We start from the raw sequence: 113,343 nt of genomic DNA, 5'->3' as shown, positions 1-113,343 counted from the left end.
CGCAGCGAGAGAACGAAGTCTGCACCGCCTCTGCGGTAATTCAGCAGCACTGTCGTTGTGAATAGCGAAACCTCCTGTACCGCACAGCGTTTGCTGAAATTCTCGAAGGCCTGCTGGAACGAATAGCCCCCTTCCCATTCTGTAGTCATAATAAATAATTCTTTATAAAGCGGATGACTGTAGTCGCCCTTGCGGCTCTCAACACAGCGGATAATCGCCCGCTGCACAGTCTCTCCGGCGCCAACCAGCAGTACAATGCTGTTCAGCAGCTCAGGCAGCTCCAGCATAATATTCTGTTCACGCAGCCGTACTTTCTTATGCAGATCACTAACCAGGGCAACCGGTAATATCAGCGCCAGTACCGCGCCGATTATGATTCCGGCTTGTTCACCGCTGAAGGCGGTCAGCAGGCTGCCCCCAAGCATAAACAGCCAGCTGTAGCTGAACATTTCAGCCAAAAAGAGCAGTGTACGCTCCGCGCTGTAGCGCATGCCATAGCTCTGCTGCAGCGAGCGCTGGATTCTGAACGTGACCGAAGGCAGATGACTGCCGATTCGCCATCTCTCGATTAGCAGCAGAAAAGGTTCTCCGACTCCACGCAGCCGCAGTCCGTCCATCGGCAGGCTGCTCAGCACGGCATACCGGCGGCCGCATTTCAGCCGCAGAAGCATCCAGCACAGCCCCAAGGCTATCGCGGCCCCGCCGCATATCCACCGCATTACCTCGCCCCCTTACAGCGGAATATTCATGATCTTGGAAGTCCAGAGATAACAGAGAAATAAACCGGCCAGCGCCAACGTAGAAATAGCCATTCCTGCACCGGTATACATCGGCTCCATATAGTCTCCTGCGGTCAGGCTCATAAATAAAACAATCATTAACGGAGCGGCCAGCAGCGCTTTGGCCTCGAATTTCTTCTGGGCAATACTGACGGCAATATCCTGCTGGATATCAAGCTTCTCTCCAATAATCGTGGACGTGCGGCGTACTACTTCGACCAGATCCCCGCCAGTGCGCTTACAGACGGAGAACACATCGGCAAACCGCTCAACATCCTCCATCCCGGCCCGCAGGCTAAAGTCATGCAGCGCCTCCTCCACCGGCTGGTTATATTCCATCCGGGCGCAGATAATTGTCAGCTCTGAGAGCATATCGCTGCTTCCCTCTGGGTCGAGCATTTGCAGATCCGCAACTGCTTCACGAAAAGCATTCTCTACCGAACGTCCTGCGGATAGCGAAGAAGAGAGTGAAAACAAGGTCTGCTTAAACTGCAGATTGAGCGCCGAGCGCCGCCGGTTTCTGAGATAATCACGCAGGATCCGCGGCGCATAGGCTCCTCCCGGAACCAGCAGCAAGGAGAGCAGCACCTGGTGATAGAACAGATAGCCGAGGCCAAAAAGCAGCAGCCCGCCTGCCAGCACCGCCAGCATTTTTATACCGGGGGACAATATGTACACCCTATAGTCAGGCAGTTGAGGCCTCCTTCGCATTTCCTTTTCATTCACTCCTTTCTCGCCTACACCCCCAAATCTTCCTCGTTGCACCGGTACGCGGACTGGCATCCTGTTCGATTGCTTCATTTCAGCACCCCCTTCGAAATCCCAGTCTCAAATTGCGCCAGAGGATAGTTACTCACTCCGGCCATCCTCAGCTTGCCCGTATGCTGCAAAGGATTCCCGCAGGCAACAATAGCGCCGTCTACCCTTCCGTCACATTCCCCGGTCTCCCGGAACTCATACAAGGGGTTCAGCACCACCTCCCCATCCTGAATACCAATGACCTCGCTAATTTCCAGCACTCTTCGTGAACGGTCCCGCAGCCGGGAGAGATGCACGAAGATGTCAATCGCCGAGCCGATCTGCTGCCGGACTACGGCTACCGGAAGATCGGCTGCGCTGAGCACCATCGTCTCCAGGCGGCTGACCATATCCCGCGCACTGTTCGAGTGCCCGGTCGAAAGTGAACCTGCATGGCCCGTGTTCATCGCCTGCAGCATATCCAGGCATTCGGCTCCCCGGACCTCGCCGACCACGATACGGTTCGGCCGCATCCGCAGTGATGAGCGGATCAGGTCACGGATGGTGATCTCCCCGCGCCCCTCTGTGTTGGCATTTCGTGTCTCCAGGGAGACGAGGTTAGGTACGGTGACAATTTGCAGCTCGGCTGAGTCCTCAATCGTAATCACCCGTTCCTGCGACGGAATGAACTGGGACAAGGCATTTAAGAATGTAGTCTTGCCGGAGCCGGTGCCGCCGCTGATAAAAATGTTGTATCCGGCAGCAACCAGAATTTGCAGAAACTCCGCTGCCTCTCCGCTTAGTGCACCGCGCCGCACCAGTTCGCCCATTGTCATCGGCGATTCGGGAAATTTGCGTATGGTCATGGCCGGCCCCTTCAGCGCTACCGGCGGCAGCACAACATTGACGCGTGAGCCATCCCGCAGCCGTGCATCCACAATCGGCGAGGAATCATTGACTACCCGGTTCACTCCGGATACCACCGACTGGATAATATCCTCCAGTCTGCTTCTAGACTCGAAGGCTAGCGACAGACGCCGGATCTGACCCTCCTCCTCCACAAAAATCTCATCATGGCTGTTGATCATAATCTCAGTGATCGACGGATTATCAACCAGCGGTTGCAGCACATCGAGCCCCCGGAAGGAATCGAACAGCTTCTTCACCAGCTCATGCTTCTCCTGGGCGGTTAAATACCGTAGGCTCTGCATTTCCAGAATGGTTCGTTCTATATAAGCGCTGAGCTCATGGTTCCCTACAGCCGATGTAACATCGAGCCCTGCGCGGATGTCACGCCTCAGCTTCCTGAACAGCTCTTCATTCATGCAGATTACCTGTAAACACGAGAGGTAATGCCGGCTCTATGATTCCTTCGCAGAGCTGCTGAACGCCAGCCATAAACTGCGGAGAACTGAGGCAGAGCTCAACATGATGCCGTAAGGCCCAGGACGGGATATAAGGAAGCAGACCATCCAGCTTAATGCCTTCAGGAACCGATGTGCCCTCCATTGAATCCGCCGCAAAGTTTAGTACAAACCGGCTCTTCTCCTGAATATCCGGCGGCCAGCCGGAATGCGAATGGCTGCCATGCTCCAGCCACCTTAGGGTTTTGTACATGCTTGCCTCATCGTTTCTGAGCATCCATAGCAGGATCCCGCACCGCTGTAATACAGCCAGAGTCCGTTCCTCTTCAATACTGCCGGCATCAATGATCACGAGGTCATAGCTTCCGGCTGCAGCCAACAGGTCCAATAAATCCAGCGTATCCTGCCGGGTCATCTGGAGCATCTCTTTGAAGTTCTCAACGGGTCTGAATGCATCACAGCGCAGGCGGTCATACCTGGCTACATATCTTCCCAGCTCAATGCTCCCTGCATTGTTCTTGCCCCCTTCCCCCCGGCATGCCTTGAGGTCATAAAGCAACCGTTCCAGTCCTGGTGTGTTCCCGGCCGGCACCGGCACAAATAATCCGCTGCTATCCACACTTTCAAGATTTAAATAAAATACAGATAGCCCTAGATCCGTAAGCTGTTTGGACATATTGAGCGCAAGCGTTGTTTTGCCGCTGCTGCCCGTCGCCGAGACCACTCCGAGTATGAAAGTCTGTTCTCTACCCGCGGACGATGACCTGGATCGCACCACATCACACAGCTGTAGTATGGATTCGAGAAGTGCGGGAAGCGACTGGTATTTCGCTATGACCATGCCGCCAGCCAGATTAGCACTCTTGCCTAATGTTCGGCCATCCTCACTAAGGACCGCCCACGGAACCGTATTCTTCCCTTCCACCAGCCAGGCTTCAATGAAGAAGGGATCTCCGACGACCGCATCTACCGTCTCTTCGCTTTTCATAAATTCCATAAAGGTTTCCGGCCTGCTGAACGCTGATACCCGCAACAGCTCACCATACTCACTGTGATGGATATAATGCAGCAACGGTTCAATGTATTGACTCTCGCGCACGGCCAGTACAATTCTCGCCGCCATGAAGCCACTCTCCTTTCTGTAATTGAGACAACAAAAAAAGCACCGCCAATAACCGTGAGATACGGTCATTGAACGGTGCTTCCGCTGTTAATCCTTTAATTTACAGCTATAGTAGCATATATGCAGTAGAGCAGCAATAATTTTTTTATCGTATGGCGGCTAGCTCCTGATTTTCTGGCAGGGCATATCCAAAATGGGATATATACCCAAGAGGTATTTCTCGGTTATAATATCAGATGGCAGACATTATCTAACCAAAACTATTATTAAAAAAGGAGATTTCCCGCAAATGAAAATACTACCCGGATTTATTGCTGTACTCACCTTATCCAGCGCTATCAGCTTGTCCGCATCCGCAGCAGAAAAACCCATCTCAGTCCAAATTGACCAGCAAAAGCTTAACTTGACGACAACCAATGCTCCCCTGAATGACGGGCACTCCATCCTCGTTCCCATGCGGCCAATTTTCGAGAAGCTGGGCTTGAAACTGGTATTTGACGCCAAGACAAGCACGATAACCGCCACCAAGGAAGGCCTGACCATCAAGCTGCAGATCGGCAGCAAAAATGCGAGCATTAACGGAATCATCAAACCGCTGCAAACCGCTCCCAAGATGGTTAATAACGTCACTTATGTACCGGTCCGGTTTGTAAGTGAAGCCACCGGCAACAACGTGGTCTGGAATGCTACTACCAGAACCGTTGAGATCACCAGCCTCCAGAGCTCTGTGGACACGGCAGAGATTGCTGATTTCTTCAAAAAGTATGTATCCTATTCTAATGAAGAGAACTATGACGGATTCATGAGCCTCATTGATTCCAAATCCCCTCTGGCTCAGATTGGCCCGCAGCTCAAGGAACAATACGCTACCTACGATCTCAAAAATACGGTAGATCAGATGAACATTATCGATGTAAAAACAAATGAAGTGACCGTACATACCATTGAGTCCTCCGAAAAGGTCAGCGGTCCGTTCATGCCGAACAGTCAGTCGGAGAATGTCTATTCCCTAACCCGCAGTTCCAAGGATTCCGGCTGGAAAATCAGCAATGTGCAGGTTCAAGCTATTAAATATAGCCTTCCGGGAGAGGTTCTGAATGCAGCCGTTACTGTGCCGCAGGCAGATGAGGCAGCGATCAAAGCTGTATTTGCCGCAAATATTGACTTCACCAACAAAGAGGATCTCGAAGGCGTGCAGTCTACCATTGACGAGTCCTCCCCCGGCTACGAGCAGAACAAAGTGATGGCAGGCCAAGTTTTTCAGGCTTACGATCTTCAAACCGTAATTGAATCCTCGAAGATTATCGCCTATACAGGTAACGAAGCCGCCATATATTCAGTGCAGACGACCAAGAAGCTTAAGGGACCACAATTCCAGGATAACCGCACCACCATGGTTACTACACTGAAAAAGTCGGCGGACGGAAAATGGAAGCTTGTTCAAAGCTACCCGCTATCGGCAGAAGCAATCACCAAATAAATTATCTGAACCAGCACAAAGAAGCAGCGGGAGAACTCCCCTGCTTCTTTCTATTTAACATTCAAAGAAATCTCTTCCGGATATCCGGCGTAGGAAGCAGGCATTGCTCATCACGCCCGAACCAGCGGTAACGGTTCCTTGCTACAAACCGATATACGGCGTTGCGCAGCGGAAGAGGCATAAGAATGAAAATATAGGCGGCTGGCCACGGAAAACGCAGCCTGCGGGCGATGCGCAGCACAGCAGATGATTCTGTATAAAACCTGCCATTCTCAAGCAGCACAACTGTGTTTAGCCGGTCTGTCTCAAGGCCTGCAGTACTCAGCAGTTCACGCCCAGCTTCGCTCTGCAGAGCTGCAAACTTAAGTATGCCCCCGGGATCCCGCGGAATAATGAAGCGGACCAGCCCCTGGCAAAGATGGCATACACCGTCGATCAGTACAACCGCTTGCCCTTCTCCTCCTCCATGCCTTTGCTCCATATTCCACACTCCCTTGTTTGCTCAGCATATCCTAATGGACCTAACCTAATTCAAGGAAAACAAAAACGCGGGATAGCTCCCGCGCTCTCATTCGTCCGTCCGTTTAATTATTCGGCAATCGCCTTGTCGATCCATTCGTCCCCGATCATTTGTCCTTCAAAATCAGCTGTGAATGCTTCCATGCATTTGCAGATGAAATCTTTACGGCAAACCGGGCATGGGGTTTTAAGCAGGCGGCTGATGTTCGTCATTTTCCATTCCGGAAACCGACTGTAGAACGCGCGGCACTGTGTTCCGTCAGCAGTCTTAATAATAAATTCGTACAAGCCTTCTTTATCATTGCTGCTGGCTTTGGTCACATTCGTAATTTTCGGTCTGTAAGACATCTTCATCACCCATTATTTAAATTTTTGGTATTTAGTAGCGCACGCAACTTTAACAGATACTTAGACATATTAAAGAATTTTGGGGGTGATGTCAACCAAAGTACGCGCTGCCGCCCGCTATTTATTACTCATATCTGCTATCCGTCTCTATTTAGCCATTATTCCCAGGAATATGAGTTTATACCGCTCTTAGATTACATTTAATTCAACTTCAATATTCCCGCGGGTCGCTTTGGAGTATGGACAGAATTCATGTGCTTTTGCCGCAAGCTCCTCCGCCTTCGCACGTTCAATGCCCGGCAGGCTGATATCCAGCTTCACCGCCAGCTTGAACCCTCCATCGCTTTCGTCCTTGCCGATCAGCACGTTGGAAGTAACCACCACATCCTGAAGCTTCACGCCCTCTTTACGGGCAATATTGGCAAGTGCACTCTCATAACAGGCTCCATACCCTGCCGCAAACAGCTGCTCCGGATTGGTGCCATTGCCTCCAGGTCCGCCTAGCTCCTTGGGCATTTTCAAGTCATGCTTCAAAGCACCGTCCGACGATTCCACAGAACCTTCACGTCCGCCGCGGACTGTAGCTGTAGCTGTGTACAAAGCCTTCATTTTCAATGTTGTCATTGTTGATCTTCTCCTTTTGAACCTATTTTTTATTCGCGCATACTTAAACCTTAAACAATGGTCATTATTTGAAACGAAAATACAATGTTGTCACACCTCAGCGGCTTGCATCCTGTGATAAATGGTGTAAAATTAAATTGTGATAAATTTATATTCGGGAGGCCAGATTCATGAGCATTTATGATTTTGAAGCCAACACCTTGCGCGGACAAGAAGAATCGCTGTCGAAGTACAAAGGTAAAGTGCTGCTCGTCGTGAACACAGCCAGTAAATGCGGATTCACCCCACAGTACAAAGGGCTTCAAGAGGTATACGATAAATTCAAGGACCGCGGTTTTGAAGTGCTCGGCTTTCCAAGCAATCAATTTGCCGGACAGGAGCCGGGGGAAAGCGAGGAGATCGCTGAATTCTGCGAAATGAATTACGGAGTAACCTTCCCGATGTATGAAAAGGTTGATGTAAAGGGCGACGACGCGCATCCGCTTTTCAAATACCTGTCCAAAGAAGCTCCGGGCTTGCTTGGCTCAAAGAGTGTCAAATGGAACTTCACCAAATTCCTGGTCGACCAGGAGGGCCGTGTACTGAAGCGGTTTTCGCCGCAGACCACACCGGATCAGATTGAGGCTGATATTGCTAAACTGCTGGACTAGATACATTTTATTATCCTTACCCAAAAGGGACGCTTCACATACGGCATTTGCCATGTGCGAAGCGTCTCTCTTTTATCTAATAAAACACATTGCATGAGCACAATAAGGATAGCGACCAGGGCCGGGAAAGCTTGGATGCAGAGTAACGAAAAAAACCTGAAATCCCTTAGCAATCAAGGAATTTCAGGTTTCATCATAGTATGCGGTAGAGAGGACTCGAACCTCCACGGGTATACACCCACTACCCCCTCAAGATAGCGTGTCTGCCATTCCACCACTACCGCGCGGTGTGTACAATGTTAAAGCTTTGTCGGAGGCCAACATTCAATATTATAAAACGGATTTCACAAAATGTAAAGATACCCTTCAGGAATTTCCGTCGGCCTGCTTCTGCCTGCGGTACCGGGTAAATTCAATATATTCCTTGATGAACTCCTGCTCGTTGGGCAGCAGCTCTTCAGTTTGGCAACTGTGTTGCCGCATTTGGGCAGACGAATACTCCCCGCCGCCTTCGCGCACCGTTTCAGCTGTAGTTTTGCCCAGAATCAGCCAATCCAGACTCACATGAAAAAAAGCGCCGATCTCGATCAGCTTATGGGTTCCCGGCGTGGACTTCCCCCTTTTCCAATCTCCCATATTGCCTGTGCTAATATTCAATTGCTCACAGAAGGACTTCTTCGTAAGCCCCTTTTGCTTAATTAGGAATTCTATCCGCTCGTATATAGATGACATCGGCCAACCGCCTTCCACTACATCATATTCACGTAATAACGTAATTTATATTGTAAAATGACGTAAAAAAGTATATAATTAGTTAATATTATTGTACGCTATTATACCATAGTGCTAGATGGTCGATAAGAGGTGAAGCCTGTTGAACAGCAAACGTCCCGTGACCCCCTATGGCTGGGCTATTAAACAGCGTCTGACAGAAATGCAGCTGGACCAGAAGAAATTCTGTGAATTATACGGAATTCCGCCTTATCGCTTGTCCAATCTAATCCATGGCACACGGAAGGCTGAGCGCTACCGCCGTCAGATTTCGCAGCTTCTGGGCCTGCCTCCATCTTAACTTCCCATCCTGCAAGAATTCAAGGAGCGATAACCTTGCCATTGAGCTTATCTTCTTCCCTTACCTCTTTACTTAACACTCTCCCACATAACCTCCTTGCTATCGACAGCTATGGATTCATCATATTTATCAGTGATCGCTGGAAGGAATTCCGCCATTCCTATGGATTCTCTCCAGCAAATGAACGGATTGGAGCTCATTACCTGGAGCTTTTTGAAGAGTGGATCGCGATCCCTGTCCAGCTCACAGCTCTGAACGAGTCCATACAGCATATCCTTCAGGGCGGGCGCCTGGTCACAAGCTCAGAATTCATCCTCCTCACCCCTGATAAGGCGGGCAGAGTATTCCGCCTGGACGCCTTTCCGCTTCTGACCGGGCAGTCTGCCGGGTTGCAGACACTCGCACTTTCCATACATGACAGCGGCCCTGGCGAGATCCGCCCGGCTGATCCTGTCCGCGTCTGCCATCCCTTGCGTCCCCGGCATCTCTCCAGCAGCCTTGTTCCGATCTGTGCCTCCTGCAAATCCGTCCGGAATAGCAAAGAGGAATGGGTATCGGTCGAACGTTATCTTCAGTTCCAGCTATCCCTGCAATTCACCCATGACATCTGCCCGGATTGTATCCGTCAGCTGTATCCCAAATACGCCGGAGCCCTAAAAAGGTAAAAAGAAAAAAGGAACGAAAATCCTTGAAATCAAGGTTTCCGTTCCTTTTATGTATGCGGTAGAGAGGACTCGAACCTCCACGGGTATACACCCACTACCCCCTCAAGATAGCGTGTCTGCCATTCCACCACTACCGCATATGGTGACTCGTATGGGATTCGAACCCATGTTACCTCCGTGAAAGGGAGGTGTCTTAACCCCTTGACCAACGAGCCATGCTTAGCAAGTTATGTTATTACCACAACAAAAATGAGTATATCAAACCCCGGGCAATTTGACAAGCTTTTTTTGAATAAAAAATTTACGGGAAGTAACGGCCCGATCAGACACCGCTCTCCCCGCTCAACATGCTACCTGACTATTAAAGAATACTGACTTTTTCTGTCTGCTATACGCCATACACAGCCAGAGATGCCACACCGTCTACTGCCTCATATCCAAGGCTTTGTGCAACCGCTGCATTCGTCACATGTCCGGCGACAACGTTAAGCCCGCGGGCAAGCGCCGGATTCTCCAGCACTGCTCTATGGATACCCGAATTAGCAATTTGCAGTGCATAAGGTATCGTCACATTGGTGAGTGCAAGCGTGGAGGTGCGGGCAACCGCTCCCGGCATATTAGCCACAGCATAATGTACCACCCCATGCTTCACATAGGTAGGATTCTCATGGGTGGTAATCCGGTCGATAGTCTCAATGGACCCGCCCTGGTCAATCGCTACATCCACAATAACCGAGCCTTCTCCCATCTGCTGCACCATATACTCTTTTACTAGCTTCGGTGCACGGGCACCGGGGATAAGGACGGCCCCAATCAGCAGATCTGCCTTACGTACCGCCTGTTCAAGATGATAGGAATCCGACATGATCGTAACCAGACGCCCGCCAAAAGTATCATCCAGATAACGGAGCCTGCCGGCATTCGAATCAAGCACAGTCACCCGCGCACCCAGCCCCAGCGCCATTTTCGCCGCATTCGTGCCTACGATGCCCCCGCCTACGATCACCACTTCGCCCGGCTGCACTCCTGGAACACCGCCCAGCAGAACTCCCTTGCCGCCATGCGGCTTCTCCAGCAGCTGAGCTCCAATCTGTACCGCCATCCGTCCGGCCACCTCGCTCATTGGAATCAGCAGAGGCAAGGAGCCGTCTTCCAGTTGAATGGTTTCGTAGCCTACTGCCGTCACCCCGCTATCAACCAGCGCCTGCGTTAGACCCGCTTCGGGAGCTAAATGCAAGTATGTGAACAAAATAAGCTCCTTGCGAAAATAGCTGTACTCTTCAGGCAATGGCTCCTTCACCTTAATGACCATGTCTGCCTGATTCCACACTTCTGCCGCTGAGGATTGAATACGTGCACCCTTATCCAGATACTCCTTATCAGTGAAGCCACTGCCAATACCGGCCGATTGCTCGACCAGCACCTCATGACCTGCTTTGCGGAGGGCTTCCACTCCCGCCGGGGTGATCGCTACACGGTTCTCGTTATTTTTGATCTCTTTGGGTACACCGATAATCATGCCTGTTCCTCCTCATAGTTTGATGGAGATGTACTTCATGTTCATCGAAAAAAAGGCTCACCACTGAGCCTTTCTCTTCACAGCCAAGGTGATTCAGGGAGCACTAGGCTCCCCACTTCTCACCTAAATTAATTGTAGTCCTTAATGTTCATTCCCCATATCCTATGCGGAAGAATCGCTTATGGATTAACTTTTGCTTCAAAAGTTTGTACGCCGTTGACGAATTTCAGCACGACCGCAGCTTTAACCGGGTCATGGGTTTCATTCAATGTGATTTTACCAGTAGCCAATTGCAGATCCTTCGTTGCAGCCAGAGCCTCTTTGATCTTGGCAGGGTCAGCTTCTCCCGCACGGGTGATCGCGTCAGCAACCAATTTAAGTGCATCGTATCCAAGAGCAGCCATACCATCCGGTACCGCGCCGCCATTCGCAGCTTTGTAAGCTTCGACGAACGAGGTTACTTCAGTAGCAGTATCTTCCGGCGAATAGTGATTGGACATATAAGTGTTCTCTAGCGCTGCTGCACCTGCGATTTCCGCCAATTGAGGGGAATCCCAGCCGTCGCCGCCAAGGAAAGGTACCGTAATCCCCATTTCACGGGCCTGCTTCACGATTTTACCTACCTCTTCATAATAGCCCGGCAGATAGATTACATCCGGATTAGCTTCTTTAATACGTGTCAGCACAGCTTTGAAGTCAGAGTCTTTTTGCTGGTAGGATTCCTGGCTCAGTACTTCCCCGCCATTCGCTTTGAATGTTTCTTCAAAGAATTTCTGCAGACCCTTCGAATAGTCACTTGATGTGTCTGTGTAGATTACAGCAGTTTTGGCGCTCAGGTTGTTGGTCGCAAAGTTAGCCATAACCTGGCCTTGGAAAGGGTCGATGAATGCTGCGCGGAATACCCATTCATTCACATCGCCGCTCCGTTCATCAACGGTTACTTTAGGGTTGGTGGCTCCAACAGCTACGAGAGGAATTTTTTTCTCAGTGGCTACGGGAACGATACCCAGTGTGTTGGTCGAGGTGGAAGCACCGATAATCGTAACTACTTTATCGTTGGTAATCAGCTTTTGTGCAGCCTGCGTAGCTTCCTCAGATTTCGAGGCATTGTCGGCTACGACCAATTCCAGCTGCTTGCCCAGAATACCGCCGGCTTCGTTAATCTGCTGTACAGCCAGCTTAGCCCCTTTAGATGCGGAGTCGCCGAAAGAAGCCTGGCCGCCTGTGAGTTCAAGGTCAGCACCGATTTTGATTGTGCCTCCGGCAGCATTTCCGCCGTTTGCAGAGTTACTGCTGTTCTCTGTGTTGTTGTTGCCGCAGCCTGATGCTAACACCGCAGTCAGTACGGTCGACAAAATAATGGCCCCAATTTTCTTCATAGTTTCTCCCAGCCTCCTGATAATATAATTTTTTTATATGTTGGATCTTTGATGCCGTATGAGGTAAGTCTGCCTAGTGGCCAAGATAAGCCATTTTGATTTCTTCTGAATCCGCCAGTTCCTTGGCGTCTCCCTCCAGAACCACTCTTCCGGTTTCCAGCACATAGGCGCGGTGGGCAATTTTGAGCGCTTGGTGTGCGTTCTGCTCAACCAGCAGCACAGTCGTTCCAGCCGCATTGACTTCCTGAATGATTTTGAAAATATCCTGAACCAGCAGCGGAGCAAGGCCCATAGAAGGTTCATCCAGCAAAAGAAGCTTAGGATGTCCCATGATGGCGCGGCCCATGGCCAGCATCTGCTGCTCCCCTCCGGACAAGGTTCCGGCTTGCTGTTTCTTGCGTTCGCGGAGTCTCGGAAACGTGTTATACACTCTCTCGAAATCGGCGGCAAGCGTTTTTCCATCCTGCAAATAAGCGCCAAGTTCAAGGTTCTCCTCAACGGACATATTGGCGAACACACGCCGGCCTTCAGGACAATGAATCAGCCCCTGCTTCACAATCGCCTGCACACTCTGGTTCGCAATCGATTTATCGAGGAATTCAATGCTCCCGCTCTTCGGCTTAAGCAGCCCGGAAAGTGTCTTAAGGAGTGTCGACTTACCAGCCCCGTTAGCGCCGATCAGTGTCACTATCTCCCCCTGGTTTACCTTGATACTGAGATCCTTCAGTGCGTGAATGGCTCCATAGTAAACATTGATTCCCTGTACTGTAAGCATCGCCTTTACGCCTCCTGTCCCAAATACGCTTCAATAACCTTCGGATTATTCCGGATCTCTACCGGAGTTCCGTCGGCAATAAGTATTCCGCGGTCCAAGACATAGATCCGGTTGCAGACACCCATTACAAGCGACATATCATGTTCAATCAGGAGAATGGTCAGATCGAATTCTTCGCGGATCCAGGCAATCAGATTCATCAGATCCCGCGTCTCATTCGGATTCATACCAGCCGCCGGCTCATCGAGCAGCAGCAGCTTAGGACCGGCTGCTAGCGCACGGGCAATTTCAAGGCGCCGCTGATTCCCGTAGCTAAGATTTCCGGCTGTTTCTTCACTTTGATCCGCGAGATTGAATATCTTCAGAATATCCATCGCTTTTCGGGTGATCTCCTGTTCTCCCTTGAAATGCTTCGGCAACCGGAGCATGGAGCTGAACAATGAATGTCTGGCATGCTGATGAAAAGCAATCTTTACATTTTCCAGCACCGTCATCGCCGTAAACAACCGGATGTTCTGGAAGGTACGCGCTGCTCCTTTATGATTGATCTTAAAGGGCTTCATTCCGCCAACCGACTCATTATTAAGCATGATCTTACCGGTCGAGGGCGGATACACCCCGGTTAACAGATTGAATAAGGTTGTCTTCCCGGCACCGTTCGGTCCGATCAGACCGATCAACTCCCCTTTGTTAATATGAAGGGAAACTTCGCTAAGCGCCTTGAGGCCTCCAAAGGAACGGCTGGCCCCCTGAACATCAAGGAGTACTGCTGTCGCTGATGCTGCCATTTGGCTTTGCCTCCTTTTTACCAAGCTTGCCGAAATTGATTTTGGTTTTGCCGAGCAGGCCGCTCGGACGGAAAATCATCATCATAATCAGAACGATCGAATAAATGATCATCCGCCATTCCGGGAATTCACGGAGATAGGTGTATAACAGGGTAACGAAGACTGCACCAACGATTGAGCCCGCCGTACTGCCTAGCCCACCCAGAACGACCATTACCAGAATTTCGAATGATTTCAGGAAGTTAAAGCTGCCCGGAGTGATGACATAGAAGGTATGAGCAGACAGGCCGCCAGCCATACCGGCAAACAACGCGCCGATGGTAAAGGCAATAACCTTATACATTGTCGTATTGATCCCCATTGCCTCTGCGGCAATTTCATTCTCACGGATAGCCAGACAAGCCCGGCCATGTGTAGAACGGATAAAGTTATTAATTAGAATGATAGTGAATAGAGCAAAGAAGAAAATAATGGTCCATGTCGACTTGGCCGGAATTCCGCTGAGCCCCGAAGCTCCGCCGACATATTCCGTATTTAACAGGATAATCCGGATAATCTCGCCGAATCCCAGCGTTGCAATAGCCAGATAGTCACCGTTCAGCCGAAGGGTCGGCATCCCGATCAGCACGCCGCATAGTGCAGCTACAACTCCGCCCGCCACAATGGCCAGAATGAACGGCACGTCATAGTCAAGCGTCAGAATAGCCGAGGTATAGGCACCTACAGACATAAACCCGGCGTGCCCAATGGAGAACTGTCCCGTAATCCCGTTAATCAGGTTGAGCGAGACGGCCAGCATCACATTGACACCGATCAGGAGCAACATAGATCTGGTTACATCATTAAAAATTCCCGTTGTTAGAAGAACTTGAACGATTCCATAGAACGCTAAGGCAAGAATAATGCCCATCCAGAATTTTGTATTCATTTTTTTCATGCTGTTCTCCACCTACACTTTCTCCCGGACATTCTTGCCAAACAGCCCGGATGGTTTAAAGATCAGGATCAGAATCAGCACGGCAAAAGCCACACCATCACGCCAGGAGGAATAACCCAGCGATGAAATTTCAGTCTCAACCGTTCCCAGCAGCAGTCCGCCTACAAGAGCCCCCGGAATGCTACCGATCCCTCCAAGCACTGCGGCCACGAAGGCTTTGAGTCCCGGCATAACACCCATGAGCGGATCCACGGAGTTGTAAGTCATACCGAAGATTACGCCGGCAGCTGCAGCGAGTGCCGAACCGATCGCGAAGGTTGCCGATATTGTGCGGTCTACGTTAATCCCCATCAATCGCGCCGCCTCCATATCGAACGAAACCGCCCGCATAGCTTTGCCGGTCTTAGTATAACGTACGATATATTGCAGAATAAGCATTAAGACGATCGTTGTAATCAGAATCATGACCTGATTCGAATCAACCTGGATCGAACTTCCGAATAACTCATATTGTTTCTTAACCATGATATCTGGAAAACCCTGTGCCTGCGGTCCAAGAATAAGGACTCCGACATATTCCAGTAAGAATGATACGCCAATTGCAGTAATCAGCGCCGCGATCCTCGTAGATTTACGAATCGGCTTATAGGCCAGACGTTCAATCGTAATCCCCAGCAGAGCACTCATGGTCATCGAGATAATCAGCGATAAGAGCAGCACTACTACCGGAGGAAAACCGGCATTCGCCAGATATTTGGCGCTGTATAGCCCGATAAATGATCCGACCATAAATACATCGCCGTGTGCAAAATTGATCAGCTTGATAATCCCGTAAACCATTGTGTAGCCAAGGGCGATCAGAGCATAAATGCTGCCCACGGAAATCCCGTTAATGAGTTGCTGAATGAAGTACTCCATCGCCATCCCCTTTTCTCATAATAGTTAAAATTCCCCTTTCTCTGCCTTACATTCTGTTTTTCCCTCTAAGATGTTATTTATATTAACACAGGGTTATTTGCCCGTCACTAAAAAAGTGTGTTTTTAATATAAAATTCGAAAATTGGTGTAAGATAATATAACAATGATTGTAAAATATAAGTGAGGTGTTTTAATAAAATCACAAAATAAGGAGGAATACGGAGTAAACCAGAGGATTTCGGAGATCATTCTTTTTGAGATTTCTTTCCTTTTCTAATACAATACTTTATTTTTGCGCAAATAATATAACATTTGTCTCTTTACAGCTTCAATCCTTCAATTTATTAAAGGGTCACCGAGATGCATTGGTAGAATAAAATAGTATCCTGTAGTATACTATAGTTTTTGCGTTAGAGTAGCTGACAAAAGACTTATACCCCCAACAAAAAAATCTCCCTGAGGGGGAGATTTAGAAATTACATAGGTAGATAATAAAAAAAAGCTCCCGCGATCAGGAGCTCTTCATACAGTAAGTAAATTTCGAACGGAGAGAGAGGGATTCGAACCCTCGCACCGCTTACGCAGTCTAACCCCTTAGCAGAGGGTCCCCTTATAGCCACTTGGGTATCTCTCCAAGTAAATGGCTCCCCGAACAGGACTCGAACCTGTGACAACTCGATTAACAGTCGAGTGCTCTACCAACTGAGCTATCAGGGAACATTAACATGAACAAGAAATAATTTATCATGATTTTGTGGTCCCGTCAAGCGGATGGGTGGATTTTTAGAAACGGTTACATCTGGAAGCGAATCCTCCGGCTGTTCTCCATACTTCTACTACTATATATGAAGCTATACTGTCAATAATTCAACCCATTCTCCGTCCTGCGGAAGAGCTACGCGCTCCAGCAAATTCTCTTGCTCCAGACAGGCTTTGAGCATTTCACGGGTAACCATGCAGTGGTTGATTGCATCCATATGCACGGCGATCACGGATACGGCTGGTGCATAGCGGCATACATTCACTACATCCTGATCATCCATCGTGATATGACCGCCTGTTACAAACCGCGCGCCGCCGGCGTTTACGATAATTATGTCAGGACTATGCCCGTCCAGTGCCTCCTTGACCTCCTCACACCAGATCGTGTCTCCGGCCAAATACAGCACAGGTTCGCCTTCAGCCCGGAAAATAAAGCCGGACACCTTGCCCATCAGCTCTCCGATGGATCCGGTGCCATGCTGTCCGCCAATACGTGTTAAGGTTACCCCTTGAAAGGTAAGCGGCTGCTGATCAGGCACTACTGTGATATTGATAAATCCTTGTTCAGCAATCTGTTCCTGATTCCCCTCCTGGCAGAGTAAAGGCAGATCATGCGGTAAAAGCGAAACTGCTGCCGCATCCCAGTGATCCTGGTGCAGGTGGGTCACGAGCAGGGCATCCGGAGCCAGCCATTGCTGTACCGGACCAGGCAGGGGCACCAGCGGATTTCTGCGGTCATTCTCTGTATTTACGATCGGCGGATTAACCCCCTTTTCACTGAGCATCGGATCGATCAGAAACGTAATTCCGCCGTATTCGAGCCATAGGGCCGCATTGCGGATTAGTTGAATTTTCATCATAAGCACCTCTTCCTTCAGGCTGTCTTCTGCTACAATTCATTATAGAATGTCTAACCTGCATTATAAATTGCGGTGCGAAAGAGATCGGCCTCTTCTACTTTCATCCGGAAAGGATTAATGACAATGACTTCCTACCTGATCGACGATACGGATTACTGTATTCTGCAATATCTTATTGAAGACTCGACGCTCAGCCATAAGGAAATTGGCAAAAAGGTACATATGACCGGGCAGGCTGTAGGCGCACGAATCCGCAGAATGCGCGAGCTGGAGATCATCGAAGGCTACACCGTCCGCTGGAATCCAAGCAAAATCGGACAGAGCCTACTTGCCTTTATCACGGTTTTTTTAAGCTCGAATGCCGCCCATCCCCCTTTCCAGCAGTTTGCGAAGAACCATGACAGTGTGGCTGAGCTGCACCGGGTCAGCGGGGAAGGTTGCTACTGGATGCGCGTCCGCCTTACGGATCAGGTGGCGCTGAATGCTTTTTTGGATGAGCTGCTGGAGTTTGGAAATTACCGGGTTAATCTGGGGATGGGGCAGCTAAAGTAAGGTTGAAGGGACAAGTGTAGCATTTGTTTGCAACCAGAGAAGAGTTTACTGCATAATAATTACCAGACAAAGGTAATCTTCATTAATAAAAGTTCGTTACCTACAATTGGAGGTTCATATGAAGGACAAAATCGATCTTCCCAAAATCTCTGACCCCGCTCTTTTGCCGCTGCAGCAGATAGATCTGCTAGAGACCAAAGAGGAATACAGCAATTGCCTCATCAGCGATGTACAGCTCGAATATCAGGAAGCGGACAAGGTCTCCTTCGATAAAGTATTCTTCAAAAATGTAATCATCAGCGACTCCTCACTCCGCGGTATCGAGCTGACGGATGTGATCTTTGAGAACTGCGACCTCTCGAACGTAAATTTCAGCGAAGCCTTCGTCCACCGGACAGAATTCAGACAATGCAAAATGATCGGAACAGACTTTACCAGGGCACGGTTCCAGAACGTCCGGGTGACCGGGTCGATCTGCGATTTTGCCAGCTTCCGGTTCGGGAATCTGAAGCTGATCTCCTTCGAGCAAAGTTCACTGGTTAGCAGCGATTACTATCAGAGCATCTTCCAAAAGGTATCGTTCGAGGAATGCAAGATTGATCAGGCTGTCATGGCCGGCGTCAGGCTGAAGGATACGGACCTAAGCAGCTGTGAATTCACCGGACTGCTGGTGGACATAGAGGATCTGCCGGGCTGCATCATTTCGGCGGATCAGGCGGCTTCCTTCGCCGGACTGCTCGGTCTCGTGATCAAGTAACCGGACCTTTGCCTTCTTCCAGGGCGACCAGCTTCAGCTTGCCTGCACAGTTACCGCAGCGGTAACGTTTCGGATCAGCCCGGCGCTTGCGCGGATATTCGGTAGAACAGGCGGTGCATACCAGCTTATAGCGGTAAGGCTGGGGCTTACGCGCCTTGGCTCCGGGCAGACTCTGGCAATAGCGGCTTCCGCCGACCTGGGCCAGCAGGCTTTTGAAATCGGCATCCCGGTGCATGTATCCCCGCTTCGCCAGATGCAGATGATAGTGACAGAGTTCATGCTTAATTATCTTCTCTGTCTCTTCATGTCCATACATGGCAAGCTGCTGCGGATTAATCTCTATATTATGGCTTTTGGTAAAGTACCGTCCGCCCGTCGTCGTAAGTCTGCTGTTAAAGCTGGCCTTGTGCCGGAACGGCACGCCAAAGCTGCTGAGCGATACCCGTTCAATCCACTGCTGCAGCTCTTCATTGCTCATGCTCATACTGGTCATAGCGTTCTCCCACAAGTCCTCTCCTACTTAAAATAACATCTCTACTTGAATTGTAACTTGCCCATAGGCTAAACTGTCAAGAAGGAAGACAAGTACGGAGGGAGACTGAGTTATGCCGAAAATGCGGTATGTAATTTTGCAGCAGCACCAGGAACTGCAGTTTGTTGAAATGCCTGAGGAATATGCTTACCAATTGAGCGCGCTTAATCTTCGCCTCAATAAAGAGATCGACAAGCTGACCGCGGAGAATGTGCCGGACCTGCCGTTGGCGGTTGCCGAATGCGATTCCCTGGAGCTTCTGCGTGAAGGGTACAGGCTGGAATCAGGACTGGAATATATTAACCGGCTGGAGAGCGCCTTTGCCTCCATTCAAGAGAATAATTATCCGCTTATCTCGCTGCTGACGGAGATCCGCGCGCTGCAGGCGCAGCTGGAGCAGTGGTACGAAGAGGAAGAAGAAGGCGTGCATTAAGCCTTTTTTACAGCAGAATCTGCCGGTTCGCTAACCTCCGCCGCACCTTTGGGCACCTTTCCCCATATGCTATCTGTACATAGGAAGCATGCTTAGAGGAGGGGTACACTTGCCGCAGTGGCTCTGCCATCAGCTCATGAAGGCTTATTTCAAAAAAGACCGGCGCCAGATCAAAATGCTGAACGAATGCTGGTTCTTTTACCGCAATTCCGGTGAATCCCGTGACTACGTTCACAGGGAAGTATAAGAATCCGACGGCTAAGAATGTAAAGCAAAAGCCGCGTCTACCGCAGAGATAGGCGCGGCTTTTTGATTGGCCGGAGAGTCATCCGGCAATTAGAACATCGGGAAGACGTATCTCACAAGGAAGAACAGAATTCCGAAAATGATAATAATATACGCGGCGTATTTGATAAAGGTGGATGCGACAACGCTGGAATCCGAGTGCTTGCTTACCTCCGTGCGTTCCACTTCAACACTTCTGTCCTTGTAATTCGGTTCCATCATCAATCTCTCCCTTCAAATTCAAGCTGTTATAGCATCCATTAACCCCGGATTTTTCTGCTTGAAACAAATAGCCGCACCTCTGCTGCCCGGATTGATCCAGGCAGTAAAAGATGCGGCATGATGTGCAGCAGTGGTTATTTAGCTAAAGCTGCGGTGCGAAGGCCAGGAGCCTTGCAGCTTACGGACCAGCACAATCTGTCCGGTATGGTAGCAATCATGCAGGATCAGGCTCATCACTTCTTCTCCTGGAGCATGCCCTGAACCGCCCCAGTCATAAGCGCCTTCTTCCAGCGCCTCAATAATCTCCCGCAAGGAGGCGTGGACGGATTTCAGCTTGGCAACCGCCTGTCCCCATGCCTCTTCCCCGCTTTCGGTCACCGTAAACGTAGCATCATTACTCTCTAAATCCGGAAGCTTCGGCAGCCCTTTAAGCTTGATCAGCAGCCGTTCCTTGTAGTAGGTCAGATGCTTGACAGTCTCCCAGATCGAGTTGCCTGCTTCGCCCGGCTTCCAGCTGGCCTGTTCCGCATTCACACCCTCCAGCGCAGCGCTCAGCGGCGGTGCCCAATCCTCGATATCCATGGCATAATCCCAGTTCTGCAGCAAAACATCACTGATCTTATTCTGCATGTCGTACCTCCTGCAAGTTTTTTGTAACCACTTAAATACGGTCATAATCGTTACATTAGAAATGTAGCATATATCTGCTGAGGATTCAAGTAACTAGTAAAGATAGGTTTTAGCTGTTACAATCAGGGGAAAGAATGAGTACGAAAGGAGGAGTGTACCGTGCTGTGGGAGGATTATATTAACAGCTACTGGCGGGATTGGCGGACAGGCGACCGGAGCCATGACAAGGACCGGCTTGAGGATCAGCAGTGGCTGGCAGAGTGGCTGGCGCAGCATGATTTGCCGGCGGCAGCGCCACCTGTGGCAGTCGAACTGCAAAAGCTCAAGGAACTGCGCAGCTTGCTGTGGGCGGAAGTCCAAAAGCTGGTGCAGGGTGCTCAGCCAGATCAGACGCTGCTGGACCAGCTGAACAGATATATGGCTGAAGGCCCGTCCATCCGGCAAATCGTGCAGAAGCCTGACAAGCCGCCGGAGCTCTCTCTCCTGCCGCAGCGTAGCGATTGGGGCCAGATCATGGCCGAGATCGCAGCTTCTTTTGCCGGAGTATTGCTGGAGAAAGAGACTTCCCGTATCCGCATATGCGATAATCCCGACTGTCTCTGGGTGTACTATGACGATACCCGCAACCGCTCAAAGCGCTATTGCGATGATAAGCTCTGCGGGAATCTGATGAAAGTACGGCGGTTCCGGGCGCGGAAAAAGGCGGTGGATGACGTAACGGAGTGAAGTAAAGCTGCTTATTTAGGGTCGAACCTAAACAAACCCCTGAATTTTCATTCAAGGGTGTTTAAATCTTATTATTATCAGGGCCGTTATTCCCATGCTCTGACCACACTCAACAGCCGCTTACCCTCAAACTCCGCCTTATAAATATCCGGCATAGAGGTAGACTTCCAAAAATCGTAATTAAACTGCTGGGGATCAAAATGGTTCAGCATCAGCGTCATGATATCGCCGTGGGTTCCGAGCGCCAGGGTCATGCCTCCATACTCCTCCAACAGCCGTTCCAGCGCCTGCACCCCTCTGGTCTGAGCCGCAGCGCTGGATTCGCCATCCGCATACGCCAGGTGGAAGTCCTGATACACCCTTTGCTTAGCCGCCGGAAAGCTCAGTCCGCCGATATCCCCGATTGTTCTTTCCCTCAGGTCTTCTACAATAATAATATCCTTGCGCATAGCATCCGCCAGCGGCTTAATCGTCTGCACCGCCCGCTCATAGGGACTGGAGACAAACCCATTAACCGATTCATTTTGCAAAATGGTCTGGACCCGGAGTGCATCACCCATTCCTCGTTCAGATAACCCTCTTGACCGCTCCTGCCCTTCAGCATAAAGCGATTCCGCGTGGCGGATAAAATATATAATCGTGCGCACTCTGCTGCCTCCGTCCCCGTGTGCAACCGTTTCAAATAAACTGGCCGTATTTCTGCACCTTTCTTGTCTTACTCCTTCTATTTCTCCATCGCCATCCCCTGCTCCAGCTCCGCTTCAATCTCCTCATTGCTCACCGCAGACTCGACGGTGTCCGTTATACCCAGCTTCTGCTTGATCTGCTGCAGATCATTCTGAACATCCCGGATTCTGGAGTGGATACTGAATAGGAAACCAAAACCTACAGCGAGCAGCGTCAGCAGCCCGTAAGGGCCGATAAACGCGGACAAAATAACAGCGGTTACAATTGAAATGAGCGTTCCCCAGATGACCATTTACAAAACTCCTTATCATCAAATAATGTAGTCTATTCAGTCATCACATTGTTTATTTACTGGATAATAAACATTTAGAACTTATTGTAACCACACTAATCTCATCCCGCCGGAGAAATCTGTCCTTCACCCGGACAGAGGCGCGCCGGAAGTACTCTTTTTAAGGAATATCATGGTGGAGATAGATTTCTCGGATAACCCCCTCTTTCATTTCATAACGGGCGTAGTCATAGGTTTCCTGTGATCCAATCTCATACGTGCTATTTTCCGGATCAGCATCATTACCGTTGTTAGCCTGGATATCCGGATATACAGTCTTCAAGTCCTTAAGCCGCATCCCGACACGCAATCCCTTGGAAGTAACATAGGCGGGGTCTGTAATCCGCATATTCATGATCCAAAAGGACTTGCCATCCTGCTTCGGTGAGAAGAGCTGCACTTCCAGTCCCGGAAACGTTACCTCCTGCAAAAATGAACCCGTTAGTGTATCAGCATTCTGTAGCGTATATGTCTTTTTGGTCAGAGGGGTGCCCAGGAGGGCTGGCAAATCCACCTCGTCATGGCTGTCATGCAGAGACAGCAGGGTACCCTTTAGCGAGATCGCATAATCAGACTTCGGATCCGGCTGGGTGGCCGGAGCTGGTTCTGTTGCTTCAGCGGGGGTGGTTTCCGGATAAGGAACCGTCTCCGGCAATTGTTCGGTCAGATTCTCCTGTTGTGTTGCAGTGCAGCCGGATAGTATTGCAAAACTTAAAGACAGATTGAAAGCCAGCGTAAGCAGTCGCCGCAAAGACAACGCCTCCTATTCTGTTAGCGGATTTTCACGTAGACAGGCGGGGGTAAGGGGTGGCTGTGCTGCCACATTTCAACTTTACCATCGCCCTATTCACTATTCTATCTGGGGGAGGCTAACCCTGCAGCGCCTTCCGCACACTCAGGATGTACTTCGCCTGATCGAGCGGGTTCACCCCCCGGCGGGTGCGCTCGGCATGGACATCCGGCGGGCATGGCTCATAGGCGGCAAAAGCGGAAGTGAAGGTGCTCCGCCCCTTCGTATAGGAGCTGAGCTTCACCGGATAATCCAGTGACGTCGCCAGCGGCAGCCGGCCCTCAATGATCATCCGTTCCCCCTGCAGAACGGGTGGCTCAAAGCTGCCGCGCATCTGCACGAGGTCGTTCATCACGCGGCCGGCGTTCTCCTCCGGCACAACGATGCGTACGGCAAGGATGGGCTCCAGCAGCCGGGTGCCGATCCGGTTCAGCCCGTCCATGATGCCCATCGGCGTGGCTACGGCAAAATCCAGCGGGTGAGTATGCCACACATGGTGGTTCCCCTCCACCAGGGTCACCTTCAGGTCGGTGACTTCCCAGCCGTAGAGCCCCTGCTGCAGCGCTTCCGGTACGCGGCGTGCGGTCTCGTTCTGGTACTGCGGCAGCAGGTCGGAGCTGCGCACAACCGATTCATATACCAGTCCGCTACCCGGCGGACCCGGCTCAATATGGAAGCGCAGAATTGCCCAGCACGGCTTCGGCATCAGGTAGGCGATGTACCCTTCGCCGGTGCCGTTTGGCGTTTCTTTATAGATCACTGACGGCGGGCCGAAGGTAACCTTCAGGCCATAACGGCTCTCCAGCACACTGTCCAGCACCTCCAGCTGGATCGGCCCCATCACCTTGATATGCAGCTCGCGTTCCTCTGGCAGCCACTCTGCACCCAGCTGAGGATCTTCATCCGCCAGCTCCTGCAGCGCACCGATCACCTTGTGGTCGTCGGTGCCCGCTTCCCAGAATACACGCACGGTCAGCAGCGGCACAGCCAGCTTCGCCTCCTGCGGAATAGCATCCGGGCTGCCCAGCACGTCACCGATCCGCACGCCGGACAGGCCGTAGACCACCGCAATGTCGCCAGCTGTAAGTGCCCCGATATCCTCCGTGCGGCCGCCCTCCACTTTGCGGATCTGCGTGACTTTGGCCTGAACCTCCTGGGAGTAGTTCGTTACCGTATCACGGTTGCGGATCGTGCCTTGGTAGAGGCGGACGAAGGCCATACGGCCCATGCTTTTGTCCCGCTGAATATTGTATACGAGGCCGGACAACGGCTGTGAAGCATCGCCGCCTGCCCGGGGGAAGTAGTCGATCATGGCGTTCAGCAGCTCCGTTATACCCAGACCTTTGGCGGCCACACCGTACACGAGCGGGAACAAGCGCCCTGCGGCGGAAGCTGCTTGCATCTCTCTTTTCCAATTAGACAGATCCGGCTCCCCGCCTGCCATGTAGAGTTCCAGCAGCGCCTCATCCCGTTCCGCCAGCGCCTCCAGCAGTTCAGTCTGTGCAGCGGTGTCCGCATGTGCGTTCCATAGATCCGCCGCACCTGAGTATTCCTGCTCCTTCCCGAGCGGCTGCTGCACCGGAATAATGTCCCCGGACAGATAGGTGCGCGCCTGTGCCAGCACAGCCTCCGGATCAGCGCCGGTCCGGTCCATTTTATTCACAAAAATCAGCGTAGGAATCCCAAGCTTGCGCAGCGCATTCCAGATCATCTCGCTCTGCGCCTGCACCCCTTCAACCGCCGACAGAATCAGGACCGCGCAGTCCATTACCCGCAGACTCCGCTCCACCTCAGACAAAAAATCGACATGCCCCGGCGTATCCACCAGGTTCACCTCCACTCCTTGCCAGGTAAAGGAGGCCAGTGCCGCCCGCACCGAGATTCCCCGCTGCCGCTCCACCTCCATCGAATCCGTCACCGCTGTTCCGCTATCCACACTGCCCAAGGCGCGGATGCGTCCGCTTTCATATAAAATATGCTCCGTCGTAGTCGTTTTCCCGGCATCGACATGGGCAAAAATCCCGATATTCATCCGTTCTGTCCGTTGCTGCTGATTCATCTATGTTCTCCTGTCATGAGCTTTAATAAGTATATAATAGCGCTGCCATTTTCTAAGTGTACTGCGAAACCCCGCTTTTGTTCAATGAATGGACAGGTTCCGAAATTGGCGATAATACGCACAGGAGCGAAGAACTGGAGGATGTGCGCGGCTGACCGTTAAAATTTACAATTAATTTATACCGGCCTGCAACCTTTTGCGGCTTTGGACCATCTATGAGAATAAGAGGTGAGGCACAATGAAGAAATTATCCTTCCAGACGAACGCTAAAAAACTAACGATAGCGTGCGGGATCCTGGCAGCAAGTGTATCTTTGGGAACATCGGCTTTTGCCTTTTCCGATATGAAGGGCAATGCCGCCGAAGCAAAAATCAATGCATTGCACAGTGAAGGGATTGTTAACGGGGTGACAAGTGATATGTTTGCACCGAAGGCAAAAGTAACTTTCGCCCAAGGTATCCAGTTTATCGTCAGCGGCCTGAAGCTGACCCCGACTAGCGGCTCGGCCAAAGCAAGCGACTACTTCGACAAAGTGAAGGATAAGTCCTGGTATGCAGCCGCCTTCATAACGGCCAAGCAGAACGGCTTATCCCTGGACCGTACGGTTGACCCTAACAGCACAATTACCCGTGCCCAGTTCGCACACCTGCTGACCCAGGCGCTTCAGAGCAAAGGCAATTTCCCGGTAACGATGATGTATGCCAACATTTCGGATGGCGACAAGCTGACTACAGAGCAGATGAGCAGCCTGCAGATTCTGGTCAACACGCATATTGTCACTTTAGGCAAAGGCAATACCTTCCGTCCGACCGATCCGGTCACCCGCAGTGAAGCGGCGGTATGGATTTATGATGCAGCGAAATTCGCCAAAGAAGTAATTACTCCGGATGACAGCACACCCGCTCCGGCCTATGAATACGAAGCAGATGTGAAGCTTGAAAAAGCTGGCGAAGGCGTTAATAAAGCTACCGTAACTGTCAGCAATCTGCCGAATCCGGGCTACGGCCTGTCCATCGAGCGGATCGAGTTCGGCAAAAATAAGACAGCTGTGATCTACTTCAAAGTTACTAAGCCTGAACCTGGCAAAATGTATCCGCAGGTGATCTCCAGCGCATCGGCTTTAGCCTACCTGCCGGAAGGATACACTGCAGTTGCTAAATCGTTGACCGAAGCCACCCGTTCGTCGACGTCCAACAGCTCGAAATAAAGCTGGAATATATACAGGCCGCATCTGACTCAATAAGGGCAGATGCGGCCTGTTTTGTGTGGCGTTATTGTATGGTGAACAAGATATGGTCAGGCGGCATCCGGTCTATTTTGGTCATCTTGTCACCATGATTACGCCGGTAACAATGAGCTTTAACTTCATCGTCCAGCCTCCCTCCCGTTCCCGTATAACTCTATTCTACAATGATCCATCTTAGAAAAATCAATTAAAGACAAACTCATCACATAGCTGCACATATACAGCAAAAAGCGGCTGCCCGCCCTATCCAAAGGGTGGTGCAGCCGCTTATTGTTGATCCATTCTTAGGGTGTCCATTGATCGTGTATAATGCCCACAAGTGCATGATCTTGCCCGATCTTCTCAAAGACCAGCCGCAGGCTGCGCCAGTCCATTCCCTCATATTTCGGATCCAGGCCGCTGATATGGTATTCAACAAAATCATAGCGGTCAGCAGGGTATACCTCATTAAGGTTGTTTATCGTTGTCCCCTGGCCCAGACCTTTATTCAAGGCAATCTCCGCCTTATTCATAAAGTCTGCATCATACACAAATTTCTTGTAATACTCCGCAAAGGTCAACTCAATGAGGTCGCCGGATCCTGCAAATTCTCTCCATACCCGCTTGGTCGGGTCCTTCATCAAGTCCTTTATTTCCTCCTGGTTAAATACCAGATCCTTTGTAGTATCTACATAAGCATACGGTGAAAACCGTACGCCTTTATCGCGGGACACCCAGTCGGACAAAGTGTCCATGTTGCCGTTTTTCAGTGCTCTCATTACCGTCTTCGCCGATTCCAGCGCCGTTGGAGGCATTCCCTCTTCAGGTTCTACAGGTTCTACAGGTTCCGCCGGTGCTATGGATGCCGTAGCTGATGGTGCCGAAGAAGCCGGGGGCTGACTCTCCGGCGGGGTACTTTCTGAAGGGCTGGAAGTCGGTTCAATCTGAGTCTGTGCGGTCTGTGCAGGGGTAGCCGTAGTGTCCGGTTCTGCTGCAGGAGTATTGCTGCAGGCGGCAAGGACCAGCATCGCTGCTGTCAGCGCCACTCTGCCTAATGTTCTTGCAGTGTGCATGAAATCCCTCCTTATCGTTATGGCTATAATCAATAGACGGTTAAATCTGGATAAGGTTGCTAAAAATGTACAACAAAAATCGGAGGTCATTTATAATTTTGTTCAGATGAGGGTCTTTACCTGATGCCCGTGCCCGTTACGGTGCTTCTTCGCTTAGCCTCAGCACTCTGGCGATATTCTCACAGGTCCGTTCGACATTGGCCGGACCGTCCTTCAGCAGCTGTTCCAGATCGCCCGCGCCGGGAACGATGCCGAAGATCGCATCGATGCCTTCAGCATACAGCGTATCAATGCCTTCGCCGATGTAGCCGGCCAGCGAAATGACCCTTTTGCCGCTGGCTTTGGCGGTGGAGGCAACGCCGTAAGGTGTTTTGCCGAACTTGGTCTGGAAGTCCATACCGCCTTCACCGGTGAATACCAGATCGGCAGCAGCCAGCTTTTGCTTAAGTCCGGTATACTCGATCACAATCTCGATCCCCCGCTGCAGAACCGCCTGTGTAAAGATCATAAGTCCCGCACCAAGTCCTCCGGCAGCCCCTGCTCCCGGCAGGTCGCGGACGTCCTTGCCCAGCTGCTCTTTTACAACGTCCGCATAGTGTGCCAGGTTGGCATCAAGCTGCCGGACCCGCTCAGGCGTAGCGCCTTTTTGCGGCCCGAATACAACAGATGCGCCCCGCTGCCCGCACAGCGGATTCGTCACATCACAGGCCACCATCAGCTGAACCTGCTGCAGCCGCTCATCAAGCGCCGAGATATCAATGCTGGCCAGCCGGCCCAGACTGCCGCCTCCGCGCGGAAGCTCGTTTCCTTCGGCATCAAGGAATTTTGCCCCGAGCGCCTCAGCCATCCCTGTGCCTCCGTCATTCGTCGCACTGCCGCCTATGCCGATAATGATGCTGCGGATCCCCCGGTCGAGACATTCCTTGATTAGTTCGCCGGTGCCATAGGTGGTGGTGATCAGCGGATTGCGGTCCGCCTTGTCTACGAGCTGGATTCCGCTGGCCGATGCCATCTCAATGGCTGCTGTCAGGCCGTCGCCCATAATACCATACTGTGCAGTAACCGGTTGTCCCAGCGGTCCCGTCACTTCCTTCGAATACATCTGCCCGCCGGAAGCATCCACAAGTGACTGCACCGTCCCTTCCCCGCCATCCGCCATCGGAACATGAATATATTCAGCTTCGGGATAAACCTTCCGCAGCCCTTTTTCCATTGCAACGCAGACTTCCTTGGCGCTCATGCTCTCTTTGAAGGAGTCCGGTGCCAGTACAAAGGTCTTCTCTCTCATTTCCTCACCCCATGGTTGATTTTATTAAATACTACAATAAGTAAATGATATTGTACTTTCTAATGTAAAAAAAGAACTGCAGCCTCTAGTTTGCAAGAGACCGTAGTTCTTAACGGGTTAAGCCCGCTGTAACTTATAATCTGAAGGGTATCTGCTAATTCCGGGAACGGCCCCGGAACAGGTTGACCACAAACAGCACCAGCGCGACAATGAGCAGAATATGAATAAGACCGCCCATCACATTAAAGATAAAGCCTAACAGCCATGCTACAATAACTAGTCCGATTAATCCCCATAGCATAAGAATTACTTCCTTTCTCCTTAGGGTTGTTTGTCTAATCTTACCCGTCTCTAAGGAGAATCAAACGTCCAAGACATAAGCCGCCGTGATCACCGGTGAATAAGCTCCACTCTGGCACGGGTTCTCCGGTAACAGTGTGATAGGCCGGAACAACAAAAGGATGTCCCTAACCGCCAATGTCATTAAGTTAAAGCATAGAGCCAAAAATTATGAAAAAGAGCAGGTTATCGAAAAGATAGCCCGCTCTTTTTTTGCACAAAAAGAAGAATAAGACTTGACAAAAAAATAAAAATGTGTGGCGAAGCCCCTTGAAACAACAAGGAGGTTACGCCAATGAATGAGTACGCAAATGCGCTAAAAGAAACGCTGACATCCCTCATCCGAGAAATGTCAGCCGAACCCGCACCTTTTGTCAAAAACCCAGAAAAAGATTTTACCCGAAAGAAAAAGCTGCCCTTTGAAACGGTTATGCACCTCCTGATTTCTATGGGAGGAAACAGCCTATATAAGGAACTCTTGGAATCGCAGGGCTACGACGTATCCACCGCAACCACTTCTGCTTTTGTCCAGCAGAGGAATAAAATCCTGCCCTCTGCTGTAGAATTCTTGTTTCACAAATTTACAGAGTCCTATACGGATATCAAGCGCTACCGAGGGTATCAATTACTGGCCATTGACGGTTCGGATTTGCATATCGCAACGGACCGGTCGGATACGGACACCTATTTCCAAAGTCAACCGAATATGAAAGGCTACAACCTTCTGCATTTGAACGCAGCCTATGACTTATGCAACAGACTTTACGTAGATGCCATCGTTCAGCCACGAAGATTGTGTAACGAGGGAAAGGCGCTGGCTGCTATGGTTGACCGTTCCCCGATTCAAGGAAAAACGATTGTTATCGCCGATCGAGGGTATGAAAGTTACAACAATTTTGCGCATATGGAACGCAAAGGGTGGAACTATGTTGTCCGGGTTAAGGATTTGAGTTCGAATGGTATTCTATCCGGATTGTGCCTGCCCTCTGGTGGAGCGTTTGATATTGACATTCATCTGACACTTACCAAAAAACAAACCAAAGAAGTCAAGGCTCTTCCCGAAATATACAAGTTCGTCCCTTCCACATCTACCTTTGATTTTTTGGATTTGCGGGAGAACTTGTTTTACCCGATTTCCTTTCGGGTAGTTCGTTTCATCCTGCCGAGCGGCGTTTATGAAACGGTCATTACGAATCTTTCTGCCGCTGATTTTCCACCCGGTGAGATCAAATCGATTTATAACATGCGATGGGGTATTGAAACCTCTTTTAGGGCCTTAAAATATACCGTCGGACTGACGAGTTTTCACGCAAAGAAACAAGAGTCCATCGCCCAAGAGATATTCGCAAGAATGATCCTGTACAATTTCGTTGAAATGACTACCTCGCACGTAGTCATTTCCCAAACGGATAAACGCCACCCTTACCAAGTCAACTTCACGGTTGCCGTTCATGTTTGTAGACATTTCTTGCGCTCACGGGACGATGAACCCCCGCCCGATGTCGAAGCACTGATTCGAAAAAACATTTTGCCGATTCGATCCCTTCGCCCAGGACAGCAGAATACGCGCAAAATCCGCTGGAAATCAGTCGTTAGCTTCGTCTACAGAGTAGCATAATTCATTTCATATGAACATTTTTTAAGCGGATATTTTATGCGCTTTGTTTGTTGTACGCTTTTTTCCTTGTTTGCACAAAAAACAAACGACACAGGGCTTTTCCCCATGCCGTTTTGGATTCCATTTTATTGCGAGTCTTATCTTTGAGCTTATCTTAATGACATTGCCCTAACCGCCCTTACCCGGTCAATGGAACATCCTCTGTTTCAGCCTATTTCTGGCTGTTCAATCTTCTTCACACATAAACATTTGGCCAAGCGCAGTTCTATCTATTTCACGCTTCCGGCAACCTCACGCGGCTGGCGCATGGTCAGGCTGACCCGGCCTTTCTTGAGGTCCACGCCAAGCACCCAGACGGTAACGTTGTCTCCAACAGAGACAACGTCCATCGGATGCTTGACGAAGCTGCCGCTAAGCTGGGAAATATGCACCAGCCCGTCGTTCTTGATGCCGATGTCGACGAAGGCGCCGAAATCGATGACGTTGCGGACGGTTCCCTGCATCTCCATCCCGGGAACGAGGTCCTCGATCTTCAGCACATCGGTGCGGAAGATCGGCAGCGGCAGCTCCTCGCGCGGATCGCGGCCCGGGCGCTGCAGGCTCTCCAGGATGTCGCGCAGCGTAGGCACGCCGACATCCAGCTTCACGGCGAGCTCAGCCGCATCCTGCGCTTCGAGCTCAGCCGCGACCTCGCGGCTGCCTAGCTTCGCTACGTCCAGCCCGAGCTCCCGGAACAGCCGGTCGACCACCGGATACGATTCCGGGTGGATCGGCGTACGGTCCAGCGTATTCTCCCCTTCAGGAATACGCAGGAACCCGATGCACTGCTCATAGGACTTCGCGCCGAGGCGCGGCACCTTTTGCAGTGCCTTGCGCGTGGTGAACTTGCCGTTCTCCTCGCGGAACTTCACGATATTCTTGGCGATCGTCGAGTTAACTCCCGCCACATACGAGAGCAGCGACGGCGAAGCTGTATTCACGTCGACGCCGACATGGTTAACGGCCGATTCCACGACGGCCTTGAGGCTTTCTTCCAGATGCTTCTGGGAGACGTCATGCTGGTATTGCCCGACTCCGATCGCCTTCGGGTCGATCTTCACCAGCTCCGCCAGCGGATCCTGCACGCGGCGGGCAATCGATGCGGCGCTGCGCTCAGCCACATCCAGATCCGGGAACTCCTCCTGCGCGAGCTTGGAGGCGGAATAGACGCTGGCGCCCGCTTCGTTAACGATCAGGTACGCCAGTTCCGGATCACCGATCTCGGCGATGACCTCCGCGGTGAACTGCTCCGTCTCCCGCGAGCCGGTACCGTTGCCGATGACGATCAGCTGGATGCCGTATTTGGCAATCAGCTCCTTGAACTTGGCCGCCGCCTCCTTCTTCTTGTTGTTCGGCGGCGTCGGATACGTGACCGCCACCTCCAGCAGCTTGCCGGTGTCGTCCACCACAGCGAGTTTGCAGCCGGTGCGGTAAGCCGGGTCCACGCCAAGCACGCTCAGGCCTCTGACCGGCGGCTGCAGCAGCAGACTGCGCAGGTTGCCCGAGAAGATCGAGATCGCCTGCGTCTCGCCCTTCTCGGTCATTTCCCCGCGCACCTCACGCTCTACCGACGGGGCAATCAACCGTTTATAGGAATCCTCCGTTACGGCTTCCAGCAGCTCCTTGACCGGGGATGGCCCTTTGATCAGCTTGCGCGTGATGAAGGCATGAATCTTGTCCGGGACTACCTCAATGCCGACCTTCAGCACACCCTCCCGTTCTCCGCGGTTAATCGCGAGAATACGGTGCGGCGGCATTTTATGTACCGGTTCACGGTAACTATAGTAGTTCTCATATACACTCTCCTGCGCGGCATCCTTGGCCTCCGAGACCAGAATCCCTTGGCTGGCCGTATACTGGCGGACCCACGCACGGATCTCCGGATCATCGGCAATGTTCTCGGCGATAATATCCATCGCACCCTGCAGCGCCAACTCGGCACTCTCCACACCTTTATCTGCATCTATATATTTAGCGGCCTCTTCGAGCGGAGAACCCTGCCGGCGCTGTTCCATTACCCAATCCGCCAGCGGCTCCAGCCCTTTCTCCTTAGCCACACTCGCTCTTGTCTTACGCTTTTGCTTGAACGGACGATACAGATCCTCTACTTCCTGTAGCTTGACCGCCTTCATAATCTGCTGATGCAGCTCCGGTGTCAGCTTGCCCTGCTCCTCAATGCTGCGGATAACATCCTTCTTGCGGTCTCCCAGATTGCGCAGGTAACCGAGCCGTTCCTCAATATCGCGAAGCGCGTTTTCATCCAGCTCACCGGTCATTTCTTTGCGGTACCGCGCAATAAACGGAATCGTGTTCCCTTCATCCAAAAGCCCTACCGTCGTCCGCACCTGCTTCAGGCTGATCCCCAGCTCCTTGGCAATTGCCGCGAGGATCAGTTCCTGTTCCTGCCGGATTGCCGCATCCTCCTGCTGATTACCGGCATTCGTATTCTCTGCTGCCAATAGTATCCCTCTTTCCGTAAACGTGCTAATATCATAACTTTTCTATATAAAATAGTATCACAGATTGCCGCTGTACCAAAGTAAGCCGGATACTGCATCACCACACCACCCGGCCATATGTTTATTTCGCCTGCAGACTGCGCCGGGCCATCCGCTTACCGGTGCCAAGCGACATCAGGAAGCACAGAACCAGTACAAGCGCAGCTGCACCGTACGGAAAATTAATGTCCAGATCAAACAAAATTCCAGCCACAATCGGACCGGCAATGTTGCCGAGACTCGTGTAGGCAGAGTTCATGCCCATCACAAAGCCCTGCTGAGACTCACCAGCCATTTTGGACAGCTGTGTGCCGACAGCCGGGCGCAGGATATCCATGGCCAGGAACACGATGAACGTCACGGTCATGATGGCAAAATACCCATGGACAAACAGGGTCAGCAGAATGAACACACCCGAAGCCAGCAGGCACACGGAGATCACCCGGTTTTCACCAAAACGGTTCAGAATCCAGCTAAAGACAGTCAGCTGAACTACAGCACCGGCAATCGAGCCAAAGGTCAGTACAAACGCGATATCCTTAGGGGTAAAGCCGAATTTATGATCAACGAACAGTCCAAACACTGTTTCATAATTCGCAAGGCCGAAGGACATGACGAATACAATAATCAGTCCGATAAAATACGGTTCACGATTAGAACGCAGCAATTGGGCTACAAGACTCTCACTCTTCTGCTGTGCAGAAGCAGGGTCATTAACCGCAGCAGCACGTGACTCCGGCAGTAAAATAAACGTTAAAACAGCTACAAAAGCCGCCGCCACAGCAGCCGCGTAGAACGGTACCCGGATGCCAAACTCGGCCAGATAGCCGCCGATTCCCGGTCCGATAATAAACCCGGTAGTTATGGCCGCGTTGATCAGTCCCATACCTCTGGCCCGTTCATCCATGGAAGTGGTATCCGCCACATAAGCCATAACTGCCGGCATAATCATTGCCGCTCCGATGCCGCCGAGCATCCGGGCCGCGAACAGCATCCACGGCTGATGGGCTACCCCAAAGGCCAGCTCGGAGAACGCAAAAACTATCAGTCCCAGAACAATAATTCTTTTGCGGCCCGTCCGGTCAGACAGCCTGCCGGCTAGAGGCGACACGATCAGCTGGGTCAGCGAAAATGCAGCCACCAGCATTCCTACGACACTGCCACCGATATGCAGCTCGTTCATGTAAGTCGGCAGAATCGGAACAACCAGGCCAATCCCGGTAAAGGTCAAAAATATACTAATCATCAGCATCAGCATCGCGCCGCGGTTTCTTAACAATAGTGACATTGTATTCCCTCCGTAATAACACATTCAGTTATGCAAAAAAAATTTCCCATGTTCAATATCCGCTTATCCGCCAGATGCCATTCCTATAGCTTCAAAAAAATCTCACCCGCAATATAAGACCGACCATCCGGTCTAATTAAGGACATGAGAAGCTCCTTTGCAAATGGCCTTTATTCCGGTCCTTTACTGTAAGCTTCTTAATAGCTATCTGGCACGCATTCCCTGCAGCAGCAGGCTGATAGCATCCCGGTAAACCTTCTTAATCTCTGCCGGTCCCTCCGACGGTGCTGTAATTTCGCTGACTCTGCCGATCCCTTCCAGCATGCCGCTGACAATCACAACATAATGATCCAGATCCTTCTGAATCAGGTAGCCTGAGTCCATACCTTCCTTGAGCAGATTACGGCAGGCCGATGCCCCGGATTCATACAGCTGTGAGAGCCGCTCATAAATCTCATCCGAGTGGGTACGGGACCTTGCATATTCCTCAAGTCCGCGGATTAGCGGATTCTGAAAATCATTCGCGTAATGCTCACCCAGCGCATAAAGGCGTTCTTCGACCCCGCTGAGTCTGCTTTTTATCTCTTCCCACTCCGAGAGCCACTGCTCCGTATCATCTTCGACCACATATAGAAACAGCTCATCCTTGCTGGGAAAATGGTGGTACAGGCTTCCTTTGCTTACTTTAGCCGCAGTGCAGACCTCATTCATGGTTACAGCGGCATACCCCTTCTGGACAAACAGCTGCGCTGCCTGCTGCACAATCCGCTTCTTCGTTTCTTCTCCATCCGAACGTCCTTTTATGCTGACAACCCCCTTCTAAACCGACCATCCGGTCTAATTGTAGCATGAAGCTGGTGTGTATATCAAATAGTGTTGATCCTGTCTGTTAACTGCTACGAACCGTATATCTTAAAAAGACGCACTGCCTAAGCAGTGCGTCTTCCCCATAACCCGGTTATTGGTTCCTGCCCCAATCTAGAAATCGATCAGGCCCAGGCTGATTTGCAGCGAATCATCCACCTTTTTCATTGTTTCATCATCAAGATGGGTGATCTTATCGGTTAAGCGTTGTTTGTCAATCGTCCGGACCTGCTCCAGCAAAATGACGGAATCCCGGTCAAAGCCATGAGCAGCCGCATCAATTTCCACATGCGTCGGCAGTTTGGCCTTCTGGATCTGGGCGGTAATCGCCGCCACAATGACCGTCGGGCTGAATCGGTTGCCAATATCGTTCTGTATGACCAGTACCGGCCTTACTCCGCCTTGTTCAGAACCTACTACCGGCGAAAGGTCGGCAAAAAAAACGTCGCCGCGTTTAACGATCAATATCTACACCCCGCTTACTAAGCGGCCAAGAGTACTGTCTGCATCTTCCTCTGCGAGAAACGCCTCGCTTGCCATTGTCAAATTGATCTTAGCCATCTCCATGTATCCCCGCTGCATTGACTCCCGGATCGTACGTTTCTTCCGTTCCGTTAAATACAGCTTCATAGCCTGCCTGATCAATTCACTCCGGTTAGAGTTCTCCAATTGAGCGATACCATCCACTTCCTGCAAGAGATGATCGGGCAAACTGATCATAATTCTTTTGGTGTTCTGCAAATTGGCCAACTTCTCTTCCACCCCCACAAACCTTCTGCCCTTGTGTTCCAGTGTTACAATATACAAGGAATTTTATACAAGGAATATATGCCGCCAGTATATCAAGTATGCTGCATCCCATTATAAACTAGAAATGGCGGTTCGTATAGACCATAAGTCACACTCGCCTACACGTTTAATCCTTGGATTACGTTCCTGTACAAGGCACTTGGTCACACATTTAAGGCTTCAGCAAGGGGTTCACCAGGTTAGGAGCAGCACCTTCGCGTACATACACGCGGGGCACCCGGTGGGCCAGCATACAGATTACCTCGTAGTGAATTGTCCCTAAATGGAGCGCCAGTTCATCCGCTGTAATCAGCGCATCGCCCTGGCGGCCGATGAGTACAACCTCTTCGCCAGCTTTGATTTGTTCCGCTTCTTCAGCGAAAGATTTGAGCGTTACCATACACTGGTCCATGCAGATTGTTCCGACGACAGGAACGCGACGTCCACGTATTAGCACCTCCGCTTTGCCTGTCAGCATGCGGGAATATCCGTCTGCGTACCCCACAGGCAGCGTCGCAATGATCTCTTCGCTGTCCGTGAAGTACCGGGTGCCGTAGCTGATGCCCCAATCGGGCGGCAGGGTTTTGATATATACCGCCTGCGTCTTCAGCGTCATTACCGGGTGTAAAGCAACGAGCCTGTGGTTTACCTCTGCTGAGGGATAAAATCCGTACAAGCTTATGCCTACACGCACCATGTTAATGGATAGGAGAGGTGTATCAATGGCCGTAGCGCTATTGCCCGTATGTATGATCGGGATATGAATGTCGTTGTCCCGAAGCGTTTCCGCCACGCTCATGAATCGCCGGTACTGCAACAGTGTATAGCTTTTGTCTTCTTCGTCTGCCTTGGCAAAATGGGTAAACATTCCCTCCAGCTCCGCCTGCGCTACAGAATGCACTTCAGCAATGAAACCGGGCGCGTCAGCCGGCAAAAGACCCAGCCTTCCCATCCCGCTGTCAATCTTGATGTGCACCTTCAGCCGGTGCTCCGGATCTATTGGAAGCTGTCTTACCGCCTCCAGCACCTCCGGTGTGAATAGTGTCACGGTTACATTGTTCTTCCAGGCAGCGGCTATCCCTTCCGGAGAGGTGTAGCCCAGCACCAGAATAGGAAGTAGTATTCCCGCCTGACGCAGCTCCAATGCCTCATCCAAAAAAGCTACACTTACATAATCCGCTCCCAGCCGTTCAAGCTCCCGGGTCACTTCCACTGCTCCATGGCCATACGCATTTCCTTTGACGCATCCCATGAATTTGGTCTCCGCCGGCAGCGCCGCACGGAAAGCCTCATAATTGGCACGCAGATCATCCAGATTTATCTCGGCAACTGTAGGTCGATAGCTTGCTTGCACTTCAGGGTCACCTTCTTACATTGTAGTAAAACGTCATTGCAGATAGCAGCAATGAACTTGGTCTTACTGCCAATGGTAATGCTAATCGAAGGCGGCTGTCAATGTAAGCAGCATTATCTTCTTGCAGATTCCGCAGCGGGCCTGAGTTCGCCAAATAAAGGAAAAAGCGGATACGGCTTGTAGAGGAAAGACTCCCACAATACGCAGTATCCGCCTACTGATTATTACTTACCCGTTTGTGCCTCCATAGAAGCGGCAATTTGCATCATTTCGTCAACCGGAAGATTTGCGCTTGTAATCCGGAATTCCACACCGTCGTTCATCCAGGTCAGGGTCTGCTGTTCATCACCAGTCAATACTCCTGCGGTGAATCCGAGATCGATCAGAGTTCCCGGAGCCAGCGATACGGCACGGTCCAGCGGACGGGCTTCCATAATAGTATATTGATAATCCCCGTCATAACGGATGAGCACCGCATGATCATTGCTGCCTTCGATTTTATGATAATCCTTGTACTTAACGCCGGCCGGTATGTAATCCGGCTCAATCACTCCGAAATCGCCAAGCTCCGCGGTAACCTGGCTAGCCTCTTCCCCGTCAGCCTGCGAGCTTACCGGATTGCCGTTGTCGTCAACCTCGGCTACCGTGCTTTCGGAAGGCGTTCCGGTTGCCATATTCTTTTGCATATCAAAGGAATCCTTGGTGAACTCCGGATCGAACTTGAAGCTGTCAAACTTCACGTCCACCACAACCTTGGCTTCGGAATCGGAGACCTGCACCTGCTTAGGCTCATAAGTCTTTTTGGCCAGCCAGATCTTCTGGCGCACCAGTGCACTGCTCTGATAATTCGCCGCTACTTCGAACACATAATTGTCTCCATCCTCGGTCAGCTGGCGGTTGTTATCGGCGGTAATGCCGTGGAGCAGCGTCTGGTAGAGATAGACTTGGCCTTGACTGTCCGGCCAGTCGCTCTGGAAGCGGAAGCTTTTGCCGAGGCTTGGCGTGAGCACGAACACCCCTTCATCATTACGAAGGACAATCTGTGTTACGTTCTTCTGCACATTCGAGAGGCTGATCCGGTAATACGAAGGATTCTTGTACCACACTTCCACCTTATACTCCTGCGGCTGTTCACCGGTATACAGGGTCATCGTGCCCGAACCTTGATAGGCACCCTGCTTGCTCTCCAGCTTGTCAGACACATCGTTTAAATCCTTGACCACAGACGCGGCATCCTTCTTCCCGCATCCTGCGAGCACCAGGGCCACGCTCATAATGATCGCGAGTACCCATGTTATCCGGCGCATGACATCATCCCCTTAACCTGTTTTGAAAAGCATTGATTAGTACATGTCTATGAGGGACTTGCCTGCATTATGCAGACGGGCATGACAAGCCGGAAGGATAATCACGGGCGGCCTTCCGGCCGCGCCAAAAAGCCCGCGATGGGCGCGGGCCTTAAGTTTCAGTTACGTCTTTCCTTAGATCAGCCGGGCAATCTTTTCAATCTCTGCAGCGGAGGCAGCCAGCTGCTGCATCGAGGCCGTAATTTCCTCTGTTGCCGCAGCCTGACGCTCACTTTGTGCCAGACACTCCAGCAATGTTGCATCCATCTGATGGATATTCTTCTTGATTCTATCCAGGATACCGGTGATCTCTTTGGCGGATGAGGCACTGGAAACGGACATTTTCCGGATCTCCTGCGCCACTATGCCAAACCCCCGGCCGTGCTCGGCGGCATGCGCCGCTTCAATGGCCGCGTTAAGACCAAGCAGGTTAGAGTTGTCGGCCACTTTTTTGATGAAATCCAGAATCTCGTCGGTCTTGTGCAGCTCTTCAACCACAGTCTGGCCGAGCCCCTTCAGATCACTTACAATGTTCGCCAGGTCAGAAGCCGTGCCCGCAATTTCTTCCGAGGTCGAGCTGATCTCTTCGGAAGTGACAGACAGTAAGTTGGCAGCATCGCTTAAGGTTTCCTGATTGCTGAGGCTGATGCCAATGGTAAACACACCGCTAATCGCCCCTTCCCCGTTCCGGATCGGCATGGAGGTTGACTTAAAGGGCCAGCCGTAAATTTCTTTGGGAATATCGGCACTAACCGTGTCACCGGTCTCCAGCGCTGCCCGGATTCCTCCGCTTGGCGGGATGGGCATCCCCTCCTGTATGCGGACATCCAGCTCTGCTCCCGGAAGATAGTAAATAAACTTCTCTACATCCGCCAGGGCGAACATCACATCAATAGGAAATAAGCGCTGTACTAGCGGCAGTGATATTTTTAAAGATTCCAGCAACTGATCAAGACCTGTTTCATTTTGGTTGTTCAAAGCTTTTCAGCCCCCGCAGCATTATTTTTGCTCATTATAGCATAGGAAAAATTATCTCTATATTACATATAACATAGTGTTCAAAGACTTCAGATTTATTTATTTTTATATCATATTGCTTACACAAATACTTGTTATAACTAGATTGCTAGCACACACAGCCTCTTAACTTAGAACCGGAAGGTTACATTGGAAAGATTTCTCATTAAAATTTTATCTATTCATAGCCGATAATGTAGCGTGCCTGTCTGCAGGGACTTAAAAAGCTAAAGGGGAATGAACACTATGGGGAAAATAAAAAAAATATCTAATAAAATACGCAATATCTCGCTGAGGGTTAAGCTTCCAATTTTATTAAGCCTGCTAGTTGCTGTAGTGCTCTTGGCGACATCGGTAACCGTATATTTTGTCTCCTCGGATCTGTTGCTGCGAAAGAGCAAAGATGAAATAAACGCAAACGGGGACCGTATAGGTGAAGGGCTGTGGACTTCAATGCAGCTGCAGGAGCAGACCTCATATGTAATTTCAGTGCACAATACCTTCAAACAACTGTTGAATCTTAGGGCACAAGGAACGCTGTCCGAGCAAGAGTTTTTTTCTTCAGAAAATCCCTACTATGAAAAAGCCAATGGGATTCTTCAGGAAAGCATGAACGGCAGAAGCAGCATTAGCTTTTTACTTGTTCTGGATTCTAAAGGAACTATTCTTGCAGGAACAAACACAGACAACATAGGTCAGTCCCGCGCAGACCGTGAATATTTCACAGAAGCGTTCAAGGGCCAATCCTTTATCAGCGATGCCATCCAGTCCAAAAGCAGCGATAAATTATTAATTGCATTCTCCCAGCCAATTAAAGATTTGGATGACAAGGTAATTGGGGTCTTCGCCATGACCGTGGACAGCAGCTTCTTCCTGGATAAACTGGGCAACATTAAAATTAATGGGCAAGGTAAAATAGAGATTTTGAGCCGGAGCGGAATTATCCTGTATAACTCCACCGACCCTACCCGGATCGGACAAAGTCTTGCTGGCACTCAGGGGATGAATGATTTTCTGGCGATCAGGGCAACGGATGAGCTGGTTACGCAGTCCATCGAATTGGCGAACGAATATCTGAGAATTAACAAAATTCCAAAGGCCGATCTTACCATTTCCGTTATCGATTCCTACGCTGACATTAAACGTCCTATTCAGGATATGCTGATGAAAATCTTCATTGTAACGGTCGCCGCCCTGCTTGTCGCCATTGCTTTTGGTATGCTGTTGTCCCGCTCTATTACCAAACCTGTTATCAAGCTGACCTCGCTGTTCAAAACACTGGCAACCGGAGATTTGACCATAGGTGCCGATGGCCGCTATAAAAGCGAATTCAAGGATTTGGCTGACAGCTTTAATATCATGGTCCGGCAAAATAAAGAGCTTATCACCCATATGAATAATTCTATCTCCGTGCTAAACACAAGCACCAATGAACTGGAGAAAACTTCTAAACAGACAGCCCGCTCCATTAATGAAACTTCGGTAACCTCCACAGGTATTGCCCAGGCAATGGAACTGCAGTCCAAGGATACTGAGCATATCGTCGATAAGTTCTATGGATTCAGTGAGAAGTTTGCTGCGATCAACGATAATGCGCAATCCGTCAGACAAAGAGCTGAAGAAATCATCGAGGTCTTCCATACAAGCAATCAGGTTGTTGATGGTTTAATTCAGATCAGTGACAAGAATGAACAAGAGGTCCAGAAAATCTCGGCGATCACAGTGAAACTTCAGGAAAGCTCCAACAGCATCAGCAATATTACAGGAGCGATCAATCAAATCGCTGCTCAAACGAATCTGCTTGCGCTGAATGCATCGATCGAAGCCGCAAGAGCCGGGGAACACGGGAGAGGTTTTGCTGTAGTGGCCTCCGAGATCCGGAAGCTCGCTGAGCAGAGCTCGAAGCAATCCAATGAAATCTATGACATCATTCAACAAAATCTTAATTTTGTCGCAGAAAATAATGATAGCGTAATTGTGATTAATAACATCTCCGCCCGGCAGGATGAGCTGGTTGGACAAACCCAGGGGGCATTCCAAACCATTCTGGACAAAATCACGGACATCACGGATCAAATTAAATCGATGGCCGACGAAATTGCTCATCTGCAAAGAGACAAGGACGACGTTCTCGATTCGGCTCAAAGCCTCTCGGCTACCGGTGAAGAAGTTTCTGCCTCGGTGGAAGAAGTCACCGCCACCATGGTGGAACAATCCTCTACCATTGAACAGCTGGCTGAGATGGTAGAAACCATTGACCAGCTCACTAAAAATCTGGCCGAATCCGCCTCTAAATTCCGCGTCGAGTAAGTAAAAGAAAGAAATCCAAGTCAGTAGACTTTGGGTTTCTTTCTTTATTTTATCCGACGGCATTAACACCTAAAAACGTCCCCCTAGTATCGTGGATTATTTCACTGCTGTATGCGGATTATGTTGCACAGGGCGGAAGGGCTTGGCTATCTTACATGCGGGTACTTTCAATAAAAAAAGACTGCTCTCCAGACTGAAATTCAGCCCGGAGAACAGTTCCTTGAATAGCGCATACTTTACACTGTCGGTTTACGCTTGTTTTGTCTCAGTCAAGTAGTACAGGAAGGCCAGGACCGGCACTGCCAGCCCGATCAAAGTCGTCATTCCCCAGCCGCCGTAGGCATACGACCAGCCCCCCAGTGAAGAGCCAATAGCTCCGCCCACGAAGAAAATCGCCATGAACAATCCGTTTAAGCGTCCTCTTGCTTCATTGCCCAGGGAATAAATTGCCCGCTGGCCCAGCACCAGATTCCCGGACACGCCCATGTCCAGCAAAATTGCCGCCAGAGTGAGCAGCCCCAGGGTAACCCTGGAATCATTTTGAAACAAATAAGCGATTAGAAAGGCGACGGCTGCCAGCATAAAGGCCAGACCGGTAAGCGGACGGGTCCAGCCCCGGTCAGCCCATCTCCCGGCAACCGGAGAGGCGATGGCACCAGCGACACCAGCCAGTGCAAACAGTGCAATCCCCTGCTGGCTCAAGTGATACGTATCTGCCAGCCGCAGTGAAACGGTCGTCCAGAACAGGCTGAAGGTTCCAAAGAGACTGGCTTGATAAATCGCCCGGCGGCGCAGCACCGGTGTATTCTTCAGCAGGGTTCCGAGGGAGCGGATCAGTCCGCCGTAGTTCATTGCAGGAACGGGCTGGCGCTGCGGCAGAACACGGGATAACAGAATGGTCAGCAGGGCGATTACTACCGCTGAAATAGCATAGATCGCATGCCACCCCCAGAGTCCCGAGACAAAGCTGGCCAAGGGCCGGGCGAACATGATACCAAGCAGCAGCCCGCTCATCACATTGCCTACCACCCGGCCGCGATGCTCTTCCGCAGCTAAGAAGGAGGCGTACGGCACCAGAACCTGGGCGGCTACCGAACCGAGCCCGATAAAGAGCGACGCTCCTAGAAACAGGGCTGCATTCGAGGCCAGTGTGGCTGCGACCAGCGCAACCACTACGACAGATAGAGAGATTACCGTAAGACGGCGGTTCTCAATGATGTCACTGAGCGGAACTACGAATATGAGGCCGAGCACATAACCGATTTGAGTCAGAGTCACGATCAGACCTGCTGCGCCGGAAGATAGATGCGTAGCCGCCGCGATCGGCCCGATCAGCGTTTGGGCATAATAGAGGTTGGCAACGATAAGTCCGCACGAGGCTGCCAGCAGAAATGTAATCCAGGCAGGGATTGTTTTGCTCTCCGAACTGTTCTTTGCCTGATGTATCCGGTCCATTCGACTTACCTGATTCATTTGAATTCCACCTTTCATTTTTAAATACTGTACGTATAGTTTAATAATTATGTTCTTATAATATACTGTACGTTCAGTTTTGTAAATAGGTACACCTAAATAAATATTTGAGCATGCTTATTTGGACGCTTCCTGCTGCAGACTGGCTATTATCATGATTAATTTTGTATAATGTACGTATAGTTTTGTTTAGTAACGGATTCGGAGTGAACCTTTCACCAGGAGGAATAGGAATGGATAAAAAAAGAGGACGGCCACGTAATAACGAAGCGGAGGCTTCCATTCTGGCGGCATCGTACGAGCTGCTGCTGGAGACCGGATTTGGTGCGGTAACTGTAGAAAAAATCGCTGAGCGGGCCAAAGTGAGCAAAGCCACCATTTATAAATGGTGGCCTAATAAGGCAGCCGTAGTTATGGACGGCTATCTCTCCGCGGCTTCAGCAAGACTGCCAGTACCCGATACGGGTTCGGTTCAGGAGGATATTGTGATTCATGCGACGAATCTGGCGGTGTTTCTCCGCAGCCGCGAGGGCAAGGTGATTACGGAGCTGATCGGTGAGGGACAATTCGATGCCGGTCTGGCTGAAGCCTACCGGACAAGATTCTTTGCCCCCCGCCGTCAGGAGGCACGCCAGTTATTGGAGCGGGGCGTTATGCGGGGCGAATTACAAGCGGACCTGGATATTGGAAGCTGCATTGATCTGCTCTACGGCCCTATCTTCTACAGGCTTTTAATTACAGGGGATACCCTCGATGAAGCTTTTATCAAATATTTGACGACCGCCGCTTTCGAGGGCATAAAACGATAGTTGAAGCAGCGGCAGTGCCGGATATGCCAGATCCTACTTTTCACTGCATTCCAGTCTTGTATATGTATTTATTAATTCATCCAATTTCATGGATTGGCTGATCACACTCGGGTGAAGCAAGCCATATGTTTGTTCCATTTGATTTAATCTGGCCCGTTCCGCTTCAATCTGCTTGCGGAGGAACTCAACATTATCCATCTTCATTACCTCCCGTACATATTTTAGAGGTATATGTCAAAATATAGGACATTAGACTCAGTGCATCAATGAATAAAAATCCGCTTGTATGCATACTTTACTGAGAACTAGGAACATTTACAATACTGAATGTAAAAAAAGGGCCGCCGGCAAAAGCCAGCAGCCCTTTACTGCGAGTTATGAGACTGGTTTGATCATTATACCAAGCTGCTTCAAATAAGGAGTGAGTTCTTCATACAGCTGCTTAAGCCGCGCTGACTCTTCTTCCGTTAACCGCTCCGGATGTGTGCTGCCGTCCTGACCGGTTATTTGATTATTGAAGGCTTTAAGTTCGCTTATCAGCTGCTTGAAGCTGGCCAGCTCTTCACCGCTGAAGATTTGTTCTCCTTTGATCAGCTGCTGATCCCAAAATGTGCTGCTGTCCACCGTATTTACTGGATCCCTTTTTGTGGATGATTCTGTCTGTTCTAATTTCTGAAAATAAGGCTCAAGCTTTAGAGTCAGCTCCTTATAGCTCTCCTGATCTGTACTGCTTAGCTTCTCCGGATGAAGCACCCCTTCCGCATCGGCCATCTTCAGGTTATAGGCGCCAAGTTGATGCAGCAATGCAGTTAGTGCGGCATAATCTTCTTCACTCAAACTGTTTTTTGCCTGCTGCAGCTTGGCCTCAAGATGATCATACCCTTCCCGGGTTCCTCCCATTTGCACCAAATGCTCCTGAGAGCCATAGACGGAATCGGCCAAATAAGTATATCCGGCATAAGCTCCTGTCGGAATTAATAATGCAGCAGCTACAATGGTGGCCACAAGCCATCTCTTCATGCGTCTTCCCCCTTGACTTGGAGTAATCCCGCTAAGGATTCTGCCCTTCAGTTCAGGTGGAGCACTCCAGCCTTCGGCTTGCTCCCGAAGCGCCTGCCGCAGCTTATGCTCAAGACTCATGGATATCCTCCACCTTTCTGATTCGGATGGTGTCAGCCTGGCGCTTCTGGCGCAGCTTCTGCAGCGCAGCATGGATCCGGGATTTGACGGTTCCCAGCGGAATCTCCAAGATGGCAGCTACCTCCTCCTGGGAATACTCCTGCAGATAATGCAGAATAATGACCTGCTTCAGCTTGAAAGGCAGCCGGTTTACGGTCTCCAGAAGTTCACGGCTATATAACCGGTCTACTACTTCACCCGCAAAATCATACTCCACACTCTCTCGGGTATGCTCCGCTTTCTTGATCACCCGTAGATGCTTCCAGCCCTTGCGGCGGTAAGCACGGATCTGCCTCATCACCAGCCCCATCAGCCAGGGTCTGAAATCACGGGACCGATCATACTGACCTAGTGAGCGGTGCAGCTCGATATAGATATCCTGCACCACATCCTCTGCATTCAGCGGCTCAGAAACAAGGAAACGCACGGTCCTGTAGACATCGCGAATGGTCGCCTCGTATAACTCACCATAAGCTTCACCGCTGCCGGCTAGCGAGAGCTCAATGAGCTGCGAATATTCATCTCTATGCTTCATCCGCCATTCCCCCTTCAGGCTTACACTATATATTGGCGGGCTGTGCAAATTTCGTTCGGTTTATTTTTCAGCCGCTCTGCGGGAGATTAGGAGGGTCATCAGAACAATCATTCCAGCCCCTATGGCCTGGACCGCATTGAAGGGTACGGACAGCCAGAGAACGGAGAACACAATGGCCGAAACCGGCTCGGTGCAGGAGAGCAGACTGGCTTCGTGGGGAGCGATATAGCGAAGGCTGGCTATGTACAGATAGAACGGAACAAGCGTCCCGAGCACAATCACAAACAGAATAGCTCCAATAATGGATGGTGACCATTCTAACGGCGGCGCCGACCAGAACGGATGAATCAGGTTCATCCCGGTACCACCGGCAAGCATTCCCCAGCCCATAAGCAGAGGGGTGCTGTACTTCTTCAACAGCGGAGCAGAATATAAAGTGTAGAAAGCCAGGGATACACCGGATAAAAGCCCCCACAATAAGCCTTTTAGCGGCACAGTGAGCTGTGCGGTATTCCCGCCGGTAAGCAGCAGATAAGTGCCAGCAAGCGCGAGGGTTGCACCGATGAGATCCAGCGGTGTGAGCCTTGTTCTTTTCCAGACCATCGTGTACAGGAGAATAAATAGCGGCGCCAGGTACTGAAGCAGCGTTGCGATCGCGGCATTTCCGCTTTCAATAGAAGCAAAATAAGTGAACTGGACGCCAAGCATGCCGAGCAGTCCGAACAGCAGTATTTGTAAAGTGAATCTGCGCTCCAGCCACACCCGCCAGACGAACGAACCTTCTTGGCGCAGGCAGAACAGCAGGAACAGTCCGCCTGAAATTAACAGTCTTACCGTCACCAGCCAAGCTGCCGGAAGCATCGCCTGCTGGAACAGCTGCTGTGCTACAGTCCCGGAGACTCCCCATAACAAAGCTCCCCCGGAGGCCATGACAATCCCTTTGGAACGCTGCACATTCATTCACTCTCCTTCGCTGAATCATTCCCGTTCAATAGACGAAAATACCGTAAAGCCTCCCGCATGGACATCGCGCAAACCTCCTAATCTACTGGTACAACCTCCCACGGTATTACAATCAAGTTATTCTACTAGCTTCCCAATAATTTGTTCTTTACTATCTTGTCTTTCATTACTTTGATTTCTTCATTTGGCAATCCTATGATTCTTTTAACATACGCCATTCCTGAACCGTAACAAGCTTGTCTCCTCTTTGTTAACGGAAAGTGACCTGGGAGTGGACGATTTACTCTATAATAAAAGAAACTGGATTGCTTATGTATTGGAGGAACTTTTATGAAACGATGGATCGCTGCCTCTGCTGCTGCAATCATTCTTGCCGCTTGCACTGCAGTAACTGCTATAGATAAGACTTTTGCTGCCACACCGCTTAAGTTGACTGTCGATGGCGAAGCCGCCCTTTCCCCTCTTCATCCGTTCCAAGAACACGGCCTTGTTTATGTGCCTGTCAGAGTACTAACTGAATTCTACCCTGCCATACTACAGTGGGATAATAAGCTGAAGCTGTTAACTATAACGGATGACAGCAGCAGTACAATAATCAAACCCGGGAGCGAGCTGATCCTTTATTATGGCAACACATCCGCACTGGAAGGCAAAGCTATTCTGCGAAAAGGGCGTATGTATATCCCAGCGTCCGCACTTAATCTGCTATCCGGCGCAGACTTCCGGCTGGATCAGGAAAAAAATACAGTATCTATCATTTCGGGCAGTGTGAGCACAACCGTGCGTACTCCCACAAAAGCTCTTGCTACAGCGAAGGATCATCCAAAGGTCAAAATCTACGCTGCACTCAAAGACCAGACCACGTATAAAGGTTATATTCTGGAAGTGAACGGCAAAAAACACAAGTTTAGCTGGGAGACGCCAAGGGATTTAAGCCACCCTCCGGAGCTCTATTATGCGGATGTGAACAAGGATGGACAGCCTGAGGCTGTTGTGATCCTGACGCTTGGCACCGGTACAGGCATAGTCGAGCAGGAAATTCACATCGTCAAGCCGGAAACGTGGAAGGAGCTCACCGTTCCCGAGGCCTGGAAAGCGGCTAGCCAGCTAGTGTCCTCCAGTATCACTCCAGATCATAACGATATGATAATCTCACTGAAACTTAAAGGGACTTCCCCTGCGGAGGTTACTCTGCGGCTTCCGGACCGGGCCGAAGATGGAAATATCAGCGACACGGCAGGCATCGGCACGGTGACTTACTATAGTGTAGAGTCAGGCCGGCTGATAGCCGAGTTAAATGTGACTACCGGATTTCTGGAAAGTATCGGGAGCCTGAAACTGGTCTACAAACCGGCCGGTTCAGGAATGGCCATGGTGCCCGAATCGGTAACCTTCATTCCATTCAAAGAATATCCTGCAACCGTTAAGGAGTCTGGCGCCAATGATTGATGCCCATATTCATCTGGAACAATATGATCCGTTACTGCTGGAGAACATGTTGCCGGGGCTTCCGGTGCAGGGCGTGGAGTCTGTGATCGCCGTCTCGATGAACCTGGATTCCTGCATTCGCACTCAGAAGCTTGCCCGGCAGTATCCCAGGCTTGTGAAGCCGGCCTATGGCTTCCATCCCGAACAGCCGCTGCCAACAGCGTCCGGGCTGGCGGCGCTGTTGGACTTCATCGAACGCCATGCCGGAGATATGGCCGCTGTAGGCGAAATCGGCCTGCCGTATTACTCGCGGGCGGAAGCGCTGGAGCGCGGCGAGGCTTTTGAGCTGGAGCCTTATATCCGGCTGCTCGATACCCTACTTGGCCTAGCGGCCCGCCTCAGCAAGCCGGTTGTGCTGCATGCTGTCTATGAAGATGCGCTGACTGCCTGCGATCTGCTGGACAAGCATGGGATTAAGGAGGCTCATTTCCATTGGTTCAAGGGGCCGGAAGCAGCCGTCAGCCGAATGATTGAGCGCGGCTATCATATCTCCTTCACCCCGGATATCGTTTATGAGCCGGAAATCCAGACCCTGGCCCGGCGTTATCCCCCGAAGCTGGTTATGGCGGAAACCGACGGCCCCTGGCCGTTCGAGGGTCCCTTTGCCGGACGGCCTACGCATCCGGCCATGATCCGTGAGGTTGCTGCAGCCTGGGGATCGCTGCACGGTTACTCCGCCGCCCAGGCGGAAGCGATGCTGACCGCGAATACGGCGCGGTTTTATCGGTTTTAGGTATATCTCCTTCTAGCGTTCTGCAATAACACATCTCGCTTCTACACATTCGTGAATCCGGGCGTATCTCCTTCATAAAAAGCAAACAAACCCTTGGCAATTTTGCAGCAAGTGTACTTCGTGCAATTAAACCAGCTTTTTTGGCTGGTATTAGGCGTTTAGGTGTATTCTGTACAATTAAAAAATGTACAGAGTGCAACTAGAGTAGTTAACGGTGGTTCGGCCTTGCCGAAACAGCACTTACCGCATCAGACAATCTGGCTGGCCTGCTCTACCGTATTTACGTCAACCTGTTTGGTTTCCCGCCAGAGCACACGGCCGAAGATCAGGCCGATCAGCCCCAAAATGGCCTGAAGGAGGCCGAAAATCAGGAAAATACGTGCAGGTCCGGCGAACTCCACCAGCAGACCGCCCAATAGCGGCGCGATAACCAGCACGGCGCTGAGCACGGTATTCTGGATACCGAAGATGCGGCCGGTCATGTGCGGCGGGGTTTCTTTTTGCAGCATATAATTGAAGGCAACAGCAAAGATCCCATTCCCCATCCCCAGTACGAACCCTAGCACAAGCACCCAGACCACCGAGGCGCCCGGCGGCAGTAAACCCAGACCCGCAACAGGTACTCCGATCAGAACATACCCCATACCCAGCCTCCAAGTATAGCTTACGGCCTGACTCAGCTTGTTCAAAACAACGATGATCAGCACGGCGCCTACGCCGGATGCGGCAACCATCCAGCCCAGCACCGATTCCCCTGTCGGAGAGAAAACGCGGAACAGGCTGGTGAACTGGTAATCAATCACCTGGATAACAAGCGCTCCAGACAGTCCAAACAGCATCATATTCAGCAGGATACGGCTGCCCAGCATAAATCTCCAGCCTTCTTTCCACATTGTGCGGAGCGGAACACGCTCTTCTGAAGCATCAGCCACATCCCCCTCTTCCGTATGGATGTTGCGCACGGAAAGCAGCAGCAGGTAAGAGCCGCCCCGCATGATCGCATTCAGCAAAATACACCACTGCGGTGTAAGCAGCGTGAGCGCCAATCCGCCCAGCAGCGGGCCGGCGATTTTGGAGCCTTGATTCACGAGCCCGTTAAGCGAGGAGGCCTGAAGCAGCTGATCCTCCCTGACAATACTCCGGGTCAAGGACTGCTGGGCAGGGACATTGAGCGTGGAAATGGCTGAACGCAGCGCCAGCATCGGCAGCAGCCACAGCATATTCGGAGCAAATAACAGCAGCACCGTCAGGAACGCGGTAAGCAGATCACATACTCGCATCAGCTTCAGCTTGTTCAAGCGGTCGGCGGCTACACCGGCAACAGAACCGAGAAGAATTGTCGGGAGTGCCATCGCTACAGGAATCAGAGCCAGCATCAGCGGACTGGCCTGCCAGCGGTAGCCGACGAGCACTTGAATGGCCAGTGAATCGAACCAGTCGCCAAAGCTCGCTGTGGCATAAGCGCTGTATACGCGCATGTATACTTTGTTGTGCAGCAGGCTATTCCCCTGCTTTGTTGAAGCTTCCATCTGACATTCCTCCAGGTTACCTATAGACTCTACGAATCAAATCATTTCGTAACCCTAATGTAGATGAGATTTGTCAGAGCAATATCAGAGGGAATTCAGCATGCTCAGCATCCGTTTTTCCAAAGGCTGTTCAAACTGGTTCAGCCCGCAATCTTCAACTGCCGCTCTAAACCTGCCTTCGTATCTAGGATACAGAACGTTATCTGGCAAAAATACACGGCAAAAGTGATGAATCCGGTACAAGCCGTATAAACGCAAAGGAACAAATCCGGACATTTCCAGCACCTGCAGCCCTTCATCCAGCAGCTGTTCCGCTTCACGCCACTGTTTGCTCCGCATCAGCCAGAGTCCCTTTACGATTTTATAGCTGCCGGTTTCCCGTAAAAAAGGCTTATCCCGCAATTCCTGCCTGATGGCTTCATCCAGCCGGTCCAGCTCCTCATCTCCTGCCCCCGCAGCCAGATGCGCAAGCAGCTCGGTAATCATCGTTGCCGGAACGAAGTTTTCATACCCGAGTTCTGCAATGACCTCATAAGATTGTGTCAGCTGCTCCAGCGCCCGCTCCGGTTCACCAGCCAGGATAAACAAATCGAGAATTGTAAGAATCTCCAGTTCCAGATGATCCGCCGGACGCAGCAGCTTCTTTTCAATCACCTGTTCGCAAAAAGCCAGCTTTACCTTGGGATCACCGGAGAACATGTAGAATAGGATCAAAGAAAACAGGCGGTCTTCGAGCGGCACTTCTACCGTATCCAGCAGCCACTCCAAATCTCCCTGCATAAAATGAATCACCATTCTGTAATGTTGATCCAGCTCGAAACCGAGCGTATCCTTCTGGGCCGCAAGGGTCAGGATCGATTTACCTTGGCCATAGACATGAAACTTGTTGAATACATCCCGCATCGTATCACGCAGTTCGGGGTCAAACAAGGTAGGATATGCGGCTGCAGCAGACGGCAGGATCAGACTGTAGCCGAAGCCGCGGACAGTTCTGATTTCCACACCGCTAAGCTTGCGGAGCTTTTTGCGCAGCCGGTAAATATGATCATCCACTGTCCGTTCCACCGGATACTCCAGCGGCCATACCTTGTCCAGCAGCTGTTCACGGCTGAAGGTAAGCCCCTTATTCCGGTACATAAACTCCAGGAGAGCAAATTCTTTGGGCAACAGCTGAATGGTCATATCACCGGCTGACACTGTAAATTCGCTTTCATCAAACTTCAATTGCATAGCTGATCCTCATTTCTACAGATGAATCCATGGTTGTATTATATCAGCCGGACTTCAGCCCGCTCCAGTACATATGAAAAAAGAGCAAATCCGCAACTAAAGCTGCAGATCTGCTCTCCTTTCAGCGCTGGCTTTAGCCAGCCATATTATTAATAGAATCCTGCTCGCAGAATACGGAAATATGATCCACGGTCCCCGATGAATCCGGGATGATGAATTTGAGCTGGTACTGCTTCCCTGCCTGGTAAATGTAGATCTTGTCGCTGCCGTTTACTGTCGTGTTGTCCGGCTTGCCGAGTGTCTGCTCGATCTCCTTCAGTGTCAGCTGCTGTAAATCTGCGGCACTTGATCGGACATCAAAAATCTGGCTGCCTTTATTAGACCCAAATACGACATGCTTATCATTATACGTGGAGTAGATCCCTTTGCCTGCGAATTCCTTCGTGTCCGGTTCACCCCATGCCGCCTCCACCTCGTCGATCATCCCGCTCTGCGCGGCATATTCTACGCCCGGAACTTTGCCCTGCTTAGCCAGCTGCAGTAGCTCTTTCAGCTGCTTGGCACTGTCTTTCACTGCTTCAGTGGGGCTGCCGCCACCTGTGCTTGGTGAAGCTTGAGCGGGTGAAGCAGTTGCAGTTGCTTCTGGCTGTAAGGTTGCCGGTGCCGTCGCAGCCGGCGCAGGCGAAGCCGTTCCGCCCACAGGTGCGGATGCTGCAGTGTCCGCCTTGCCGGAGGAATCACAGGCCGTAAGTCCGATAACACCTGCTAATATAACGATTCCAGCTATAGTTTTAAATGTAGTTGTCATGTTGTCATCTCCCCGATTATTGGAACTATTCTTTAGTAACAGCTACTGGATCTGACGTGCGGGAGACAATAAAGGTTGCAAGAAACGGGCAGCTGCCAAATCTCAGCAAAAAAAAGCCCCTAGACTGCAATAGCCAGCAAGGGGCGCGCGGCAGGCCCAGCCAACACAACAAAGGGACAGTCAACATAGCAGCAGTGCTGCCTATTGTCCATCCCTTTTCTTTGTTCAACTTGGTTACTTCAGCTCATCCAGCGCTGCCTTCTTCACCACATAGGTGTCAGCCATCACATCATGGAACGCCCGGTTGCGCCTGGAAAATACAATAATCAGACAATCAACGAGGATAACGAAGCTGACAATCTGAACAAGCGCAGTGCAGAGCGGCACCCAATTGGAATAATAATTGTCGGCCGCAGTCACCGAACCATTCCCGGCAGTAACAATGACTCCCAGCAGCGAGTTAATCAGATAAAAACTGTAACGGATGAACGCCTGCTTCACAGTAGGATAATCTCCCCGCTCATTCACAATCCTCGCGCGCAAGAGCAGTCTTCCCGGAGTTCCGCCATACCTGACAACCATAAAAATATTAAACAGCGTCAGCAGTACCCATTGAATCCATAACGGAATCCCCGAATGGTACTGTTCGGCTGCTGAAACAGCCCATCTGTTCAAAAAATAAGCGGGAATCGCCAGAATCAGAAAATCCAGCAGGCTGATCAGCACTCTTTGCCAAAATCCTACGTAATCATACTCTGCCAGGCGTTCTGTTATATCTTGATCCATTTTGTCCTCCAAATCGGCTTTGTTGCTGCTAGTTTATTTATCCTTGCTTTGTAATGCTGTTCTTCTGTTATGGAGAGCCCATAATCTCTCTCGCTACCTGCTGTCCCTCTTCTAACGTACTCGCCGGACCGGCAATATATCCTTCTCCATTCTCAAAACCATACCGTTCGTTGATATCAGTCAGCATAACCCACAGCTTATTGAGCTTAATCGAAGCGTTGACGATCCCTATCGTATGGATTCTGCGGTCCTCACCAAAGAAAGTCATAATACCAAGATAATAGCCGCCGCTCTCTTTGAGCTTAATTTCGTATTGCAAATCACCATCCGCGGTAAGTTTACCTACAAACTCACTTTTGCCCGGGAAACCTCTGTAGGTATCCCCTTTTAGTCCCATTACAGTGTTCTTTACCATTCCAGTGTCATTCGAATAAATAACGCTGCTGTATTCCTGTTCACAAGGCTGCGGGCGCAGCCACAGATATCCCAGTAATACTACCGCCAGTATCACTAATCCAGCTACGCCTATTTTTGCATGCTGCTTCTTCATTTCCCCTCCTGCTGCCCACTGCTTCTCTGCTTTAAATAAGCTTTCCTTTATTCTATTAAATTCTCCATATTTTTCAATTCCCCTCCATGCATTCGCCAATCTTCTGCCGCAGGCTTAAAATCTCCCGCATCAGCTCCCGGTTCTCATGCTCCGTCTCTGCAGGTTCACTCTGCATCAGCCCGGCCAGCCGCATTTCCAGTAGCCGGAGCTCTCCTTCACGGGATTGTTCCTCAGGGGTAAGCGTCCGGCTGCGTTCTTTGGCAGTATATTCGGCAAAGGTGCCCGGAAAGAACTGCGGTTTCTGCCCGCGTCCAAGCAGCAGCAGCCGGTTAGCGACCTTGGTGTGCAGATAACGGTCATGCGAGACGATAACCAGCCCGCCGGGGTAAGCCGCAAGCGCTTCTTCCACCCGTTCCCGGGTGTCGATGTCAAGATAATTCGTCGGCTCATCCAGTACCAGCAGGTTAGCCTTACCAAAATACAAACGCAGGAAGGCCACGCGGCATTTCTCGCCCAGGCTTAAGTCTCCGATGGTCTTAAAAACATCCTCCCGCGGGAATAAAAAGCAGCCCAGAATGGTCCGCGCCTCTGTCTGCGTCATGCCCGGCAGCTCGAGAAGGCTGTCCAGGATGGTCGAGTCGGGTTTCAGATGATCCAGCTCCTGGGCAAAATACCCGATTTTCGTGCAGGGATGAATACGCACATAGCCTCCAGCCGGCTGCGTAATTCCTGATATCAGCTTCAGCAGCGATGATTTGCCGGCGCCGTTCGGTCCCAGGACCGCCAACCTGTCGCCCCGCCGCAGCGATAGTCCGAAGTTCTCTAGCAGCGGTGGCCCGCCGTCGTAGGCTAAGGTGATATCCTGCAAATCCAGAAGTGCATCTCCCTGGAAGGCTTCACTTTCCAGCTTCATATTCAGCTTAGGCGCCACCTTCGGCAGCTCCACGCGATTCTTCTCCAGCCGCTCCAGACTGGCCTCCTTGGCGTGTAGCCGGGAGACGTTCTTCTTCGATTTGGCCCGCCGGAAATCATTCTGCCCGGCAGCACTGTGCGCCTGCTGGAACCAGAGGGCATACCGGCGGATGCTCTCCAGGAGCTTCTCCTTCTCCAGCTCTTGCTTCCGGTACTGCCCCTCCAGCGTCCGCGCTTCCAATTCCTTCTGCTCCCTGTATTGCGTATAGGCTCCGGGATAACGGCGGCAGCCCGACGGGCTCAGTTCCAGCACACTGGTAGCGGTCCGGTCAATAAATGTGCGGTCATGCGAAACATAGAGCACCGTGCCCGGATAGGTCCGCACCCACTCTTCCAGCCACTCCATCGTGTCTTCGTCTAAATGATTGGTCGGCTCATCCAGGATCAGCAGCTTCGGCTGCCGGGCGAGCAGTGCAGCGAGCTGCACCCTTGTCTTCTGGCCCCCGCTGAGCAGGCAGTAGGGCTGACTCCACTTGGACGGCTCCAGCTTCAGCTGCTTAAGACATTTCTCCGCTTTAGCTTCCCAGCCGTAACCATCCAGCTGCACGTAGCTGTCGTAAGCTTCGCCATATTCGGCAACAGCCTCCTCATCCGTACCACCGGTCTCTTCCAGCCTGCGGGCCAGCTGCTCCAATCTGCGCTTCAGCTCTGCAAGCCGCCCTGAAGCCGATAAGACGAACTCAAGGGTGCTGAGTTCGGATTGAACCCCAAGCTGCTGATCCAGTACCCCCCATTCCTCCCGGTCCAGTCCGCAGTAGACACTGCCCTCCTCAAAAGCCAGTCTGCCGAGCAGCCCCTGCAGCAGCGTTGTTTTGCCGATGCCATTGCGCCCGAACAGCAGCACCCGCTCTCCTTCAGTAATTTCAAAGGACACCCCTTCAAACAGGGTCACCCCGTTCCACTCTTTTTTTATATTTTTCACTTTAATTAAGGTCATCTTTCATGCCTCCGCTTCCTTAAATCATCTGTTACGTACTGAAGCCTGTGCTGCGGACAGTAACAAAAAACCGCAGCCAGCAGGCTGCGGTACAGGAAACGTATGAAGGGAGTGCGCTAAATAAAACATCACCAAGGGCAGTCTCCTATGAAGCAGGCAGCTGCTGTTCCCGGTTCTGTTCCACTATAGCATCGTAAAGGTCCCGACAGACACACGTATCCCTGACCGTACACCCGCTAGCGGGCGTCCCGTGGCTTGTGCTAAAGTGCACATCACAAGTGAGCTGGTCTTCATTAGGAAACGTGTTAGTTCTTCATCAGTCGGGTGAACCTCCGTAATTGTCCGTATTCAATGATGGCTACAGTATATCCAATCTGATAGCGGTGAAGCCAGGTAAAGAATAATTATAATCATTGTCTCCGGGTATGGACTCCCCTAACCACGGCCTTGATTCGCGTATTGGCCAACAATTTTTAGAATATCACGATTCTTCTTCACTACCATTCGCTTAACGGCAAACTCTTCTGTCAGCTCTAGGATCTTCGGCAGACCCTCGCGGTCAAAGTCCCTGTTCCACTCGAACAACATAACATAGAGGTTCTTCAGGGATTGTCTGTAATTACGCTGCTCCAGGCCCAGATTCGTCTTTAAAAACCGCTGTACTACCCGCAGATCCCTGACATATTTATTGGGAGTGATCACAAATATCAGGTCCGCAGCCCGGAAGCTCTCTATTCCCCATTTGTAGTGCACCCCTTCAATAATCCATTCTTTGCTTGCTACAGCCTCCAGCAGACGGGCATCTCTTGCTTCGGGTGAACGCCTGCTGTCTTCAGGTCCGCGCTCCCAAACGAAATTATCGGTTTCAAAATACGGTATGCCGTACCTTTCCGACAGCTCTCTGGCAATAAAGGATTTGCCGCTCCCGCAGCCGCCGATAATCCGGATTCTAATGTGAAACCCTCCCATGGAATATTCTCAGGATCGCATCCTTATCCGGCACGCCAAGCTGCTCATACGAGCGGAGGAACCCGCTGTTGTCATAGGCGATCTCCACCGTTTCGGCTGTTACCCTCCCGCTCTGGACAGTCACGATACCATACTTGGCAATGGACTGCTCTGAATGGGCACAGCCAAGCGCCCCCGGATTGAAGAAGGTGGCCTTCCCGGCATGAAAATGATGCACCACATGATGATGACCAAAGGCAACCAATCTGTACTGCGTATCCGCATACAGCTGATTCAGCCCCTCAGCCGTCGGGCTCCAGTCGACAGGCAGGTACCACCCGTCAGGACCGAGATGATAATGGGTGAATAGCAGCGGCACACCCTCAATATATGCAGTTTCCGACATGGGCCACTTACTCATAAGCCCGATATATTGAGGACTGATTCTTTGCGCCAGCCATTCGTGATGCGCCCGTTCCGCATGATGCCCTGGCGGCGGCTCCTCACCGCGGAACGCCCGCTGCAGAGCAATGTCATGATTGCCGGTGATGAGCGTGATCTCCTCTTGCGCCAGCAGAAGTTCAAAGACACGGTCCGTATCCGGACCGATCCCCACCACATCTCCCAGACAGACTATCCGCCGGAGCCCCCTGCCCGAAATATCCTTCAGCACCGCTTCAAGCGCCGCAGCGTTCCCGTGAATATCTGTGATGACAGCTATGCTCTGCACAGCAGCACCTCCTTTTGCGTAACATTAATTTATCGCTTCCAGCTAAAAAAGACGACCCCTGACCAGCATCAGGAATCATCTTTTTCATGCAGGCTATAAGCCCCCGGCTTAATGGAAGCTGTTCCGCAGCTGTCCTAAACCGAATCTTCCTTCACTAAACCGCGGATGAAGGTTTCGAAATTTTTCGCCAGATATGTAACCTTGCGGTTGTTCTCCTGGTCCACATACACAACTTCAGGCTCACCGTCATTTCCGCCGGAGCGGTAGTCCAGCATGACTACGCCTTGACCCGCAGAAGGAGCGTCGCAGATCACTACGCCAAATTCGGGATAGCCCCAATTCTCAATGACAGCCCAGCTGCCCAGTTCGCCGCAGAGTGAATATTTCTTGTCCCGTCCGATTCCGCGGATGCCTGAAATGATAATATGGTCTTTGCCGGCAGCAGCGGCTTCATTCCCCAATACATACTTGGTGCTGCGGGGAATGCCGCCGTTATGCTGTTTCATCATCGCGGTATAGAATGCAGGCAGCTTGAAGACCAGCTCTTCTTCCACCGCCGCAATGATATCGTCCGTAAGCGGTGCAGATACATAATCCTCAAGCGCTTCCTCGCTGTCATCCCAAAAATTAGCGGAATCAAACTTGGGGAGGGGTTTTGGGCCGGATGGTTTTTTGGCTGCAGCGTCTGCGGCGGCTTCTCTGGCAGCCTTCTTGGCAGCCTTGCGGCGGCTGAGCTCCAGAAACTCCAGCGTGTCCTCGTCTTCTGGATCGAGCCGGTCCGCAATTTCGAATTCACTTGCGGCTTTGTCATACTGCTTCAGGTAGTAGTTGCAGAATCCGACACGGTAATGCCAGAGCGGATCCTCCACGCCCTCCTCCTCGACAGACATGAACTGCTCCAGCGCCTCTCCGTAACGCTCAAGATTATTCAGCGCCCTGCCCAAGTGATTGGTCAGCACGTAATCCCTTTCTTCTGCGGGAATCTCCATAATGGCATCCACAATCTCCTGGAATTCATCCTCTTCATGCCACAATTCCAGTTGTGCAACTAGCTCTTCTCTCATTCTTATAGGCCTCCCAGTGCGATAACTCGAATACTGCTGAAAATTATACCATTTCCGCACTGGGATTCTCCAGCGGATGTTATAACACACTGCCGAAATCAGCGCCTTACAGCTCTACTGTCCCCTTATTGGCATCCCATACGAACGGCAGTCCAAAGAGTTGTGTCAAGCTGCCCAGCGGAAAATACAGACGGCCATCCACATTCCGGGAAGCCAGCATAGCAACCTCTTTACCGTTCACCCTCGCTATAGCCGACAGCGGTTTATGAATCACGGTCTGGCCGCCGATGGTGATCATAAGTGCGCCAGTCCCCGCTTCTTGACTCAAGCTGCCTCCGAGCAGACTCACCGCTTCCCTAAGCGGAATGTAGACACGGGAATTCTCCTCTACAAAAGGAGACTTCAGCGCTACAGCCTCTCCGTTAATGATAAAGGTTCCGGCGAAAATTTTTGTGCCCAGCAGATAACCGGCCTTAGAGGCGATATTCTCCATGCTCTGGCTGGATGAAGTGATGATAACCGTCGTATACTTGGCCACGCGCGGATACAGCCAGTGAATGTCATCATTATGCATCCGGATGCAGCCGGCACTGACATATTTGCCGATTGAGGATTCATTATTATTGCCGTGTATAGCATAGGTAGTGCCGTAGGTACCGTTCACTTCCAGTCCGAGCCAGCGGTCTCCGAGCGGATTGGCCGGATCGCCGCCGGGGATATGCTCTTTATAGTAAGGTCTGTTCTTGACTTTGAGCACGATCCGGAAAGTCCCCTCCGGGGTCAGATTTTTGGTTTTGCCTGTGGCGACCGGAAATACCTTTTCCAGCTTGCCGCCTCTAAAAAAGCCCAGTTTGTTCGTTTTCTTGTTCACGATGATCAGATCCGTGGACATCTTCGATGCTGCTGACGCTGCCCCTGCTGATGCCGCACCCGTAAAGCACGCCGTAAACAGCAGCAGAAAAACAAGTGACATTACGATGCTCCGCAGCGAATAAGCTTTTGTCCGACCGGCCGTTCCTTGCAGACTCATGTTGCCCCACCTCCAGGTTATGGGTGATACTGGAAACTGCTTGTGAGAATAGACGAAGCTGCTGCACAATAGTTGCACCGCTGCCTGTACCTATTTGATACAGTCCGTCCAAGATTTGAACTCATGAATAGTCCGCACGTAATCCAGAGATAATAAATCCGCATGACAAATGAAACAGCCAAGGAGGCAAAACCTTTGAACTCAAATCTTTCCAGCCAGATCAATCAATGTGAGCAAATTATCCAGCAGCTTGTCGCCCAGACTCAGCAAGCCAGCCAGAATTACCAGCATCTTCTCCAGCAGGAGCAGCAAAATGCCGTGAAACTGGAAGAACTGGCTCAACGCGAGCACAAGGCCAGCCAGATCATTCAAAATGCGCTGCAGGGCCACCACACTGCCGTTCAACAGCTGCAGCAGGTAACCCAGACGCTGAGACAGCTGGAGCAGAGCTCCCAGACTACCGGTTATACTACCGGCGCTGCCAGCTTCAATACCGGCCTCCCGCACTTTAATACGGGTGCAGCAAGCTATAATACCGGAGCACAGGGTTTCACCCCGTCCTTCAATTCTTCCTTTAATCAGCAGCCTTTGCATACAACACCTGTAAGCACTTCGATGCATTCAGTGCCATCAACTTCCTTTGGCTCCAATGCTTCTATGGGTTCCATAGGTTCGATCGGCGCTATGGGCTCGATGGGACAAAACTTCGGTTCCTCCATGAACCAGGGAACGGGACGTAATTTTCAATAGTTGAAATCAGCAGGTAATCAGGAGCTATTCTGAATACCGTTGACACTTAAAAGGCTGTCTCCCGCAGATGTCTGCAGAGACAGCCTTTGCATTTTATACAACCAGCCGCCCCCTCTTCTCGGCCAGACTGATGACCGCCTCCACACCCGAGTTGAACTCCAGAAAGTCGCTTTCTACGCCATCGCTGAAGATCACCCCGTCCTCCGGCATCTGTGAAATAATCCGCAGCGGCTGATTGCTGCTGATCTGTCCGAACACAAGTCCGGCAGATGTCGTCCGGCTGGGAAAAGGCTCCCTTACCGTAAAGTAGAGGTGGGGATGATCCCAGGCGAGCCGTCCTCTAGCATCCGCTCCGGCCAGTCCGGCTGCAGCCTCCGGTGCTGCCAGCCCTATTCCGGCAGCACTGCGGGCAATGCCTGCTGCTCCTGCAAGCACGCTGCGCATCCAGCCGGTAGAGCCCATGCCGGTGGAAACGATGATGCCGCTGGAGGATTGCTGCTCGGCAGTACCGCTGAGCTGCAGCAGATATCGTGCCGACACATGGGTTTTGCGTCCGATGAACAGGTCATTCACACCGTAGAGGCTCTGACCGTCATTCAGCTCCGCCTTGGCCAGCGTCACCTCGCGCACCTCTCGGCGGCCGCGGAAAACATCCGGCAGCAGCAGCCGCAGATCCTTGACCGTGAACGGCAGCAGTACACCATCCCAGCGCTGAGGATCGGGATTCACACCGATCAGGGGCTGCTCACGCAAGTATTTCAGCGTATTGGCCACAAGTCCGTCCTGCCCCACCACAACCACTGTGTCTTCATCCCCAAAGATGAAATTCGGCACATGCTGCCGTTCCAGCAGATGTACCCGGCCAACTGCACTCAGCTCGATAACCGCCGTCTCCACAGCCTTGCGGTAGTTCAAATCCTCGCTGATATAATCGCTGAAGTCCGCACCCAACCGTTCAATATAGAACTGGGCCTGCTGAATGGTATTGTAGCGGACGACCAGCTCTTCAAGCCGGGTCTTGCGCTTGATCAGCACAATTTTATTTTCCGACATCCGGTCCCCGCCGTTCATCGTCCTCCCGCTCCTCTCGCTGCACCTGTCCCGCCGCCTGCCGAACCGTCCATAATGCCCTGGAGCAGATCCGGTGTAATGTTGAGCTGCCCGATCTTACCGGCATTTTCGGCCAGCTCCTGGAATGCGATGGCAATCAGCTTATCCGGCTTCATGCCGACATTGGTGAGCGCCTGCAGCACATTTGGCGATACGCCCTGCAGCGAATTCATCACTGCCGACAGCTCGTAGGCTTTGGCATCCGCCTCAGCTTTGTGGTTGGCTACCGTCAGGCTAATCAGCTCCTGTTTCTTCTCCTCCAGCGCCGTATCGAAGCTGAGCTGCTCTTCCTTCATTTCATTCTGCTTCTGCTTCACGAACCGCTCGGCATCAAGCTGGGTTTCTCGGATCTGCTTCTTCTTGGTCTCCACGGCGATCTCCGTATTCAGCTCGTTCTCCTTCACCCGGCGTTCCTGCTGAATCGAAGCATTGCGGCGTTCATACAGGGCATTGTCGGCGCTGCGGAGAATTTCCTCCCGGGCCTGGGCTTCCAGTGCGCGGAGGGTTTCTTTATTCGGCACAATGGCCAGAATCGAGAGCCCCATCAGCTCGATCCCCAGCTTCTCAATTTCTGCATTCCGTTCAATTTCCTGGGTAATAGTCTTCGCCAGACGCTCGCTTGACTGGATCGCTTCACGCAGCGGCAGCTGCTCCAGCTGTTTCTTGGTCAGTACTTTGGCGATATTGATTACCCGCTGGGCCAGCTTGCTGGGATCGTCGGAGAGATAAGTATTCTTTTTCAAATTGTAGGTGTAATTAAGGATTTGCGTGGTTTTGCGGTAATCGACAATCCGGTAGGTCAACTGTCCCTGCACCGTTACCGTCTGATAATCATTCGTAATTTCTTCGAACATGAACGGAACATCGATCGAGGATACCGGAACCACAATTACTGAAGTCGTAGGTGCATAATAATGAAAAGAAAGCCCTACACCTTCACGCACAACCTTGCCGTTCTTTACCTTAAGCACATACTCGCTGGGCTGGAATTTCACGAATCTGAATCCGAACATGATGATTACCTCCCGTTTATGTTATTAACAGTTTGTTATTAACACCAGTGTAACACAGGATTTTGATATTATCAAGTTGTTAATAACACAATCCCTCAAAAAAATCACCGCACCTCCCAAATGGAAAATGCGGCCGTTTATTAAGCTACTGCCTGTACTAGCCCCACCGCAAAGAAGCTAATCAACGGGTGTTGAATAGCTTCTTTGTTTTCTTTTATTTGATAATTCCTTCTCACTAAAAGAAACTGAACCACAGTTCTGAATCAAAGCCGTGACATGGCATTACCGCTGATCAAGGATGGTACGCACAGCGACTAGGCGCTGCGGATCTATCTGCAGGAGCGGGTTCCCGTTCACCCTGACTGCGGAGCCGAGGTGTACCCGCGTGACTGCTGTCTGCTGCAGGAAACTGCTGAGATTGGCAGTGCTTAAGCCGCTGCCGGCCAGAATAGAGAGCGGCTTCCCCAAACATCGGCGCTGCAGTTCCGCGATCCGCTCCGCACCTTGCGGAGCCGTGCTCTCCCCGCCGGAAGTCAGAATGTCTGTCACCTGAGGGTAACTCGACAACATCTCAAGCGCCTCAAACTGATCCCGGGTCTGATCAAAAGCCCGGTGAAAGGTGATCTCCATCTCTTGCGCTGCCGAGAGCAGCCGCTTCAGCAGCTCCTCATCTACCGTTCTGTCCGGGCGCAGCATGCCAATAACCAGTGACAGGCTGCCGGCGGATGCAATATGTCTGATATCCCGCAGCATCGTCTTGGCATCTTCGCTGCTGTAATGGAAGGAGCGAGCATGCGGACGCACCATGACTCTTACCGGAATTGCCACGGCCTGGCGCACCTGCTCAATCAGCCCCAGGCTGGGAGTCAGCCCGCCTTCGCTTATGCCTGTAATCAGTTCAATCCGGTCAGCACCGCAGCGCTCCGCTGTTACCGCATCCTCCACTGTAGTGGCAATAACCTCTAACAGCATTTCATCTCCTCCTTCATCTCAACCTGCTGATTTACGCTTGTTAAGCTTCATTATACAAGTATAATGAATTTAAATTAAATTTCTGGAATGAATGCAGAGAAAGGCAGGTCATAAGATGAATCAGGTCATTACCGTTAAATTAGTGGAGGCCTTACAGCCGGAAACCGTACGTCAACTAACACCTTTGCTTATCGATGTCGTGGAGGATGCCGCCTCCATCGGTTTCCTGCCGCCACTCGCCGAAAATGCTGCCTCCGCTTACTGGCAGGGGGTTCCCGGTCCGGGCGTGCTGCTCTGGGTTGCCATGGAGGGTGATACTATTGTAGGTACCGTACAACTGCATTTGGTGCTAAAACCAAATGCCCCGCACCGTGCGGAGCTCGCCAAGCTGATGGTGCATACCGGCCACCGCCGCAAAGGCATCGCCGGACTGCTGATTGAAGCCGCTGAGCAGGCAGCGGCCGAACATGGCCGCACCCTGATCATCCTCGATACCCGTGAAGGCGATCCCTCTAACCTGCTTTATCAGTCACGCGGATATGTAGAAGCCGGCAAAATCCCGGATTACGTCATTTCCGCAGATGGCGGAATGGACGCCACCGTGATTTATTACAAGAAGCTGTAGACAGCTTCCTGCTGTGAATGGAGCGGCTTGCCAGGTGCTGCATACCAGCGCTGCATACCAGGCGCTGCCTTCAGGCAGCCCTGGGTATACGGGATGCGCATCGCTGGAGGGGGGGGGCTTCCCCTGTTATGCTGAGGATTCCAGCCGGACGTCACATAGACTCCTCTATAGTCTGTGTATTGCCAGAGATAATGGGATTTTTGGACCTCCGTCAAGAAAGTGGACACCAAAAGACAAAATTAAGCTGCTTTTCGCTTGAATTTCGCGGCGAACTGGACCGGAGATATGTAGCCCAGAGCGCCGTGGATTCGTTTGCGGTTATAGAAAAATTCAATGTACTGGTAGATTTCTTCATAGGCCTGTTTCTTTGTTTTAAATCGAGTACAGTACACAAACTCTTTTTTCAACAGGCTATGAAAAGATTCAATACAGGCATTGTCGTAACAGTTGCCTTTGCGGCTCATACTTGCCTTCATGCGGTATTTCTTCAACTGTTTTCGGTAGTCGGCAGAGGCATATTGTGATCCGCGGTCCGAATGGTGGATGAGGTCTTTCTTGGGGCGTTTAGCCTTGTAAGCATCGTCCAGGGCACCTAAAACAAGATCGGTGGTCATACGGTCGCCCAGCCTCCAACCTACGATTTCCCGGGTGCAGAGGTCAAGCACGCTGGCGAGATACATCCGCCCTTCCCGGCAGGGGATATAGGTGATGTCTGCGACCCAAGTCTGATTCGGTTTTTCGGTGAAAAATTGCTGGTTCAGTAAATTAGGTGCAACAGGCAAATCGTGGTTGGAGTCGGTCGTATTCACGCGGAATTTCTTTGCTACACAGGACCGGAAACCCAGCTCTCTCATGTACTTCCCTACGGTGCGCTCGCTGACTACATGGCCTTCACGCTGCAGGAGAATCGTGATTTTGGGACTGCCATAGCGGCCCTTTGTATCGTGAAAATAATAGGTAATCCGCTGGCACAGCAGCGCTTTCCGGGCTGCTTGTAGACTTGGCTTTGCGGTTCTCCACTTGTAATACCCGCTCCTTGATACCTCGAGGGTGCTGCACATCTTCTCCACAGAATACCGGGAGCGGTGATCTTCGATAAACTGAAATCTCAGTTCTTTGGATTGCTGAAGATGTGCACTGCTTTTTTTAAAATTTCCATTTCCTCGGCCAAGTCGGCCAGTTGCCGATCTCGTTCTTTCAGCTGGCGCTCGAGCTCTTTAACCTTTTCCGGACTGGACACAGGCTCACTCTGAAACTGCCGGTATTTTCCTAGCCATTGATGTAGGGTTTTTGCAGGGATATCGAGCTCCTGGGCCAGTTCCGCCACCGTCTTGGTCTGCTCTTGGATATACTTTACCGTCTGCTTTTTAAACTCGTCGTTATAGCTTTTTCGTGTTCCACTCATGTGGACACCTCCTCGTTAATCTCATTATCTCTGGGCTTTTAACGGGTGTCCACTTTTAAGACTAACAGCATTTTCCCTCTAATTCCGCCTTTTCCCACACTTTGGCCGAAAACCAAGGGTACTTTTCCCCCTAATTCCGCCACAGCACCTACTTCCGCGGATGCCATCCCGCCAACCCTCATTTATTGTCATTGCTTCTGGAAAATCAATCTATAACGTTGCGGCAGTGTCACATACCGGTTCTGTTAATCGTCATGTATGCATCAGACCGGAAAGGATGGATAGTTATGACACAGAATCGAAATGAGCCGGTATGGGATGTAGTCATTATCGGGGCCGGCATCGCCGGATTAACTGCTTCGATTTATTTGGCACAGGCAGGCCAGAGTGTGCTCTTACTCGACAAAGGTTCGCATCCCGGAGGCCGCGCCGCTTCCACCGAGATGTCGTTCGCCCGAGTAAACCTGGGAGCTCATGCTCTGTTTAAGAGTGCTCTCCCTATTCTGCAGGAGGTAGGCGTCACCCCCGCCGGAGCAGCACCTAAACCGCCGGGTAGCCTCGTATTCGAAGGTACCAATGGCGAGCACAGGCCTCTCCCGCTCGCGCAGCTCTTGCTCGGCTCCTTCCTGAAGTGGCACGAGAAGACCCAACTCCTGCGCTTTTACAGCCGCCTTCTCATAACAGACACCTCTGCTCTGCACAAGGTGAGTCTGCAGACTTACCTGGAATCTCAAATCTCCAGTCCGCGGGTGCGCAATGTCGTGCTGGCGCTCGTTCGCCTATCCACATACTGTGATGACCCCGGTCTAATAAGCGCCGGCGCTGTAATCGAGCAGCTCAAACATGGCCAGGTGCTGTACGTGGACGGAGGCTGGCAAACACTCGTACATCAGCTTGCGGAGCAAGCGCAAAAGGCAGGCGTCACGATCCGCACCAGCTCACCTGCACGGGAAATTGCCGGCAGCTACCCGCGAATGACAGTCACACTTAAAGATGGTACGCAGCTGAAAACCCGGCACGCACTATCCACTGCCGGACCGGCGGTTACTCTATCCATCCTCAATCCCCCGCTTTCCCCGGCTGAAGCCGCAGTCTTTGAGCAGCTTATTCCTGTTCGCGCGGCATGCCTGGATCTCGTCGTAGACGGAATGCCTCAACCCAAAACGAAATTTGTAATAGGCGCCGATTACCCGTGGTATTACTCCAACCATTCCGCCGTTGTCTCATTGTCCGATCATCCGGCATATGCAGTCGTGCATGTCATGAAATATTTGTCCTCCTCGGGAAATTCAGACCCCTTGCAAGATCAGCGCGAGCTGGAGGGATTTCTCGACTTGATTCAGCAAAATTGGCGCAAACATGTGGTCCAGCAGCGGTTCCTGCCCCGAATGCTAGTCTCCCATGCCGTCGTAACGACTGCGAACGGCGGCCTCCCGGGCAGACCCGGACCTGCGGTCGAAGGACGGCCCGGACTGTATGTCGCGGGCGATTGGGTCGGTTCAACGGGTATGCTGCTTAACGCATCCTTGGCTAGCGCGAAAGAGGCGGCCCGAAGTATAATATCCGCAAAAGAACAAGATAAAGAAGGGGTGCACCGTGGAGCTTGATTCCGTGTATCGGACATACAGACCGCTTCTTCTGTCCATCGCGTACCGCATGTTAGGATCGGTCACGCAGGCCGAGGATTTGGTGCAGGACGCATTCGTAACGGTGCAGCAGCTGGACAGGGATAAGATAAGCCCCGTCCGCAATCTGAAAGCGTACTTATGCAAAGTCGTTACCAACCGCTGTCTCGATTACTTGAAATCCTCGCACAAAAAAAGAGAGGTCTACATCGGACAATGGCTGCCCGAGCCCCTTGTCCAAGACTATGCGGGCGTGACTGGCTCGGCTTCTGCCGCAGGAGGCGACCCGATCCAAACGATTGTACTGGAGGATACAATATCGTACGCTTTCCTCGTTTTGCTCGACCGGCTAACCCCTGTGGAGCGCGCAGTATTCATTCTTCGTGAAGCCTTCGACTACGACTATCGCGATATTGCGGACTTCGTAAACAAGACGGAGCTGGGATGCCGTAAGATTTACAGCCGCCTCAAACGAAAAATCCAAGACGATCCGGCTGCTGAGCTGATCTCCAGCGACCAGTCCGAACAGCTCGTCCTACGTTTTCTCCATGCGGCAGCTACAGGTGATATGGATGGACTCTTTGCGCTACTCTCCGAGGACATCGTGCTGTACAGCGACGGAGGCGGCAAAGTCAGTGCGGCAGTTAAACCGATTATATCCAGCCAGCGCGTCCTCGCATTCATTCAGGGGCTTCTGACCAAGGGGGGTGGCGCAGGAGGCGTGCGCCTCGTCAAGGTCAACGGACAGCTCGGTTTTGTATTAAGCAACCCGTCCGAACCTTTTCCGACAGTCGTTAGCCTGGCGTTCAGAGACGGCCGCGTTCAGCAGATCTACCTTATACGCAATCCCGATAAACTGCGGCATTTGAATTTAGGCTGAGAGATATTATACCGCCTGGCATTGAATGAATCAGGAACCCGCGTTCAACAAAAACAGCAGCAGCCTTGGACAATATTACTCGTCCATGGCTGCTGCTGTTTCTTTTATGAGGTCAGTTTGCTATCCGCTTAAGCCCACCACATATCCAGCGGCTGCTCACGGATGAGGATCGACTGCAGGTTGGTTACCGCACGCTGGAAACCTTCATCCACCGACATCAGCGGATCTTCATGCTCGATGCTCACTACATAATCATAACCATAGGTGCGCAGGGCGCTCATGATATCCGACCATTCGGACAGGCTGTGTCCGCAGCCGACAGAGCGGAAGGTCCACGCCCGGGTCTGCACATCGCCGTATGGCTGCATATCGGTCAGGCCGTACATGTTGATGTTGTCCTGATCGAGATAGGTATCCTTGGCATGGAAATGATGAATCGCTCCCGCCTTGCCGAGGATCTTGATGGCACCGACCGGGTCAATGCCCTGCCACCACAGATGGCTCGGGTCAAGATTCGCACCAATAGCATCGCAGGTCGCTTCTCTCAGCTTCAGGATCGTATACGGTGTATGGCACAGGAAGCCGCCATGCAGCTCAATGCCGATCTTGACGCCATGCTCCTGGGCGAGCTGGCCGATTTCCTTCCAGTACGGGATCAGCTTCTGCTCCCACTGCCAGGTCAGAATGTCGCTGTACACAGTCGGCCAAGGTGTTACCGGCCAGTTCGGCGCTTTGGCATCTTCACTGTCACCGGCGGTACCGGAGAAGGTGTTGACGACCTGTACGCCCATCAGCGAAGCGAGCTTGATCGATTTGCGCAGAATTTCATCGCCTTGACGCGCTTCTTCTTTATCCGGAGAGATCGGATTGTTATGGCAGCTGAACGCACTGATCATAATGCCGCGGCTCGTGAACTTTTCCAAGTACTCCTGACGTGCCGTTTCACTGGCGAGGAGCTCGTCGGTCGGACAATGCGCATTGCCGGGGTTGCCGCCCGAGCCGATTTCGACTGCGTTCAAGCCTGCAGCTGCGATTTTGTCGAGCATCTCATCCAAAGTCAAACTTCCGAATACGGGATCAAATACGCCTAATTTCATTTATACGCCCACCTTTTCACGAATTGGCTCTAACGCCTGGGAATGACCGTACACGGGATAGTCGCGCCGGGTTGGTGCACACCAGTTCACGCCGTTGATGATCACTTGTTGAATTTCCTTATGGTAATAGGTAGGATGGGATTCATGACCCGGCTGGAAATAAAAGATTTTGCCGCTGCCGCGCCGGTAGGTCGAGCCGCTTGGGAACACATTGCCCCCTTCAAACCAACCGACAAAAACAAGGCTTTCCGGTGCCGGCACATCAAAATGCGCCCCATACATTTCTTCCTGCTCCAGATCGATATATTCGCCGATGCCTTCGGCAATCGGATGGCTCGGGTCCATCACCCAGAGGCGTTCCTTCTCGCCCGCTTCGCGCCATTTCAGGTCACAGCTGGTGCCCATCAGCTTCATAAAGATTTTGGACATATGGCCGGAATGCAGCACAATCAGCCCCATTCCCTGCAGCACACGGTTATAGACACGGTTTACGATTTCGTCGCTAACCTCCTGATGGGCAATATGCCCCCACCATACCAGCACATCCGTATTGCTGAGTACTTCCTCCGTCAACCCATGCTCCGGTTCATCCAGTGTAGCCGTAGCTGTATCAAACCCGGCCTCCTGCAAAAATCCGGCTATTTGGGCGTGGATACCCTGCGGATAGACCTGACGGATACGCTCCTCCTGCAATTCATGACGATATTCATTCCATACGGTTACTCTTGTCACTATGGACACACTCCTAATCATGATCTATACAAACCTGTTGATTTAGTCAAAAAATACCGGCATCCCTGTCTCGGACGACTTATAGATGGCCTCCAGAATGCGGGTTACCACCAGAGCCTGCTCCGGCTTAACAACCGGCTCTGTATCATTAATTATGCTGTCAATCCACTGCGTGGCTTCAACCAGCGCGGGATCTTCGCCCGCACCGTCGTAGAAATCTACGCCGGCAGCATCAAGTCCAATATGCTTCTCGTAGGTTTTGCCGTATGCTTCACCGTTGATGCGCAGGCCTTTTTCCATATCCGCTCCGCCTTCTGTACCGCAAAGTGCCGTTTTGGCTTCACCGACATCCAGCGTATTCAGCGCCCAACTGGCTTCCAGCACAATGGTTGCCCCATTCTCCATCGTAATGAAGCCGATAGCCGAATCTTCAACCGTGAACTTCTCCGGATCCCACGGGCCCCACGCATTAGCTGCGTCCTTGCGGCCGGACAGCTTGTGATAAGCGTTGCCTACCGCATATTTCGGCTTGTAGTTGTCCATCATCCAGAGCGTCAGATCCAGGGCATGGGTGCCGATATCGATCAGCGGGCCGCCGCCCTGCGCTTCCTCGTCCAGAAATACGCCCCAGGTCGGTACCGCGCGGCGGCGGATCGCTTTGGCTTTGGCATAATATATTTCTCCGAGCTCGTTGTTCTCACACACCTTATGCAGGTATGCAGAATCCGGTCTGAAGCGGTTCTGGTAGCCGATCGTCAGCTTTTTGCCGGTACGTTTAGCCGCATCGATCATTGCCTGTGCTTCCGCAGTTGTCTTCGCCATCGGCTTCTCACACATAACATGTTTGCCGGCCTCCATCGAGGCAATCGAAATTTCCGCATGGGAAATGTTCGGGGTACACACGTGAATTACATCTATGCTTGCATCCTTTAGCAGCTCTTTGTAGTCAGTGTACACGGCAGCGTTCTCATCTCCGAATTCCGCCTTGGCCTGCTGCGCCCGTTCGGGTACAATATCGCAAAAAGCGACCATGACAGCGCCTTCCACTTTTTTCAGAGCCGGCATATGTTTGCCGTTTGCGATGCCGCCGCAGCCAATAATCCCTATTTTCAAAGTCATCCTCTATTTCCCTCCGCCTGGTGGTGTTGTGATCTCTATGCCTCTATCATACAAATCCGCTGACAGGCTTTCTTCCTGCATTCTTGCCCTGTTATTCCTGAATATTGTCTTATGGTATTTCAACGGCGAAATGCCGGTTGCTGACTTAAAAAAATGGTGGAATGTCTTCACGCTGCCAAACCCTGCGGACTCGGCTACAGCAGACATCGGCAGGTCCTCGTTGAGCAGAATCCACTTTGCCTTGTTCAGCCGGTATTCATTGAGAAAAGCAACAAAGGTCATGCCCGTGTTCTTCTTGAACAGCTTGGTAAAATAATATGGGCTGAATCCCATATGCCGGGCCACCTCATTAAGGGTAATCGGCTCCTGGTAATGCTGCTCGACATAGATAAAGATCCGCTCCAGCCGCTCCAGCGTTTCCCGGGACTGTGTCAGCGTGTCTTCCGAGAATTTTGGCAGTCTTCCGGCTGTATTCTTCGGCACCTCACGCATAATAACGGTCAGCAGCTCGAACAGTCTCGCTTTGATTAAATAGGCGTATCCTTCGCGGCGCTGAAGGTCTTCCTCATAGATACTTTCGATCAGGGCAATCATCTTGGCAGCTGCGGATTCCGGCCAGCGTGAGCTGGAATGCTCCATCGCCGTGAATACATCGCGCAGCGAATATTCATTGCCGCTTAGCGCAGCCATTTCCTGAAACAGATTCAGGTCGAACTGGATCACCAGCCGTTCACTCTCGGGGGAAGCGAGGAAATAATGCACATCGCCGCCATTGATAAACTGAACCTCACCCTGCTCCATCCGGATCGGGGTATCATTTATTCCCAGATTTAGCGTTCCTTTAGTTACATAGATAATTTCGATTTCTTTATGCCAGTGCGGATAACACAGCTCATCCCCGCCACAGACTAAGCTGCGAAAAGGAAAATGCTTATCCACATCCGGAAGCTCGAGGTAAATGCTCATAAGCGCGGCTCCTTGTCCGGGTTGTTCTTCTACCCGAAAGATATCGTAACTCATTTGTGATGAGAATGACAAACGCTGGTGACATTAGCACACCAAAAGCAAAAAGGAGCCTAACCGGCTCCTTGTGAATGCAGACTATCCGAGTCTGCTACAGCTTGATTTTTAGAACAACCTTCCGTACCGTTTCCTTGCATCCGGCTTCAATCCCTGTCATATGCCCGTCCCGCGGATAGCAGACAACCAGTGCACCAGGGCCTGCGGTTACGGCGGATTCCAGCGCTCCGGTGAAGAACACCGCGTCCTTCTCGGCGCTATATTCCTCTTTTACTGCAAGCTGCTCAATAGCCGCATAGCCGATCCGCTCCGTGCCTTCCAGGATATAATGCAGATCCAGATTGACTTGGTGCGCTTCCCAGAAGCAATCCCCGGCATCCTTCGTTTCATATTCGTTAATGAAATAGAAATGTTCTCATCGACTTCATGGCGTCCTGCCGCCTGCCCGGCAAAATCCGTATCCCGCAGGAACCGCAGCCCCGCCTGTATCTGCTCTCCGTAAGCCGCCTCATTCTCCAGCAAATGTCCTAATGTATCTACGATCAAGCCCATCATCCCCTGCAATCTCTAATTTACCCCTGCTTTTTGGAATACAAAAAAAAGAATAGTTGATCTCTATCCCTCAGGTCTATGTATTTGTTCACGTCTCTTCCGCATATTCTATTAGTAGAACCAACTTTAAGCCTATGCTTCCGATGCGAGTTTTGCCGATGTGTCTCAAGGAAGCTTACGCTAACAAAACTTTTAGCCCATGCTTCCGAAGTGAGTTTTGCCGATGTGTCTCAAGGAAGCTTACCCTAACAAAACTTTCAGGAGGCGGTAAAATGCTCATATTCCTGATGTACATGTTCGCCGTACTGGGGATTACCCTGCTGCTGGCGGCTGCAGTTCTTCAGTTTAAATTATCCTATCCTTCTTCAAACCTGAATAAGCTGGCCAACTCCCTTGGCTCCTTCAATCTCAATTTCCCCCAGCGGTATGTTACGCCTGATGAGTCGCATATTATTGCCCTGGATGAGGATGGTAAGACACTGGCTATCGGGAAGTATGATCCCGGCAGACAGGAGAATGCGACCGCGACGCTATATACTTTTGATGCTATATTAGGTTCGGAAATTATTGAGAACGCCCTTACGCTCACCAAAGTAAGCAAAACCAGCCGGATTACCAGCAGCGCCAGTAAACCCGGTTATAACCCGGATCGTGCCGGAGATGACACTGAATCCGCCGAGGAGATCAAGGAGCTTACCCTCAGAATCTATCTCAGCAGCGCCGATACGCCGGTCTTGTCCATCCCCTTCCTCCCTGGCGTGTCTCCGGCCAAAAAATCAGACCTGGAGTACTCCCTGGCATTCTCGGAGGTTCAGCATGTGCATGAAGCCATCCGCGGGATTGTCTCTGCGTGACGTGAAGCAGATATGATTGTTATGTTTTTTGAACCGGGATGGATATCCGTTTATAATATAGATATAAATGGAATTTTTTCAGATATTCATTCTTAGTACTGCGGAGGCATAGCATGAAACTCTCAGAAAAGTTAACGAAACGGCTGAACATCATAGGGCTGATTATAGTATGGATAATCGCATCCGTTATCTTCGGATTTTTCACTTTTATATCTTTATTTTTATTGCTGTTACCCCTCCAAGTGTTCCTGGTTTTTACGTTCGACAGCCTGGAAAAAAACGGGCGAAAGGTTCTAATAAGCCGGCTGCTGGCACTGACGGGGTTCTCCAGTTTCATCATTGCCTTTTGGGTTGAGATGCCCCTCTGGTATAAGCTGTTTCTGTTATTTGCACAGGGCTCTTTTCTGTACGCTGAAATTAAAATGTGGCTCGGAGCGAGAAAATGATCCCCTCAGCCTCCTGCCTTGGACGGAAATCCGGTTCTTTTTGCACACTATTGTAAGCCCCAGGTTAAAAATGCTTCATTTCGCACCCTTTCGCCGATGGCGAACAGGGTTTCTTGTTGTGGTGTTGAATAGACAATAGAGCCTGCTTTTTGCGGGTACTTAGTAAAACTATGAGGCGGAGGGGTAACAACACATGAACAGTATTATCAACTTTGCACACCGTGGCGCATCTGCGGTCTGCCCGGAGAATACGATGGCGGCATTCCGCAAAAGTCTTGAGCTGGGCGCTACCGGCATTGAAACCGATGTCCAGATGTCTTCGGACGGAGGACTGGTGCTCATCCATGATGAAAGTTTAAAACGCACTGCCGGTGCTGACGGTTATGTAAAGGATAAGACACTAAGCCAGCTGCTGGAGCTGGATGCCGGTTCATGGTTCGGGCCGGAATTCAAGGACGAGCGCCTACCTACGCTGGAGGAATTGCTGGATTTACTGCAAAAGCGGGATACCGTCCTCAATATTGAACTGAAGAACGGGATATTCATGTACCCGGGGATGGAGGAGAAGGTCATTGCTGCCGTGCGGGATTACGGAATGAGTGAACGTGTGATTCTGTCGAGCTTCAATCACTACTCGCTGGCCTACTGCAAATCGCTGGCGCCAGAGATCCGTACAGGTATTTTATATGGCGAAGGCTTGTACCGCCCGTGGGACTACGCAGCCACCCTTCAGGCTGATGCGCTGCATGCGTATCATTATGCCGTACTGCCGGAGTTCGTGGCTGAAGCATCTGAACATCATGTGGCCTATCATCCCTGGACCGTGAATGATCCCGGGCGGATGAAGGAATTAATCGATGCCGGTGTAGCCGGAATAATAACGGATTATCCGGATGTGCTGTCCGGGCTGCTTGCTGCCAAGGGAGTGTGAGGGTGTGAAAAAAGTCTGGCTGCTGGGCTTTGGCTTTTTCAGCATCAGCATCACATGGAGCTTATATAATGCATTCGTACCTTTCTTTCTGGAAAAATACGTGAGCAGTGTAGCCCTGATCAGCTTTATGATGACGATCGATAATTATTTTGCACTGTTTCTGCAGCCGTGGATCGGCAACCGCAGTGACCGGACCTTCAGCCGCTACGGACGCAGAATGCCTTATCTGCTGATCGGAATGCCGCTTGCAGCCGTGCTGACGATGCTCATTCCTTACCACAGCGGACTGTTCACCCTGCTGCTGTTCATGATGCTGATGAACCTGGCCATGAGCCTGTACCGTTCGCCGACCGTTGCGCTGATGCCCGATATTACACCGGAGCCGCAGCGGACGAAGGCCAACGGGCTGGTTAACTTTATGGGCGGGGTCGGATCCATTCTCGCCTTTGGTGCCGGTTCCATGCTCTATGATGCGAACCCGGCACTTCCGTTCCTCGTAGCCGGACTGATTACACTGCTCTGCCTGCTTATCGTAGCACGTTTCATTCAAGAGGACCGGGATGGCGTGAATATGGACACCGTCCGCTCTGGTCTTCAGGGGCAACCAAGGAATGCCGTCGTTCCGCAGCTCAAGCCTGCACGGATTTCTCTGCTGAAGCAGCTGGACCGCACGACCTCTTGGCTGCTGGCGGCTATCTTTTTCTGGTTCGTGGCTTATCAGGGGGTGGAAACCTTATTTACCTTGTACGGCAAACATCACCTGGGCCTCAGTGAAAAGGCCGCTTCGTTCTCGCTCACCTTCTTCTCACTGGCCTTCGTAGCCTTTGCGATCCCCAGCGGCTGGCTGGGCGGACGGTTCGGCAAGAAAAAAATGATTATTACTGGCGTTATCGGGTTGACGGCAGTCTTTGCCTTGGTGGGCTTTGCGGACAATCTGCTGATGCTGCGGGGGCTGCTGCTAACCGGCGGGATATTCTGGGCCTGCATCAATATTAATTCCTATCCTTATGTTGTGGCTACGGGAACCGAGGAGAGCATCGGCACCCGCACCGGAATGTATTATCTGGTCTCCTCGCTTGCCGCGATCAGCTCCCCGCCGTTGCTCGGGCTGCTTATCGACCTGACAGATTACTCGGTCCTGTTCTACGCGGCAGCAGGCAGCATGGCAATTGCCCTGCTCTGCCTGTTTATGATGGATGGACAACGTACCATTACAAGCAGAGCCTGCTGATTAATTCGCTCTGGAGCTGCCCAGCACGTTAACCGGCTGAATGACAATGCCTTGCTTGTGAACCGCATAACGGCCGCTGCCCAGCTGCTTGGCATGGTACATGGCCGAATCGGCTTCCTTCAGGAGACGCGCAGAATCAATTCTGCCCTGGCTGATCGTAATGCCGATACTGGCCGACACGAACAGCTCATACCGCTCGAGCTGATAATTCCGGGTTGTTTTCTCCAGAATTCGCAAGGCGAGCTGTTCAGCCTCCTTGCGGCCGCAGCGTTTCGCAATGATTACGAATTCATCGCCGCCGATCCGGAAGATATGCCGCTTCCCCTTGGACGAGAATTGCTTCAGCGTCCCGCCGACGGCCTGGAGCAGCAAATCACCGACATGATGGCCCAGCTTGTCATTGATCGATTTGAACCTGTTCAGGTCAAGATACAGCACGGCAAGCTGTTCATTCGGTTTGCAGTGCTCCCAGAAGTGGTCCATTCCGTTCTTATTGAACAGGCTGGTTAAGCTGTCTCTATACGCAAGCTCCTTAAGCTGATCCCTCTCGGCCAGCACCTGGCGGACCCGGGTGAACAGCAGCAGCAGCAAGGTAAGGGTCAGCGAATAGAGCGCCAAGGCGAAGAACAGGCTACCGCTGGCCGGCTGGAGCCCGGTTACTGCCCCCCTGCCAAGCAGGTGCATTCCGCCTAATCCGCTGCTGGCCATAAGAATAATAAGGCTCGTGCGCACTGATATGATCCCCCTATAGTAGACAGAAAAAAGCAAGCCGTTTAATCTGTCTACTATGGAGGGGATTTTTTTATGGGCGAAATGAGAAGAACGTACGATGAGAAGTTCAAGAAAAAGGCAGTGGACCTCTATCTCAAAAAGGGATTGGGGTATAAGAGTGTAGCGCGTGAAATGGGCATCAACGATTCCCTGGTGCGCCGATGGGTGAAGCACTTTGAGGCAGAGGGAGTAAAGGGCCTTGGAGAAAAAAGAGGGAAAGCAAAAGGGCCAGGAATGGGCAGACCCCGCACTCGTCCTGAAGATCCAGAGGCCAAGATTAAGCGCCTTGAGGCAGAAAATGAAATGCTAAAAAAGCTCTTACAGATGTGAAAGGAGGAATGGACGCTGTTCCGAGCAGCAAAAAGTTTGCAGTCATTAAGGAATTGCTTCATAAGAAATACAACCTTACCCTGCTATGTAATCTGGCTGGAGTATCTAGAAGTGGTTTTTACAAGTGGTTGAACCGGCAAACGTTCGTTTCACCCAAGCAACGCGAAGACGAAGCGATGAAGCTTAAAATTGTCGAATGCCACGAGAAGCTTAAAGGCATTTATGGATACCGCAGAGTGAAGGTATGGCTAAAGCGTACCTACGCCATTCATATGAATCACAAACGTGTACAGCGACTCATGGGCGAGCTAGGACTTCGAGCAGTTATTCGGAGGAAAAGACCTTACTATGGCAAGAAAGAGGCTTACGTGATCTCTGACAACCACCTGAATAGAGAGTTTACAGCAGAGCAGCCGAACCAAAAGTGGGTCACGGATATTACTTACCTTATCTTCGGTGGACAACGGTTGTACCTGTCTGCGATTAAAGATCTGTTTAACAATGAAATTATAGCGTACCAGATTAGCTCGCGGAATGATCTAAAGCTGGTGTTGGATACAGTCAAAAAGGCGAGAAAACGGCGGGATACCAAAGGTGTTCTTTTGCACAGCGACCAAGGATTTCAGTACACTAGCCGTCAATACAGTAAACTACTGGAGCGGTATGAGATAAAGGCAAGCATGTCCAGAAAGGGTAACTGCTGGGACAATGCTTGTATGGAGAACTTCTTCGGTCATTTTAAATCCGAATGTTTCTACCTCCACTCCTTTCACTCTGCAAAACAGGTGAGGCATGCTGTGCAGCAATATATCCGCTTTTACAACCATGCACGTTTCCAAACGAAACTAAACAACCTGAGTCCCTATGAATACCGAACTCAGGTTGCTTAAAATATTGCTTTTTATTTACTGTCTACTTGACAGGGGTCACTTCACACTGCACGGGCTCTTTGATTTTTAATTGCGAAATTCTGCGAGAGCCGGAGAATCGCGTAAGCTGTCAACGCTGCAATAAGAACTGAAAATACGGCTAACATATAATTCCGCGCTTCTTCCATAGTTCGAGCACTCCCTTTTACCTATGAATAAATCGAAACATAGTGAACAGCTGCAGCTGTAAAAAAGCTTGTAAACAGGCAAGTGATCAGTATTATGCTTATTATCGGCAGGTCAGCTCAGTTTCCCAATGGAATGATTTGGAATAGCGCGGCCGGCATAGCGGAGCTGTCTAATTCTCTATATGTTTGACGCAATTATATAGCTCACAGGTCCAGGTTTTGCCGGTATATACTAACCGTGTCAGCGAAGTATTCTTCAGGAACACACTCAAATCCAGTTCAGGCACCAGTCCGCTCAGGCTGCTGCGGAGGATTGCGCCATGGCTGACCACCAGCACATGCTCTCCCGGATGCCGCTGCGCGATTTCTTCAATCGCCCGGCTCCCTCTAAGCCGGCCGGATTCATTCTTTTCCAGGCCCAGCTCCAGCGTTCTCCAATCTTTTCCCCAGCGCTCTATAAGTTCCTGCTCCGTCGTGCCCTCCAGCAGGCCGCCGTCCATCTCCCGGATTTCCGGTACCCATCCTGCAACAGGCAGACCAAGTCTTGCCGCGATGATCTCTGCTGTCTGTCTTGCTCTGAGCAGGTCGCTAGAATAAATATAATTCCACTCTTCCGCGCTAAGCCGCTCTGCAAGAGCTGCTGCCTGCTCCAGGCCCTCTTCATCCAGGGGATTATCGGTATGACCCTGTATTCGGCCTTCTTTATTCCATAGGGTACTACCGTGCCGGATCAATCCGATTGTTGTCATTGTAGCTAACCGCCTTTGTGCAAAATGAAATCGAGTATCAGAGAATTATATACGAAATCTAACACGGGCGCATGTCATTAGACGCACATTTAAGTGCGGCGCCGCATTTGACGATATAAAAACAATACATAATAAGTCAAAAGGAGATTCTGTTCATGCTGAAGAAAATATTCACCCTTGTTCTCACCCTGTTCCTAATGCTCTCCACGCTTCCATCCCTGCTGCCCGGTGCGGCGGCTGCGCCTAAAAATGCCGTCTATGTGGACAAAGGAAATCATTCGTTTATCCCGCTGCGCTTCCTAAACGGACTGTTTGGCCTCCGTGCAGGCCTTACTGCAGATGCGAAATCCATAGAAATTGCCGGAGACAATAATTCGCTCCTCCTTACCCTTGGCCAAGCTTCGGCTTCCGTCAACGGCAAAGCTGTTCCTATAAGCGATCTGCCCTTCAGCGAGAACGGCACGACCTATGTTCCGCTCTCCCTTGTCAGCACGACACTTGGCATCGGGCTCGAATGGAACAAAGCGCCCGCTTCCGTTACACTCACATTAGGCGGCGCTGAAGCGACCTTGCCGGTGCTAAGCGGAACGCTCATGAAGGCCGGCTCCCCTGCCGTAACCAGCACCAAACATACATATAAAGTCGGCTCCAGATCATTCTCTGTGCAGACAGTTACTGTCTCTCTGCTGGACCCTTCCGTCCGGTTGGATGCTGTACTTGCCGGAAATACGGTCGGCAAGACGGAAGCGCTCGGCAGCATTGCCAAACGAAGCGGAGCCGTTGCCGCGATCAACGGAACTTTTTTTGATGCTTATACAGAAGGAGCCTACAAAGCCCCTTATGGCTATATCATCAGCGGCGGCAAAATGCTGAAGAACAGCCCCGGTGACCGCCGGACGGTATTTGCGTATGACCGCAATCTGCTGGCTGAGCTGATTCCCGGCAGCCAATTCAGTGCACGGTTCCAGAGCGGGACCGTTGAAGGGGCGCTGCAGGCCGGTCCCCGGCTGCTGGTTAATGGCAGTGTATCACTGAACGTCGCCGCCGAAGGCTTCAAGGACCCCAAAATTTTGACTGGCGGCGGAGCCCGCAGCGCACTCGGCCTTACCCGCGATCACAAGCTGATCCTGCTGACCACCGGCGGGGCTACCATCCCGCAGCTGGCCCAGATTATGAAGCAGGCTGGCGCTTATCAGGCGATGAATCTGGATGGCGGTGCCTCCAGCGGCCTGTATTATAACGGAAAATATTTGACCGCTCCGGGACGCCTGATCAGTAATGCACTGGTTGTCAGTACCCGGTAATTAACATCATAGAAGCTTAACATCCAGAGGGTGTTCTGCGGCTGTACATGGCCTGCGGACACCCTCTTTATCATGTCCGCCAGTTTCATACAGCAGGCAGAATAAGGAATGAACGGCCGGGGGATAATACTCCCACCTTATCCAGAGTTAGCAGTGAAGGAGGAGAAGCTGTGCCCGTTCATTCCAAGCAAGGCCGTAAGAATAGAAAGGACCCTGTTGAAGCCTTTATCCCCGCGCCTTGTCCCTTGAGCCCCTCACTCGATGAGACTTTGCAGGAGATCAGTCTAAGGATCGGTACAAGCTCGGATGTGATCATCCGCAGATTCACCAATGAATCGTTAAGCTCGCTCGCCCTGGCTTTTATTTATATTGATGGTCTAGTCAACGCAGATACCGTGAATCAGACTGTAATTCAGCCACTGATGGAGCATGTCACACTGAAAAGTGATGCCATCACCGCAGATAAAGCCTATGCCCTGATTAAAGACCAGATGCTGCCCATCGGGGGCGTTCAGGAAGGTAAAACCGTCGAGCATATGCTGTCTTTGCTGTTTGAGGGCTATACCCTCATTCTATTTAACGGGCTTACGATGGCGCTCGCCGCCGATACCTCCGGCTATGAGAAGAGAAGCGTCAATGAACCCACCTCCCAGGGCGTTATCCGCGGTCCCAAGGAAGGGTTCACCGAAAGCCTGCGGGTCGGCACCTCCATGCTCAGACGCAGACTCAAAACCTCTGATCTCCGGATAGAAGAGTATAAAATCGGACAGCGCACCGGGACCGGTGTAGCTCTTGTCTACCTGCAGGGGATTGCCAGTGAAGATGTGCTGGCCGAAATCCGCCGCCGGCTGAACGGCATTATTACGGACAGTATTCTCGAAAGCAATTACATCGAGGAATTCATTCAGGACGGCGGGCTGACCCCTTTTCCCACCATTCAGAACACGGAACGTCCTGACGCGGTGGCCGGGGGCCTTTTGGAAGGGCAGGTCGGGATTATTATTGACGGTACGCCCTTTGCGCTGCTTGCGCCGTCCACCTTCTTTAACTTTTTTCAATCCAGCGAAGATTACTATCAGCGTTATGATATCTCTTCCTTTCTACGGCTGATCCGGTATGGGGCTTTCTTTGTCTCCATGATGCTGCCTGCCTTGTATATTGCCGTCACCACGTTTCACCAGGAAATGCTGCCGACCACACTGCTGATCAGTCTGGCCGCCCAGCGCGAAGGGGTTCCGCTGCCGGCGCTTGCTGAAGCGCTGCTCATGGAGCTCACCTTCGATGTACTGCGTGAGGCCGGAGTCCGGATGCCCCGTACCATTGGTCCGGCAATTTCCATTGTCGGGGCACTGGTACTGGGACAAGCTGCCGTTTCTGCCGGTCTGGTCTCGGCGGCGATGGTAATCGTCGTTTCGTTCACAGCCATTTCCAACTTCGTTATTCCATCACTGGCCATTGCCAATTCGATTCGTCTGATCCGGTTTTTGCTTATGCTGATTGCCGCTACGCTTGGTCTGTTCGGCATCATGTCCTTTTTAATGGCGCTGCTGATCCATTTGGCAGGACTGTATTCGTTCGGCGTACCTTACCTGTCACCAGTAGCTCCGATGATCCCCCGCTACCTGAAGGACATCTTTATCCGCGTCCCGCTATGGAATATGCCAATGCGGCCTAAGACCAGCATGAGTAAAGAAACGCGCAGACAAGGTCCGGATCAGAAACCGCAGTCGATCGAAAGCCAGAAGAAAAAAGCGCAGCTAACCGGGCAGCAAAAAAAACCGCAGGGAGAGGATCAGGCTTGAACGGAAAAATCGACACCGCCCAGGCAGCTATGCTCGTCATCACCACGATTCTGCCGACAGCCACCGTCGTCCTCCCCGCCATTATCGGCAGCTATGCCGAGCAGGACGCGCCTCTTTCCATTCTGATGTCTACAATGGCCGGGCTTATCGTTGCTTCCATCATCGGAACGGCCATCCGCGTAAGCAACGGCGCTCCCTTTCTCACATGGCTGGGTGAGCGAAGCTCACCGGCCGTAGCCACAGCTCTGGGTCTTCTTATGCTGCAGTTCTATCTGGATGCAAGCTCCACGATCTTGCGGGAATTCGTCAATTTCATTAAAGATAATGTGCTGCTAAATACACCGGTGACCGTCCTGGTCATTCTGATCCTGATCATTACGATCTATATGGTCAGACAGGGCATTGAATCCATTACCAGAGTAAACAGCATTATCATCCTGCTCTATGTAGTCTTCGTGCCGCTGTTCGTGTTCGGATTAATCCATGAGATGAACGTGCACCAGCTGCTGCCGATGTTTGACCACTCCCTGGCTTCATTGACACTGGCCAGCATAACACCAACTACCTGGATGTCCGAAGTGGCCGTACTGCTGTTTTTGGCCCCGTATCTCAAGGATCCGCAAAAGGCCCGGATCGCCGGATGGATGGGTCTTCTATTTGTTGGTCTGCTGATGATCTTTTCGCTGGTTACGGCTTTATTGGTGTTCGGACCTGAGTTTATCAAGCTAAGCGCTTATCCGGGATTCTCGGCTGCCGGAGTGGTTCATTTTGGCACATTTTTTGAGAAGCTGGATATTCTGTTCATCTCTTATTGGGTGCTATCCATCTATCTCAAATTTTCGATCTTCCTGTTTGTAACCGTTGAGTGCTTCAAGCAAACCTTCCGGGTAAGCAGCAGCCGGCCGTTTATCGGGGCCTTGGGGCTCGTCATCGCCTTGGAGTGCCTGTTCACCTGGCAGAACATAGACAAGCTGAATCTCTATAACAGGGAGGGCCGGTTCTTGACCTTCTTCCTGTTCAATGTGCTTGTACCGCTGGCAGCCATCATGCTCCACCGGTTCCGGCGCTCCAGAGCCAAATGAAAGGAGTGTAAAACATGAAGCAGCGGAAGCAGGCCATCCAGCCGGAATCGAGTCTGCCACTATCTTCGGGGCTGCGCTCGCTTGCAGGGAAAAGAACCTCCTGCCTGTTGCTCTGTCTCCCTCTCTTATCCACCTTGATTACCGGCTGCTGGGATAACCGGGAGCTGAATGAGCTTGGCATTGCTTCAGGTTCGGCCTATGACTGGGAGGATAATCAGTGGAAGGCCACCTACCAGGTGATCAACCCTTCGTCCGGCGCCAGCGGTATGGGCGGCAGCGGAGGCGGGAGCACAACTTCTCCGCCGTTCATCACCTTCACCGTCAAGGGAAAAACAATCATGGAGGCGATCGATAAAACCAACCTGACCAGCACCCGCGAAATGTTTTTTTCCCATTCCCGGATTACCGTACTGGGCGAGAGTATGGCCAGACACGGGATTAACCAGATCATTGACATGTTCCTGCGCAAACAGGACGCCAGGGAAACGGTCTTTGTGTTTCTTGCTAAAGGAGAAGCGGGTGATATTCTGGACCAGCTCATGCAGATGACCAAAAACCAGGGAGCGGGCATCCAGCTGATGATTGAACAGGAATCCAGACTGGTCTCGTATTATCCCGGAGTACGTCTCTATGAGCTGGCCATGGCCCTGTCCTCCGAATCGGGGAGCGCAGTGCTGCCGGAGATCCTCTTAACCGGGCATAAAATAATGGATGAAACTACCGAAACCGCAGTGACGGACCTGCCCTCACGACTGGCACTCGGCAAGCTGGGCGTACTCAAAGGCGAGAAGCTGATCGGCTGGCTGACCCAAAAGCAGGCCTTCGGCCTGTCATTTATGACTGACAAAGTCAACAAAGCCACCATTGCTTTTCCGTCACACCCCGAGGCAGGGGACACTCCGGATGCTTCGTTTATTCTCCAGAAATCAAGCACTACCGTACGCCCCGTCTGGGAAAAGGATCATTATGTCATGGACATCCACATCAAGGGCAGCGGAATATTGACGGAGCTGGGCAGCATCGCGGATTTGAATGAGCGGGCCACCATTGCAGAGATGGAGGAATCGATCGAGCAGCATGTGCTTGAGCTTGTCAATAACTCATGGACCGAGGTGCGGAAGCTGGGAGCAGATGTCACCGGCTTTGCCGTAAGGATTCACCGCAGTGACCGGAAGCGCTGGAAGCAGATTGAGCAGGATAAAAGCTGGGACAGCGTATTCCGGGACATTGAGATCCGCCCCCACGTCTCGATGAAAATAGAGCGGACAGGGCTAAGCAACAAATCCTTCAAGTCCGTTCAACAGAAATAGAGGGCTGCGTGATGAAAATAGCCATCACTCTTATCCTTTATATCCTCGCCTTTGTGTGGGGCTGCAGCAGACTGACAGGAAGAGGATCAAAACTTCAGCGCTTGTGGTTCGGCTGCATCCTTGCCTGGTGTGTCTATGTGAATATTTGCGGTATTACAGAGACGCCCCACTTCAACATCGCTACCGTGTACACCGCTTTTTTCCAGCCCGCAGGCAGAGTCATCATTGAATGGTTAGGAGGTTGATGATACAGAGATGCATAATAAAGAGCAGGTGTCATCCCTGCAAATCGCGTTTATGGTCATGCTGTTTGAGATCGGCAGCACACCGCTGTTCCTGCTTGGCGGCAAGGCGAAGCAGGATTCCTGGCTGGCGATGTGCGTCGGTTCACTGGCCGGCCTGCTTTTACTGCTGCTTCTGCTGTGGATCCAGGAGCACTCGCTGGGGCTTGATCTTATCGGCATACTGAGATTCAACTTCGGAGCCACTGCCGGTTCAGTTGTCGGCTGGATATACTGCCTTTATTTCGCTTATGAATCGATGCGTAATGTCCGGGATTTAGGCGAATTGACTTCACTGACTCTTCTGCAGACAACTCCGATGTCAATTACGATGCTGGTCTTTGTCCTCATTGCGCTTTACGCCATATGGAAGGGAACCGCGGTGCTCTTCCGGCTGCCGGAGGTGCTGCTCCCGATGCTTCTATTCTTTTACGGCCTTCTGGTCCTGCTGCTCGGAATTATGGGCTCCATCGATTTTCGGCGCCTGACTCCTGTCTTTGAGGGCGGGCTAAGGCCGATCCTGGATGCGGCACTGCCGGAAATCGTCTCTTTCCCCTTCGGGCAAATGCTTGTGTTTCTGATGCTGTGGTCCTTATGGGAGAAACCCGGCGTGCCAGTGAAAAATACCATTTCAGCCTATATTGCCATCAGTATCTTTCTAATTTTCATGAATGCACTCAATGTTGCCGTCCTGGGGCCTACGGTTGCGGGAATAAGCCAACTGCCTTTTCTCAAAACAGTCCGCACCTTATCCAATCTGCAATTTGTAGAACGGCTCGACATTCTGGTAACCATTCAGCTCTTCGTCGGCCTCTTGATCAAAATGATGATATTCTATTTTTGTGCGGTTAAAGGGATAAGCGGGCTGACCGGCAAACCCCTGAAATGGTGGGTGTTCCCTGTGGGCGCCGTCATTTACGGGACTTCCTTTGTGGAGCGGGACTATACCCAGCATATCGCCATCGGCCTCGGACCCAGCCTGAAGATCGATCCGGTATTTCAGATTGCCGTCCCCCTGCTGCTGGCGGTTTCGATTCTGCTGCGCAGCCGGTTTAAGAGAACTCCCTCTTAAAACATGATCTCCGGGAAGCCCTCTGTCTTTTGACAGCCTGTAAGAAATTATGGAATAATTGGGGAAATCATTGCTACAACAGGAGGCTTCTGCCGGATGTCCAAAGCCGATCATCTGCTGTCTATTCTCTGGATGCTGCAGCAGCGCAAAAGAACCGCCGCCGAGCTGGCAGATAGTCTTGAACTGAGCGTCCGTTCAGTGTACCGCTATATTGATGCGCTCTGCGCCAGCGGCGTTCCTGTCATCGCGGATGCCGGACCGGGCGGCGGCTTCCGGCTGCCGGAGCATTTCAGCGCTTCTCCGCTCTTCTTCAACGACGCAGAACGCCGGGCGCTCGTACAGGCTTCCGCCTTTGCAGAGGGCAGCGGATACCCGTATGTCGAAGCCTTAAGTGAAGCCATTGCCAAACTTAAGCGATACAGCAATGACGAGCAGCTCTCGCAGATGGAACGCCACGAGCGTGGTGTCGAAATGCTGCATACCCCGTCCACACCCTTGCCCCATCTGCTGGAGGAGCTGGAGGTCTGCACCGCAGACGGGCTGACGGTGCAGGTGGAATACCGCAAGGGCAGCGGTGATGCAGTCTCCGTGCGTGCCATTGATCCTTACGGGCTGGTGCTCTGGAAGGGAAGGTGGTATCTGGCCGGCTTCTGCCACCAGCGCCAGGACATCCGCAGCTTCCGCGTGGACCGGATTGCAGGACTGGAGCGGACAGGAGCTGGCTTCCATCGTCCGCCGGGATTCTCGGCACGGGAGTTTCTGCTGAGGAGCCTGCTTCCCGGCCAGGATCAGGAGACCGCGCTGATCCCGGTAGTCATTGCCTCGGGTGAAGAGGTGCTGAATGACCTGTGCAGCCACTGGCTGTTCGGCCATTCGCTGGAGCAGCGTCTTCCGGGGGAGGCCCATTTCCTGCTGGATGAAGCCTCGTTATACGGCTTCGCGGCTTACTTCCTGCTGCCCTATGGCAAGTCGCTGACCATACTTGAACCTGCCGCCTTGAAGCAGAAGCTTGCAGCTATAGCTGCCGGCATTTCCGCCCATTATACGGAATCTTAATTTATTCAGAATCACTGACCGCAGCTGTCAGTGATTCTTTTGTATATTGGACCCAAGCTTAAGTTATCCAGTAACCAGAGGAGGAACAATAATGAAGGAACTAAAGTACGAATTCTATATTGGCGCAACACTGGAGCAGGTCTGGGAATGTCTTATCTCTCCTGACAAAGTGAAGCAAATCTATTATGGCAGCATTATCCGTTCCAGCTTTGTAGAGGGGGAAACACTGGAGTATGTGGGACCGGGCGCAGACGGCAGCGAGACTCTGCATGTGCATGGCACACTGCTGGAATTCACCCCCCGGGAAGCACTGCGGTTCACGCACAAGGTTGGCCCCTCCTATCTAAAGGGCGGCGTGAATTATGAATCCCGCATCTCCTGGCTGCTGGCACCGGTGGGCGGCTGCACTAAGCTCACACTCATTCATGACGAATGGCATCCGGAAGACCCTTCCTATGGCCCGAGTGACAGCGCCTGGTGGCAGATCCTGAGCAATATAAAGACGCTGGCGGAAACCGGAGGCACTCTTGATTTTGGCAGCTGGGAATAGGCATTCCATAATTCAGCCGCCACCGGACCCGGAAAGAACCGGCAGATGCCGGGCTGGAACTATAATACACTAGATCCGAATAAACTCCTGCAGATTTGATCTGCGGCTTACTATAACCCTTGGCTTAAGGCGCAGCATTTGCTGCACTTTAGGCAGGGTTATTTTATTTTTCCCGAGGGAAACTTTTTTGTTGCAGGGACAAAGTTGTTTACGTATACTAATATTGTGGCACGGTACAATAATCTATCATCAACGCACAATTTATACTTATTTCGTCCATATATTCATCATCACTCCATAATGAAAGAAGGAACTGCTAATGGCTGGAGCCGGTATCCCCTTGTCTGAAGCATTGAACGGCAGTATGCTGCGCATCAGCGGCATTGAAGTTCAGGGCGTGCTGCGAAGAAGGCTGCTCGACCTCGGTTTTGTGGTCGGCAATGCCGTTGAGGTGCTGCGGCGCAGTCCGCTTGGAGATCCTATCGCTTTTCGGGTAAGCAATACGACTATTGCCCTAAGGCGGGAAGAAAGTTCGCTGATTTACGGACATTTGATTGGAGGTGAAGAAGCATGAGCCACTATACGGTTGCTTTTGCCGGCAATCCCAATACAGGGAAGAGTACGCTCTTCAATCTGCTGACCGGCCTGCGCCAGCACACCGGCAACTGGGCGGGCAAGACCGTCATTACCGCTGAGGGTGAATTCACCCATAACCAGCATGTCTACCGTGCTGTTGATCTGCCGGGTACGTACTCGCTTTACTCCAATTCCGCTGATGAAGAGGCCGCCAGGGATTACATTATTTTTGAACAGCCGGATGTGACACTGGTCGTGCTCGATGCCACTTCGCTGGAGCGCAATCTCAACCTTGCCCTGCAGGTGCTGGAAATCACGGGACGGGCGGTAATCTGCATCAATCTGATTGATGAAGCTAAGAAGCTCGGCATTGACATCAATTTAAAAGCGATCTCGAAAAGGCTCGGTGTCCCCGTCGTTGCCATCTCGGCACGTAATGAGATCGGGATCGGGGCGCTATTGGATCAGATAGAGCGTGTAGCGACCGGCGCCTTCACCGGGAAGCCGCTGCGGATCACTTACAGTGAGGACATTGAACGCGGCATTGCCGAGCTGATCCCTCTGGTAGAGCAAACTGTAGGCTCGAGGTATCCGGCACGCTGGATTGCCCTGCGGCTGTTGGATGGTGACAACAGCCTGCTAACATCGCTCAAAGCCTATATGGGAGGCAGCAAAAGTTACGGAAGGAAGGAGGTAGCCGGCCATGGAGTCCCCGCATGTCATTAAGGGTCCTGACCCGTTGGATTCTCTGCTGTCTGCAGCCAAGAAGCTCGCAGACAAGGGCGCGATCCGCGATGAAATCGTCAGCGGAATTTACGGGGTATCGGCAGGAATCTGCAGCGATGCCGTCACCTACCAGGATAAGAAGAAACTCGGCAGTACCTATAAGCTTGACCGGATCGTCACCTCCAGACTCTGGGGGTTCCCGATCATGCTTGCCGGACTCGGTCTCGTGTTCTGGATTACAATTGCCGGAGCCAACTACCCTTCCAGTTGGCTGGCCTCGCTCTTCGGCTGGATCGAAGGTTATCTGACAGCCGGATTTGAAGCGGTGAACGCCCCCTCCTGGCTGCACGGTGTGCTTGTGCTCGGGCTCTACCGGGGAACCTCCTGGGTCATCAGCGTCATGCTGCCGCCGATGCTGATTTTCTTCCCGGTCTTTGCGCTGCTGGAGAATTTCGGCTATCTGCCGCGCGTTGCCTTCAACATGGACCGCCTGTTCAAGAAATCCGGCGGCCACGGCAAACAGGCCTTGACGATGTCGATGGGCTTCGGCTGCAACGCCGCCGCCATTCTCTCCACCCGCATTATTGAATCGCCCCGGGAACGGATGCTGGCGATTCTGACCAACAACTTCGTACCGTGCAACGGCCGCTGGCCTACCCTGATTCTGCTGTCCTCCATGTTCATGGTCGGGGCTGCCACAACCGGTGCACTCCGTACCTTCTCCACTGCTCTCGTCCTGATGGGCATAGTACTGATCGGCATCACCGTCACCCTGACTGTGTCTTGGGTCATGTCCAAAACCGCTCTCCGCGGTGTGCCGACCCACTACACACTGGAGCTGCCGCCTTACCGCCGGCCACAGATCTGGAAGACGATTGTGCGCTCCTCCAAAGAAAAATCGCTGAACGTACTAACCCGCGCCATTATCGTTGCCGCTCCTGCCGGGATCATTACCTGGGTACTTGGTAATGTAGTCATCGGCGGAGACAGCGTGCTTAACCATATGGCTGCCTTCTTTGACCCGTTTGCCCAGCTGCTCGGCCTGGACGGTTTTATCATCATGGCCTTTATTCTCGGACTGCCTGCCAATGAGATCGTGCTGCCGATCCTGCTGATGGGGTATATGTCTTCCGGTGCAATGGTTGACGTTGATGGGCTCGGCAGCATCAAGGACATTTTCCTGAGCCATGGCTGGACCTGGCTAACCGCGCTGAATATGATGCTGTTCTCCCTGCTCCACTATCCGTGCGGCACAACACTCGTAAATATTTACAAGGAGACCAAGAGCCTGAAATGGGCGGTACTCTCCGCCGTCATCCCGCTTGGCATCGCCATCACCGTAACCTTTGCCGTAGCGCAAATCGTCCGGTTGTTCGGCTGGGTGTGAGGATTCGCCCGGGCTCAGGATTCAAGGTATACCAAAGGACCAGCCGGAATTCCGGCTGGTCCTTTTCACACTTATACCGTTCATTCCGCGCGCGACCCCGGTTTCCGGCGAATTCAACGGTATTTCTACCGTTCATTCCGCGCGCCACCCCGGTTCCAGCGAATTCAACGGTATTAATACCGTTCATTCCGCCCCTCCCCCTGGGCCTACCTTACAGCACACACTTGATACCGGTACCTGTCCGTAGATCCGGGATATCATTCCCCAGCCCCCGCCCTACAATCACAGCTCACGCGCCAGCTTCATAAGTCGCCGCATCCCTTCCCGCAGCAGCGTTTCACTGGCAAAAGAGTAGCTGAGGCGCAGCCTGGACTTCATCTCTCCCAGCGGATCGCACAACTCCCCGGGTACAAAGGAGATCGACTGCTCCATGCTTCTCGCGAACAGCGCTGAGGCAGAAACAGACTCTGGCAGCTTCACCCACAGGTTCAGCCCTCCTTCCGGTGCGGTCCACTCCCAGCCGCTTGAATCCAGCTCCTCCTCCATAATCTCCTTGTGCACCTGCAGCGCAATCCGCAGCTTGCCCAGATGCTGCTGCAGGCGCGGCGAGGTGTAATAATGCAGGAAAATCTTCTGGTTCAGCAGCGGGGAACCGTTGTCGGCCAGGGATTTAGCGGTGATCAGCCGCTCCATGAACGGGTGACGGCAGGCCACCGCACAAATCCGCAGCCCCGGAGCCACATACTTGCTGAAGCTGCTGATATAAATGACCCAGCCCTCGGTATCATAGGCAAAAAAAGGCGCCGGTGGCGCTTCCCCGAAATAGATGTCGCGGAAGGGATCATCCTCTACCAGCAGGCAGCGGTACCGCTCCGCCAGCTCTACCAGCTGCTTGCGCTGCCGAGCCGGAACGGTGTAGCCGGTCGGATTATGATGAGTCGGATTCATATAGAACATCCGCGGCTTAAATTTACGCATCAGCTCCTCCACCGCCTCCAGATCATAACCCTCAGGTGTGATCTCCACCGGAACCAGCCGGGCACCCGCCCGGCGAAAAATATCCAAAGCCACGCTGTACGTCGGACGCTCCACGAGCACAGGATCCATCGGCCCGAGCACAAGCCCTGCGATCAGATTGATGGCCTGCTGCGCCCCCGAGGTGATTAACAGCTCCTGCGGCGACAGCTGCAGCTTATAATGCTTATGGAAATGCTCACTCAGCGTCTCGCGCAGCTCGCCATCCCCCTGCACCGAAGAATAAGTTCCCATGACTTTCGGATAGAGATCGAACACTTTTTTGACATAATCAGAGAGAAAAAGATTCGGCAGCAGACCGGGATCAATCAGCGCCTGGGAGAATTGGTAGGTCACCGGCATCCGCTGGATATCGGACATGGGATTGGTCAGTGAATAAGCCGGCACAGCTGCTCCTTCAATCGTTCGTTCCTCCCGCAGCAGGTTAGCCGGTGACACATAATATCCGGACTTGTCTTTTACATATACCTTGCCTCTGTCAGTCAGCTCCCTGTAGGCCTTGAACACGGTCAGCCGGTGCACCTTCAATTCCTCGGCCAGCCCGCGGATCGACGGCAGCTTGTCATGGGCCTTCCACTCTCCCCGCTCCATCCGGTTCAGCATATATTCATAGACCTGGCGGAAGAGCGGATGGCTCTGGTCCTCTTTTGCCGGTTGCTTCATTAGCCTGCACCCTCTCCTCAATTCTCAGTTTACCCGCTTCACACTTTCACAGTTTCCCCTATTGTACAGCATCCTGGCCTGCATCTGTTCTGTTACTTATCAACTGTTCTGTGCTTGGCCGTTTATGATGAATCAAACGCTTCACCGGACTGCCATATCAACTTAACAAAGGGGAATTACACATGATAATGCTTGCTTATTCGCTTGTCTGTCTGATTTTCGGTACTACTTTTCTCGCGATCAAAATCGGGGTAGATGCCGGGGCACCGCCTTTTTTCTCCGCTGGTCTGCGTTTCTTTCTGGCTGGAGCTGTTCTGTTTCTCTGGATGGCCGTCAAAGGTAAAGCAAGCTTCTCCCTGCTGCTCCGCAAAGAAATGCTGATCACCGGAGCCGCGCTGACCTTTGGCACCTTCTCCGCACTGTACTGGGCTGAGCAATATGTATCTTCGGGGCTTGCTGCGGTGCTGTCGGCTACCGGCCCGATGATGATCCTGCTGATGCAGACCGCCTTTCTCCGGCAAAAAGCTCCCTCGTACTCTATGTACGGCTGCATCATCGGCTTCACCGGCGTCCTGCTGCTCGTACTCCCAAGCCTGGTGGTCGATATCTCTCCCCTGTGGCTTATCGGCTGTATTGTCGTACTGATCGGGGAATGCTGCTACGCTGCCGGTGCGATTTATTCCAAAAAAGTGACCACGGCCTTCTCCGGTGTCTCGCCGGTTGCACTGAACGCCGCGCAAATGATGTACGGGGGAGCGCTGTTGTTCATCCTCTCCCTGGCCACCGAAAATGTGCATCCCGAAGTCCTGCTCTCCTTCAAAACCGCCGGGTCGCTGCTCTATCTCACCGTCATCGGCTCCATGGTCGGACATACTCTGTTCTACTGGCTGGTCGCAAGGACCAATCCCGTATTCCCATCCACCTGGCTATATATTTCGCCGCCGATTGCTGTCGGGGTCGGATTCCTGTTCTATGACGAGACCGTCACCTGGATCACCCTGCTTGGTGTGTTCACCATCATCGCCGGAACGGTGCTGGTCAATGCAGGCGCATTGAAGCAGCTATTGTTCAAAAAGCAGTCTCCGCCTGCAGTACTGCCAAAAGACGCCGCTTGATGGTGCCGCGCAGAAATAATTCAACAAAGCGTAAAGCCAGTGTTCCCGCTGGCTTTTTTATTATTAAACCCTACTAAATTTATTTATGACGTACTATATGTTGCATTAATGATCATAATTGCGTATTATATACTCAAGTTAGCGGTTATTATTGCCAATAAGACGTCTAAATGAAAGGGGGAATCGGCCACCGGTACTCCTTTTCCTTAGAGGAGCGCCTAATCATATCCGGACAATGGAGGGAACCTGCAATCGAACTGACATCCCGTCAACTGCAAATTATTGCTATTGTGAAGAAACGCGCGCCGATCTCCGGCGAGCAAATCGCGGAAAATCTCAATCTCAGCCGGCCGACCATCCGCAATGACCTGTCCATTCTGGTGATGCTGGAATATATTGATGCCAAGCCGAAGGTCGGCTATTTCCCCGGCCAAAGGTCGGTAAGCCGGCTTGGCAGCAGCTATCTGCTGAAGGAAACCAAGGTCAAGGACATTCAGAGCATTCCAGTGGTGATCCGCGAAACGACCACGATCCAGGATGCCGTTGTGACCCTGTTTCTGCAGGATGTAGGCACGCTGATTATCTGCGACGGGGACGGCAAGCTGGCCGGAGTTGCCTCGCGCAAGGATTTTCTGAAGGTAACACTCGGCAATCCGGGTGCGGTATCCATGCCGGTCAGCATGGTCATGACCCGCCAGACCAAGGTAGTAACGGTATCTCCCGAGGACACGGTGCTCGATGCCGCGCATAAAATGATTTTTCACGAGGTAGACAGTTTGCCGGTGGTCGTGCCCGGCGGCGCGGAAGAAACCGTCCCAAGGCTCGATGTGGTGGGCCGGCTGACCAAAACTTCCATCGTTAAGCTTCTCCTCGATCTCGAAGCCAAAGGATAACGGGAGGAATGGAAGCGCATGGAGCAATCTTCACACTACATCACGATATGCTCAGATTCGATAGGTGATACGGCAGAGGCGGTTGTGCAGGCCGTCATCCACCAATTCCAGAATCAGCGTGTCACAATCAGGAGATACGGCAACGTAAGGCATGAAGAGGAGCTGCGGAAGCTGATGGAAGAAACGGCGCAGCTGCAGGGTTTTGTCGCTTATACACTGGTACAGCCGGAACTTAGGGAGATGATCCGCGAGGAGGCCGTACGCCTTGATCTGCGGATCGTGGATATCATGGGTCCAATGATGCAGGCCTTCATTGACACGTTCGACGATGCGCCCCAGGCCCGGCCCGGACTGCTGCACCAGCTGGACGAAGATTACTTCCGGCGGATCGAAGCGATTGAATTCACCGTCGCCTGCGATGACGGCCGTGATCTGAATGCTATGCTGAAGGCCGATATTGTGCTGCTGGGCATGTCCCGCACTTCGAAGACCCCGCTTAGCATCTTCCTCGCCCACCGGGGTAAGAAGGTCGTCAATTACCCGGTCGTACCGGAGATCGCTCCGCCGCAGCAGCTTCTGAGCCTGCCGCCAAGCCGGATCATCGGTCTGACGATGAAGCCCGAATATATGCTCAAGATCCGCTCGGAGCGCCTGAAGATGCTGGGCCTGCCGGCAGGCTCCCAATATGCCAGCCTCGAACGGATTACCGAGGAAATGGAGCATGCTGCGGTACTGTTCGCGAAGCTCGGCTGCCCGGTTATTGATATTACTGACAAAGCGATTGAGGAAACCGCCGGCATTATTATGGGCTATCTCTAGTCTCTAGCCTGGAAGCAGCGGCGTAAATGTCTTGCACACCAAACCTACACTGGAGGGAATAATATATGGAACGCGAATTGGCACTGGAGATTGTACGGGTAACTGAACTGGGCGCTTTATCCTCCGCCCGCTGGATTGGCCGGGGTGACAAGAATGCGGCGGATGATGCCGCTACAACCGCTATACGTTCCATGTTTGATTCTGTCTCCATTGACGGAACCGTCGTGATCGGCGAAGGCGAAATGGACGAGGCGCCGATGCTCTATATCGGGGAACAGGTCGGGAACAAAAACGGCCCTTTGGTCGATGTAGCGGTTGATCCGCTGGAAGGCACAGAGGTGGTAGCCTGCGGGCTGCATAATGCCCAGTCGGTCATTGCCATTGCCGACCGCGGCAGCCTCCTGCATGCTCCCGACATTTATATGGAGAAGCTGGCCTGCGGCCCCGAGCTGGCCGGCAGGCTAAGCCTGGAGGATCCGGCCGAGGTTACGCTGCGCAAAGCAAGCATGATCACCGGTAAAGCACTCTCTGAGCTGACGGTAATGGTACTCGACCGCAAGCGCCACGAAGGGCTGATCCGCACCCTGCGCGGGATGGGAGTACGTATTAAGCTGCTCGGCCACGGCGACGTAGCCGGAGCCATCGCGGCGGCGCTGCCGGACAGCGATGTCGATCTGTACATGGGCTCGGGCGGAGCGCCTGAAGGTGTGCTGGCCGCCGCTGCACTGAAATGCCTAGGCGGAGAACTGCAGGGAAGACTGCTGCCGGAGGGGCCGTTTGAGATGCAGCGCTGCCTGCTGATGGGTATCGACAACCCGACCCGTGTGCTGTCGATGGAGGATATGGTCGGCACTGGCGACGTGATCTTCGCCGCAACCGGCGTCACCTCCGGTGAATTCCTCAGCGGCGTCCGCTTCATCGGCAAGGAACGCGCCGAGACGCATTCCGTCATTATGCGGGCGCAGAGCCGGACAATCCGCTATATCCGCAGCATTCATTTCCTGCCCGGCAAGGATATTCCGCAGGGCAGATCTGAGCGGCAGAACTTAGCCTTCATGTAGGCTGCTGTTCTCCCGGACTGGCGTCAGCTACAGTGTGTATGCTCTAACCTCGAAAAAAGGGTCTATCCTGCGTCCGGCTGGACGTGGGATAGACCCTTTTTGCTATAACAACTCAGCTCAATGAATCTCGCTCGCTTAACGCGTACGGCTGTGGTCTCTCTGCAGCTCGTCGCTGCTGTTGACCTTCACATTACCCGTCTTGTCGATCCGGGCTTCCTCGCGTTTCACGGTATCCTTCACCTGCTCTGTACCCTGAATTTCACGTTTATGAATGTCTACTTCACCGGTAACTACCGTATTCTTACGGACGTCCACCTGTTCCTCGCTAACAGGAATGCGGATCGTCTCATCAGCACCAATTGGTGTTGAGCTGGAGTCATTGTTGACCGAGCGCCGCTCGATCACAATTTCCTCGTGGGAAACCGGAACATTGATCGTCTTCTGCTCCTCGATGATCTCCTTGCGGACATTAACCTCACCGGTCTGCACTTTGTTTTTGGACACGTCCAGCTGTTCCTCACGCAGGCGCAGCCTGCGGGCTTCATCATCCTGCCGGTCATAGTCACTTAAACGTGTGTTGTCCAGATCCGCGATTCCATCACGTGTGCCGGAGTACACATCTCCCGTCATCCCCGGACGGTTCACATCATCCAGGGCTTTTGTTTCAGGAAGATCATGTACAGATGCTGAATTCATCGTATCGAGTCCGGTATCATTCCGTCCTTCGAGCCCCGATCCGTTAAAGGCCGCATCCACGGTGTCTGTTACAGAGCCGCGGGCACTCTCTTCTGCCGTTTCAGTCGTTACATTGTTGTCCAAGTACCGGTCGGCGTTGGCTGAATTATGGTTACGGAACACATCGTACACGTCATTTGCACGGGAACTGTCCGCATCTACCATAACCAGAATCCGTCCTTCGTCTACATAGTTATCATAGCTCTCAGCTTCATCTTCCGGAATCCCAAGTCCGATCAGCCCGCCGACTAATCCCCCGGTGCCGGCTCCAACGGCTGCACCAGCTAAGGTCGCTGCAATCGGGCCTGCGGCAATGATCGGGCCGATCCCCGGTATCGCCAGGGCACCAATTCCTGCCAGCAGTCCGGTTACCCCGCCAAGCAGTCCGCCGGTTGCCGCACCCGAGGCCATGCCTTCCGGTGCTTTGGTTCCTGTTTCGTCGCTGATCGCGTCTACATCCCGCTTATCCCTTGCTATTACGGAGATATCTTCTGTAAGAAATCCCCGGCTCTTCAGATCTTCAATAGCCCGTGAAGCCTCATGTTCGTTATGGAATACACCAACAATTTTCTTATTCATACGATTCCCTCCTGATAGCATTTTTTTTAGTGATGGGTCTCTCGTTCACATCTCTTACTTAACCAAACGGCTGCCGGCGAAACTGGAAGTTTGTTAATTCCAAGCAGACTCCTTATATATATTTTTGAAACAGAAAAAGAGCAAAAAAAACGAAAAAACAGACATATTTTCATCAAACATGATCCCGATAAGTCAGATATTCTTACATAAAAATCCCGTTTTCAGCCCATTTGTTAAGCCTTTACGAACAATCCGCAGAGCCTCAATACAATGTAAGCAAAAGGGACTATACTCCTCGTAAGATATGTTAACGATTTTCACATGACTAAGGAGGCTTACCATGAATATGCGTTTAAAGGTTTTAAAAAAGCATCTGCTCTTCTGCTGCAGCGAGCACTGCAACAACCAGGATGTCGAAGATGTGATGCAGGCGTTCAAAGAACAGCTGGTGGAGCAAGGCATCAACAAGACCGTTAAAATCAACAAAACGAGCTGTCTCGGTCTATGCGGAAACGGCCCGTTTGTAATCGTGTATCCTGACGGCATCTGGTATTACAATGTAACGACAGAGGATGTGCCCCGTATTGTTGAGGAGCATCTCGTGAACGGCGAGCCGGTAGAAGAACTGGTTATGCTGAAAATGGAAGCTTAGCGCTATCGCGTCCTCAGCCCCTCAAGCAAAAGTCCCCGCCCTGAATCTTAAGGGGTGCTGGGACTTTTTGCAGTTTCTCCGACGCTGCCTAACTATTGTATAATGGCTATACATCCGCATACTTGTCCAGGACAACCTTATACAGGAAAGAGGCTGAAGCATGGCCATATTTAAATATAATCCGCAGCGCCCGTTCCGCAGCAGCCCTGATCTGCATTTGCATTACTGGGGCTGTGAGCAATGTGCTCCCGGTCATTCTGTCGGTCCAGGCGTCCGCGACTTATACAAAATCCATTTCATTCACGCAGGTACGGGCAAGGTTTCCGTGGGGGAAGCGACACATACCCTGGGGGCCGGGCAGGCTTTTCTGACCTATCCCCATATCGTGACCCATTACGCCGCGGACAGCACGGAGCCCTGGACCTACTCCTGGATTGCTTTTACCGGAGAAGAAATTGAATCCTTATTGTCCAAAACCTCTCTGTCCCCGGAAAACCCTGTCTTCCCGATGGATCAGCAGCTCATGCCTGCGCTCTATGACCGGCTGACAGAGGCGGCGGACCAGGCGGAGTGCCTAGATCTGCCGCTCAAAGCGATTATGTATGAGTTTTTCGCTATATTGCTCCGTACCGTTCCGGCGATGAAGGACAGCATCAGGCTCCCGCGTCAAAAAAGCCTCTACGTCGAGGAATGCCTCCATTTCCTGCATGCCCATTACTGTGAAAATATCACGGTAGAGATGATGTCCGCTTCCCTGAAGCTGGACCGTAAATACCTGTCCACCCTGTTTAAGCGGACTGTCGGCCTGCCGCCGCAGCAGTATCTGCTGAATTTCCGGATCGCCAAGGCCTGCGAGCTGCTCGCCGAAACGGGCTGTACCATCGGAGAAATCTCCCGCTCCGTCGGCTATCAGGACCCGCTGCTCTTCTCACGGATGTTCAAGAAGGTCAAGGGCTGCTCCCCCAAAGAGTACCGCATGCGTCATGAGAATACGGACATTGTTCTATAAAGATCTTCCTTGCTGACATACGCCCAGCTCCGGGATTTCGCTACAATAGAGCATGACCGTGGCTAAAAAACGTAAACGCTTCCGAAGCCAGTTTTGTCCGAAGTCAATTCGATGAAGTAACGCTAAACAAAACTTTTAGGAGGATTAAACATGTATATCGCCAGTCCTGAACGCTATGACAATATGAAATACAACCGTACCGGCCGGAGCGGCCTGCTGCTGCCGGCTATTTCCCTGGGCCTGTGGCATAATTTTGGCGGCAACGACCTGTTCGAGAACGGCCGCGCTATGGTGCGCCGGGCATTTGATCTGGGCATCACCCATTTTGACCTCGCCAACAACTATGGGCCGCCTCCAGGCTCTGCAGAAGAAAACTTCGGCCGGATCCTCCGTCAGGATTTCTCCGCCTACCGTGATGAAATGATCATCTCCAGCAAAGCCGGCTATTATATGTGGCCTGGCCCGTATGGAGAATGGGGCTCCAAGAAGAATCTGGTTTCCAGTCTCGATCAGAGCCTGAAGCGGCTGGGCCTGGATTATGTGGATATTTTCTACCATCACCGTCCGGATCCGAACACACCGCTGGAGGAAACGATGGCTGCGCTGGATCTGATCGTGCGTCAGGGTAAAGCGCTGTATGTTGGTATCTCCAATTACAGACCGGCCGAAGCACGCGAAGCGGCGCAGATTCTCCGCCGTCTGGGCACGCCTTGCCTGATTCATCAGCCGAACTATTCCATGTTGTCGCGCTGGATTGAAGACGGCCTACAGGATGTGCTCGCCGAAGAAGGCATCGGCACTATCGCCTTCTCGCCGATGCAAAAAGGCATTCTCACCGACCGCTACCTGAACGGAATCGCTCCCGATTCCCGTGCAGCCGGACCTAGTGTATTCCTCTCTGAACGGGAGATTACCGAGGAAGTCATCGGAAAAGTACGCAAGCTGAACGACATCGCAGCAGCCCGCGGCCAGAAAATGTCGCAGCTCGCCTTATCCTGGGTGCTGCGCGGCGGCAAGGTTACCTCGGCACTGATCGGTGCCAGCAAGGTAAGCCAGATCGAGGATGCCGTAGCTTCCCTGAACGCCCCTGAACTGAGCGCAGAAGAGCTGGAACAGATCGAAGCCATTTTGCGGGGATAGTCCCTTCCCGGGGAGTTACAATAATGGACACAAAACAGCGCAGAAAGGGATGCAGAATGAACAAAAACCGTTTAGGCCAATCTGAGTTATATGTAAGCGCCATGGGGCTTGGTTGTATGTCCCTGGGAACCGGGGAAGCTGCAGCCGTATCCATCATTCATGAAGCGCTGGACCTGGAAATTAACTTCCTCGACACTGCGGATCTTTATGATGAAGGACGGAATGAAGAACTCGTAGGTACGGCCATCCGCCATCGCCGCGGAGATGTTATTCTGGCGACGAAGGTCGGAAACCGCCGGATACCCGGCAAGGAAGGCTGGTCCTGGGACCCCTCCAAAGCCTATATCAAATCAGCCGTACATGAGAGTCTCCGCAGGCTGCAAACCGATTATATCGACCTTTACCAGCTGCATGGCGGAACGCTCGAAGACAATATCGATGAGACCATTGAAGCCTTTGAAGAGCTGAAGCAGGAAGGGCTGATCCGGTATTACGGCATTTCCTCCATCCGCCCGAATGTGATCAGAGAATATGTGCAGCGGTCAAGCATCGTAAGTGTGATGAGTCAATACAGCATTCTTGACAGACGCCCGGAGGAAGACATTCTTCCTCTGCTGGAGCAGCATGGCATCAGTCTGATTGCCCGCGGGCCGCTGGCGCGCGGGATTCTGACAGAGAATGGCCGTGCCAAGCTGAAGCAGGATTATCTGGATTACAGTGTTCAGGAACTGGCCGGACTGCATGATCAGCTGACACAGCAGACTTCCGGTTCCCGGACGCTGACGCAAGCCGCGCTTCACTATCCGCTCGCACATTCTCCGGTAGCTTCCATCATTCCGGGGGCGAGCAATATAGAGCAGCTGAGACTGAACGCAGCGGCAGTGGAGTCTGCCCCACTCTCGCCGCAAGAGCTGGAAACTATCCGTAAGGCCAGCAAGGCGAACGTGTACACGGCCCACCGCTAAGCACAGCAAACAGGCTATCCTAAACTGCACATGCAGCCGGAATAGCCTGTTTTGATATTTTTTAAAACTAGCGTTTCTTTCTTAGCCGGAGAATCCAAAGAATCAGTGACAGCAATAATATCAGCGCCGTAATCACCCAGGTCAGCATAAAAGCCATCCCCAGACCGATATTCGCATCCTTGGATTCCCTGGCATATTCCAGCCCCAGCATCACCGCCAGCGGAGCTCCGCTTGCCGCCAGCAGCACTAATGCAGTGTAGCGCGCAAAAGGCGTACGTTTGCGAAAGGAAAAATACAAGCTTAAGTACGCAATGATAAGCAAAATAAAGGTTGTTACAGCTTCCCAGGCTAGTCTATCCATCCAGTTTCCACCCTCCATCTTCAAGCTGACGCTCTGTGAATCGCCGGGATAAAAGCCAGTATAGCGGCTTTTGAAGCCGGACGCAAACGCTGTAGATAAAGGATATACGGGTACAAGCTCTGCGGGAAATCTTTCTTGCTGTTCAGCCAAAAAACTGCGTAATATACACCATCGCCAGCAGCCCGAAGATAAATGAATACGTCGACGGCCGTTCATAACCATGTCCATGACTCTCCGGAATCAGCTCCTTGTAAACAATGAAGAGCATCGCCCCGGCGGCAAAAGCCAGCCCGTAACCGACCGCATGCTGCATCGAACTTGCCGTAAAATAGCCGATAACCGCTGAGATCATCTCCATTAGACCTGTTAATGCGGCAATCCCCAGCGCCTTGCGCCGGGTCGCGTTAGAATTCATCAGGAAGATGGCGAGGATCAGGCCTTCCGGCATATTTTGCGCCCCGATGGCAATCGCCACCATAGGACCGAGACTGCCTTGTTCACTGGCATAGCTGAACCCTGTGCTGAGACCCTCAGGAATGTTATGAATGAACAGCGCGATCATGACGAGCAGCGCCTTGGAATCCATATTAGTGAAACCCGGTTTGTTCTCGACATCGATATGCGGAATATTGTTCTCAATCAGATCAAGCAGCAGCACCCCGGTGATCAGTCCGAGCGTCAGCGCAATAATTCCTGACTCCCTAATGGCCTGCGGCATTAAGCCAAAGGTGGACGCAGAAACCATGATACCGGCGGTAAAAGCAACCAGCACATCCTTCCACAGCTCGGACAATCTCCGTACGAACAGGATGGGCACCACTCCGAGCACCGTGGCCATTGCCGATAAAAAGCTGCCAAGCAGCGCAGTTGCCAAGTCATCAACCCCTCCCGTGGACAGGACTATAGACCAAGCTTATGCACCGGGCAGCTTATAATATGACCAAGCTTCCGTTTTTGTCTTCATGGATACAGCAGGAGTTGATTCAGCTCCAGCGTCATCAGATCCTCATCCAGATACACGCCGTCCAGCTTAACCGCCTTCCGCTCCGTACCATAGCAGGTGAATCCCAGCGAAGTATACAACCGCTTCGCCGCATGGTTGTCCGAGAACACCGTAAGGTTAACAATCTCCAGTCCCGGCAGCTGCCCGGCCCGCACAAGCAGTTCCGTCATCAGCCGGTATCCCAGCTTCTGCTTGCGTGCTGCGGGACTCACATACATGGCATAGACATTGCCTTTATGGGAGATTCTCGCCCTGTCCTCCCGGATAAAAGTAACCATTCCCGCCAGCTCATCCTGCTCCGTAAAGCCGCCCAGAGTGAACCTGCCTTCCGCAGGCTCCAGCCTGCTGCGCGTGGTTTCGAACGGCAGCCCCTTCTCCGCTTCATAGGTGCTCAGAAAAGCTTCCGGATGGTTCAGCAGTGACTCAAGCCGTAGCTCCCGGTACTTTTCGGCATCGGCCGGATTTAGAACTTTTATGTACATGCAGATAATCTCTCCTTCCGCCTGAAGCATTCATATTTATTCAAATTATTATATCGCCAGACCTTGGCCTCATAAAGAACTAAACTGTCGAGGCAATATACTAATGGGCAGGTATTGGGTTAGCCATCCATAAGAAACAACCCAAGTTGAATTCTGCAAAATGTAGATAATGTATAATGTAGATGAAGATATCCTTCATGAACAAAGGAGAACTGAACATGAGAAAACTCGTCCTTTTTCTGCACGCATCGCTTGACGGTTTTGTAGAAGGGCCGAATGGTGAAATGGATATTGGCTGGATTTCCTACGATGCTGATCTGGAGAAACACGCGAAAGAAATTTTGAGTACTGCCGACACTGTCATTTGGGGACGTGGGACTTATCAGATGATGCACAGCTACTGGCCATCTGTACCTTCGAACCCGTCAGCTTCGCAGCATGAACGGGATCATGCCGAATGGATCGAAAAGACAGCCAAAATCGTTTTTTCCACAACCCTGGAGAAAGTCGAATGGAATAATTCCAGACTCGTAAAAGAAGATATCGAGGAAGAGATCAATAACCTCAAACAGCAGCCAGGCAAGGATATGGTCATCCTCGGCAGTCCTAGGTTTGCACATCACCTTATGGAGCTTGATTTAATTGATGAGTATAAAATCACGGTTTCTCCCGTCCTAATCGGTAAGGGGTTGCCGTTATTCCAGGGACTCAGGGAGAAGATCAATCTTAAGCTAATCGAAAACAAGACCTTTGATTCTGGAGCCATAGGTCTCGTCTACCAGACGGTAAGATGACCTTGTCACTTATGGTGATTACCCTAACGGGAAACCTTAGTTCAAACACGAAAGGGCAGCCGGTCGGTATACTCGATCGGCTGCCTTTATTCAATTAACGGGCAGAATAGTTCCAATATATGGTATCATTATCTCGATGTAGAGCAATTTGTACAATTGGGGGGATTTTGGTGCTAAAAAGAAAATTTGGGGACCGTTCAGACCGGAAACGTGTTTTAGTAAGGGAGTATGCTCAGTCTTTTATCGAATCGGATAACTTCAATGGTTACGTGACCCTTCTTCGAATTCTCAAAGTATCAGACCCTCTTTACGTTGAATATAACGGAGAAGAAATTTGTATTGTTAACGATGGCTATCTATGGCTTCAGCAATTCCCTTCAGGTCGAAATCATTCGGTAACAACAATGTTTGATTCAAAAGGTAATATCGTGCAGTGGTATATAGATATATGTTCCAAGAATGGTGTTAGTGACAACAATGTGCCGTGGATGGACGATTTGTTTCTGGATTTAATTGTATTACCATCTGGGGAAGTAATTAATAAGGACACAGATGAGCTGGAAGGAGCATTTATCAGCGGAATCATTAATAAGCCACTTTATGATTTAGCTAGGGAAGAATCAAATATGCTCAGTGAATTAATTAAGCACAATGAGTTTACTTTATTGAAGCTATCAGAAGAACATAAAGAATTCTTGCTTCAAAAGATGTAAAGGTAGGACAATTTATTAAGCTATCGGGAAAACGTTAGTTTAATGGCAACAGCGGCAACCGAGACTTGGGTAATAAAGTCTTGGTCGCCGCTTCTTCTTTTAGTCCCTTTCTTCTTATTGATGTACGTTCGCACGCAACAATTTGTCATCAGAATGAGACTGAGAACTAGATCATAGACTATGACTAAATCTTATTAAGCTAACAAACTTTTAAACCCCAATATATGGTTATATGCTATTATTGCAGTGTGAAAGATTACGGAGAAATAATTGTCTTCAGTTTCAGTCTGTACAGCAAAAAAACCTAACCGCTTGTACTCTACATAAACTTGACCCTTCATTAACCATCCTCTCAGAGTAGCCATTCCCTCTATGATGACTTCAGCAGTATCATCGTAAAGCTATTGAACTTGGCGATAAGGAAATTACGAAGTTCCAAGCGAATAGGAGTGAGGATATGAAATTATTACTAACATCTGCAGGCATTAATAACAAAAGCATACACGACGCGCTAGTTGACATGCTGGACAAGCCGATTGCCGACTCCAACGCCCTGTGCATTCCCACCGCGATGTACGGACACCCCTGGGTCGGCCCTGGCGTCAATACCTGGGAGTTCATCAGCGGGAAATCCGAAAACCCCATGGTCGACCTGGGCTGGAAGTCTGTTGGCATACTTGAGCTCACTGCGCTTCCAAGTATCAGTAAAGACCGCTGGGTACCGCTGGTCCAGGGGATTGACGTCCTGTTAGTGGCGGGCGGTGACGCCCTCTATCTGAACCACTGGATGCGGCAGTCCGGACTGGCCGACCTCTTACCTTCGCTGCAGGCAGTTTATGTGGGAATGAGCGCCGGGAGTATGGTTATGGCACCTAACATCGGGAAATTCTTCGTTGGTTGGACTCCACCCGCCGGTGGCGATGAAACGCTGGGTCTGGTTGATTTTGCAATATTTCCGCATCTTGACCATGAGATGCTGCCTGACAACACCATGGCTGCTGCTGAGAGCTGGGCCGCCGGGATGCGAGTGCCGACATATGCGATTGATGATCAAACCGCCATCAAAGTGATCGATGGAGCTGTTGAAGTGGTTTCCGAAGGGAATTGGAAGAATCTCACGACCTGATATCCACGTGGGCTGAGCAGGAGATTGATGTTAGCGGCGACTCTCTTATAGTGAATGGCCGCTATTAAACTAATGGGCAGAATGATTGAGAACATGTCCTGAATTTTAATAAAGATGTACGCAGTCGGAATCGTGAGTAAAAAATATATATATAGATATTTTTTGATGATGTTAATCAATGCATTGTTTAGCGAGTTGGGATATTACAGAACATTCTAGACACTAATATTAATAATATACGGGCTCAGCACGCGTATGAGAAAATGGGTTTCCGTAAAATGGCTGTCCGCCATAATTCATGGAGAAACCAATTAGGTGAATTACAATCTTCAATTGATTATGAATTAACCCGCGACCAGTTTAACAACGTGCTGAACTAACGGGGAACGATAGTTTAACAATGAAGGGCCGCGAGGTAGCCCTCAACTCAGAATACGGACAGGCAGTTATGCGTAACTTCCAGGGTATGTAAACATCTAAATAACGTAAGGAACGAGGAGGCTGACAATTCATGGGAGGATCGAATGTATGGGATGCGGAGTGGGAGGTTAACGAAGAGCAGGCGCGGACGCTGATCGGCAGACAATTCCCTCAGCTGTCATCGAAGCAAGTGAAGCGATTGGGCTGGGGCTGGGACAATACGGTTTTTCTCATCGGTGACGAGTACGTGTTCCGGTTTCCAAGAAGAACGATTGCAGTTGGCTCGATTCGTATGGAAGGGAAGCTGCTGCCGAAGCTGGAGACATATATGACCCTCCCCTATCCGAAACCGTTGTTTTATGGCGAAGCAACTGACAAATACCCGGCACCATTTCTTGGCTATGCCTACGTGCCAGGGGATTTCTCAATCGGTTTGACGGAAGAACGCCGGGCTTTATCGGCAGAGACGCTGGCGAAATTTTTGCGGAGATTGCATGAGTTTCCGGTGCAGGCGGCGCTGAAGTGCGGAGTTCAGCAAGATCATCGAAACTTGACGGACATAGCATCGCGCAAAGTGAAATTGGAGGGCTTTCTATCGAAGGTGGTTGAACACTTGTCGCCGGAGGAGTCCAGTGTGATCGAAGCGTATATATGCAGGCTGCAAAAGGACCGTGTCGAGGCGGTGAATGCACTGCTACATGGCGATCTTCATTTCAAAAATATGCTTGTTAATGAGAACGGAATCATTTCCGGCATCATTGACTGGGGTGATCTGAGCGTAGGTCACCCGGCTTGCGATTTGAGCGTTGCTTATAGCTTTTTACCACCTTACGCTCGCGGCGTGTTTTTCGAAACGTACGGAGGAGCGGACGAGGAAACGAAGCTGCTGGCGCGGCTGATCGCGGTATACATCCCCATACTGATCTTAATGCAAGCGGTCGATGACGGGAATGAAGCGATTGCGGCAGAGGCGAAATCCAACATCATGCGGGCACTGTCGGATTAGGCTCATTATTTCGTTGCGGCTATGGGGCTATGGCTATCGGCACCATTTTGTCGTTTAAAGTCCGCGATAAGGTACGATCCGCCTTCTCTGATGCCGCTTTATGTTGAGGAACACGAAATTCAACAGAGTAAGTCGTTGCGCTAACGGGAAACGTTAGTTCAATGAAACAGCGACAGTCAGGACTTTATTTTTTCGTCCTTTGCTGTCGCTGTTTTAAGTTTCCAGGGTCAGACTAGACCTTTATCTTCTGCTGCTGGCAAGCCGCAATCTGTACCATTTGCTTCATGATTCCCCGTTGACGCCAGGCTCTCCCATTTCTCAAATAATTCATCCACCCGTCTGCCTATTGTGGACTCGGACACCGCGATGAGCTTTCCGTCTTCGAAGACGATCCTGCCCCCAACAACGACCGTGGATACGGCTCCGGGCTGCATAGAATAGACCATGTTGGCGAACAGCTCTTTTCTCGGTGCCAGAGACAGATCGTGCATATCAAGCGCCACGAAGTCTGCGTGCTGTCCAATCTCCAGGGACCCGACCGGCAGCCGCAGAATTTCACCAGCTCTGGAGGTTCCCATCCGGTATACCTGATCAGCAGTAATACACGTGCCGTCCAGCCGGCTGACCTTCTGCAAGAGCGCGCACATGCGCATTTCCTCATATACGCTAATCCGGTTATTGCTGCACCCGCCGTCCGTGCCGAGCGTGATTTTGACGCCTGCCTTCAGCAGATCGGGAATCCGCGTAACCCCGTCCGCCAGGAACATATTGCTTGACGGGCAATACGCCAGCGACCCTTTTCTCCGGCCGATCAGTTCAATTTCGGAGTCCTCCAGCCAGACCAGATGAATGGCGATCATCCGCTCGTCCAGCACGCCCAGCGAATCGAGATAATGTACAGGCCGGAGCCCGTAGTTCTGCAGCGTTTCCTCGACCTCGAACATTTCCTCAGCTACATGGATATGAAACGGCGTATCCAGCTCCTGAGCCAGCCGGTGGCCGGCCTGGATCATCTCCGGCGAAGCCGCATGCGGACTGTGCGGGGCCGGATGAACCGTAACCATTGGATTCCCCTGATATTTCTTGGCCAGCTGCCTCGTCCGCTCCACAGCTTCATTCACCGTTTCGCGGTAGGCCAGCGGCGCACCTGCCCAGTCGTACATGGTCCGGGCGAAGACCAGGCGGATACCCAGATCATTCGCCGCCCGGATCATGGCTTCGTCATGCGCCGTGCCGCCGTTATGCACATAGAAGAAGTCGCTGACCGTTGTCACGCCGTAGCGCAGCATCTCTCCGAATGCAAGCAGCGCCCCGGTATAAATGGCTTCTTCGTCCAATAGCGGAGTGTACCGGTACAGCGCCTGATCCCGCCATTCCAGAAATGGCTTATCAATCGCAATCCCGCGCAGCAGGCTCTGGAACGAGTGATTATGTGAGTTGACGGTGCCGGGGACAATGGCCTTTCCCTTCCACTGGATATGTGCTGCGTCCGGATAACGGTTCAGCAGCGAGTCACGGTCCCCCGTATCTGCTATCCTCCCGCCATCCACCAGCAAAGCGCCGTTTGCTCTGAACTGATCCTGCATGTACACTGCATCTGCTGAATATATCTTCCGCAAGGGGTTCATCCTCCTGCCTTATAGGCTTAATTGTCCATCCAGTGCCAAAATAGTCTGCAGCAGCACATTGCCTGCCTGCTCTATATCCTCTATCCGGCTCTCCTCCTCCGGGCAGTGGCTTTTTCCGCCAAGGCTGGGTACGAACAGCATGCCCGCCCGGGTCAGAGCAGCCATATGTGTGGCATCATGACCGGCCATGCTGCCGAGCGTAAGGCTCTGAACCCCCAGACGGCCGGCCTGCTCTGCGAACGACGTGATCAGTAGCGGATCCATCGGCTGGGGTGGCTGATCCAGAATCAGCCGCCGGTTCAGCCGCAGCCCCCTGCGCTCCGCAATAGACGCAGCCTGTCTGCCCCAGGCTTCCATAACCTCCCCGATCTGCGGGTGCTGCTCTCCTCTGGCCTCCAGATGGAAGACAACCCTCTCCGGAATAATGTTGGCCGCATTCGGCTCGTTCCTAATCCGGCCAATCGTGCCGACCACTTCCTCCGCCGGATGCTCCCGGCAGACCGCTTCGAAGGCCAGCATCATTTCGGATGCCCCCATCAGCGCATCCTTACGGTCCGCCATCAGGGTTGTTCCGGCATGATTGGCTTCTCCCATCACGGTGATCTCTTCGCGGTAAATCCCGGTTATCGCGGTTACAATCCCAACTGGGACAGCACGGTCCAGCAGCCTTTTGCCCTGCTCAATATGAACTTCAAGGAAGGCCGCCAGCTCCTCCGGACAACGCCGGGCCCGCTCGAAATGCCCGGGGTCACCACCCGCCAGACGCAGCGCATCTGTCAGCAGCTGTCCCTGCTCATTGCGCACTCCGCTGAGATCCTCCCGGCTGAGCTTCCCCGATACCGCCCGGCTGCCAAACGTGGACAGTCCGAAGGGATTCGGCTCCTCTGCACTGAAAGAGACCAGCTCCAGCGGATGGCGGGTAATGACATGGTTATCCGCCAGTACACTCATGACCTCCAGAGCCAGCAGAACACCAAGCGCACCATCGTACTTCCCGCCGTTAGGCACGGTATCGATATGGGAGCCGAAAGCAATGACAGGCAGCGTATCCGCAGCGCCGTTCCTCCGCGCCCATATATTGGCCGCCTCATCCACCCTGACCTCCAGCTGCAGACGGAACAACTCCTGCTCCAGCCATTCCCGCGCGGCCAGCTCAGCTGCCGTGAACGTGGTCCGGTCAAGCCCTCCGGTGACTTCATTGAAGCCAAAGCGGGCTAAAGCCTCGATATTGTTCTGCAGTCTTGCAGCATTGATCCGCAGCCCATTCATCCGCAAACCGGTCATGTAAACACCCTCTTTCCATCCCGGATCACAATTTCACCCTTTTTGAACACCGTATCCGTCAGATTCACAGCATAGTGGTACTGCAGATAGAGATAATTAGGTGCATCGAACATCACAAGATCAGCCTGTTTCCCGACCTCAATGCTGCCGATGGATGCCGCGCGGCCAATCGCATGAGCAGCATTGATCGTACAGGCGGTCAGCACCTCAGCCGGGGTCATCCGCATCGTTAAGCAGGCCAGATTCATGATAAAAGGCAGCGATTCCGTCGGCGAGGAGCCGGGATTGCGGTCGGTCGACAATGCGACAGGAACACCGGCAGTAATCATCGCCCGCGCATCAGCCGGAGGAGCCATCAGGAAAAAGGCTGTGCCGGGCAGCAGAACGGCGATCACCCCCTGCTCCGCCATTTGCCGGATCCCTTCCTTGGAGGCATGAAGCAGGTGGTCAGCCGAGACGGCGCCAAGCTCGGCGGCCAGCTCTGCCCCGCCGCAGGACACCAGCTCATCGGCGTGGATTTTCGGCTTTAGCCCCCATCTTTTGCCTGCTTCCAGAATGTCCCGGGACTGCTCCACGGTAAAAACCCCTTCCTCACAGAACACGTCGCAGAACTCCGCCAGGCCTTCACGGGCCACCGCCGGGATCATGTCCCGGATCACCAACCGGACAAAAGCATCCGCATCGCCCTTATACTCCGCCGGAACGGCATGTGCACCCATAAACGTCGATACCAGCTCCACCGGATGTGCGGCGTTCAGCCGGTGCGCTACCCGTAATAGCTTCAATTCATCAGAGAGCCGCAGTCCATACCCGCTCTTCGCTTCGACTGTCGTGACCCCATGGGCGAGGAAGCGGTCCAGCCGCCGCACAGTCTCGACCATCAGCTGCTCCTCTGTGGCTTCACGGGTGCGCTCCGTGGTGTAAAGAATCCCCCCGCCTTCCTGCAAAATATCCAAATATTTAGCGCCCTGAAGTCGCAAATTCAGCTCGAATTCCCGTGATCCGGCAAATACGATATGCGTATGCGGGTCAATGAGCCCCGGAGTAACCGTCTTCCCGGCCGCAGACAGCACTGTAACCGGCTTATCCCCGGCGTGCTCCTCAACATAACGGCTGGCCTCCCCGCTGGTGCCCACGAATACAACAATCCCGTCTTCGATCACAATCCCGCCGTCCTCGATCAATCCAATGTCTTCCATTTCTTTGCCCGTCTTCGGCCTGGTGCTGGCTCCAGCCAGCGTAGCAATCTGGGCTGCACCATGAATATGGATCATATGGCTGCTCCTTTCCCTCTAGTCCAGCATGGGCATGCGGATACCCTTTGCCCGGGCTGTCTCCACAGCCAGCGGATATCCCGCATCCGCATGGCGGACAACCCCCATGCCGGGGTCTGTCGTCAGCACCCGTTCAAGCCTTGCTTCCGCTTCCTTCGTGCCATCCGCTACCACAACCATCCCCGCGTGCTGGGAATAACCCATTCCGACTCCGCCGCCGTGGTGAAGGGAGACCCAGCTGGCCCCGGCAGCCGTATTGACCATCGCGTTCAGGAGCGGCCAATCGGAGATGGCGTCACTGCCGTCCAGCATCGCTTCGGTCTCCCGGTTGGGTGATGCCACCGATCCGGCGTCGAGATGATCCCGGCCGATCACTACCGGCGCGGACAGCTCCCCGGAGGCTACCATATCATTAATAATCCGGCCGAACTTGGCCCGTTCGCCATAGCCGAGCCAGCAGATCCGGGCGGGCAGGCCCTGGAAGGCAATTTTCTCCCGGGCCAGAGTGATCCATCTCTGCAGCCCTGCATTTTCCGGGAACGCCTGCATGATCGCGGCATCGGTCTTGTAGATGTCTTCGGGATCTCCTGACAGGGCTACCCAGCGAAACGGCCCTTTTCCCTCGCAGAATTGCGGGCGGATATACGCGGGAACAAAACCGGGGAAATGAAACGCCCGGCTGACGCCCTGATCATAAGCCACCTGGCGGATGTTGTTGCCGTAATCGAAGGTGACGGCTCCCTTGCTCTGCAGTTCAAGCATCGCTTCGACATGCCGGGCAATGCTCTTTTTTGCCAGCACAATGTACTCCTGCGGGTTCTCCAGCCGGAGCTGCCTTCCGGTCTCGAGAGTGAATCCGTCAGGTAGATATCCGTTCAACGGATCATGGGCCGACGTCTGGTCGGTGAGAATATCCGGAACGAACCCGTGGGCGATCATCCGCGGCAGCAGCTCCGCCGCATTGCCCAAGAGGCCGATGGACAGCGGACGCCCCGTACTTCTGGCGGCTTCAGCCATGGATAGCGCTTCTTCCATCGTCTCTATGAGAACATCGCAATACTTGGACTGGATCCGCTTCTCGATCCGGGTCCGGTCCACATCAATCCCAATGAATACTCCGTCATTCATCGTGATGGCCAGCGGCTGGGCGCCCCCCATTCCGCCGAGGCCAGCACTAAGCGTGATCGTCCCTTTCAGCGTGCCGCCGAAATGCTGTCTGGCACACTCCGCGAAGGTCTCATAGGTCCCCTGGACAATTCCCTGTGTGCCGATGTAGATCCAGCTGCCCGCCGTCATCTGCCCGTACATGATCAGCCCTTTTTGGTCCAGCTCATGAAAGATGTCCCAATGGGCCCAGGCCGGAACCAGATTGGAATTCGCCAGCAGAATACGCGGGGCATCCGGATGGGTACGGAACACGGCCACCGGTTTGCCGGATTGAATCAGCAGCGTTTCATCGTTCGTAAGAGTCGTCAGCGACTGGACGATTGCGTCATAGCTGGCCCAGTTGCGGGCTGCTTTACCAATGCCGCCATAGACAACCAGCTGACTGGGATGCTCCGCCACCTCAGGATCCAGATTGTTCATCAGCATGCGCAGCGCGGCTTCCTGCACCCAGCCCTTGGTATTCAGCTTGCTGCCTCTCGGCGCACGGCAGATTCTCTCCTCGTTAAGGCTCATAGGGGCTGATCTCCTTTCAAAATAGGCGGTGATACTGCTAAAACTGTTTAGCTGGAAAAGCTCCCGCTAATTCTTTCATTTTCGGCGGAAATCGGAATTTAGATGGAAAACCTCCCGCTAAATTCCCGAAAACCGCTGAATTTGAGCCATAGGGTAGAAATTAAAGGGACAAATTCCCACTAGGGTCCGTCTCTGCGATGGCGTAAAGTAAGTTGTGTACCAAGATTTGGAGCCTAGTCAGGCAACAAAAAAGTAGGGTATTCTCGGGATTGTCGAAGTCCACCAAGAAAGGAACCCTACTCGATGACTATTCTACCCGAAAACATGTTAAATAATCTATTTGAAAATCTTGTCACCCAATTTGTAAAAGATAAT

General features: G+C 52.0%; 116 protein-coding genes, 5 tRNA genes and 1 pseudogene (2 of these 122 only partly in view). 48 read left to right on the top strand and 74 right to left on the bottom strand.

From position 1 onward, the window contains the following. The 4 genes from JRJ22_RS05035 to JRJ22_RS05020 all read right to left on the bottom strand — a co-directional run. Positions 1–719 carry the 5' portion of a type II secretion system F family protein gene (locus JRJ22_RS05035; protein WP_206103508.1) on the bottom strand. Its footprint begins 154 nt before the window's first position, so the window shows 719 of its 873 coding nt (coding positions 1–719); the start codon lies at positions 717–719; its stop codon lies beyond the left edge, outside the window. A gap of 12 nt (positions 720–731) precedes the next feature. Next, complete coding sequence (locus JRJ22_RS05030; RefSeq protein WP_232381158.1) at positions 732–1,490, bottom strand: type II secretion system F family protein; 759 nt, start codon at positions 1,488–1,490, stop codon at positions 732–734. Positions 1,491–1,576: 86 nt separating this feature from the next. After that, the gene (locus tag JRJ22_RS05025) at positions 1,577–2,842 is read right to left on the bottom strand and encodes a TadA family conjugal transfer-associated ATPase (protein WP_206103507.1); all 1,266 of its coding nucleotides are present in this window, start codon (positions 2,840–2,842) and stop codon (positions 1,577–1,579) included. Beyond that, positions 2,835–4,004, bottom strand: a complete 1,170-nt coding sequence (locus JRJ22_RS05020) for a P-loop NTPase family protein (RefSeq protein ID WP_206103506.1) — start codon at positions 4,002–4,004, stop codon at positions 2,835–2,837. The genes JRJ22_RS05025 and JRJ22_RS05020 overlap by 8 nt, the downstream gene beginning before the upstream one ends. 289 nt (positions 4,005–4,293) lie before the next feature. Between JRJ22_RS05020 and JRJ22_RS05015 the strand changes: the two genes are divergently transcribed. Next, a complete protein-coding gene (locus JRJ22_RS05015) occupies positions 4,294–5,484 on the top strand; it encodes a copper amine oxidase N-terminal domain-containing protein (RefSeq protein WP_206103505.1) in 1,191 nt (396 codons plus the stop codon). Positions 5,485–5,545: 61 nt separating this feature from the next. Here the strand turns inward: JRJ22_RS05015 and JRJ22_RS05010 are convergent, their stop codons facing one another. The 3 genes from JRJ22_RS05010 to JRJ22_RS05000 form a co-directional block, all read right to left on the bottom strand. Further along, positions 5,546–5,965, bottom strand: coding sequence for a thiol-disulfide oxidoreductase DCC family protein (locus tag JRJ22_RS05010; RefSeq protein WP_206103504.1), 420 nt, complete (start codon positions 5,963–5,965; stop codon positions 5,546–5,548). A gap of 107 nt (positions 5,966–6,072) precedes the next feature. Then, positions 6,073–6,351 carry a hypothetical protein gene (locus JRJ22_RS05005; protein ID WP_054939250.1) on the bottom strand — a complete coding sequence of 93 codons (279 nt, stop codon included), beginning with the start codon at positions 6,349–6,351 and terminating at the stop codon, positions 6,073–6,075. A gap of 189 nt (positions 6,352–6,540) precedes the next feature. Further along, positions 6,541–6,960 (bottom strand): Ohr family peroxiredoxin, encoded by a 420-nt coding sequence (locus tag JRJ22_RS05000; RefSeq protein ID WP_269751884.1) that lies wholly within the window; start codon positions 6,958–6,960, stop codon positions 6,541–6,543. Positions 6,961–7,145: 185 nt separating this feature from the next. Between JRJ22_RS05000 and JRJ22_RS04995 the strand changes: the two genes are divergently transcribed. Further along, a complete protein-coding gene (locus JRJ22_RS04995) occupies positions 7,146–7,625 on the top strand; it encodes a glutathione peroxidase (protein WP_206103502.1) in 480 nt (159 codons plus the stop codon). A 201-nt stretch (positions 7,626–7,826) separates the two neighbouring features. Here JRJ22_RS04995 and JRJ22_RS04990 read toward each other — a convergent pair. Together JRJ22_RS04990 and JRJ22_RS04985 are read right to left on the bottom strand one after the other, a co-directional pair. Continuing rightward, positions 7,827–7,909 (bottom strand) — tRNA-Leu (locus JRJ22_RS04990). Positions 7,910–7,991: 82 nt separating this feature from the next. Next, positions 7,992–8,357, bottom strand: coding sequence for a helix-turn-helix domain-containing protein (locus tag JRJ22_RS04985; protein ID WP_206103501.1), 366 nt, complete (start codon positions 8,355–8,357; stop codon positions 7,992–7,994). Between the two features lie 142 nt (positions 8,358–8,499). Between JRJ22_RS04985 and JRJ22_RS04980 the strand changes: the two genes are divergently transcribed. Together JRJ22_RS04980 and JRJ22_RS04975 are read left to right on the top strand one after the other, a co-directional pair. After that, positions 8,500–8,697: an XRE family transcriptional regulator gene (locus tag JRJ22_RS04980; protein ID WP_206103500.1), complete on the top strand. Its 198-nt coding sequence runs from the start codon at positions 8,500–8,502 to the stop codon at positions 8,695–8,697. Between the two features lie 35 nt (positions 8,698–8,732). Continuing rightward, on the top strand, positions 8,733–9,362 hold the full coding sequence (locus JRJ22_RS04975; protein ID WP_206103499.1) for a hypothetical protein: 630 nt from the start codon (positions 8,733–8,735) through the stop codon (positions 9,360–9,362). A 54-nt stretch (positions 9,363–9,416) separates the two neighbouring features. Here JRJ22_RS04975 and JRJ22_RS04970 read toward each other — a convergent pair. The 11 genes from JRJ22_RS04970 to JRJ22_RS04920 all read right to left on the bottom strand — a co-directional run bounded on the left by JRJ22_RS04970 (position 9,417) and on the right by JRJ22_RS04920 (position 17,297). After that, a tRNA-Leu gene (locus JRJ22_RS04970) sits at positions 9,417–9,499 on the bottom strand. A 3-nt stretch (positions 9,500–9,502) separates the two neighbouring features. Beyond that, positions 9,503–9,577: transfer RNA gene (locus JRJ22_RS04965), tRNA-Glu, on the bottom strand. Positions 9,578–9,750: 173 nt separating this feature from the next. Beyond that, on the bottom strand, positions 9,751–10,881 hold the full coding sequence (ald, locus tag JRJ22_RS04960) for an alanine dehydrogenase (protein WP_206103498.1): 1,131 nt from the start codon (positions 10,879–10,881) through the stop codon (positions 9,751–9,753). A 179-nt stretch (positions 10,882–11,060) separates the two neighbouring features. Next, positions 11,061–12,260: an ABC transporter substrate-binding protein gene (locus JRJ22_RS04955; RefSeq protein ID WP_206103497.1), complete on the bottom strand. Its 1,200-nt coding sequence runs from the start codon at positions 12,258–12,260 to the stop codon at positions 11,061–11,063. A gap of 73 nt (positions 12,261–12,333) precedes the next feature. After that, positions 12,334–13,035 (bottom strand): ABC transporter ATP-binding protein, encoded by a 702-nt coding sequence (locus tag JRJ22_RS04950; protein ID WP_206103496.1) that lies wholly within the window; start codon positions 13,033–13,035, stop codon positions 12,334–12,336. A gap of 5 nt (positions 13,036–13,040) precedes the next feature. Continuing rightward, a complete protein-coding gene (locus JRJ22_RS04945; RefSeq protein WP_206103495.1) occupies positions 13,041–13,823 on the bottom strand; it encodes an ABC transporter ATP-binding protein in 783 nt (260 codons plus the stop codon). After that, a complete protein-coding gene (locus JRJ22_RS04940; RefSeq protein WP_206103494.1) occupies positions 13,792–14,760 on the bottom strand; it encodes a branched-chain amino acid ABC transporter permease in 969 nt (322 codons plus the stop codon). Before JRJ22_RS04940 ends, JRJ22_RS04945 begins: the two co-directional genes overlap by 32 nt. A gap of 12 nt (positions 14,761–14,772) precedes the next feature. Beyond that, the gene (locus JRJ22_RS04935) at positions 14,773–15,678 is read right to left on the bottom strand and encodes a branched-chain amino acid ABC transporter permease (protein ID WP_206103493.1); all 906 of its coding nucleotides are present in this window, start codon (positions 15,676–15,678) and stop codon (positions 14,773–14,775) included. 545 nt (positions 15,679–16,223) lie between these two features. Beyond that, a tRNA-Ser gene (locus JRJ22_RS04930) sits at positions 16,224–16,312 on the bottom strand. Positions 16,313–16,319: 7 nt separating this feature from the next. Next, positions 16,320–16,395, bottom strand: a tRNA-Asn gene (locus JRJ22_RS04925). A gap of 134 nt (positions 16,396–16,529) precedes the next feature. Further along, entirely contained in the window at positions 16,530–17,297 is a 768-nt protein-coding gene (locus tag JRJ22_RS04920) for an MBL fold metallo-hydrolase (RefSeq protein WP_206104981.1), read from the bottom strand. A gap of 126 nt (positions 17,298–17,423) precedes the next feature. Here JRJ22_RS04920 and JRJ22_RS04915 point away from each other — a divergent pair, with 126 nt between their 5' ends. After that, positions 17,424–17,852: an Lrp/AsnC family transcriptional regulator gene (locus tag JRJ22_RS04915; RefSeq protein WP_206104980.1), complete on the top strand. Its 429-nt coding sequence runs from the start codon at positions 17,424–17,426 to the stop codon at positions 17,850–17,852. Positions 17,853–17,970: 118 nt separating this feature from the next. After that, a complete protein-coding gene (locus JRJ22_RS04910; RefSeq protein ID WP_206103492.1) occupies positions 17,971–18,609 on the top strand; it encodes a pentapeptide repeat-containing protein in 639 nt (212 codons plus the stop codon). Here JRJ22_RS04910 and JRJ22_RS04905 read toward each other — a convergent pair. Next, positions 18,602–19,087, bottom strand: coding sequence for a SprT family protein (locus tag JRJ22_RS04905; protein ID WP_206104979.1), 486 nt, complete (start codon positions 19,085–19,087; stop codon positions 18,602–18,604). The two genes, JRJ22_RS04910 and JRJ22_RS04905, sit on opposite strands and share 8 nt — an antisense overlap. A 127-nt stretch (positions 19,088–19,214) precedes the next feature. On the opposite strand from JRJ22_RS04905, the gene JRJ22_RS04900 reads away from it, so the two are divergent. Both JRJ22_RS04900 and cmpA read left to right on the top strand, forming a co-directional pair. Continuing rightward, complete coding sequence (locus tag JRJ22_RS04900) at positions 19,215–19,574, top strand: hydrolase/acyltransferase (protein ID WP_206103491.1); 360 nt, start codon at positions 19,215–19,217, stop codon at positions 19,572–19,574. Between the two features lie 109 nt (positions 19,575–19,683). Continuing rightward, positions 19,684–19,821: a cortex morphogenetic protein CmpA gene (gene cmpA / locus JRJ22_RS04895; protein ID WP_108721961.1), complete on the top strand. Its 138-nt coding sequence runs from the start codon at positions 19,684–19,686 to the stop codon at positions 19,819–19,821. Positions 19,822–19,910: 89 nt separating this feature from the next. Here the strand turns inward: cmpA and JRJ22_RS04890 are convergent, their stop codons facing one another. Continuing rightward, on the bottom strand, positions 19,911–20,081 hold the full coding sequence (locus JRJ22_RS04890) for a hypothetical protein (protein ID WP_206103490.1): 171 nt from the start codon (positions 20,079–20,081) through the stop codon (positions 19,911–19,913). A gap of 138 nt (positions 20,082–20,219) precedes the next feature. Then, positions 20,220–20,711 carry a DinB family protein gene (locus JRJ22_RS04885; protein WP_206103489.1) on the bottom strand — a complete coding sequence of 164 codons (492 nt, stop codon included), beginning with the start codon at positions 20,709–20,711 and terminating at the stop codon, positions 20,220–20,222. Positions 20,712–20,870: 159 nt separating this feature from the next. Here JRJ22_RS04885 and JRJ22_RS04880 point away from each other — a divergent pair, with 159 nt between their 5' ends. After that, positions 20,871–21,437 carry a CGNR zinc finger domain-containing protein gene (locus JRJ22_RS04880; protein WP_206103488.1) on the top strand — a complete coding sequence of 189 codons (567 nt, stop codon included), beginning with the start codon at positions 20,871–20,873 and terminating at the stop codon, positions 21,435–21,437. An 86-nt stretch (positions 21,438–21,523) separates the two neighbouring features. Here JRJ22_RS04880 and JRJ22_RS04875 read toward each other — a convergent pair whose 3' ends face one another. From JRJ22_RS04875 to JRJ22_RS04860, 4 genes are all read right to left on the bottom strand, one after another. Continuing rightward, complete coding sequence (locus JRJ22_RS04875; protein WP_206103487.1) at positions 21,524–22,084, bottom strand: histidine phosphatase family protein; 561 nt, start codon at positions 22,082–22,084, stop codon at positions 21,524–21,526. Between the two features lie 77 nt (positions 22,085–22,161). After that, on the bottom strand, positions 22,162–22,416 hold the full coding sequence (locus JRJ22_RS04870; RefSeq protein WP_206103486.1) for a hypothetical protein: 255 nt from the start codon (positions 22,414–22,416) through the stop codon (positions 22,162–22,164). Positions 22,417–22,576: 160 nt separating this feature from the next. Then, positions 22,577–23,206: a hypothetical protein gene (locus tag JRJ22_RS04865; protein ID WP_206103485.1), complete on the bottom strand. Its 630-nt coding sequence runs from the start codon at positions 23,204–23,206 to the stop codon at positions 22,577–22,579. Positions 23,207–23,324: 118 nt separating this feature from the next. Further along, a complete protein-coding gene (locus JRJ22_RS04860; protein ID WP_206103484.1) occupies positions 23,325–25,304 on the bottom strand; it encodes a GTP-binding protein in 1,980 nt (659 codons plus the stop codon). A 238-nt stretch (positions 25,305–25,542) separates the two neighbouring features. Here JRJ22_RS04860 and JRJ22_RS04855 point away from each other — a divergent pair, with 238 nt between their 5' ends. After that, the gene (locus tag JRJ22_RS04855) at positions 25,543–26,511 is read left to right on the top strand and encodes an S-layer homology domain-containing protein (RefSeq protein ID WP_206103483.1); all 969 of its coding nucleotides are present in this window, start codon (positions 25,543–25,545) and stop codon (positions 26,509–26,511) included. Positions 26,512–26,834: 323 nt separating this feature from the next. Here the strand turns inward: JRJ22_RS04855 and JRJ22_RS04850 are convergent, their stop codons facing one another. The 3 genes from JRJ22_RS04850 to JRJ22_RS04840 form a co-directional block, all read right to left on the bottom strand. Further along, positions 26,835–27,602 (bottom strand): hypothetical protein, encoded by a 768-nt coding sequence (locus tag JRJ22_RS04850; RefSeq protein ID WP_206103482.1) that lies wholly within the window; start codon positions 27,600–27,602, stop codon positions 26,835–26,837. Between the two features lie 136 nt (positions 27,603–27,738). Next, complete coding sequence (locus JRJ22_RS04845; protein ID WP_206103481.1) at positions 27,739–28,890, bottom strand: glycerate kinase family protein; 1,152 nt, start codon at positions 28,888–28,890, stop codon at positions 27,739–27,741. 154 nt (positions 28,891–29,044) lie between these two features. Beyond that, positions 29,045–29,191 (bottom strand): lmo0937 family membrane protein, encoded by a 147-nt coding sequence (locus tag JRJ22_RS04840; protein WP_206103480.1) that lies wholly within the window; start codon positions 29,189–29,191, stop codon positions 29,045–29,047. Positions 29,192–29,524: 333 nt separating this feature from the next. Here JRJ22_RS04840 and JRJ22_RS04835 point away from each other — a divergent pair, with 333 nt between their 5' ends. After that, the gene (locus JRJ22_RS04835) at positions 29,525–30,847 is read left to right on the top strand and encodes an IS4 family transposase (RefSeq protein ID WP_206101841.1); all 1,323 of its coding nucleotides are present in this window, start codon (positions 29,525–29,527) and stop codon (positions 30,845–30,847) included. A gap of 269 nt (positions 30,848–31,116) precedes the next feature. Here JRJ22_RS04835 and JRJ22_RS04830 read toward each other — a convergent pair whose 3' ends face one another. The 8 genes from JRJ22_RS04830 to JRJ22_RS29435 form a co-directional block, all read right to left on the bottom strand. Continuing rightward, positions 31,117–33,297 (bottom strand): Tex family protein, encoded by a 2,181-nt coding sequence (locus JRJ22_RS04830; RefSeq protein ID WP_206104978.1) that lies wholly within the window; start codon positions 33,295–33,297, stop codon positions 31,117–31,119. A 169-nt stretch (positions 33,298–33,466) separates the two neighbouring features. Then, a complete protein-coding gene (locus tag JRJ22_RS04825; RefSeq protein ID WP_206103479.1) occupies positions 33,467–34,672 on the bottom strand; it encodes an MFS transporter in 1,206 nt (401 codons plus the stop codon). Positions 34,673–34,876: 204 nt separating this feature from the next. Next, positions 34,877–35,434 (bottom strand): TetR/AcrR family transcriptional regulator, encoded by a 558-nt coding sequence (locus JRJ22_RS04820; protein ID WP_206103478.1) that lies wholly within the window; start codon positions 35,432–35,434, stop codon positions 34,877–34,879. 216 nt (positions 35,435–35,650) lie between these two features. Continuing rightward, the gene (locus JRJ22_RS04815; RefSeq protein ID WP_042124727.1) at positions 35,651–36,001 is read right to left on the bottom strand and encodes a type II toxin-antitoxin system PemK/MazF family toxin; all 351 of its coding nucleotides are present in this window, start codon (positions 35,999–36,001) and stop codon (positions 35,651–35,653) included. 3 nt (positions 36,002–36,004) lie between these two features. Beyond that, positions 36,005–36,286, bottom strand: coding sequence for a CopG family ribbon-helix-helix protein (locus JRJ22_RS04810; RefSeq protein ID WP_054941953.1), 282 nt, complete (start codon positions 36,284–36,286; stop codon positions 36,005–36,007). 211 nt (positions 36,287–36,497) lie between these two features. Next, positions 36,498–37,679: an alanine racemase gene (gene alr / locus JRJ22_RS04805; protein ID WP_206103477.1), complete on the bottom strand. Its 1,182-nt coding sequence runs from the start codon at positions 37,677–37,679 to the stop codon at positions 36,498–36,500. A gap of 224 nt (positions 37,680–37,903) precedes the next feature. After that, positions 37,904–38,986 (bottom strand): outer membrane lipoprotein-sorting protein, encoded by a 1,083-nt coding sequence (locus JRJ22_RS04800; protein WP_206103476.1) that lies wholly within the window; start codon positions 38,984–38,986, stop codon positions 37,904–37,906. Between the two features lie 174 nt (positions 38,987–39,160). Further along, the gene (locus JRJ22_RS29435; protein WP_206103475.1) at positions 39,161–40,003 is read right to left on the bottom strand and encodes a methyl-accepting chemotaxis protein; all 843 of its coding nucleotides are present in this window, start codon (positions 40,001–40,003) and stop codon (positions 39,161–39,163) included. 285 nt (positions 40,004–40,288) lie between these two features. On the opposite strand from JRJ22_RS29435, the gene JRJ22_RS04790 reads away from it, so the two are divergent. After that, positions 40,289–42,352, top strand: coding sequence for a methyl-accepting chemotaxis protein (locus tag JRJ22_RS04790; RefSeq protein ID WP_206103474.1), 2,064 nt, complete (start codon positions 40,289–40,291; stop codon positions 42,350–42,352). A 249-nt stretch (positions 42,353–42,601) separates the two neighbouring features. Here the strand turns inward: JRJ22_RS04790 and JRJ22_RS04785 are convergent, their stop codons facing one another. After that, on the bottom strand, positions 42,602–43,807 hold the full coding sequence (locus JRJ22_RS04785; protein WP_232381157.1) for an MFS transporter: 1,206 nt from the start codon (positions 43,805–43,807) through the stop codon (positions 42,602–42,604). 251 nt (positions 43,808–44,058) lie between these two features. Between JRJ22_RS04785 and JRJ22_RS04780 the strand changes: the two genes are divergently transcribed. Beyond that, complete coding sequence (locus JRJ22_RS04780) at positions 44,059–44,634, top strand: TetR/AcrR family transcriptional regulator (protein WP_206103472.1); 576 nt, start codon at positions 44,059–44,061, stop codon at positions 44,632–44,634. Positions 44,635–44,667: 33 nt separating this feature from the next. Here the strand turns inward: JRJ22_RS04780 and JRJ22_RS04775 are convergent, their stop codons facing one another. The 4 genes from JRJ22_RS04775 to JRJ22_RS04760 all read right to left on the bottom strand — a co-directional run bounded on the left by JRJ22_RS04775 (position 44,668) and on the right by JRJ22_RS04760 (position 47,308). Further along, a complete protein-coding gene (locus tag JRJ22_RS04775; protein WP_232381030.1) occupies positions 44,668–44,832 on the bottom strand; it encodes an aspartyl-phosphate phosphatase Spo0E family protein in 165 nt (54 codons plus the stop codon). 177 nt (positions 44,833–45,009) lie between these two features. Continuing rightward, complete coding sequence (locus JRJ22_RS04770) at positions 45,010–45,774, bottom strand: DUF3600 domain-containing protein (RefSeq protein ID WP_206103470.1); 765 nt, start codon at positions 45,772–45,774, stop codon at positions 45,010–45,012. Beyond that, positions 45,764–46,348, bottom strand: a complete 585-nt coding sequence (locus JRJ22_RS04765; protein WP_206103469.1) for a sigma-70 family RNA polymerase sigma factor — start codon at positions 46,346–46,348, stop codon at positions 45,764–45,766. Before JRJ22_RS04765 ends, JRJ22_RS04770 begins: the two co-directional genes overlap by 11 nt. A gap of 60 nt (positions 46,349–46,408) precedes the next feature. After that, a complete protein-coding gene (locus tag JRJ22_RS04760) occupies positions 46,409–47,308 on the bottom strand; it encodes an EamA family transporter (RefSeq protein WP_206103468.1) in 900 nt (299 codons plus the stop codon). 333 nt (positions 47,309–47,641) lie between these two features. Between JRJ22_RS04760 and JRJ22_RS04755 the strand changes: the two genes are divergently transcribed. Further along, positions 47,642–48,760, top strand: a complete 1,119-nt coding sequence (locus tag JRJ22_RS04755; protein WP_206103467.1) for a copper amine oxidase N-terminal domain-containing protein — start codon at positions 47,642–47,644, stop codon at positions 48,758–48,760. Beyond that, on the top strand, positions 48,753–49,532 hold the full coding sequence (locus tag JRJ22_RS04750) for a TatD family hydrolase (RefSeq protein ID WP_206103466.1): 780 nt from the start codon (positions 48,753–48,755) through the stop codon (positions 49,530–49,532). The genes JRJ22_RS04755 and JRJ22_RS04750 overlap by 8 nt, the downstream gene beginning before the upstream one ends. 248 nt (positions 49,533–49,780) lie before the next feature. Here the strand turns inward: JRJ22_RS04750 and JRJ22_RS04745 are convergent, their stop codons facing one another. The 10 genes from JRJ22_RS04745 to JRJ22_RS29425 all read right to left on the bottom strand — a co-directional run bounded on the left by JRJ22_RS04745 (position 49,781) and on the right by JRJ22_RS29425 (position 60,116). Continuing rightward, the gene (locus JRJ22_RS04745) at positions 49,781–51,061 is read right to left on the bottom strand and encodes an MFS transporter (RefSeq protein ID WP_206103465.1); all 1,281 of its coding nucleotides are present in this window, start codon (positions 51,059–51,061) and stop codon (positions 49,781–49,783) included. Positions 51,062–51,145: 84 nt separating this feature from the next. Next, on the bottom strand, positions 51,146–52,291 hold the full coding sequence (locus tag JRJ22_RS29430) for a winged helix-turn-helix domain-containing protein (protein WP_206103464.1): 1,146 nt from the start codon (positions 52,289–52,291) through the stop codon (positions 51,146–51,148). 133 nt (positions 52,292–52,424) lie between these two features. After that, a complete protein-coding gene (locus tag JRJ22_RS04735; RefSeq protein ID WP_206103463.1) occupies positions 52,425–53,099 on the bottom strand; it encodes a YjgB family protein in 675 nt (224 codons plus the stop codon). A gap of 234 nt (positions 53,100–53,333) precedes the next feature. Next, on the bottom strand, positions 53,334–53,885 hold the full coding sequence (locus JRJ22_RS04730) for an RDD family protein (RefSeq protein WP_206103462.1): 552 nt from the start codon (positions 53,883–53,885) through the stop codon (positions 53,334–53,336). 67 nt (positions 53,886–53,952) lie between these two features. Then, complete coding sequence (locus tag JRJ22_RS04725) at positions 53,953–54,435, bottom strand: hypothetical protein (protein WP_206103461.1); 483 nt, start codon at positions 54,433–54,435, stop codon at positions 53,953–53,955. Positions 54,436–54,508: 73 nt separating this feature from the next. Further along, on the bottom strand, positions 54,509–56,344 hold the full coding sequence (gene abc-f / locus JRJ22_RS04720) for a ribosomal protection-like ABC-F family protein (protein WP_206103460.1): 1,836 nt from the start codon (positions 56,342–56,344) through the stop codon (positions 54,509–54,511). A gap of 435 nt (positions 56,345–56,779) precedes the next feature. Continuing rightward, complete coding sequence (locus JRJ22_RS04715) at positions 56,780–57,313, bottom strand: P-loop NTPase family protein (protein WP_206103459.1); 534 nt, start codon at positions 57,311–57,313, stop codon at positions 56,780–56,782. Then, the gene (locus JRJ22_RS04710) at positions 57,294–58,022 is read right to left on the bottom strand and encodes a metallophosphoesterase family protein (protein WP_206103458.1); all 729 of its coding nucleotides are present in this window, start codon (positions 58,020–58,022) and stop codon (positions 57,294–57,296) included. Before JRJ22_RS04710 ends, JRJ22_RS04715 begins: the two co-directional genes overlap by 20 nt. Positions 58,023–58,156: 134 nt before the next feature. After that, a complete protein-coding gene (locus JRJ22_RS04705; protein ID WP_206103457.1) occupies positions 58,157–59,086 on the bottom strand; it encodes an SMI1/KNR4 family protein in 930 nt (309 codons plus the stop codon). Positions 59,087–59,192: 106 nt separating this feature from the next. Continuing rightward, positions 59,193–60,116 carry a L,D-transpeptidase family protein gene (locus JRJ22_RS29425; RefSeq protein WP_206103456.1) on the bottom strand — a complete coding sequence of 308 codons (924 nt, stop codon included), beginning with the start codon at positions 60,114–60,116 and terminating at the stop codon, positions 59,193–59,195. A 195-nt stretch (positions 60,117–60,311) separates the two neighbouring features. On the opposite strand from JRJ22_RS29425, the gene JRJ22_RS29650 reads away from it, so the two are divergent. Continuing rightward, positions 60,312–60,866, top strand: a complete 555-nt coding sequence (locus JRJ22_RS29650) for a hypothetical protein (RefSeq protein ID WP_408637865.1) — start codon at positions 60,312–60,314, stop codon at positions 60,864–60,866. A 93-nt stretch (positions 60,867–60,959) separates the two neighbouring features. Here the strand turns inward: JRJ22_RS29650 and JRJ22_RS04690 are convergent, their stop codons facing one another. The 3 genes from JRJ22_RS04690 to JRJ22_RS04680 form a co-directional block, all read right to left on the bottom strand. Further along, positions 60,960–61,937, bottom strand: a complete 978-nt coding sequence (locus JRJ22_RS04690; protein ID WP_206103455.1) for a diacylglycerol kinase catalytic domain-containing protein — start codon at positions 61,935–61,937, stop codon at positions 60,960–60,962. Continuing rightward, complete coding sequence (locus JRJ22_RS04685) at positions 61,934–62,989, bottom strand: SPFH domain-containing protein (protein ID WP_206103454.1); 1,056 nt, start codon at positions 62,987–62,989, stop codon at positions 61,934–61,936. The genes JRJ22_RS04690 and JRJ22_RS04685 overlap by 4 nt, the downstream gene beginning before the upstream one ends. 282 nt (positions 62,990–63,271) lie before the next feature. Continuing rightward, entirely contained in the window at positions 63,272–63,961 is a 690-nt protein-coding gene (locus JRJ22_RS04680) for a copper homeostasis protein CutC (protein WP_206103453.1), read from the bottom strand. A 115-nt stretch (positions 63,962–64,076) separates the two neighbouring features. On the opposite strand from JRJ22_RS04680, the gene JRJ22_RS04675 reads away from it, so the two are divergent. Beyond that, complete coding sequence (locus JRJ22_RS04675; RefSeq protein WP_206103452.1) at positions 64,077–64,586, top strand: GNAT family N-acetyltransferase; 510 nt, start codon at positions 64,077–64,079, stop codon at positions 64,584–64,586. Between the two features lie 239 nt (positions 64,587–64,825). Here the strand turns inward: JRJ22_RS04675 and JRJ22_RS04670 are convergent. Both JRJ22_RS04670 and JRJ22_RS04665 read right to left on the bottom strand, forming a co-directional pair. After that, positions 64,826–65,701: pseudogene (locus tag JRJ22_RS04670) on the bottom strand (IS3 family transposase); the annotation flags it as partial. Further along, entirely contained in the window at positions 65,695–65,991 is a 297-nt protein-coding gene (locus tag JRJ22_RS04665) for a transposase (RefSeq protein WP_206100472.1), read from the bottom strand. The gene JRJ22_RS04665 and the pseudogene JRJ22_RS04670, both read right to left, overlap by 7 nt. Before the next feature lie 287 nt (positions 65,992–66,278). Between JRJ22_RS04665 and JRJ22_RS04660 the strand changes: the two genes are divergently transcribed. Together JRJ22_RS04660 and JRJ22_RS04655 are read left to right on the top strand one after the other, a co-directional pair. Then, a complete protein-coding gene (locus tag JRJ22_RS04660) occupies positions 66,279–67,598 on the top strand; it encodes a phytoene desaturase family protein (protein ID WP_206103451.1) in 1,320 nt (439 codons plus the stop codon). Further along, positions 67,588–68,496 (top strand): RNA polymerase sigma-70 factor, encoded by a 909-nt coding sequence (locus JRJ22_RS04655; RefSeq protein ID WP_206103450.1) that lies wholly within the window; start codon positions 67,588–67,590, stop codon positions 68,494–68,496. Before JRJ22_RS04660 ends, JRJ22_RS04655 begins: the two co-directional genes overlap by 11 nt. Positions 68,497–68,624: 128 nt before the next feature. Here the strand turns inward: JRJ22_RS04655 and JRJ22_RS04650 are convergent, their stop codons facing one another. The 5 genes from JRJ22_RS04650 to JRJ22_RS04630 all read right to left on the bottom strand — a co-directional run bounded on the left by JRJ22_RS04650 (position 68,625) and on the right by JRJ22_RS04630 (position 72,864). Then, the gene (locus tag JRJ22_RS04650) at positions 68,625–69,593 is read right to left on the bottom strand and encodes a sugar phosphate isomerase/epimerase family protein (RefSeq protein WP_206103449.1); all 969 of its coding nucleotides are present in this window, start codon (positions 69,591–69,593) and stop codon (positions 68,625–68,627) included. Next, the gene (locus JRJ22_RS04645; RefSeq protein WP_206103448.1) at positions 69,594–70,325 is read right to left on the bottom strand and encodes a ThuA domain-containing protein; all 732 of its coding nucleotides are present in this window, start codon (positions 70,323–70,325) and stop codon (positions 69,594–69,596) included. It lies immediately after the preceding gene. A gap of 42 nt (positions 70,326–70,367) precedes the next feature. Then, entirely contained in the window at positions 70,368–71,444 is a 1,077-nt protein-coding gene (locus tag JRJ22_RS04640; RefSeq protein WP_206103447.1) for a Gfo/Idh/MocA family protein, read from the bottom strand. Positions 71,445–71,447: 3 nt separating this feature from the next. After that, positions 71,448–72,410 carry an AraC family transcriptional regulator gene (locus JRJ22_RS04635; RefSeq protein ID WP_206103446.1) on the bottom strand — a complete coding sequence of 321 codons (963 nt, stop codon included), beginning with the start codon at positions 72,408–72,410 and terminating at the stop codon, positions 71,448–71,450. 148 nt (positions 72,411–72,558) lie between these two features. Then, complete coding sequence (locus JRJ22_RS04630) at positions 72,559–72,864, bottom strand: NanQ anomerase/TabA/YiaL family protein (RefSeq protein ID WP_232381154.1); 306 nt, start codon at positions 72,862–72,864, stop codon at positions 72,559–72,561. A 424-nt stretch (positions 72,865–73,288) separates the two neighbouring features. Here JRJ22_RS04630 and JRJ22_RS04625 point away from each other — a divergent pair, with 424 nt between their 5' ends. The 3 genes from JRJ22_RS04625 to JRJ22_RS04615 all read left to right on the top strand — a co-directional run bounded on the left by JRJ22_RS04625 (position 73,289) and on the right by JRJ22_RS04615 (position 76,478). After that, a complete protein-coding gene (locus JRJ22_RS04625; protein WP_206103445.1) occupies positions 73,289–73,870 on the top strand; it encodes a hypothetical protein in 582 nt (193 codons plus the stop codon). 639 nt (positions 73,871–74,509) lie between these two features. After that, complete coding sequence (locus tag JRJ22_RS04620) at positions 74,510–75,247, top strand: glycerophosphodiester phosphodiesterase (protein ID WP_206103444.1); 738 nt, start codon at positions 74,510–74,512, stop codon at positions 75,245–75,247. A gap of 4 nt (positions 75,248–75,251) precedes the next feature. After that, complete coding sequence (locus JRJ22_RS04615) at positions 75,252–76,478, top strand: SLC45 family MFS transporter (protein ID WP_206103443.1); 1,227 nt, start codon at positions 75,252–75,254, stop codon at positions 76,476–76,478. Here JRJ22_RS04615 and JRJ22_RS04610 read toward each other — a convergent pair whose 3' ends face one another. Beyond that, complete coding sequence (locus tag JRJ22_RS04610) at positions 76,479–77,210, bottom strand: GGDEF domain-containing protein (RefSeq protein WP_206103442.1); 732 nt, start codon at positions 77,208–77,210, stop codon at positions 76,479–76,481. A 72-nt stretch (positions 77,211–77,282) separates the two neighbouring features. Between JRJ22_RS04610 and JRJ22_RS04605 the strand changes: the two genes are divergently transcribed. Together JRJ22_RS04605 and JRJ22_RS04600 are read left to right on the top strand one after the other, a co-directional pair. Then, complete coding sequence (locus tag JRJ22_RS04605) at positions 77,283–77,579, top strand: transposase (RefSeq protein WP_090720361.1); 297 nt, start codon at positions 77,283–77,285, stop codon at positions 77,577–77,579. An 8-nt stretch (positions 77,580–77,587) separates the two neighbouring features. Then, a complete protein-coding gene (locus tag JRJ22_RS04600) occupies positions 77,588–78,469 on the top strand; it encodes an IS3 family transposase (protein ID WP_206103441.1) in 882 nt (293 codons plus the stop codon). Positions 78,470–78,806: 337 nt separating this feature from the next. Here the strand turns inward: JRJ22_RS04600 and JRJ22_RS04595 are convergent, their stop codons facing one another. Then, a complete protein-coding gene (locus tag JRJ22_RS04595; protein ID WP_206103440.1) occupies positions 78,807–79,385 on the bottom strand; it encodes a histidine phosphatase family protein in 579 nt (192 codons plus the stop codon). A gap of 158 nt (positions 79,386–79,543) precedes the next feature. Between JRJ22_RS04595 and JRJ22_RS04590 the strand changes: the two genes are divergently transcribed. The 11 genes from JRJ22_RS04590 (at position 79,544) to JRJ22_RS04540 (ending at position 90,531) form a co-directional block, all read left to right on the top strand. Next, entirely contained in the window at positions 79,544–80,689 is a 1,146-nt protein-coding gene (locus JRJ22_RS04590; protein WP_206104977.1) for a phosphodiester glycosidase family protein, read from the top strand. A gap of 170 nt (positions 80,690–80,859) precedes the next feature. Continuing rightward, entirely contained in the window at positions 80,860–82,491 is a 1,632-nt protein-coding gene (locus tag JRJ22_RS04585) for a spore germination protein (protein WP_232381029.1), read from the top strand. Then, positions 82,488–83,573 carry a GerAB/ArcD/ProY family transporter gene (locus tag JRJ22_RS04580; protein WP_206103438.1) on the top strand — a complete coding sequence of 362 codons (1,086 nt, stop codon included), beginning with the start codon at positions 82,488–82,490 and terminating at the stop codon, positions 83,571–83,573. Before JRJ22_RS04585 ends, JRJ22_RS04580 begins: the two co-directional genes overlap by 4 nt. Before the next feature lie 14 nt (positions 83,574–83,587). Further along, positions 83,588–84,883, top strand: coding sequence for a Ger(x)C family spore germination protein (locus JRJ22_RS04575; RefSeq protein ID WP_206103437.1), 1,296 nt, complete (start codon positions 83,588–83,590; stop codon positions 84,881–84,883). Positions 84,884–84,894: 11 nt separating this feature from the next. Then, positions 84,895–85,128: a hypothetical protein gene (locus tag JRJ22_RS04570; protein ID WP_206103436.1), complete on the top strand. Its 234-nt coding sequence runs from the start codon at positions 84,895–84,897 to the stop codon at positions 85,126–85,128. Between the two features lie 10 nt (positions 85,129–85,138). Beyond that, positions 85,139–86,236 (top strand): GerAB/ArcD/ProY family transporter, encoded by a 1,098-nt coding sequence (locus tag JRJ22_RS04565; RefSeq protein WP_206103435.1) that lies wholly within the window; start codon positions 85,139–85,141, stop codon positions 86,234–86,236. Positions 86,237–86,332: 96 nt separating this feature from the next. Then, positions 86,333–87,292 carry a helix-turn-helix transcriptional regulator gene (locus JRJ22_RS04560; RefSeq protein WP_206103434.1) on the top strand — a complete coding sequence of 320 codons (960 nt, stop codon included), beginning with the start codon at positions 86,333–86,335 and terminating at the stop codon, positions 87,290–87,292. 91 nt (positions 87,293–87,383) lie between these two features. Further along, positions 87,384–87,842 (top strand): SRPBCC domain-containing protein, encoded by a 459-nt coding sequence (locus tag JRJ22_RS04555; RefSeq protein WP_206103433.1) that lies wholly within the window; start codon positions 87,384–87,386, stop codon positions 87,840–87,842. A gap of 319 nt (positions 87,843–88,161) precedes the next feature. Then, positions 88,162–88,416 carry a FeoA family protein gene (locus tag JRJ22_RS04550; RefSeq protein ID WP_206103432.1) on the top strand — a complete coding sequence of 85 codons (255 nt, stop codon included), beginning with the start codon at positions 88,162–88,164 and terminating at the stop codon, positions 88,414–88,416. Then, a complete protein-coding gene (locus tag JRJ22_RS04545; RefSeq protein WP_206103431.1) occupies positions 88,413–89,144 on the top strand; it encodes a FeoB small GTPase domain-containing protein in 732 nt (243 codons plus the stop codon). Before JRJ22_RS04550 ends, JRJ22_RS04545 begins: the two co-directional genes overlap by 4 nt. After that, on the top strand, positions 89,122–90,531 hold the full coding sequence (locus JRJ22_RS04540) for a ferrous iron transporter B (RefSeq protein ID WP_206103430.1): 1,410 nt from the start codon (positions 89,122–89,124) through the stop codon (positions 90,529–90,531). The genes JRJ22_RS04545 and JRJ22_RS04540 overlap by 23 nt, the downstream gene beginning before the upstream one ends. Positions 90,532–90,813: 282 nt before the next feature. On the opposite strand, the gene JRJ22_RS04535 is transcribed toward JRJ22_RS04540, so the two are convergent. Continuing rightward, positions 90,814–92,229, bottom strand: coding sequence for an aminotransferase-like domain-containing protein (locus JRJ22_RS04535; RefSeq protein ID WP_206103429.1), 1,416 nt, complete (start codon positions 92,227–92,229; stop codon positions 90,814–90,816). Positions 92,230–92,411: 182 nt separating this feature from the next. On the opposite strand from JRJ22_RS04535, the gene JRJ22_RS04530 reads away from it, so the two are divergent. From JRJ22_RS04530 to glpX, 4 genes are all read left to right on the top strand, one after another. Further along, the gene (locus JRJ22_RS04530; protein ID WP_206103428.1) at positions 92,412–93,344 is read left to right on the top strand and encodes a DMT family transporter; all 933 of its coding nucleotides are present in this window, start codon (positions 92,412–92,414) and stop codon (positions 93,342–93,344) included. Between the two features lie 272 nt (positions 93,345–93,616). Then, entirely contained in the window at positions 93,617–94,237 is a 621-nt protein-coding gene (locus JRJ22_RS04525; protein ID WP_332461388.1) for a helix-turn-helix transcriptional regulator, read from the top strand. Positions 94,238–94,255: 18 nt separating this feature from the next. Continuing rightward, a complete protein-coding gene (locus tag JRJ22_RS04520; RefSeq protein WP_206103426.1) occupies positions 94,256–95,056 on the top strand; it encodes a pyruvate, water dikinase regulatory protein in 801 nt (266 codons plus the stop codon). Between the two features lie 65 nt (positions 95,057–95,121). Continuing rightward, complete coding sequence (gene glpX / locus JRJ22_RS04515) at positions 95,122–96,117, top strand: class II fructose-bisphosphatase (protein WP_206103425.1); 996 nt, start codon at positions 95,122–95,124, stop codon at positions 96,115–96,117. A 135-nt stretch (positions 96,118–96,252) separates the two neighbouring features. Here glpX and JRJ22_RS29645 read toward each other — a convergent pair whose 3' ends face one another. Next, on the bottom strand, positions 96,253–97,431 hold the full coding sequence (locus tag JRJ22_RS29645; RefSeq protein ID WP_206103424.1) for a YsnF/AvaK domain-containing protein: 1,179 nt from the start codon (positions 97,429–97,431) through the stop codon (positions 96,253–96,255). 340 nt (positions 97,432–97,771) lie between these two features. Between JRJ22_RS29645 and JRJ22_RS04505 the strand changes: the two genes are divergently transcribed. From JRJ22_RS04505 to JRJ22_RS04490, 4 genes are all read left to right on the top strand, one after another. Beyond that, positions 97,772–98,083 carry a (2Fe-2S) ferredoxin domain-containing protein gene (locus tag JRJ22_RS04505; protein ID WP_206103423.1) on the top strand — a complete coding sequence of 104 codons (312 nt, stop codon included), beginning with the start codon at positions 97,772–97,774 and terminating at the stop codon, positions 98,081–98,083. Between the two features lie 160 nt (positions 98,084–98,243). Continuing rightward, complete coding sequence (locus JRJ22_RS04500; protein ID WP_206103422.1) at positions 98,244–99,092, top strand: AraC family transcriptional regulator; 849 nt, start codon at positions 98,244–98,246, stop codon at positions 99,090–99,092. 150 nt (positions 99,093–99,242) lie between these two features. Further along, positions 99,243–100,232, top strand: coding sequence for an aldo/keto reductase (locus tag JRJ22_RS04495; RefSeq protein ID WP_206103421.1), 990 nt, complete (start codon positions 99,243–99,245; stop codon positions 100,230–100,232). A gap of 56 nt (positions 100,233–100,288) precedes the next feature. Then, positions 100,289–101,197, top strand: coding sequence for an aldo/keto reductase (locus JRJ22_RS04490; RefSeq protein ID WP_206104976.1), 909 nt, complete (start codon positions 100,289–100,291; stop codon positions 101,195–101,197). 67 nt (positions 101,198–101,264) lie between these two features. Here the strand turns inward: JRJ22_RS04490 and JRJ22_RS04485 are convergent, their stop codons facing one another. From JRJ22_RS04485 to JRJ22_RS04475, 3 genes are all read right to left on the bottom strand, one after another. Continuing rightward, entirely contained in the window at positions 101,265–101,558 is a 294-nt protein-coding gene (locus JRJ22_RS04485) for a hypothetical protein (protein ID WP_206103420.1), read from the bottom strand. 142 nt (positions 101,559–101,700) lie between these two features. Continuing rightward, the gene (locus tag JRJ22_RS04480) at positions 101,701–102,432 is read right to left on the bottom strand and encodes a ZIP family metal transporter (RefSeq protein ID WP_206103419.1); all 732 of its coding nucleotides are present in this window, start codon (positions 102,430–102,432) and stop codon (positions 101,701–101,703) included. An 86-nt stretch (positions 102,433–102,518) separates the two neighbouring features. Further along, positions 102,519–103,043: a GNAT family N-acetyltransferase gene (locus JRJ22_RS04475; RefSeq protein WP_206103418.1), complete on the bottom strand. Its 525-nt coding sequence runs from the start codon at positions 103,041–103,043 to the stop codon at positions 102,519–102,521. Between the two features lie 218 nt (positions 103,044–103,261). Here JRJ22_RS04475 and JRJ22_RS04470 point away from each other — a divergent pair, with 218 nt between their 5' ends. The 4 genes from JRJ22_RS04470 to JRJ22_RS04455 all read left to right on the top strand — a co-directional run bounded on the left by JRJ22_RS04470 (position 103,262) and on the right by JRJ22_RS04455 (position 107,102). After that, the gene (locus JRJ22_RS04470; RefSeq protein ID WP_206103417.1) at positions 103,262–103,837 is read left to right on the top strand and encodes a dihydrofolate reductase family protein; all 576 of its coding nucleotides are present in this window, start codon (positions 103,262–103,264) and stop codon (positions 103,835–103,837) included. Between the two features lie 170 nt (positions 103,838–104,007). Further along, positions 104,008–104,550, top strand: coding sequence for a ribonuclease FAU-1 family protein (locus JRJ22_RS04465; RefSeq protein ID WP_232381027.1), 543 nt, complete (start codon positions 104,008–104,010; stop codon positions 104,548–104,550). A gap of 457 nt (positions 104,551–105,007) precedes the next feature. After that, on the top strand, positions 105,008–105,676 hold the full coding sequence (locus JRJ22_RS04460) for a Type 1 glutamine amidotransferase-like domain-containing protein (RefSeq protein ID WP_206103415.1): 669 nt from the start codon (positions 105,008–105,010) through the stop codon (positions 105,674–105,676). Positions 105,677–106,187: 511 nt separating this feature from the next. Next, the gene (locus tag JRJ22_RS04455) at positions 106,188–107,102 is read left to right on the top strand and encodes a phosphotransferase (protein WP_206103414.1); all 915 of its coding nucleotides are present in this window, start codon (positions 106,188–106,190) and stop codon (positions 107,100–107,102) included. A 227-nt stretch (positions 107,103–107,329) separates the two neighbouring features. On the opposite strand, the gene JRJ22_RS04450 is transcribed toward JRJ22_RS04455, so the two are convergent. Genes JRJ22_RS04450 through hutU form a run of 4 tightly spaced genes read right to left on the bottom strand, consistent with a single transcriptional unit; the run spans position 107,330 to position 112,968 of the window. Then, on the bottom strand, positions 107,330–108,721 hold the full coding sequence (locus JRJ22_RS04450; protein WP_206103413.1) for an amidohydrolase family protein: 1,392 nt from the start codon (positions 108,719–108,721) through the stop codon (positions 107,330–107,332). 18 nt (positions 108,722–108,739) lie between these two features. After that, positions 108,740–110,014: a Zn-dependent hydrolase gene (locus JRJ22_RS04445; RefSeq protein ID WP_332461366.1), complete on the bottom strand. Its 1,275-nt coding sequence runs from the start codon at positions 110,012–110,014 to the stop codon at positions 108,740–108,742. After that, positions 110,011–111,288: an imidazolonepropionase gene (gene hutI / locus JRJ22_RS04440; RefSeq protein WP_206103412.1), complete on the bottom strand. Its 1,278-nt coding sequence runs from the start codon at positions 111,286–111,288 to the stop codon at positions 110,011–110,013. The genes JRJ22_RS04445 and hutI overlap by 4 nt, the downstream gene beginning before the upstream one ends. Before the next feature lie 18 nt (positions 111,289–111,306). After that, positions 111,307–112,968 (bottom strand): urocanate hydratase, encoded by a 1,662-nt coding sequence (hutU, locus tag JRJ22_RS04435; protein ID WP_206103411.1) that lies wholly within the window; start codon positions 112,966–112,968, stop codon positions 111,307–111,309. A gap of 303 nt (positions 112,969–113,271) precedes the next feature. Here hutU and JRJ22_RS04430 point away from each other — a divergent pair, with 303 nt between their 5' ends. After that, a protein-coding gene (locus JRJ22_RS04430) for an IS256 family transposase (protein ID WP_206103410.1) crosses the window boundary here: on the top strand, positions 113,272–113,343 show its 5' end (the start). Its footprint extends 1,119 nt past the window's final position; only the first 72 of its 1,191 coding nucleotides appear in the window; it begins with the start codon at positions 113,272–113,274; its stop codon lies beyond the right edge, outside the window.

The sequence above is a fragment of the Paenibacillus tianjinensis genome, assembly GCF_017086365.1.
In the GTDB taxonomy this organism is placed as follows: Bacteria; Bacillota; Bacilli; order Paenibacillales; family Paenibacillaceae; genus Paenibacillus_AQ; species Paenibacillus_AQ tianjinensis.
The sequence above is the reverse complement of the archived record's forward strand: the minus strand, read 5'-3'. Positions and strand labels throughout refer to the sequence as shown.

Bases quoted from the DNA above. Each gene is read 5' to 3' on its own strand.
- JRJ22_RS05000 (WP_269751884.1), bottom strand. From the start codon at position 6,960: ATGAAGGCTTTGTACACAGCTACAGCTACAGTCCGCGGCGGACGTGAA.
- JRJ22_RS04905 (WP_206104979.1), bottom strand. From the start codon at position 19,087: ATGAGCAATGAAGAGCTGCAGCAGTGGATTGAACGGGTATCGCTCAGC.
- JRJ22_RS04750 (WP_206103466.1), top strand. From the start codon at position 48,753: ATGATTGATGCCCATATTCATCTGGAACAATATGATCCGTTACTGCTG.
- JRJ22_RS04785 (WP_232381157.1), bottom strand. From the start codon at position 43,807: ATGGACCGGATACATCAGGCAAAGAACAGTTCGGAGAGCAAAACAATC.
- JRJ22_RS04470 (WP_206103417.1), top strand. From the start codon at position 103,262: ATGAGAAAACTCGTCCTTTTTCTGCACGCATCGCTTGACGGTTTTGTA.
- JRJ22_RS04605 (WP_090720361.1), top strand. From the start codon at position 77,283: ATGGGCGAAATGAGAAGAACGTACGATGAGAAGTTCAAGAAAAAGGCA.
- JRJ22_RS04725 (WP_206103461.1), bottom strand. From the start codon at position 54,435: ATGAAGAAGCAGCATGCAAAAATAGGCGTAGCTGGATTAGTGATACTG.
- JRJ22_RS04765 (WP_206103469.1), bottom strand. From the start codon at position 46,348: ATGAAGCATAGAGATGAATATTCGCAGCTCATTGAGCTCTCGCTAGCC.
- JRJ22_RS04650 (WP_206103449.1), bottom strand. From the start codon at position 69,593: ATGAAATTAGGCGTATTTGATCCCGTATTCGGAAGTTTGACTTTGGAT.
- JRJ22_RS04575 (WP_206103437.1), top strand. From the start codon at position 83,588: ATGAAGCAGCGGAAGCAGGCCATCCAGCCGGAATCGAGTCTGCCACTA.
- JRJ22_RS04770 (WP_206103470.1), bottom strand. From the start codon at position 45,774: ATGAGTCTTGAGCATAAGCTGCGGCAGGCGCTTCGGGAGCAAGCCGAA.
- JRJ22_RS04505 (WP_206103423.1), top strand. From the start codon at position 97,772: ATGAATATGCGTTTAAAGGTTTTAAAAAAGCATCTGCTCTTCTGCTGC.
- JRJ22_RS04640 (WP_206103447.1), bottom strand. From the start codon at position 71,444: ATGACTTTGAAAATAGGGATTATTGGCTGCGGCGGCATCGCAAACGGC.
- JRJ22_RS04780 (WP_206103472.1), top strand. From the start codon at position 44,059: ATGGATAAAAAAAGAGGACGGCCACGTAATAACGAAGCGGAGGCTTCC.
- JRJ22_RS04845 (WP_206103481.1), bottom strand. From the start codon at position 28,890: ATGAGAGAGAAGACCTTTGTACTGGCACCGGACTCCTTCAAAGAGAGC.
- JRJ22_RS04675 (WP_206103452.1), top strand. From the start codon at position 64,077: ATGAATCAGGTCATTACCGTTAAATTAGTGGAGGCCTTACAGCCGGAA.
- JRJ22_RS04535 (WP_206103429.1), bottom strand. From the start codon at position 92,229: ATGAAGCAACCGGCAAAAGAGGACCAGAGCCATCCGCTCTTCCGCCAG.
- JRJ22_RS05025 (WP_206103507.1), bottom strand. From the start codon at position 2,842: ATGAATGAAGAGCTGTTCAGGAAGCTGAGGCGTGACATCCGCGCAGGG.
- JRJ22_RS04690 (WP_206103455.1), bottom strand. From the start codon at position 61,937: ATGAACGGCGGGGACCGGATGTCGGAAAATAAAATTGTGCTGATCAAG.
- JRJ22_RS04910 (WP_206103492.1), top strand. From the start codon at position 17,971: ATGAAGGACAAAATCGATCTTCCCAAAATCTCTGACCCCGCTCTTTTG.
- JRJ22_RS04855 (WP_206103483.1), top strand. From the start codon at position 25,543: ATGAAGAAATTATCCTTCCAGACGAACGCTAAAAAACTAACGATAGCG.
- JRJ22_RS29425 (WP_206103456.1), bottom strand. From the start codon at position 60,116: ATGAGTCTGCAAGGAACGGCCGGTCGGACAAAAGCTTATTCGCTGCGG.
- JRJ22_RS04850 (WP_206103482.1), bottom strand. From the start codon at position 27,602: ATGCACACTGCAAGAACATTAGGCAGAGTGGCGCTGACAGCAGCGATG.
- JRJ22_RS04705 (WP_206103457.1), bottom strand. From the start codon at position 59,086: ATGAGAGAAGAGCTAGTTGCACAACTGGAATTGTGGCATGAAGAGGAT.
- JRJ22_RS04840 (WP_206103480.1), bottom strand. From the start codon at position 29,191: ATGCTATGGGGATTAATCGGACTAGTTATTGTAGCATGGCTGTTAGGC.
- JRJ22_RS04455 (WP_206103414.1), top strand. From the start codon at position 106,188: ATGGGAGGATCGAATGTATGGGATGCGGAGTGGGAGGTTAACGAAGAG.
- JRJ22_RS04860 (WP_206103484.1), bottom strand. From the start codon at position 25,304: ATGAATCAGCAGCAACGGACAGAACGGATGAATATCGGGATTTTTGCC.
- JRJ22_RS05020 (WP_206103506.1), bottom strand. From the start codon at position 4,004: ATGGCGGCGAGAATTGTACTGGCCGTGCGCGAGAGTCAATACATTGAA.
- JRJ22_RS04800 (WP_206103476.1), bottom strand. From the start codon at position 38,986: ATGCGCCGGATAACATGGGTACTCGCGATCATTATGAGCGTGGCCCTG.
- JRJ22_RS04560 (WP_206103434.1), top strand. From the start codon at position 86,333: ATGTCCAAAGCCGATCATCTGCTGTCTATTCTCTGGATGCTGCAGCAG.
- JRJ22_RS04935 (WP_206103493.1), bottom strand. From the start codon at position 15,678: ATGGAGTACTTCATTCAGCAACTCATTAACGGGATTTCCGTGGGCAGC.
- JRJ22_RS04600 (WP_206103441.1), top strand. From the start codon at position 77,588: ATGGACGCTGTTCCGAGCAGCAAAAAGTTTGCAGTCATTAAGGAATTG.
- glpX (WP_206103425.1), top strand. From the start codon at position 95,122: ATGGAACGCGAATTGGCACTGGAGATTGTACGGGTAACTGAACTGGGC.
- JRJ22_RS04555 (WP_206103433.1), top strand. From the start codon at position 87,384: ATGAAGGAACTAAAGTACGAATTCTATATTGGCGCAACACTGGAGCAG.
- JRJ22_RS04485 (WP_206103420.1), bottom strand. From the start codon at position 101,558: ATGGATAGACTAGCCTGGGAAGCTGTAACAACCTTTATTTTGCTTATC.
- hutI (WP_206103412.1), bottom strand. From the start codon at position 111,288: ATGATCCATATTCATGGTGCAGCCCAGATTGCTACGCTGGCTGGAGCC.
- JRJ22_RS04885 (WP_206103489.1), bottom strand. From the start codon at position 20,711: ATGCAGAATAAGATCAGTGATGTTTTGCTGCAGAACTGGGATTATGCC.
- JRJ22_RS04625 (WP_206103445.1), top strand. From the start codon at position 73,289: ATGCTCATATTCCTGATGTACATGTTCGCCGTACTGGGGATTACCCTG.
- abc-f (WP_206103460.1), bottom strand. From the start codon at position 56,344: ATGACCTTAATTAAAGTGAAAAATATAAAAAAAGAGTGGAACGGGGTG.
- JRJ22_RS04790 (WP_206103474.1), top strand. From the start codon at position 40,289: ATGGGGAAAATAAAAAAAATATCTAATAAAATACGCAATATCTCGCTG.
- JRJ22_RS04985 (WP_206103501.1), bottom strand. From the start codon at position 8,357: ATGTCATCTATATACGAGCGGATAGAATTCCTAATTAAGCAAAAGGGG.
- JRJ22_RS04950 (WP_206103496.1), bottom strand. From the start codon at position 13,035: ATGCTTACAGTACAGGGAATCAATGTTTACTATGGAGCCATTCACGCA.
- JRJ22_RS04595 (WP_206103440.1), bottom strand. From the start codon at position 79,385: ATGACAACAATCGGATTGATCCGGCACGGTAGTACCCTATGGAATAAA.
- JRJ22_RS05030 (WP_232381158.1), bottom strand. From the start codon at position 1,490: ATGCGAAGGAGGCCTCAACTGCCTGACTATAGGGTGTACATATTGTCC.
- JRJ22_RS05010 (WP_206103504.1), bottom strand. From the start codon at position 5,965: ATGGAGCAAAGGCATGGAGGAGGAGAAGGGCAAGCGGTTGTACTGATC.
- JRJ22_RS04665 (WP_206100472.1), bottom strand. From the start codon at position 65,991: ATGAGTGGAACACGAAAAAGCTATAACGACGAGTTTAAAAAGCAGACG.
- JRJ22_RS04915 (WP_206104980.1), top strand. From the start codon at position 17,424: ATGACTTCCTACCTGATCGACGATACGGATTACTGTATTCTGCAATAT.
- JRJ22_RS29430 (WP_206103464.1), bottom strand. From the start codon at position 52,291: ATGCAATTGAAGTTTGATGAAAGCGAATTTACAGTGTCAGCCGGTGAT.
- JRJ22_RS04890 (WP_206103490.1), bottom strand. From the start codon at position 20,081: ATGATGGAACCGAATTACAAGGACAGAAGTGTTGAAGTGGAACGCACG.
- JRJ22_RS04755 (WP_206103467.1), top strand. From the start codon at position 47,642: ATGAAACGATGGATCGCTGCCTCTGCTGCTGCAATCATTCTTGCCGCT.
- JRJ22_RS04825 (WP_206103479.1), bottom strand. From the start codon at position 34,672: ATGTCACTATTGTTAAGAAACCGCGGCGCGATGCTGATGCTGATGATT.
- JRJ22_RS04530 (WP_206103428.1), top strand. From the start codon at position 92,412: ATGATAATGCTTGCTTATTCGCTTGTCTGTCTGATTTTCGGTACTACT.
- JRJ22_RS04565 (WP_206103435.1), top strand. From the start codon at position 85,139: ATGCATAATAAAGAGCAGGTGTCATCCCTGCAAATCGCGTTTATGGTC.
- JRJ22_RS04870 (WP_206103486.1), bottom strand. From the start codon at position 22,416: ATGGTCATCTGGGGAACGCTCATTTCAATTGTAACCGCTGTTATTTTG.
- ald (WP_206103498.1), bottom strand. From the start codon at position 10,881: ATGATTATCGGTGTACCCAAAGAGATCAAAAATAACGAGAACCGTGTA.
- JRJ22_RS04490 (WP_206104976.1), top strand. From the start codon at position 100,289: ATGAACAAAAACCGTTTAGGCCAATCTGAGTTATATGTAAGCGCCATG.
- JRJ22_RS04635 (WP_206103446.1), bottom strand. From the start codon at position 72,410: ATGAGCATTTACCTCGAGCTTCCGGATGTGGATAAGCATTTTCCTTTT.
- JRJ22_RS04495 (WP_206103421.1), top strand. From the start codon at position 99,243: ATGTATATCGCCAGTCCTGAACGCTATGACAATATGAAATACAACCGT.
- JRJ22_RS04445 (WP_332461366.1), bottom strand. From the start codon at position 110,014: ATGACCGGTTTGCGGATGAATGGGCTGCGGATCAATGCTGCAAGACTG.
- JRJ22_RS04685 (WP_206103454.1), bottom strand. From the start codon at position 62,989: ATGTTCGGATTCAGATTCGTGAAATTCCAGCCCAGCGAGTATGTGCTT.
- JRJ22_RS04620 (WP_206103444.1), top strand. From the start codon at position 74,510: ATGAACAGTATTATCAACTTTGCACACCGTGGCGCATCTGCGGTCTGC.
- JRJ22_RS04460 (WP_206103415.1), top strand. From the start codon at position 105,008: ATGAAATTATTACTAACATCTGCAGGCATTAATAACAAAAGCATACAC.
- JRJ22_RS05005 (WP_054939250.1), bottom strand. From the start codon at position 6,351: ATGTCTTACAGACCGAAAATTACGAATGTGACCAAAGCCAGCAGCAAT.
- JRJ22_RS04955 (WP_206103497.1), bottom strand. From the start codon at position 12,260: ATGAAGAAAATTGGGGCCATTATTTTGTCGACCGTACTGACTGCGGTG.
- JRJ22_RS04995 (WP_206103502.1), top strand. From the start codon at position 7,146: ATGAGCATTTATGATTTTGAAGCCAACACCTTGCGCGGACAAGAAGAA.
- JRJ22_RS04835 (WP_206101841.1), top strand. From the start codon at position 29,525: ATGAATGAGTACGCAAATGCGCTAAAAGAAACGCTGACATCCCTCATC.
- JRJ22_RS04680 (WP_206103453.1), bottom strand. From the start codon at position 63,961: ATGCTGTTAGAGGTTATTGCCACTACAGTGGAGGATGCGGTAACAGCG.
- JRJ22_RS04760 (WP_206103468.1), bottom strand. From the start codon at position 47,308: ATGAATGTGCAGCGTTCCAAAGGGATTGTCATGGCCTCCGGGGGAGCT.
- JRJ22_RS04715 (WP_206103459.1), bottom strand. From the start codon at position 57,313: ATGGGAGGGTTTCACATTAGAATCCGGATTATCGGCGGCTGCGGGAGC.
- JRJ22_RS04520 (WP_206103426.1), top strand. From the start codon at position 94,256: ATGGAGCAATCTTCACACTACATCACGATATGCTCAGATTCGATAGGT.
- JRJ22_RS04550 (WP_206103432.1), top strand. From the start codon at position 88,162: ATGGCTGGAGCCGGTATCCCCTTGTCTGAAGCATTGAACGGCAGTATG.
- JRJ22_RS04945 (WP_206103495.1), bottom strand. From the start codon at position 13,823: ATGGCAGCATCAGCGACAGCAGTACTCCTTGATGTTCAGGGGGCCAGC.
- JRJ22_RS04735 (WP_206103463.1), bottom strand. From the start codon at position 53,099: ATGACAACTACATTTAAAACTATAGCTGGAATCGTTATATTAGCAGGT.
- JRJ22_RS04900 (WP_206103491.1), top strand. From the start codon at position 19,215: ATGCCGAAAATGCGGTATGTAATTTTGCAGCAGCACCAGGAACTGCAG.
- JRJ22_RS04745 (WP_206103465.1), bottom strand. From the start codon at position 51,061: ATGGAAGCTTCAACAAAGCAGGGGAATAGCCTGCTGCACAACAAAGTA.
- JRJ22_RS04775 (WP_232381030.1), bottom strand. From the start codon at position 44,832: ATGGATAATGTTGAGTTCCTCCGCAAGCAGATTGAAGCGGAACGGGCC.
- JRJ22_RS04660 (WP_206103451.1), top strand. From the start codon at position 66,279: ATGACACAGAATCGAAATGAGCCGGTATGGGATGTAGTCATTATCGGG.
- JRJ22_RS04500 (WP_206103422.1), top strand. From the start codon at position 98,244: ATGGCCATATTTAAATATAATCCGCAGCGCCCGTTCCGCAGCAGCCCT.
- JRJ22_RS04920 (WP_206104981.1), bottom strand. From the start codon at position 17,297: ATGAAAATTCAACTAATCCGCAATGCGGCCCTATGGCTCGAATACGGC.
- JRJ22_RS04475 (WP_206103418.1), bottom strand. From the start codon at position 103,043: ATGTACATAAAAGTTCTAAATCCGGCCGATGCCGAAAAGTACCGGGAG.
- JRJ22_RS29645 (WP_206103424.1), bottom strand. From the start codon at position 97,431: ATGAATAAGAAAATTGTTGGTGTATTCCATAACGAACATGAGGCTTCA.
- JRJ22_RS04730 (WP_206103462.1), bottom strand. From the start codon at position 53,885: ATGGATCAAGATATAACAGAACGCCTGGCAGAGTATGATTACGTAGGA.
- JRJ22_RS04540 (WP_206103430.1), top strand. From the start codon at position 89,122: ATGGAGTCCCCGCATGTCATTAAGGGTCCTGACCCGTTGGATTCTCTG.
- JRJ22_RS04940 (WP_206103494.1), bottom strand. From the start codon at position 14,760: ATGAAAAAAATGAATACAAAATTCTGGATGGGCATTATTCTTGCCTTA.
- JRJ22_RS04545 (WP_206103431.1), top strand. From the start codon at position 88,413: ATGAGCCACTATACGGTTGCTTTTGCCGGCAATCCCAATACAGGGAAG.
- hutU (WP_206103411.1), bottom strand. From the start codon at position 112,968: ATGAGCCTTAACGAGGAGAGAATCTGCCGTGCGCCGAGAGGCAGCAAG.
- JRJ22_RS04570 (WP_206103436.1), top strand. From the start codon at position 84,895: ATGAAAATAGCCATCACTCTTATCCTTTATATCCTCGCCTTTGTGTGG.
- JRJ22_RS05015 (WP_206103505.1), top strand. From the start codon at position 4,294: ATGAAAATACTACCCGGATTTATTGCTGTACTCACCTTATCCAGCGCT.